This is a genomic window from Nocardia sp. AB354 (genome assembly GCF_049538315.1).
GTDB lineage: Bacteria > Actinomycetota > Actinomycetes > Mycobacteriales > Mycobacteriaceae > Nocardia > Nocardia nova.
On the sequence record NZ_JBMVFU010000003.1, the window covers coordinates 1 to 115,343 of the forward strand.

99 protein-coding genes (1 of these 99 running past the window's edge) are annotated in these 115,343 nt (G+C 67.5%); 45 read left to right on the forward strand and 54 right to left on the reverse strand.

All coding sequences use genetic code 11. From position 1 onward, the window contains the following. The first annotated feature begins 247 nt into the window (after positions 1-247). Positions 248-1,171, forward strand: a complete 924-nt coding sequence (locus tag ACPCUW_RS04850) for a cutinase family protein (RefSeq protein WP_104391917.1) — start codon at positions 248-250, stop codon at positions 1,169-1,171. Between the two features lie 73 nt (positions 1,172-1,244). Here the strand turns inward: ACPCUW_RS04850 and ACPCUW_RS04855 are convergent, their stop codons facing one another. The 4 genes from ACPCUW_RS04855 to lysX form a co-directional block, all read right to left on the reverse strand. Beyond that, positions 1,245-1,547: a hypothetical protein gene (locus ACPCUW_RS04855; RefSeq protein WP_305779631.1), complete on the reverse strand. Its 303-nt coding sequence runs from the start codon at positions 1,545-1,547 to the stop codon at positions 1,245-1,247. A gap of 253 nt (positions 1,548-1,800) precedes the next feature. After that, complete coding sequence (locus tag ACPCUW_RS04860; protein ID WP_305779630.1) at positions 1,801-2,070, reverse strand: hypothetical protein; 270 nt, start codon at positions 2,068-2,070, stop codon at positions 1,801-1,803. A 155-nt stretch (positions 2,071-2,225) separates the two neighbouring features. After that, positions 2,226-2,870, reverse strand: a complete 645-nt coding sequence (locus ACPCUW_RS04865; protein ID WP_063015304.1) for a histidine phosphatase family protein — start codon at positions 2,868-2,870, stop codon at positions 2,226-2,228. A gap of 70 nt (positions 2,871-2,940) precedes the next feature. Continuing rightward, positions 2,941-6,276 (reverse strand): bifunctional lysylphosphatidylglycerol synthetase/lysine--tRNA ligase LysX, encoded by a 3,336-nt coding sequence (gene lysX / locus ACPCUW_RS04870; protein WP_423423795.1) that lies wholly within the window; start codon positions 6,274-6,276, stop codon positions 2,941-2,943. 156 nt (positions 6,277-6,432) lie between these two features. Between lysX and ACPCUW_RS04875 the strand changes: the two genes are divergently transcribed. Continuing rightward, entirely contained in the window at positions 6,433-6,654 is a 222-nt protein-coding gene (locus ACPCUW_RS04875) for an RNA-binding S4 domain-containing protein (protein ID WP_030516732.1), read from the forward strand. A 43-nt stretch (positions 6,655-6,697) separates the two neighbouring features. Here the strand turns inward: ACPCUW_RS04875 and rraA are convergent, their stop codons facing one another. From rraA to ACPCUW_RS04910, 7 genes are all read right to left on the reverse strand, one after another. Then, complete coding sequence (gene rraA / locus ACPCUW_RS04880) at positions 6,698-7,183, reverse strand: ribonuclease E activity regulator RraA (protein ID WP_030516733.1); 486 nt, start codon at positions 7,181-7,183, stop codon at positions 6,698-6,700. 70 nt (positions 7,184-7,253) lie between these two features. After that, entirely contained in the window at positions 7,254-7,712 is a 459-nt protein-coding gene (locus tag ACPCUW_RS04885; protein ID WP_423423796.1) for an SRPBCC family protein, read from the reverse strand. Positions 7,713-7,801: 89 nt separating this feature from the next. After that, positions 7,802-8,743 (reverse strand): CopD family protein, encoded by a 942-nt coding sequence (locus ACPCUW_RS04890; RefSeq protein ID WP_423423797.1) that lies wholly within the window; start codon positions 8,741-8,743, stop codon positions 7,802-7,804. Next, the gene (locus ACPCUW_RS04895; RefSeq protein ID WP_082857247.1) at positions 8,740-9,294 is read right to left on the reverse strand and encodes a copper resistance CopC family protein; all 555 of its coding nucleotides are present in this window, start codon (positions 9,292-9,294) and stop codon (positions 8,740-8,742) included. The genes ACPCUW_RS04890 and ACPCUW_RS04895 overlap by 4 nt, the downstream gene beginning before the upstream one ends. After that, complete coding sequence (locus ACPCUW_RS04900; protein ID WP_423423798.1) at positions 9,291-9,950, reverse strand: YcnI family protein; 660 nt, start codon at positions 9,948-9,950, stop codon at positions 9,291-9,293. Before ACPCUW_RS04900 ends, ACPCUW_RS04895 begins: the two co-directional genes overlap by 4 nt. A 75-nt stretch (positions 9,951-10,025) precedes the next feature. Then, on the reverse strand, positions 10,026-10,535 hold the full coding sequence (locus tag ACPCUW_RS04905) for a hypothetical protein (RefSeq protein WP_063016494.1): 510 nt from the start codon (positions 10,533-10,535) through the stop codon (positions 10,026-10,028). Positions 10,536-10,644: 109 nt separating this feature from the next. Further along, positions 10,645-11,286, reverse strand: a complete 642-nt coding sequence (locus ACPCUW_RS04910) for a DUF6474 family protein (RefSeq protein ID WP_423424027.1) — start codon at positions 11,284-11,286, stop codon at positions 10,645-10,647. Positions 11,287-11,644: 358 nt separating this feature from the next. Between ACPCUW_RS04910 and ACPCUW_RS04915 the strand changes: the two genes are divergently transcribed. Together ACPCUW_RS04915 and htpG are read left to right on the forward strand one after the other, a co-directional pair. Continuing rightward, positions 11,645-13,354, forward strand: a complete 1,710-nt coding sequence (locus ACPCUW_RS04915; RefSeq protein WP_195073313.1) for a TM0106 family RecB-like putative nuclease — start codon at positions 11,645-11,647, stop codon at positions 13,352-13,354. Further along, positions 13,351-15,366 (forward strand): molecular chaperone HtpG, encoded by a 2,016-nt coding sequence (gene htpG / locus ACPCUW_RS04920; protein WP_423423799.1) that lies wholly within the window; start codon positions 13,351-13,353, stop codon positions 15,364-15,366. The genes ACPCUW_RS04915 and htpG overlap by 4 nt, the downstream gene beginning before the upstream one ends. 85 nt (positions 15,367-15,451) lie before the next feature. Here the strand turns inward: htpG and ACPCUW_RS04925 are convergent, their stop codons facing one another. Together ACPCUW_RS04925 and ACPCUW_RS04930 are read right to left on the reverse strand one after the other, a co-directional pair. Continuing rightward, the gene (locus ACPCUW_RS04925; protein ID WP_423423800.1) at positions 15,452-16,804 is read right to left on the reverse strand and encodes a lipase family protein; all 1,353 of its coding nucleotides are present in this window, start codon (positions 16,802-16,804) and stop codon (positions 15,452-15,454) included. Between the two features lie 243 nt (positions 16,805-17,047). Further along, positions 17,048-17,815, reverse strand: a complete 768-nt coding sequence (locus ACPCUW_RS04930; RefSeq protein ID WP_030516743.1) for an SDR family NAD(P)-dependent oxidoreductase — start codon at positions 17,813-17,815, stop codon at positions 17,048-17,050. A gap of 186 nt (positions 17,816-18,001) precedes the next feature. Between ACPCUW_RS04930 and ACPCUW_RS04935 the strand changes: the two genes are divergently transcribed. Next, on the forward strand, positions 18,002-18,754 hold the full coding sequence (locus ACPCUW_RS04935) for a TetR/AcrR family transcriptional regulator (RefSeq protein ID WP_305779625.1): 753 nt from the start codon (positions 18,002-18,004) through the stop codon (positions 18,752-18,754). An 18-nt stretch (positions 18,755-18,772) separates the two neighbouring features. On the opposite strand, the gene ACPCUW_RS04940 is transcribed toward ACPCUW_RS04935, so the two are convergent. Both ACPCUW_RS04940 and ACPCUW_RS04945 read right to left on the reverse strand, forming a co-directional pair. Continuing rightward, positions 18,773-19,210: a VOC family protein gene (locus ACPCUW_RS04940; RefSeq protein ID WP_064908372.1), complete on the reverse strand. Its 438-nt coding sequence runs from the start codon at positions 19,208-19,210 to the stop codon at positions 18,773-18,775. Further along, positions 19,210-19,779, reverse strand: coding sequence for a DinB family protein (locus tag ACPCUW_RS04945; protein WP_305779624.1), 570 nt, complete (start codon positions 19,777-19,779; stop codon positions 19,210-19,212). Before ACPCUW_RS04945 ends, ACPCUW_RS04940 begins: the two co-directional genes overlap by 1 nt. A gap of 61 nt (positions 19,780-19,840) precedes the next feature. Between ACPCUW_RS04945 and ACPCUW_RS04950 the strand changes: the two genes are divergently transcribed. Then, positions 19,841-20,830: a helix-turn-helix transcriptional regulator gene (locus ACPCUW_RS04950; RefSeq protein ID WP_423423801.1), complete on the forward strand. Its 990-nt coding sequence runs from the start codon at positions 19,841-19,843 to the stop codon at positions 20,828-20,830. Here ACPCUW_RS04950 and ACPCUW_RS04955 read toward each other — a convergent pair. The 4 genes from ACPCUW_RS04955 to ACPCUW_RS04970 all read right to left on the reverse strand — a co-directional run bounded on the left by ACPCUW_RS04955 (position 20,813) and on the right by ACPCUW_RS04970 (position 24,128). After that, on the reverse strand, positions 20,813-21,529 hold the full coding sequence (locus ACPCUW_RS04955) for a TMEM165/GDT1 family protein (protein WP_423423802.1): 717 nt from the start codon (positions 21,527-21,529) through the stop codon (positions 20,813-20,815). The two genes, ACPCUW_RS04950 and ACPCUW_RS04955, sit on opposite strands and share 18 nt — an antisense overlap. A 358-nt stretch (positions 21,530-21,887) precedes the next feature. Next, on the reverse strand, positions 21,888-22,415 hold the full coding sequence (locus ACPCUW_RS04960; protein ID WP_030516749.1) for a hypothetical protein: 528 nt from the start codon (positions 22,413-22,415) through the stop codon (positions 21,888-21,890). A gap of 220 nt (positions 22,416-22,635) precedes the next feature. Further along, positions 22,636-23,259, reverse strand: coding sequence for a superoxide dismutase (locus ACPCUW_RS04965; protein WP_030516750.1), 624 nt, complete (start codon positions 23,257-23,259; stop codon positions 22,636-22,638). Between the two features lie 260 nt (positions 23,260-23,519). Further along, positions 23,520-24,128: a hypothetical protein gene (locus ACPCUW_RS04970; RefSeq protein WP_423423803.1), complete on the reverse strand. Its 609-nt coding sequence runs from the start codon at positions 24,126-24,128 to the stop codon at positions 23,520-23,522. A gap of 447 nt (positions 24,129-24,575) precedes the next feature. Between ACPCUW_RS04970 and ACPCUW_RS04975 the strand changes: the two genes are divergently transcribed. From ACPCUW_RS04975 to ACPCUW_RS04990, 4 genes are all read left to right on the forward strand, one after another. Continuing rightward, complete coding sequence (locus ACPCUW_RS04975; RefSeq protein WP_423423804.1) at positions 24,576-24,959, forward strand: rhodanese-like domain-containing protein; 384 nt, start codon at positions 24,576-24,578, stop codon at positions 24,957-24,959. 75 nt (positions 24,960-25,034) lie between these two features. Beyond that, entirely contained in the window at positions 25,035-26,114 is a 1,080-nt protein-coding gene (locus ACPCUW_RS04980; RefSeq protein ID WP_423423805.1) for a DUF4328 domain-containing protein, read from the forward strand. Next, the gene (locus ACPCUW_RS04985; protein WP_063016478.1) at positions 26,111-26,878 is read left to right on the forward strand and encodes a glycerophosphodiester phosphodiesterase; all 768 of its coding nucleotides are present in this window, start codon (positions 26,111-26,113) and stop codon (positions 26,876-26,878) included. Before ACPCUW_RS04980 ends, ACPCUW_RS04985 begins: the two co-directional genes overlap by 4 nt. A 124-nt stretch (positions 26,879-27,002) precedes the next feature. Continuing rightward, positions 27,003-27,929 (forward strand): DUF5926 family protein, encoded by a 927-nt coding sequence (locus ACPCUW_RS04990; RefSeq protein ID WP_423423806.1) that lies wholly within the window; start codon positions 27,003-27,005, stop codon positions 27,927-27,929. A gap of 99 nt (positions 27,930-28,028) precedes the next feature. On the opposite strand, the gene ACPCUW_RS04995 is transcribed toward ACPCUW_RS04990, so the two are convergent. From ACPCUW_RS04995 to ACPCUW_RS05015, 5 genes are all read right to left on the reverse strand, one after another. Further along, the gene (locus ACPCUW_RS04995; protein ID WP_030516756.1) at positions 28,029-28,577 is read right to left on the reverse strand and encodes a ferritin; all 549 of its coding nucleotides are present in this window, start codon (positions 28,575-28,577) and stop codon (positions 28,029-28,031) included. Between the two features lie 152 nt (positions 28,578-28,729). Next, complete coding sequence (locus ACPCUW_RS05000) at positions 28,730-29,269, reverse strand: ferritin (protein WP_423423807.1); 540 nt, start codon at positions 29,267-29,269, stop codon at positions 28,730-28,732. A gap of 10 nt (positions 29,270-29,279) precedes the next feature. After that, positions 29,280-30,716, reverse strand: a complete 1,437-nt coding sequence (locus tag ACPCUW_RS05005) for an LCP family protein (protein WP_423423808.1) — start codon at positions 30,714-30,716, stop codon at positions 29,280-29,282. A 91-nt stretch (positions 30,717-30,807) separates the two neighbouring features. Then, a complete protein-coding gene (locus ACPCUW_RS05010) occupies positions 30,808-31,602 on the reverse strand; it encodes a CPBP family intramembrane glutamic endopeptidase (RefSeq protein ID WP_423423809.1) in 795 nt (264 codons plus the stop codon). A gap of 49 nt (positions 31,603-31,651) precedes the next feature. Then, positions 31,652-32,425, reverse strand: a complete 774-nt coding sequence (locus tag ACPCUW_RS05015) for a DUF2470 domain-containing protein (RefSeq protein ID WP_423423810.1) — start codon at positions 32,423-32,425, stop codon at positions 31,652-31,654. Between the two features lie 104 nt (positions 32,426-32,529). Between ACPCUW_RS05015 and ACPCUW_RS05020 the strand changes: the two genes are divergently transcribed. The 3 genes from ACPCUW_RS05020 to ACPCUW_RS05030 all read left to right on the forward strand — a co-directional run bounded on the left by ACPCUW_RS05020 (position 32,530) and on the right by ACPCUW_RS05030 (position 34,652). Beyond that, positions 32,530-32,949, forward strand: coding sequence for a hypothetical protein (locus ACPCUW_RS05020; protein ID WP_064902473.1), 420 nt, complete (start codon positions 32,530-32,532; stop codon positions 32,947-32,949). 84 nt (positions 32,950-33,033) lie between these two features. Further along, entirely contained in the window at positions 33,034-33,954 is a 921-nt protein-coding gene (gene pheA / locus ACPCUW_RS05025; RefSeq protein WP_423423811.1) for a prephenate dehydratase, read from the forward strand. After that, positions 33,951-34,652 (forward strand): histidine phosphatase family protein, encoded by a 702-nt coding sequence (locus tag ACPCUW_RS05030; protein ID WP_063016461.1) that lies wholly within the window; start codon positions 33,951-33,953, stop codon positions 34,650-34,652. The genes pheA and ACPCUW_RS05030 overlap by 4 nt, the downstream gene beginning before the upstream one ends. Here the strand turns inward: ACPCUW_RS05030 and ACPCUW_RS05035 are convergent. The 5 genes from ACPCUW_RS05035 to ACPCUW_RS05055 form a co-directional block, all read right to left on the reverse strand. After that, positions 34,649-35,482: an ESX secretion-associated protein EspG gene (locus ACPCUW_RS05035; protein WP_063016459.1), complete on the reverse strand. Its 834-nt coding sequence runs from the start codon at positions 35,480-35,482 to the stop codon at positions 34,649-34,651. The two genes, ACPCUW_RS05030 and ACPCUW_RS05035, sit on opposite strands and share 4 nt — an antisense overlap. Beyond that, on the reverse strand, positions 35,483-36,661 hold the full coding sequence (locus ACPCUW_RS05040) for a PPE domain-containing protein (protein WP_423423812.1): 1,179 nt from the start codon (positions 36,659-36,661) through the stop codon (positions 35,483-35,485). A gap of 43 nt (positions 36,662-36,704) precedes the next feature. Next, positions 36,705-37,016, reverse strand: coding sequence for a PE family protein (locus tag ACPCUW_RS05045; RefSeq protein ID WP_036496990.1), 312 nt, complete (start codon positions 37,014-37,016; stop codon positions 36,705-36,707). A gap of 198 nt (positions 37,017-37,214) precedes the next feature. Next, positions 37,215-37,568: a metallopeptidase family protein gene (locus tag ACPCUW_RS05050; protein WP_423423813.1), complete on the reverse strand. Its 354-nt coding sequence runs from the start codon at positions 37,566-37,568 to the stop codon at positions 37,215-37,217. A gap of 4 nt (positions 37,569-37,572) precedes the next feature. Next, positions 37,573-38,730 (reverse strand): septum formation family protein, encoded by a 1,158-nt coding sequence (locus ACPCUW_RS05055; RefSeq protein ID WP_369829518.1) that lies wholly within the window; start codon positions 38,728-38,730, stop codon positions 37,573-37,575. 105 nt (positions 38,731-38,835) lie between these two features. Between ACPCUW_RS05055 and serS the strand changes: the two genes are divergently transcribed. The 3 genes from serS to ACPCUW_RS05070 all read left to right on the forward strand — a co-directional run bounded on the left by serS (position 38,836) and on the right by ACPCUW_RS05070 (position 43,160). Beyond that, positions 38,836-40,098: a serine--tRNA ligase gene (gene serS, locus ACPCUW_RS05060; RefSeq protein ID WP_423423814.1), complete on the forward strand. Its 1,263-nt coding sequence runs from the start codon at positions 38,836-38,838 to the stop codon at positions 40,096-40,098. Positions 40,099-40,253: 155 nt separating this feature from the next. Further along, a complete protein-coding gene (locus ACPCUW_RS05065) occupies positions 40,254-42,125 on the forward strand; it encodes a putative bifunctional diguanylate cyclase/phosphodiesterase (protein WP_227463015.1) in 1,872 nt (623 codons plus the stop codon). Positions 42,126-42,188: 63 nt separating this feature from the next. Next, a complete protein-coding gene (locus ACPCUW_RS05070; RefSeq protein WP_064908382.1) occupies positions 42,189-43,160 on the forward strand; it encodes a DMT family transporter in 972 nt (323 codons plus the stop codon). 45 nt (positions 43,161-43,205) lie between these two features. Here the strand turns inward: ACPCUW_RS05070 and ACPCUW_RS05075 are convergent, their stop codons facing one another. Then, complete coding sequence (locus tag ACPCUW_RS05075) at positions 43,206-43,808, reverse strand: TetR/AcrR family transcriptional regulator (RefSeq protein ID WP_423423815.1); 603 nt, start codon at positions 43,806-43,808, stop codon at positions 43,206-43,208. Positions 43,809-43,923: 115 nt separating this feature from the next. Between ACPCUW_RS05075 and ACPCUW_RS05080 the strand changes: the two genes are divergently transcribed. Then, positions 43,924-44,745 (forward strand): SDR family NAD(P)-dependent oxidoreductase, encoded by an 822-nt coding sequence (locus ACPCUW_RS05080; RefSeq protein ID WP_305779615.1) that lies wholly within the window; start codon positions 43,924-43,926, stop codon positions 44,743-44,745. 93 nt (positions 44,746-44,838) lie between these two features. Here ACPCUW_RS05080 and ACPCUW_RS05085 read toward each other — a convergent pair whose 3' ends face one another. Then, entirely contained in the window at positions 44,839-46,395 is a 1,557-nt protein-coding gene (locus tag ACPCUW_RS05085) for a Rieske 2Fe-2S domain-containing protein (protein ID WP_423423816.1), read from the reverse strand. A 161-nt stretch (positions 46,396-46,556) separates the two neighbouring features. Between ACPCUW_RS05085 and ACPCUW_RS05090 the strand changes: the two genes are divergently transcribed. Continuing rightward, positions 46,557-47,177 carry a hypothetical protein gene (locus ACPCUW_RS05090; protein WP_423423817.1) on the forward strand — a complete coding sequence of 207 codons (621 nt, stop codon included), beginning with the start codon at positions 46,557-46,559 and terminating at the stop codon, positions 47,175-47,177. A 65-nt stretch (positions 47,178-47,242) separates the two neighbouring features. Here ACPCUW_RS05090 and ACPCUW_RS05095 read toward each other — a convergent pair whose 3' ends face one another. Continuing rightward, the gene (locus tag ACPCUW_RS05095) at positions 47,243-48,166 is read right to left on the reverse strand and encodes a hypothetical protein (protein WP_423423818.1); all 924 of its coding nucleotides are present in this window, start codon (positions 48,164-48,166) and stop codon (positions 47,243-47,245) included. 129 nt (positions 48,167-48,295) lie between these two features. Here ACPCUW_RS05095 and ACPCUW_RS05100 point away from each other — a divergent pair, with 129 nt between their 5' ends. Beyond that, entirely contained in the window at positions 48,296-49,084 is a 789-nt protein-coding gene (locus tag ACPCUW_RS05100; protein WP_423423819.1) for a lysophospholipid acyltransferase family protein, read from the forward strand. Between the two features lie 37 nt (positions 49,085-49,121). Beyond that, a complete protein-coding gene (locus ACPCUW_RS05105) occupies positions 49,122-49,877 on the forward strand; it encodes a lysophospholipid acyltransferase family protein (RefSeq protein WP_423423820.1) in 756 nt (251 codons plus the stop codon). Positions 49,878-49,964: 87 nt separating this feature from the next. Here the strand turns inward: ACPCUW_RS05105 and ACPCUW_RS05110 are convergent, their stop codons facing one another. The 10 genes from ACPCUW_RS05110 to ACPCUW_RS05155 form a co-directional block, all read right to left on the reverse strand. Further along, entirely contained in the window at positions 49,965-50,321 is a 357-nt protein-coding gene (locus tag ACPCUW_RS05110) for a hypothetical protein (RefSeq protein ID WP_423423821.1), read from the reverse strand. Between the two features lie 10 nt (positions 50,322-50,331). Further along, positions 50,332-51,759 (reverse strand): hypothetical protein, encoded by a 1,428-nt coding sequence (locus tag ACPCUW_RS05115; protein ID WP_423423822.1) that lies wholly within the window; start codon positions 51,757-51,759, stop codon positions 50,332-50,334. Continuing rightward, positions 51,756-52,061: a WXG100 family type VII secretion target gene (locus tag ACPCUW_RS05120; RefSeq protein WP_423423823.1), complete on the reverse strand. Its 306-nt coding sequence runs from the start codon at positions 52,059-52,061 to the stop codon at positions 51,756-51,758. The genes ACPCUW_RS05115 and ACPCUW_RS05120 overlap by 4 nt, the downstream gene beginning before the upstream one ends. Positions 52,062-52,064: 3 nt before the next feature. Continuing rightward, on the reverse strand, positions 52,065-52,409 hold the full coding sequence (locus tag ACPCUW_RS05125) for a WXG100 family type VII secretion target (RefSeq protein WP_423423824.1): 345 nt from the start codon (positions 52,407-52,409) through the stop codon (positions 52,065-52,067). Positions 52,410-52,510: 101 nt separating this feature from the next. Continuing rightward, positions 52,511-53,107, reverse strand: a complete 597-nt coding sequence (locus tag ACPCUW_RS05130; protein ID WP_305779658.1) for a hypothetical protein — start codon at positions 53,105-53,107, stop codon at positions 52,511-52,513. Positions 53,108-53,163: 56 nt separating this feature from the next. After that, positions 53,164-54,834: an ABC transporter family substrate-binding protein gene (locus ACPCUW_RS05135; protein WP_030516784.1), complete on the reverse strand. Its 1,671-nt coding sequence runs from the start codon at positions 54,832-54,834 to the stop codon at positions 53,164-53,166. Positions 54,835-54,865: 31 nt separating this feature from the next. After that, the gene (locus tag ACPCUW_RS05140) at positions 54,866-56,536 is read right to left on the reverse strand and encodes an ABC transporter family substrate-binding protein (RefSeq protein ID WP_423424028.1); all 1,671 of its coding nucleotides are present in this window, start codon (positions 56,534-56,536) and stop codon (positions 54,866-54,868) included. Positions 56,537-56,551: 15 nt separating this feature from the next. After that, positions 56,552-58,438 carry an ABC transporter ATP-binding protein gene (locus ACPCUW_RS05145; protein WP_063016416.1) on the reverse strand — a complete coding sequence of 629 codons (1,887 nt, stop codon included), beginning with the start codon at positions 58,436-58,438 and terminating at the stop codon, positions 56,552-56,554. Beyond that, the gene (locus ACPCUW_RS05150) at positions 58,435-59,448 is read right to left on the reverse strand and encodes an ABC transporter permease (protein WP_051756644.1); all 1,014 of its coding nucleotides are present in this window, start codon (positions 59,446-59,448) and stop codon (positions 58,435-58,437) included. The genes ACPCUW_RS05145 and ACPCUW_RS05150 overlap by 4 nt, the downstream gene beginning before the upstream one ends. Positions 59,449-59,461: 13 nt before the next feature. Next, positions 59,462-60,439 (reverse strand): ABC transporter permease, encoded by a 978-nt coding sequence (locus tag ACPCUW_RS05155; RefSeq protein WP_030516788.1) that lies wholly within the window; start codon positions 60,437-60,439, stop codon positions 59,462-59,464. Between the two features lie 172 nt (positions 60,440-60,611). Here ACPCUW_RS05155 and ACPCUW_RS05160 point away from each other — a divergent pair, with 172 nt between their 5' ends. Beyond that, positions 60,612-61,415: a Cof-type HAD-IIB family hydrolase gene (locus ACPCUW_RS05160; protein WP_063016453.1), complete on the forward strand. Its 804-nt coding sequence runs from the start codon at positions 60,612-60,614 to the stop codon at positions 61,413-61,415. Between the two features lie 118 nt (positions 61,416-61,533). Here the strand turns inward: ACPCUW_RS05160 and ACPCUW_RS05165 are convergent, their stop codons facing one another. Next, positions 61,534-63,780: an N-acetylmuramoyl-L-alanine amidase gene (locus ACPCUW_RS05165; protein WP_423423825.1), complete on the reverse strand. Its 2,247-nt coding sequence runs from the start codon at positions 63,778-63,780 to the stop codon at positions 61,534-61,536. A gap of 219 nt (positions 63,781-63,999) precedes the next feature. Here ACPCUW_RS05165 and ACPCUW_RS05170 point away from each other — a divergent pair, with 219 nt between their 5' ends. Then, positions 64,000-65,694 (forward strand): SpoIID/LytB domain-containing protein, encoded by a 1,695-nt coding sequence (locus ACPCUW_RS05170; RefSeq protein WP_423423826.1) that lies wholly within the window; start codon positions 64,000-64,002, stop codon positions 65,692-65,694. Positions 65,695-65,799: 105 nt separating this feature from the next. Here ACPCUW_RS05170 and ACPCUW_RS05175 read toward each other — a convergent pair whose 3' ends face one another. Then, complete coding sequence (locus ACPCUW_RS05175; protein ID WP_063023851.1) at positions 65,800-66,300, reverse strand: MarR family winged helix-turn-helix transcriptional regulator; 501 nt, start codon at positions 66,298-66,300, stop codon at positions 65,800-65,802. A 107-nt stretch (positions 66,301-66,407) separates the two neighbouring features. Between ACPCUW_RS05175 and ACPCUW_RS05180 the strand changes: the two genes are divergently transcribed. The 19 genes from ACPCUW_RS05180 to ACPCUW_RS05270 all read left to right on the forward strand — a co-directional run bounded on the left by ACPCUW_RS05180 (position 66,408) and on the right by ACPCUW_RS05270 (position 94,427). After that, on the forward strand, positions 66,408-67,418 hold the full coding sequence (locus tag ACPCUW_RS05180; protein ID WP_423423827.1) for an EamA family transporter: 1,011 nt from the start codon (positions 66,408-66,410) through the stop codon (positions 67,416-67,418). A gap of 23 nt (positions 67,419-67,441) precedes the next feature. Beyond that, positions 67,442-68,080 (forward strand): NAD(P)-dependent oxidoreductase, encoded by a 639-nt coding sequence (locus ACPCUW_RS05185; RefSeq protein WP_423423828.1) that lies wholly within the window; start codon positions 67,442-67,444, stop codon positions 68,078-68,080. A gap of 179 nt (positions 68,081-68,259) precedes the next feature. Further along, positions 68,260-68,862 (forward strand): hypothetical protein, encoded by a 603-nt coding sequence (locus tag ACPCUW_RS05190; RefSeq protein ID WP_063016855.1) that lies wholly within the window; start codon positions 68,260-68,262, stop codon positions 68,860-68,862. Positions 68,863-69,112: 250 nt separating this feature from the next. Next, positions 69,113-70,315: a UDP-galactopyranose mutase gene (glf, locus tag ACPCUW_RS05195; protein ID WP_423423829.1), complete on the forward strand. Its 1,203-nt coding sequence runs from the start codon at positions 69,113-69,115 to the stop codon at positions 70,313-70,315. Positions 70,316-70,352: 37 nt separating this feature from the next. Continuing rightward, the gene (locus ACPCUW_RS05200) at positions 70,353-72,308 is read left to right on the forward strand and encodes a glycosyltransferase (RefSeq protein WP_423423830.1); all 1,956 of its coding nucleotides are present in this window, start codon (positions 70,353-70,355) and stop codon (positions 72,306-72,308) included. Between the two features lie 62 nt (positions 72,309-72,370). Beyond that, positions 72,371-72,904 carry a phosphatase PAP2 family protein gene (locus tag ACPCUW_RS05205; RefSeq protein ID WP_030516798.1) on the forward strand — a complete coding sequence of 178 codons (534 nt, stop codon included), beginning with the start codon at positions 72,371-72,373 and terminating at the stop codon, positions 72,902-72,904. Position 72,905: 1 nt separating this feature from the next. After that, positions 72,906-73,853, forward strand: a complete 948-nt coding sequence (locus ACPCUW_RS05210; protein WP_030516799.1) for a decaprenyl-phosphate phosphoribosyltransferase — start codon at positions 72,906-72,908, stop codon at positions 73,851-73,853. Positions 73,854-73,857: 4 nt separating this feature from the next. Then, positions 73,858-75,816, forward strand: coding sequence for a flagellar motor control protein ZomB (gene zomB, locus ACPCUW_RS05215; protein WP_423423831.1), 1,959 nt, complete (start codon positions 73,858-73,860; stop codon positions 75,814-75,816). 288 nt (positions 75,817-76,104) lie between these two features. Further along, a complete protein-coding gene (locus ACPCUW_RS05220; protein WP_245658854.1) occupies positions 76,105-77,109 on the forward strand; it encodes an alpha/beta hydrolase in 1,005 nt (334 codons plus the stop codon). 368 nt (positions 77,110-77,477) lie between these two features. Continuing rightward, positions 77,478-78,488, forward strand: coding sequence for an alpha/beta hydrolase (locus ACPCUW_RS05225; protein WP_423423832.1), 1,011 nt, complete (start codon positions 77,478-77,480; stop codon positions 78,486-78,488). 492 nt (positions 78,489-78,980) lie between these two features. Continuing rightward, positions 78,981-79,910, forward strand: a complete 930-nt coding sequence (locus ACPCUW_RS05230; protein WP_036525379.1) for an alpha/beta hydrolase — start codon at positions 78,981-78,983, stop codon at positions 79,908-79,910. A gap of 233 nt (positions 79,911-80,143) precedes the next feature. After that, complete coding sequence (locus ACPCUW_RS05235) at positions 80,144-81,952, forward strand: alpha/beta hydrolase-fold protein (protein WP_423423833.1); 1,809 nt, start codon at positions 80,144-80,146, stop codon at positions 81,950-81,952. A 133-nt stretch (positions 81,953-82,085) separates the two neighbouring features. Next, the gene (locus ACPCUW_RS05240) at positions 82,086-82,634 is read left to right on the forward strand and encodes a DUF732 domain-containing protein (protein WP_169812448.1); all 549 of its coding nucleotides are present in this window, start codon (positions 82,086-82,088) and stop codon (positions 82,632-82,634) included. Beyond that, a complete protein-coding gene (locus tag ACPCUW_RS05245) occupies positions 82,631-83,623 on the forward strand; it encodes a cutinase family protein (protein WP_423423834.1) in 993 nt (330 codons plus the stop codon). Before ACPCUW_RS05240 ends, ACPCUW_RS05245 begins: the two co-directional genes overlap by 4 nt. 138 nt (positions 83,624-83,761) lie before the next feature. Continuing rightward, positions 83,762-84,796: an LLM class F420-dependent oxidoreductase gene (locus tag ACPCUW_RS05250; RefSeq protein ID WP_030516807.1), complete on the forward strand. Its 1,035-nt coding sequence runs from the start codon at positions 83,762-83,764 to the stop codon at positions 84,794-84,796. Positions 84,797-85,038: 242 nt separating this feature from the next. Continuing rightward, positions 85,039-86,961, forward strand: a complete 1,923-nt coding sequence (gene fadD32, locus ACPCUW_RS05255) for a long-chain-fatty-acid--AMP ligase FadD32 (protein ID WP_030516808.1) — start codon at positions 85,039-85,041, stop codon at positions 86,959-86,961. 243 nt (positions 86,962-87,204) lie between these two features. Next, the gene (gene pks13, locus ACPCUW_RS05260) at positions 87,205-92,529 is read left to right on the forward strand and encodes a polyketide synthase Pks13 (protein WP_423423835.1); all 5,325 of its coding nucleotides are present in this window, start codon (positions 87,205-87,207) and stop codon (positions 92,527-92,529) included. Then, positions 92,526-94,070, forward strand: a complete 1,545-nt coding sequence (locus ACPCUW_RS05265; RefSeq protein WP_290049698.1) for an acyl-CoA carboxylase subunit beta — start codon at positions 92,526-92,528, stop codon at positions 94,068-94,070. The genes pks13 and ACPCUW_RS05265 overlap by 4 nt, the downstream gene beginning before the upstream one ends. 156 nt (positions 94,071-94,226) lie before the next feature. Beyond that, positions 94,227-94,427 carry a DUF5988 family protein gene (locus ACPCUW_RS05270; RefSeq protein WP_036497026.1) on the forward strand — a complete coding sequence of 67 codons (201 nt, stop codon included), beginning with the start codon at positions 94,227-94,229 and terminating at the stop codon, positions 94,425-94,427. Positions 94,428-94,465: 38 nt separating this feature from the next. Here ACPCUW_RS05270 and ACPCUW_RS05275 read toward each other — a convergent pair whose 3' ends face one another. From ACPCUW_RS05275 to ACPCUW_RS05300, 6 genes are all read right to left on the reverse strand, one after another. Continuing rightward, entirely contained in the window at positions 94,466-97,837 is a 3,372-nt protein-coding gene (locus ACPCUW_RS05275) for an arabinosyltransferase domain-containing protein (protein ID WP_423423836.1), read from the reverse strand. A gap of 112 nt (positions 97,838-97,949) precedes the next feature. Further along, positions 97,950-101,201: an arabinosyltransferase domain-containing protein gene (locus tag ACPCUW_RS05280; RefSeq protein WP_423423837.1), complete on the reverse strand. Its 3,252-nt coding sequence runs from the start codon at positions 101,199-101,201 to the stop codon at positions 97,950-97,952. A 50-nt stretch (positions 101,202-101,251) separates the two neighbouring features. Continuing rightward, entirely contained in the window at positions 101,252-103,105 is a 1,854-nt protein-coding gene (locus tag ACPCUW_RS05285; protein ID WP_423423838.1) for a DUF6541 family protein, read from the reverse strand. Between the two features lie 173 nt (positions 103,106-103,278). After that, positions 103,279-105,243, reverse strand: coding sequence for an arabinofuranosyltransferase (locus tag ACPCUW_RS05290; RefSeq protein WP_423423839.1), 1,965 nt, complete (start codon positions 105,241-105,243; stop codon positions 103,279-103,281). A 175-nt stretch (positions 105,244-105,418) separates the two neighbouring features. After that, the gene (locus ACPCUW_RS05295; RefSeq protein ID WP_030516814.1) at positions 105,419-106,180 is read right to left on the reverse strand and encodes a decaprenylphospho-beta-D-erythro-pentofuranosid-2-ulose 2-reductase; all 762 of its coding nucleotides are present in this window, start codon (positions 106,178-106,180) and stop codon (positions 105,419-105,421) included. Continuing rightward, complete coding sequence (locus ACPCUW_RS05300; protein WP_167356699.1) at positions 106,177-107,667, reverse strand: FAD-binding oxidoreductase; 1,491 nt, start codon at positions 107,665-107,667, stop codon at positions 106,177-106,179. Before ACPCUW_RS05300 ends, ACPCUW_RS05295 begins: the two co-directional genes overlap by 4 nt. Before the next feature lie 142 nt (positions 107,668-107,809). Here ACPCUW_RS05300 and ACPCUW_RS05305 point away from each other — a divergent pair, with 142 nt between their 5' ends. After that, positions 107,810-108,292: a GtrA family protein gene (locus tag ACPCUW_RS05305; RefSeq protein ID WP_104379108.1), complete on the forward strand. Its 483-nt coding sequence runs from the start codon at positions 107,810-107,812 to the stop codon at positions 108,290-108,292. A gap of 25 nt (positions 108,293-108,317) precedes the next feature. Here the strand turns inward: ACPCUW_RS05305 and ACPCUW_RS05310 are convergent, their stop codons facing one another. The 3 genes from ACPCUW_RS05310 to ACPCUW_RS05320 form a co-directional block, all read right to left on the reverse strand. Beyond that, on the reverse strand, positions 108,318-108,938 hold the full coding sequence (locus ACPCUW_RS05310) for a pyridoxamine 5'-phosphate oxidase family protein (RefSeq protein WP_305779603.1): 621 nt from the start codon (positions 108,936-108,938) through the stop codon (positions 108,318-108,320). A 370-nt stretch (positions 108,939-109,308) separates the two neighbouring features. Then, positions 109,309-111,540 carry a molybdopterin-dependent oxidoreductase gene (locus ACPCUW_RS05315; protein ID WP_423423840.1) on the reverse strand — a complete coding sequence of 744 codons (2,232 nt, stop codon included), beginning with the start codon at positions 111,538-111,540 and terminating at the stop codon, positions 109,309-109,311. Between the two features lie 110 nt (positions 111,541-111,650). Continuing rightward, positions 111,651-112,133, reverse strand: coding sequence for a hypothetical protein (locus ACPCUW_RS05320; protein WP_036525405.1), 483 nt, complete (start codon positions 112,131-112,133; stop codon positions 111,651-111,653). A gap of 367 nt (positions 112,134-112,500) precedes the next feature. Between ACPCUW_RS05320 and ACPCUW_RS05325 the strand changes: the two genes are divergently transcribed. Beyond that, positions 112,501-113,202: a DUF4282 domain-containing protein gene (locus ACPCUW_RS05325; RefSeq protein ID WP_231509340.1), complete on the forward strand. Its 702-nt coding sequence runs from the start codon at positions 112,501-112,503 to the stop codon at positions 113,200-113,202. 123 nt (positions 113,203-113,325) lie between these two features. Further along, positions 113,326-114,198, forward strand: coding sequence for a helix-turn-helix domain-containing protein (locus tag ACPCUW_RS05330; RefSeq protein WP_423423841.1), 873 nt, complete (start codon positions 113,326-113,328; stop codon positions 114,196-114,198). Positions 114,199-114,226: 28 nt separating this feature from the next. Here ACPCUW_RS05330 and ACPCUW_RS05335 read toward each other — a convergent pair whose 3' ends face one another. After that, positions 114,227-114,580 carry a MarR family winged helix-turn-helix transcriptional regulator gene (locus ACPCUW_RS05335; protein ID WP_036525409.1) on the reverse strand — a complete coding sequence of 118 codons (354 nt, stop codon included), beginning with the start codon at positions 114,578-114,580 and terminating at the stop codon, positions 114,227-114,229. A 236-nt stretch (positions 114,581-114,816) separates the two neighbouring features. Between ACPCUW_RS05335 and ACPCUW_RS05340 the strand changes: the two genes are divergently transcribed. Next, positions 114,817-115,343, forward strand: the 5' portion of a protein-coding gene (locus tag ACPCUW_RS05340) for an MFS transporter (protein WP_423423842.1). 940 nt of this gene lie beyond the right edge of the window; the window shows 527 of its 1,467 coding nt (coding positions 1-527); its start codon is at positions 114,817-114,819; its stop codon lies off the right edge, out of view.

Here is a 115,343-nt window from a genome sequence, read left to right on the forward strand (position 1 = left end):
CGCGTCCCAAACATCGGAAATCGGACGGGATTTCGAGCTCGGATGGCAGTTCCACCGTGCCGCCGTTATCCTGAGCACCGGTATGTCGTAAATGCTCTTGGTCCGCGTCCGAACTCGTTCACGAGTTCACGGACGCGGGCGGTTTTTGCTTCGCCGGGAATTTACCGCGCGGCAATGTGGCGGCGGCATCATCAGCGGCGAATACATATGGGGAGCCCCGGCGAGGGCTGGCTTGAACTGGAGCAGCATGCGGTTGAAGAAGGTTGTCGCGGCCGCCGGGGCGGCAGTCGCGGTACTGGCTGGTATGGCAGTGTCGGGTACCGCGGTCGGAAGCGGTTCCGCGAGCGCGGATCCCGGTTGCCCGAGCCTGTATGTCGTCGCGATTCCGGGCACCTGGGAGACCGGTGATCACAAGCCCGACCATATGGTCGGCCCCGGCATGCTGTCGGGTGTGACGCGCGGCCTGCCGAGTTCGACGGACGTCGACTACGTCAGCTACGCCGCGACCGCCTTCCCGTGGGAGGGCGATGTCTACGGCGCCTCCAAGAAGGAAGCGACCGACAACGCGCGCGGCCTCATCCAGGCGATGGCGGCCCGCTGCGCCGGTACGCACTACGCGATCGTCGGTTACAGCCAGGGTGCGGATGCCGCGGGCGATCTGGCCGCCGAGATCGGCACCGGCCTGGGCGCCGTTCCGCCGGACCGCGTTTCGGGTGTCGGCCTGATCTCCGATCCGCGTCGTTCGCCCACCGACGTCCAGGTCGGCCCGGTGGTCGGCGGCGCGGGTGCCGGTGGCCCGCGCGTGGGTGGATTCGGCTTCCTCAGCGACCGGGTGCGCACCATCTGCGCGGCCGGTGACCTGTACTGCTCCACCGAGGACACCGACTACGTCACCCGCTTCGCCGGCTTCCTGGCGCAGGCCTCCGGTGCGAGCGCGGCGAACCTGTGGCGCTACCAGCTCGAGGCGGGGTCGATCATCGGCGACCTGATGGCGCACGGCGGTGTCGCGGCCCTGCAGTCGCAGCTCACCGACGACGCCAACCAGCAGCGGGTGGAACAGCTCGAGCACTTCTACCAGTCCGGCACGCACACCTCCTACGGCAGCTATTCGGTGGGCGGCGGCCAGACCGCGATCTCCTGGATGCACAACTGGATCGCCGGAATGGCATGAGCCGGTAAGGCGCCCGTGAAGGCCACCCCGCGTCGAGCGGGGTGGCCTTCACCGTTTCGGGGATCAGCCGGGATCAGCCGGCGGAACCGGTCGGCGGGAGCTGGGGCAGCTGCGGGCCGGGTGCCGGCTGGTTCTCCGGTCCGCGGTCTCGATCGCCGCGGTTGTCGCGATCGGGTCCGCGGTGGTCGCCGTCGTGATCGCGGTCGCCGGGGTGGTTGTCGCGGTCGATGGCGACCGCGCTGGGGGTGTTGGCCGGGGCGTCGGCGAAGGCCGGCACGGCGAGCGCGGACAGGGGAACGACGACGAGCGCACCGGCGACGGCGACGCGGGTCGCGAGGCGGCGGGTGCGGTTCTTCGGCTTCGCGGTGGTCTGCAAGGTTTCGGCCTTTCGTCTGCGAAATACGGAGCCGTGCTGGGGATTCGGACCGGGCGGCCCGGCGGCTCACGAGTACATCGAAACGCGGCCGGCTGGGACGGCGATGTTCGCGAACTGTGAATGAACTTTGAAGCGACCAGGCCACGGTGCCGCGATCCCGGTCACGAGCACCGAATCCGTGTTCCACACAGCGAACGAGGGCCGCTCCCGGAAAGGGAGCGGCCCTCGTATGTTCCTCGGCTGTGCGGTTCGATCAGCCGAACGAGCCGGTGGGCGGGGGTCCGGGCAGGAAGCCACCGGGACCGGACTGCCACGGGCCGTTGTCGTGATCGTGATCGCGATCGTGATGATGACGCCACCCGTCGTGGTCGTGATCGTGGTCGTGCCAGTCGATCTGCGTGGCGGACGTGGTATCGGCGAAAGCGGGTACCGCGACCGCGGCGACGGGGGCGGCCGCGATCGCGCCGGCGACGGCGACGCGAGCAATCAGCCGGCGGCGCGAGGAACTCGTGGAGGAGAGCAACGGACTACCTTTCTCGGAACACGGGCCGCCGGGCGGGGCCCGTGGTCATCCATGGAACGACTCGTTGCTGTGTCCGGCAGGCTTTCGGGCTGGCAATCGGCTGTGAACTTCCGCCACCCGCACAGCTTTCGGATGCTCTCGCCCGTACGCTCTGCTCAGATCGCGTCGCCGGCCGCAGCGGGACGATTCCGCGGCAGCAGATCCCACACGTGGCTGTTCTCGTTGATCGTCGCGGCGGTGCGATTACCGCTACGGGAGAACAGAATCCGGGTGATCGAGCAGTAGTCGATCGGAAAGGTCAGGGGGCGTTCGAGTCCGAGAATGTCCTGGAGCAGCACGTTCACCACTCCGCCGTGGGCGAAGGCGACAACCGTATCGGCCGGTTCGGCGGCCGCGACGAGTTCCGACACCGTGCCCAGCACCCGCGCCACGAACGCGGGCCCGTCGATCTGTTCGGGCAGATGTCCGGCCTTGATCCGGTCGTAGGTGGCGCGGAAATCGCGCTTGGCGTCTTCGATCGGGATATACGCGGGCAGATCGCGGTCGTATTCGGCCAGCCCGTCGAGTACCTCGACCGGCAGTCCCAACTTCTCGGCCGTCGGCGCGGCGGTATCGCGGGCCCGCCGCTGCGGACTGCTCACCACCCGCGCGATGCGATGCTCGCCCCCGGCGAACCGGGCGATCACGGCCGGTACCCGCCGAGCCTGCTCGACACCGAGTTCGGTGAGTTCGGGATCGGCGGGACCGGAGGTGGTCAGCACCCGGCCGGGCTGGGCATGACGCACGAGAACAAGCTGCACGGATCTACTGTGCCGGACGCGGGTTCCGGGTTCGCGAACGGGTGCGCGCGCCCCGGCGCCGGCGGTGCGGTCAGCGTCCCTCGCCCTGTCCCGTGCGCGGTTTGACCAGTGGGAACGGCAGGGTTTCGCGGATACTGCGGCCGGTGATGAGCATGACCACACGATCCACACCCACACCCAGACCGCCGGTCGGCGGCATCGCGAATTCCAGTGCCTCGAGGAAGTCCTCGTCCAGTTCCATGGCCTCCGGATCACCGCCCGCGGCCAGCAGCGACTGTTCGGTCAGGCGGCGGCGCTGTTCGATCGGATTGGTCAATTCGCTGTAGGCGGTACCCAGTTCGACACCCCAGGCCACCAGATCCCAGCGTTCGGCCACACCGTCGATGCGGCGATGCGCGCGCGTCAGCGGTGACACCGAGGTCGGGAAGTCGATGTAGAAGGTCGGCTCCTGGGTGCGTTCCTCGACGAGGTGCTCGTACATCTCGAGCACGATCTGCCCGGCGTCCCAGCCCGGCTGATACGGCACCTCGACCTTGTCGCACAGCAACCGCAGCCGATCCACCGGGGTATCGGGAGTGACGGTCTCGCCGACGGCCTCGGAGATGGCGCCGTGCACGGTGCGCACCGGCCAGTCGCCGGAGATGTCGACCTCGGTCAGCGTCCCGTCCGCACCCGGCCGCAGGGCCACGCAGGCGCCGTTGGCCGCGATCGCCGCATTCTGTATGAGCTGCCGGCACGCGTGCATCATGCGCTCGTAATCACTGTGCGCCTCATAGGCTTCCAGAATCGTGAATTCCGGATTGTGGCTGTAGTCCACACCCTCGTTGCGGAACACCCGGCCCAGCTCGAAGACCTTCTCCATCCCGCCCACGCACAGTCGCTTGAGGTACAGCTCCGGTGCGATGCGCAGGTACAGGTCCAGATCGTAGGCATTGATGTGGGTGCGGAAGGGCGCGGCGTTGGCGCCGCCGTGCACCTGCTGCAGCACCGGCGTCTCGACCTCGAGGAAACCCCAGCCGGTCAACGTATCCCGCAGCGACCGCACCACGGCGCTGCGTTTGGCCAGTACCTCGCGCGCCTCGACGTTGATCGTCATATCGACGTAGCGCTGCCGCACCCGCGCCTCGGGGTCGGCGAGTCCGCGCCACTTGTCCGGCAGCGGATGCAGGCATTTGCCGATCATCCGCCAGTCCTGGGCGAGCAGCGACAGCTCGCCCCGGCGGCTCGCGCCGATCTGGCCGCTCACCTCGATCAGATCGCCCAGATCGAAGTACTCGCCGAACGAACTCGAGCGGCGTTGGCCGACCCGGCCTCGGTCGATGAGGATCTGGATATCGCCGGACCAGTCGCGCAGCGTCGCGAAGGTGACGCCGCCGTGGTCGCGGATCCGCAACAGCCGTCCGCATACTCGCACCGTGGTGCCCTTGGGGGAGCGGCGGGCGTCGGCGATCGAATGGGTCGGGGCGTAGGCCACCGGATAGGCGTCGATATCGGCCGATTCGAGCCGGCGCACCTTGTCCATCCGCACCCGCACCTGTTCGGGGCGGCGGGCGGCGGCCTGTTCGAGGGCCGAGGGCGGCGCCTCGGGCGGGTTGCCGTCGGCGTGCAGCCCCGTGATGGTGGCCGGCACCGCGGAATGCAGACCGGTGTGGGCGGAGGCATCCGGCTGCTTGCCGAAGCGCGGCAGGAAGCCCTCGGCCAGCGCGCTGGCGAGCGCGACCCGAGGCAACTGGCGGCGCTCCTCGAAGATGAAGAACCGCGGCACCCACTGCGGCTGATATTTCACATTCGACCGGTACAGCGCCTCGAGTTGCCACCAGCGGCTGAAGAACATCAGCACACTGCGCCACAGCCGCAGCACCGGGCCGGCGCCGATCCGGCTGCCCTCCTCGAAGACCGAGCGGAATACCGCGAAGTTCAGCGAGACCCGGGTGATCCCGTACTGTTCCGAGGTCAGCGCCAGCTGGGAGATCATGAATTCCATGATTCCGTTGGGGCCCTTGGGATCTCGTCGCATCACGTCGAGCGAGACCCCGCTGCGGCCCCAGGGCACCAGCGACAGCATGCCCCACACCCGGCCGTCGCGATCGAGCGCCTCCACCAGCAGGCTGTCGCCGTCGAGCCGGTCGCCGAGCCGGCCCAGCGCCATCGAGAAGCCGCGTTCGGTTTCGGTATCGCGCCAGGAATCGGCGCGGGTGATCATCTGCGCCATCTCGTCCGGCGAGAGTTCGCTGTGGCGGCGGATCCGGACGGTGAAGCCCTGTTTGTGCAGGCGGTTGGCGGCCTGGCGCACCTGCTTCATCTCGGGCCCGGCCAGCGAGAACGAACGGGTGTCGAGAATCGCCTCGTCGCCCAGGCGCAGCGCGGACAGGCCGGCCCGGCGGTAGGCGGTGGCGCCGAGTTCCCCGGCGCCCATCACCGCCGGGGCCCAGCCGTATTCGTCGGCCAGTCGCAGCCAGGCATCGATGGCCTGCGGCCACGCCTCCCGCACACCGATCGGATCACCGGAGGCCAGGCATACGCCGAGTTCGACGCGGAAGGTGATCGCCGCCTTACCGCTGGGCGCGAACACCACGGCCTTGTCGCGGCGAGTCGCGAAGTAGCCCAGCGAATCCTCGACATCGGAGCGGGCGAGCAGGCCGCGCACCGCGGATTCGTCCAGCCCGGTCATCGCGTTGGAGGCGCGCTGTGACCGGAACAGCACCAGCGCGGCGGCCAGCAGGGCGATGGCACCGAACAGGCCGAGCAGCAGATTCACCACATGCGGCGGGTGGCCGTCGAAGTTGTTGTCGGCCACCAGAATTGTCGCGGTGACCCGCGAGATCGCCCACAGCGGGCGCTGCGCACCGCGCGGCAGGCTGCCGGGGAACAGTTCCACCAGCCCCCACCCGAGCAGGCTGCTGATCACCAGCCCGCTGACCAGGACGCCGAGCGCCTTCCACACCGCGCCCCGCCGCACCCGGGTGTAGAACTCCGGCCATGCCGCGATCATCAGGCCGATCACCGCGAGGTGGACGAACAGCGCGGCCAGCGCGTGCGGATCCTGTTCCTCGGCGAAATCCAGTCCGTTGGCGAGCGCGAACAGCGCCATGTACCCGACCAGCAGCCACCAGGCGATGCGTTTACGGGAGGCCGTCGCGCCGGCGAGCAGACCGACGATCACCGCCCACATCAGGTTCGTATCGGGCGCGTCGAAATAGTAGGCGTCGAGGTAGTGCCGCGGGACCGAGGTGATGTAGCGCAGGCCGGGCGAAATACTCCACAGCGCACACAGAGCCGAGAACACGCCGAGCACCAGGCCGGCCAGATGAGGGACTTCGCTCAGCCGACCGTGGGCGCGATGCGGAACCGGTGACGAAGGTGATCTGCGGTCGCGCGAGTGGAGCTGGTCTTGCGTGGAAGTCACCGCACCAGTGTGCGGGCTGGGGCCGCTCGAGGGGAGAAGGCCACCGGGCGAGTCCTGCTCGTGCACGGTCATATTCGATCCTTTCGCCGGACCCCGGTGCCGACCGGGACGGGGGCGGCGTGCGGCCCGCCGAGCGCGGCGGTAAAGATGTAACCCATGTCGGATCCAGTCGATGTGCCGATCGAAGACGAAGTCATTCGACTCGGGCAATTCCTGAAGCTGGCCAATCTCATCGACAGCGGGTCGGAGGCCAAGACCGTGATCGCCGCCGGACTCGTGCGCGTCAACGACGAGGTGGAACTACGGCGGGGCCGCCAGCTCCATGCCGGAGACGTGGTCGCACTCGCCGGCCACCGCGTGCGGGTGGCAGGCGGATAGTTCGGCAGGCGCGGGGCCGGCCGGCCCGGCGGCGATCGGCGACTCATTCCGCGCGGACGACGACCCCGTCGTGATCGCTGTAGAGCATCTCGCCCGGCACGAAGGTGACGCCGCCGAATTCGACCGGCACATCGCGTTCGCCGGATCCGGTCTGCGTGCTCTTGCGCGGGTTGGTCCCCAGCGCCTTGATGCCGATGGGCAGGGTGCGCAGAATCGCCGAATCGCGGACGCCGCCGTTGATCACGACGCCGGACCAGCCGTTGTCGACTCCACGGCCGGCGATCACGTCACCGACGAGGGCGGTGTGGATGCTCGCACCGCCGTCCACGACCAGCACACGTCCGTCACCGGGTTCGCTGAGAGTCTGCTTGACCAACAGATTGTCTTGGAAGCAGCGAATGGTGACGATGCGCCCGCTGAACACCGGATTGCCGCCGAACTGCGTGAATTGCGTATCACAGCTGCGAATCTCGGGGCCGATCTCGTCGGCGAGGTCGGCGGTTGCCACTAGGTTTGCTGAATCGGTCACGAAATAAGCTTGCCATGCGGGCGACGATCGGATCCTGAGACCTTCGCCGCGTGACGCGGGCCCGCCCGGTTCAGCTGTCGAGGGTGCGCTGATACTCCGCGATCTTGGTCGTCAGATGGTGGGTGGTGTGTTTGACCGACAGTTTGACGAACGGCTCGATGGTCTTGCCCAGCACCTTGCCCGCGAGTCCGCCCGGCACCCGGTATTCGACGATGGCGTCCACCGTGCAGTCGCGGTCGCCGCGGGGATGGAACAGGAAGGTCGATTCGATCTCGAATCCGGTCACGGCCTTCACCGAGATCGCGATGTTCTTCTCCCAGCGCACGATCTCCAACCGCGAGGTCAGCGAGGCGGGGCCCAGTTTGATCTCGGTATCGAACGTCGCGCCCAGCCCGGCCACCTGATCGGTGATCGGGCGGAAGGAATGGACCTCGGTGACGAATTCCGGCAGATGGCGATAGTCGTTGACGTAGTCGAACGCGGTCTCGGCCGGCGCGGCGCAATCGGCCACGATCTTCACTGCGGTCATGCGGTAACCGTAACGTGTTCCAGTCCGGCCCGGACCGGATGTAATTGCTATCACTCCAGTTCGGAGGCCTGTCCGGCCCGGGCTCGGACTCAGGCGGTCACCGCCAGCGTCGCTGCCAGGCCGAACACCGCGGCCATCACCACGACCTCGATCAGGGCGCGGCGCAGCGAGGAGTCCGCGGTCATCCGGTGGTCGGTGGCCACCGGAACCCAGCTGCGCCGCCACCACCAGCCGAGGCCGAGCAGCGCGACCGCCATCACCGTCTTCGCCAGCAGGATGCGGCCGTATCCGGTATCGACCAGGGCGGCCGGACCGCCGACCCGGACCAGCCCGTTCACCACGCCGGTCACCGTCACCGCGGCCACCGCGGGCAGCGCCCAGCCGGAATAGCGCGGCAGGATCACCGCCCACTCACCGCGGGTACGCACGACCAGCGCCAGCGCCAGCAGCAGGCCGAACCAGACGGCGGCGGCCAGGGCGTGGACCGCGGCCAGCACCGATCCCAGCGTCTGCTGTGACATATGGCCGGTGATCGGGCGCAGCACCAGCGTCACCGCGGCGAAGACCAGCACCAGATCGGCGGTCGCGCGGTCCGGTCGCCGGAAGGCCAGCGTGCTGTAGCAGGCGACGGCCGCGGTGCCGATCAGCACGGCGATGCCGATCTGGCCCCCGCTGACATGCGTGAGGTAGTCGCCGAAATCGCCGGCGCGCAACCGGGTGAGCGGTACCCCCACCACCTCGGCGGCCTCGGTGGCCAGCAGCACGAATTCCGCCACCGCCCAGAGGCCGCCGAAGACGGCCAGCAGCCGCCACGCGGGCCGCAGCCGGTCGTGCAGGCGCGGCAGCGCGGCCAGGCCGAGAACCGTCGCGCCCAGCCCGTCGGCCAGAGTGCGCACCGGCGCCTCGGCTTGTACCGGATCGGGTGCGGCGAACGCCCATCCGGCGGCGGCACCGAGGAGGGCGGCCGGGACGACCAGCAGCAGTGCGTAACGCAGTGCGGTCGATCTGCTGCCGGCCGTCCCCGGCCTCATGGTTTGCCGCCGCTGCCCGACCGTCGGGAGCGACCGCCGAACAGCGCGAACGCCAGTCCACCACCGAACAGCACGACCGCGGCCACGATGAACACCCACAGCGGCACGCCCCCGGAATCGCCGCCGCCGGAGTTGCCGCTCTTGGCATCGGCCTTGGGCCCCGGTGTGCCGTGGCCGGGCGTGGTCAGCTCGAAACTGCGGGTACCGCTGACCGGATGGCCGTCGGCGGAGGTGACCCGGTACGCCATCGTGTAGGTGCCGGCCGGGCCCAGGTCACCGACCTCGACGGTGACGGTCGGGCCGTCCACCACCGGCTTGCCCTTCGACCACAGATTCCCGTCCGGGCCGACGACGGTCAGCGACGGGAAACTCGGCTGCAGATTCTCGTTGAAGGTGACGCTCACCCGCGCGGGACCGGTCTCGACCTTCGCGCCGTCGGCGGGGTCGGTGGATACCACCGTCGAATGCGCGGCGGCCGGACCGGCGACCGTGATCGTCAGTGCGCCCAGCGCCAGCGCGCCGACCAGGGCGAACACGATGCGGCGCATCATGAGCGCCGGCTCCGGATCAGGCTGCCGAGTCCGAGCGCGGCACCGAGGGCGCCGAGAACCAGTCCGATACCGCCCAGCCAGCGCGCGGTGTTGTCGGACTCGTCGCTGTCGGACTTGTCGGCGGCAGCGCTCGGCATGCTGGCGTGATCGTCGTCGGATCCGGCGGCTCCCAGCGTGATGCTCGGAGCGGGATGCTCGGGTTCGTCACCGCCGGCGGGCATGGGCTCGCTCCAGTTGACGACCTTGCCGTCGCTGTAGGTCTGAGTGGCCGGGAAGTTGATCTTGTCCTGCTTCGGCAGCGGCCCGACCGCGACGGCGAAGCGCTGGAACTGCTCGGGAGTGATGCCGGGAGTGCCCGGGTTGGCGGTCCAGGTGACGGAGGTGAACTGGTTCTTGTCGTTCTTCTCGGTCTTGGCGGTCCAGCCCGGAACGGGTTCGGTGCGAGCCGCGGACAATTGCGGCAGCGCGACGGTCAGTTTGGTGGTGGACGCGGTCGCCGATTCGGTCGGCACGCGGAAGGTGATGACCGCGTAGCCGCCCTGGGCCGCGCCGGGCGCGTCGGCGGTGACGTGCGCGGCCGCGGTGCCGGAGGCGAGCAGGGCGAGACCGGCGGCGGCGCCCGTGGCGACCAGGGCGCGCGACAGTGAGGTGGACATAGTAAAGCTCACGATGGGTGACTTTCTCGGTACTCGGCGAGATGCCGGAGGAATTGCCTGTGGTCGAGGATCGGTTCAGGCGAGTACCGGGGGTGCGCGCGAGCCGAGGGCGCCGGCGCTCCATTGCTGCCGCGCTTGCCGCGCGGAGGTCCGCCACCGGGGTGTGGCGATATCCACCGGCGGTTGCGGCCGGGTGGTGACGGCGCGGACCGATCGGGAGACGGCGGCATACAGCCGTTCCACGGCCACGATCAGCACCGCGCACACCACGGTGGCGAGGGTGTGCGCCAGTGTCATCCAGTTGTTCGGGAAGATCGAGATCAGCCCGGAAAGGCCGCTCCCGCACGATGTTTCACCGGGCCGATGAGCGGGCAGCAGGCTCAGCGCGATATGCGAGACCGCCTGTCCGCCACCGAGTGCCGCCAGGATGCCGATCCGGCCACGCGCACCACCGGTGGGCGGCAGCATCGACGCGAAGGTTCCGGTGGCCGCCGCGCTCAGCAGCAGCAGCGCCAGCGTCGCCGAGCCGGGATAGCCGCCGTCGGCCCATCCGTGCGCGGCCACCGCGAGGACCACCACCGCCATACCGACCAGCCCGCCCCGCAGGCCATCGATGCCCGGCCGCCGGACCGCTCGCCGGTAAGGCGGGGATCCGGTTGTGGGCCGGGCACGATGCGGCATGGCGAGCGGTCGGTCAGTGCACGCCGAGGCGCGCGAGGATATCGGCTTCGACGCCGGCCAGTTCGTGCGAGATGGAGTTGTGCACCGCACGCCGGCGCGGCGCGGGCATCTGCTCGGCGGTGCGCACGGCAGCGGACAGGCTGGCGAGCCGGTCGCGGGTGGCGGCCACGAACTTCTGCGTCTCGCCGCTCTTGTCACCGGAGTTCTCGATACCGGCCAGGGTCGTTTCGACACCGGTGATACGGGCCTGCAGGCGGGCGCCGTGGCCGGTGAAGTTGCCCAGTTCGCCGATGCCGATACCCAGCCGATGGGCGCGGCGGGTGTCGATCTGGCCGCGGATGAAGGTGGCGGCCCGGTAGGCCAGCGGCGCCAGCACCGGCACCAGCACGCGCGCCACGCCCAGATACTTCTTCACCTGGCTCGCCGTGAGCAGTTCGCGGTCGGCTCGTTCGGCGGTCTTGAGGGCGGCCTTCTCCTCCGCCTTCAAGGTCGCGATCTGAGCCTTCGCCACCTCGCGCTGGGTGCGGATCTCGGCGCGCTGGCGTTTGCGTTCGTTGCGGGCGCCGAGTTTGGCCTCCATCGCGGCCTTGTGCTTGAGGGCTTTCGCCTCGGCTTTGCGGTCCGCACGCCGCTTGCGCTTGGTGAACAACCCCATCGAAAGCCCTCCGTCACGAAGTTCCGTCATGCTGATATACCCACATGCCACACGGTTTGCGCCAACTGTAGCGGGATGCGGACCCGAGGGCGCCGCCGCGGCGGACGGTTCGCGGCGATCCGAGCTCCGGACGGCGGGAGTGCCGAGGTAGCGGCCCCGCGTACACCCTGCACGCAGGCGGTTCGCGGGAGTGTCGGAGGTAGGGACCATACTGCTTACCGTGTATTCGGGCAGCGGCGACCGGGACGGTCGCGAGGAGGACGGCGGAGGCGACGAGCGGCGGGCTGCTGCTCGCCGAACCGCCGTAGTGCCCGCCGAAGTGGAACGGGCGCAGCAGGTTTCGGCCGATACGGTGAATATCTCGACCCCCGCCGAGGCCGGTGAACATCCGCCGCGAATCGCCTACGTCGACGCGCGCGCACTGGTCGGCTGCCGGCATCGGTTGCATCTGGACGCCACCCATCCGGAACGGCTGCTCGGGGTGCCCGAGGACGCGGGTGTCAAACAGCGCCGCGACGCCGCCACCGCGCATCGCACCAAGGTCCGCGACACACTCGTCGCCGCCGACCCACAGGCGTGGGTGATCATCGATCCGGATCAGACCGCGAGCGGTCGCGCCGAGGATACGCTGCGCGCGTGTTCGGAAGGGGCGCAGCGCATTTGGGGTGCGCTGCTGCCCCAGGAGTCCGATACCGGTCGTCGCGGCGGCTGCGAGATCCTGCTGCGCGACACCGATCGGGGCGGCTATATCCCGATCATCGTGGTCAACCACAAGGTGACCGATCCGCGCCAGCCCGATCCGGCCGATTTCCACCCCACCACCTCCGATCTATACCACTGGGATCCGCGCCCCGACCGGCACGTCCGCGTCCGCACCCAGCCGCGCGACCAGCAGCGGCTGGCCCACCTCTACCGGATGTTGCAGCGGCACGGGCTGGCCAGTCCCGCCCTGGTCGGCGGGGCGATCGGCTATCACTTCGACCGGATCCTGGTGCACGACCTGGGCCCGGTGCTCGACGAGTACGACCGGCGTTATGCCGACCGCATCGCGGTGGTGCGCGGTGAGCTGCCGACCGTGCCGTCGAAGGTGCCCGAATGCCGGCAGTGCCCGTGGTGGACCCGGGCGCCGATCGTCGAGCGAACGGGAATCACCGAACCTCCCGCGGTGAGCTGTGAGGGCTGGCTGGCGGACCATCGCGACGTCAGCCTCGTCGCACCCGGATCCCGCGCCGAGCTGCTGCGCCGCCACGGCGTGCAAACCATCGACGATCTGGCCGAGTGGACCGCGGACGAACCCGAGGACTGGCAGTACGAGCCGTTCGCCGAGACGGTGGTGACCGCGCGCGCCTGGATCTCGGGCGCGCCGCTGGTCCGCCGCGTGGATCGGGTGCGGGTCACCCGGGCCGACGTCGAGGTCGACGTCGACCTGGAGAGCTATCAGGAATACGGCGCCTATCTGTGGGGCACCCTGCTCGACGGCGTGTATCGCCCCTTCTTCACCTGGGACCCGCTGCCGACCGCCGACGAGGCCCGCTCGTTCGCCGAATTCTGGACCTGGTTGATGGCGGTGCGCGCCGATGCGGCCGCGGCGGGTAAGACGTTCGCCGCCTACTGCTACTCGCGCACCGCCGAGGACAAGTGGCTCTACGAATCGGCGCGCCGCTTCGCCGGACGGCCCGGGGTACCCAGCGCGGACGAGGTCCGCGCCTTCGTCGACAGCCCGCAGTGGGTGGATATGTTCCAGGCGGTGTCGGAGCAGTTCATCTGCCCGAACGGCAAGGGACTCAAGAAGATCGCTCCGGTCGCCGGATTCGGGTGGCGCGATCCCGAGGCCGGCGGCGAGGCGTCGATGAGCTGGTATCGCCTGGCGGTCGGCTACGACGGTGCGCCCGATCTGTCGCAGCGCACCCGGCTGCTGGAATACAACGAGGACGATGTGCGCGCGACCCAGGTGCTGCGCGAATGGATGGCGCCCGCGCAGCCCCGCGCGCACAGCGCCGATGCCGAGGTTCCCGCGATGACCGACTTTCGCGAGCCACCCGCGGTCCGTCGTAATATCTGCACGTGACCGATCACGTCGAACAACTGGAGTTTCAGGCCGAGACCCATCAGCTTCTGGAACTGATGATCCACTCGGTCTACTCGAACAAGGACACGTTCCTGCGGGAATTGATCTCGAACGCCTCCGACGCGCTGGACAAGCTCCGGCTCGAGTCGTTCCGGGACAAGGATCTCGAGGTCGACACCTCGGATCTGCATATCGAACTGGAGGTCGACAAGGACGCCCGGGTGCTGACCGTCCGCGACAACGGCATCGGAATGTCGCGCGCCGAGGTGGTCGACCTCATCGGAACCCTGGCCAAGTCCGGCACCGCCGAACTACGTCGTCAGCTGCTGGAAATGAACCGAGCCGACGCCGATTCTCCGGGTCGCTCCGCGAGCTCCGCTCCCGCGGACCTCATCGGCCAGTTCGGTATCGGCTTCTACTCGACGTTCATGGTGGCCGACAAGGTCACGCTGACGACCCGCCGCGCGGGTGAGTCCGAGGGCACCCGCTGGGAGTCCGCGGCCGGCAGCTCTACCTACACCATCGAAACCCTCGACGAGGCGCCTCAGGGCACCGCGGTCTCGCTGCACCTGAAGTCCGCGGACGAGGACGATCACCTCTTCGATTACACGCAGGAGTGGAAGCTCCGCGAGATCGTCAAGAAGTACTCGGACTTCATCTCCTGGCCCATTCGGATGCAGGTGGAACGCACCGTCACCGAGGGCGAGGGCGAGGAGAAGACCGAGAAGACCATCCTCGAGGAGCAGACGCTCAATTCCCAGAAGGCGCTGTGGACGCGCCCGCGCAGCGACGTCTCCGACGAGGAGTACAAGGAGTTCTACAAGCACGTCTCGCACGCCTGGGACGACCCGCTGGAGATCATTCCGCTCAAGGCCGAGGGCACGTTCGAATATCAGGCGCTGCTGTTCATCCCGTCGCACGCGCCGTTCGATCTGTTCATGCGCGAGCACAAGCGCGGGGTGCAGTTGTACGTGCGCCGCGTATTCATCATGGACAACTGCGAAGAGCTGATGCCGGAGTATCTGCGCTTCGTCAAGGGCGTGGTGGATGCGCAGGATCTCTCGCTCAACGTCTCGCGCGAGATTCTGCAGCAGGACCGGCAGATCCAGATGATCCGCAAGCGCCTGGTGCGCAAGGTGCTGTCGACGATCAAGGACATGCAGGGCGCCGAGTCGGCCGAATCCGGCGACGGCGATGCCACCGCGGAAGAGTCGAAGTACCGGACCTTCTGGAATGAATTCGGCCGAGTTCTCAAGGAGGGCCTGCTCTCCGACTTCGACAACCGCGAAACCATCCTGCAGGTCTCGTCTTTCGCCTCGACGCACTCGGATTCCGAGCCCACCACGCTCGCGCAGTACGTGGAACGCATGGCCGAAGGCCAGGACAAGATCTACTACATGACCGGCGAATCCCGGCAGCAGATCGAGAATTCGCCGCATATGGAGGCGTTCGAGGCCAAGGGCCTCGAGGTGCTGATCCTCACCGATCCGGTCGACGAGATGTGGGTCGGCTCGGTGCCGGACTTCGACGGCAAGCCGTTCCAGTCGATCGCCAAGGGCGAGGTCGATCTGGAGACCGAGGAGGAGAAGAAGGCCTCCGAGCAGCTGCGTGAGCAGCAGGAGAAGGATTTCGGCGATGTCCTGAAGTGGCTGCAGGAGACGCTGAGCGACAGCGTCAAGGAGGTCCGCCTGTCCTCCCGCCTGACCACCTCCCCGGCCTGTGTCGTCGGCGACGTCTTCGACTTCACCCCGCAGCTGGAGCGCATGTACCGGGCGTCCGGCCAGGCCCTGCCGGAATCCAAGCGAATTCTGGAACTCAATCCGGAGCACCCGCTGGTCACCGGACTGCGCGATGCGTACTCCGCGAACAAGGACGCCGCCGAGGAGTCCGGAGAATTGGCCGCTACCGCCGAATTGCTCTACGGCACAGCGATTCTCGCCGAAGGCGGCGAATTGAAGGATCCGGCCCACTTCGCGCAACTGCTGGCTGACCGGCTCACGAAGACCGTCTGACCGCACCTCCGGAAACACGATAAGGCTCGCACGGAAGTCCGTGCGAGCCTTATCCTTTCGGCGCCGCGCGCCGAAGGCCGTGTCCTCAGTCGAAGGTGCAGCCGGCGACCGGCTTGTCGTTCAGCCGATCGACCAGATACGAGATGGCGTTGTCGGTTCCGAACCCGTCGATGATTTCGGGTCCGAAGTGATTGGGCAGCGCCGCACCGGGCAGGATCGGCGGCAGAGTGTCGGTGCGGAACGTGACGGTCGCGCCGTGGCCGCACCAGTCGCCGGCCAGCCGCCGGGCTTGGTCGTAGGGGACGGTGTCGTCGTTGATGCCGCTGGTGATCAGGACGGGCGCGCTCGGCGTGAGCGTGCCGATGCGCTGCCGATCCAGAATGTCGATGGCTGCCGGTACCTCGCGCAGGTTGTCCAGGATCGACCGGTGATCGGCCGTGAAATCACTGCCGTGCAGGAACGGGTGCTTCAGGATCACATCGCCGATGCACTCGTTCTGCAGATCCGCGAGCAGTTCCTGGGCCTGCGGCGTGACCCGCTTGTCCAGTTCGGGCTTCAGGTCCGGATAACGAGCCAGGAATCCGTTGAGGGCGTATCCGACCACGCCGCCGATCAGGTTGCCGTCGATCTTCTGCAGGACCGCCGACAGATCGGCCACCGGCGCGCCCGCCCAGACGCCCTTCAGGTCCAGTTCGGGGGCGTAACTCGGCTGTAGTTCCGCCGCGGCCGCGGTCGCGCCGCCGCCCTGGGAATAGCCCCAGAAGGCCAGCGGTGTGCGCGGGCCGGTGCCGGAGAGCGCATTCGCGGCGCGCGCGGCATCGAGGACGGCGTGCGCCTCCTCGACGCGGTTGACGTAGGTGTGGACGCCGGGGGTGCCGAGCCCGATGTAGTCGGTCACGAAGACCCGGGCGCCGAGCGAATTCCAGGCCATGGCCGAGACGGCCTCCTGATTCGCGGAGACGCTCGGCGGCGTGATGTCGGCGTAGAGGCCGGTGGAGAAGGCCTCCGATGGCGCGCACTGGTCGCCTTGACCGGAGGTGCCGGGCGCGATGACGACGGTCGGCCGCGGCCCGGTGCCCTGCCACGGGCGAGTCGCGTCGATGTAGGTTCCGCTGACCGCGACCGGCTCACCGTCCTGGGTCTGCGAGGTGTACATGACCTTCTGCGCGCTCACCGGCCATGGCCCGAGTCCCGGCGGTGCGATGAACACCGGCATCGGCTCGGTCTTGATCACCGATCCCGGCGCGGTCGCGAATTGCGCAGGGGGAGTGTAGAACTTGCTCACCGGGGTGGCGGTGGCGGTACCGGCGGCCACGCCACCGAGCGTCGCCCCCGCACACGCCGCGGCCCCGAGCGCCACGATCCGACGGATGCCCCCGCGGCGCCGTCTCGGCGATCCACTCGCCCTCGAGTCCTGTGCACTGCGATCCAACTTCATCGTTACGACCTGGCCTTATGAACTTACTTCCCAGTAGAATAGGCTTTAACATAGCCGTATTTCCCGCTGGGGAGAAATTCATCGTCAGCCGCCCCGAAACCGCGCCGCAAAAATTGTGGCCGTTCACAACCGTCGACCCGCCGGCCCCGAGCGCAGCCCACGGCCCGCGCAGCCGTTCGTCCACGAAATCGAAAGGCCGACACGGAATTCCGTGTCGGCCTCGAGCGCAATCGCGAGCCGGCGTCAGCGCGGCGCCATGCGCAGCGCACCGTCCATGCGGAAGGTCTCGCCGTTCAGGTAGTCGTGCTCGGTGATGTACTGCGCGAGCTGCGCGTACTCGTCCGGGCGGCCCAGGCGCGAGGGGAACGGCACACCGGCCTCGAGGCCCTTGCGGTACTCCTCGGTGACGCCGGCCAGCATCGGGGTGTCGATGATGCCGGGGGCGATGGTGTTGACGCGGATGCCGAACTGGGCCAGGTCGCGCGCGGCGGGAACGGTCATGCCGGCGACGCCACCCTTGGAGGCGGAGTAGGCGATCTGGCCGATCTGGCCCTCGAACGCCGCCACCGACGCGGTGTTGATCACGACGCCGCGCTGGCCGTACTCGTCGACCGGCTCGGTCTTGGAGATGGCATCGGCGGCCAGGCGCATCACATTGAAGGTGCCCAGCAGATTCACGGTGATCACGGTCCGGAACAGCTCCAGATCGTGCGGGCCGTTCTTGGACAGGATGCGTCCCGCCCAGCCCACACCGGCGCAGTTGACCACGATGCGCGGCGGCACACCGGATTCGACGACCTTCGCCACCGCGGCGGCGACCTCGTCGTTGCTGGTCACGTCGGTCGGGATCAGGGTGACACCGGCGGGGACGCTGTCGCCGGCCCGTTCGATCGACTGAGCCAGATCGAGACCGAATACGGTCGCACCCTGGTCGGCGAAGCGTTTTGCGGTCGCGGCGCCCAGACCGGACGCAGCTCCGGTGATGATCGCGGCGGAGCCCGAAATCTCCACGGTGTTTGGTCCTCTCGTTAGTGACGGCCCTATGGGTACTGGCCTTCCGTCAACAGCACCATATCGGGCGTGGGTGCGGTCACAGCCGGGGGTGCGCCGCGTGGGAAGCCGGCACCGCGCAGAATGGAAGACAACCAGCTAGTTTCGTTTGCGAACCGGTATGCGATCGATCGATGGAGTAACCACATGACCGCCTCGGCCCCCGCGGACCGCCGGCTCCCTCGGGGCCGGCACGGAATCCCGCGGGAAACGGTCGTCCAGGACCAGCGCGACCGAATCCTCGCGGCGATGGCGGATGCGATGGCCGCGCACGGCTATGTGGGCACGTCGGTCGCGGCGGTGCTCAAGCGAGCGGGTGTGTCGCGGGAGACCTTCTACGAGCAGTTCCGCTCGAAAGAGGATTGTTTCGAGGCGGCCTACGAGCGAGCGGTGGAACTGCTGATCGCGCGCATGCGGGACGCGCCGCCGGTGCCGGAACGGTCCGCCGGGACCGGCACCGGCGGCGGCGATTCCGCACGAAATCCCGCGCGCCGGCCCGATGCCCCGGCCGGCCCGCCGATCGGCGCCTTGCTCGACGCCTACCTCGACGGTCTGGCCTCCGAACCGGCCTACGCGCGCCTGTTCCTCGTCGAGGTCTACGCCGCGGGGCCCAAGGCGATCGCGCGGCGCGCGGAACTGCAGGAATCGTTCGTCTCGCTCGTCGCGGACATTCTCGACGCCCGCACCGATCAGCAGCGCTTCGCGTGCCGCACCATGGTGGCCGCCCTCAGCGCCATGGTGACAGCCCACGTCGCGGCCGATGATCTGGACGGGCTGCGCGAGTTGCGCGAGCCCATGCTCGAGTTGGTCCGCCGCAGCGGCGATCTGTTCGGCGGTGTGCCCGCCGACCCCGGCGCCCTCGATCGCACCGATCCGCGGGAGCATTTCGATCCCTGGTGACCACCGCGGGACGCCGACTCAGTCGAGGCAGAATTCGTTGCCCTCCGGATCGGCCATCACGATATGCCCGTTGCCCAGCGGGGGAGCGGGTTCGTGGCGCTGCAGCCTGGTCGCGCCGCGGGATACGAGCCGCTCGGCCTCGGCCTCCAAGGCCGCCATCCGTTCGTCGCCGCTGAGTCCCGGGGCCGCCCGCACATCCAGGTGTACGCGGTTCTTGGCCTGTTTGCCCTCGGGCACCCGCTGGAAGAACAGCCGCGGACCGGCGCCCTCGGGGTCGATCAGCGCCGAAGCGTCGTTGCGCCGTTCGGGCGGCACATTCATGGCCGCCAGCGCCTCGTCCCAGGTCCGGAATCCGGGTGGTGGATCCTGCAGCCGGTAGCCGAGGGCGTCGGCCCAGAACTCCGCCAATGTCGCGGGATCGCCGCAGTCGAAGGTGATCTGGACATCGCGGGCCATCAGCTCGCCTCCTGTCGGTTCCGGTGCAGGTAGAGGTCGCGCAGCAGGCAGACCTCCGCCAGATGGTGGATCAGTTCGCGATGGATGTGCAAAACCAGTGCCGAGAGCGGGAGTTCGGCATAGGGCCCCTCGGCCGCACCGCACGGACGGTCGAGGCCGTCTTCGTCCAGCGATTCGATGCCGCCCAGCCAGGTGGAATATTCCGAATCGAGTTGGGCCAGTGCGTCTTTCGCGGTCTCGGCGTACTCGAACGCATAGTAGTCGGTGGCCGCGCGCCCGAAGTGCGCGGCGTTGCGCACGGCGAGTACTCCGACGATCACATGGCCGAGCCGCCACGCGATCGTCGTGAACGGCGCGGGCTCCGGCGGCGGGAAGGCGAAGTCGATGGTCATCGCACCGGAACCACCCTGGATCGGTGCGCTGCCGGCGCCGCGCGGGTGCAGGTTCCAGCAGCCGGGCACGGGCTCCCAGAAATACTCGTCGTCGGTGAGCCCGTCGAGCCGGGGCCGGAGTTGGTTGGTCCAGTGCCAGTCGATCTGCTCGCGCAGCAGTTTGTTCCAGTCGGTCATGGACACAGCTTCGCGCGAATAGCGGACAGATACCTTCCGGAATTTGTGCCACCATGAGCACATGACCGTCGAGGCGACTACCGAACGGGTGCTGCGGCTGCTGGCCCTGCTGCAACGGCGGCCGTCGTGGACGGCCACCGAACTGGCCGCCGAGCTGGGCGTCACCGATCGTTCGGTGCGCCGCGACGTCGAGCGTCTGCGCGCGATCGGTTATCCCGTCCAGGCCACGGCCGGTGTCGGCGGGGGATACCAACTCGGTGCGGGTAAGCGGCTGCCGCCGCTGCTGCTCGACGACGAGGAGGCCATCGCCACCGCGGTATCGCTGCGCCTGGCCACCGGAGGAACCGTCGCGGGCGCGGGCGAGGCGGCGCTGCGGGCGCTGACGAAGCTCGATCAGGTAATGCCGCCCCGATTGCGGGCCGAGGTGCGCGCGGTCCACGACGCGACCGAGACCATGGCAGGTCCGGGAATCGAGATCGACGCCGAGTTGCTGATGACCCTCGCCCGGGCCTGCCGGGACGCCGTCCGGGTCCGCTTCCACTACGCCGGCCGCACCGGGGCCGCCGGTGAACGCACCGTGGAACCGGTCCGCATGGTCACCACCGGCCGGCGCTGGTATCTCATGGCCCGCGATGTGGACCGCGACGACTGGCGCACCTTCCGCCTCGACCGCATGCGAGAGGTGCAGGCCACGACCTGGCGTTTCCGTCCCCGCGACCATCCGGACCCGGTCGGCTACGTCCAGCGATCGGTGGCCGAGGCGCCGTACCGCCACCTCGCCCGAATCCGTGTGCACGCCGACTCCGCCCGGGTGCGCGACCTGATTCCGCCCCAGGTCGGCCGCGTCGAAGACGATCGCGACGGCTGGTCGGTATTGACGGTGGCCGGCGACGACCTCGACTGGCTCGCGGTCCGCATCGTGCGCCTGGGTTTCGAGGTCGACGTCGTCGAGCCGCCGGAACTGCGCGAGGCCGCGGCCCGTCTGGCCCGCGATCTGTCGGCGATAGCCGAACCGGGCCGGGCCGCCGGCCGCTCAGTGCCCGTGCAGTGAATGCGGTTCCGCCGGCTCCTCCTCGGGCCGATCCGGGCGCCCGAGCAGGCCCCACACCGCACCGCCGAGCAGCGGCACGACGGCCGCGAGCGAGTATTCGCCGAGTTTGCCCAGGTCCGGCGCCACCGCGCCGAGCAGGGTGGCGGCACCGATGTAGAGGAACAGCAGGCCGGACGCGACCGCGACCGCCCGTTCCGGAATGTGCTTGCCCACCGTGATGCCGATCGCGATGGCGAGACCGCCGGCCGCGACCATGCCCGCGACCGAACCCGCCCAGACGGCCACCCAGTTGTGATTGGACGCCAGCGCGATGGTGGCGAACATGGTCCGATCGCCGAGTTCGGCGAGCAGGAACGACGAGATCACGATGAGGAAGGCGCGGCCGGCGGAGGTGGGGCCGGTGGGTACGGGTTCGTCGGGATCGGGCTCCTCGTGCCGGGACGCCCATAGCGTCCACACACCGACCGCCAGCAGGATGATGCCGGTGCAGAGTGCGATCAACTCGGTGGGCAGGGCAGCTCCGAGGAAATGTCCTACGCCGACGGCGATCACATTCACCAGCACGCTCGCGACGGTGATACCGCCCAGGACGATCCACCAGCGGTAACGCAGAGCGAAGGTCAAGGCCATCAGCTGCGATTTGTCGCCGAGTTCGGCGACGAAGAGCACGCCGAAGCTCAGTAGTATCGCGGCGATCATTATCGGCTCCCAGGTCTCCGGCGTATCGGCCGAAGACGGGCGCCCTCAGCCGACCACGCCGCATGAACGGTGTGTCGTCGGCCGAAGGTCTCGTCCACCGGAAAACCGGTTCGCATGGCCGGATCCGTCCAGCGGATCAGTATGTCGACCATGCGATTGCGGGCTACTCCCCTTCGCTGTATCTCAGCCTACCCTTACCCCTAGCCGACTGCCAACTCCCTGTTGCCGAAATCGCAATGCGCGCAATAAGTTTGGCGATGCGGCCGAAAAGTTTCGGGTACCCGTCGAAGGGGTTTCGCCGGGGCTGGGCACCTCGTTCGGACCGCCGTGTCGCGGGTGGGAAGGGGCGTCGTGGACCTCAGGCGGCGAGCAGCATGGCCAGCACCGCGGTATCGGGATCCGAGATCGGATCCACGCCCACGCGGCTGACCATGGAGGTGACGGTGCCGTCGAGTTCGGCCTCCACCCACGCCGCCCGGTGCGCCAGCCCCAGATGCGGAACGCCCGGCAGCAGAACGCATCCCGACGCGGCGCCGACACATTCGGGTAGCGACGGATTCGTCTCGGAGGGCGGATGCAACATCATCAGCGCGGGCGGCACATGATCGGCGAAGCGCCCCGGCTCGATCGCTTCCTCGCCCAATACCGGCCCCTCGGCCACCACCAGTCCGACGGTGCCCGGATGCGGGTCGTCGGGCAGTTCTTCGCGCGCCCCGAAGACCGTCGTGGTGGTCAGCAGGCCGGGCAGGCTCGCCACTCGCACCGCGAGCGCCAGCAGTTGCGCCCATTCCTTGGTCGTGTCGGGCCAGCGCCCGGAGATCACGAAGCCACGCAGCAGGCCGCGGGCCTGGAACGGCGTGACCCCGACCGGATTGTTCGTACGCATCGGATGCCTCCCGAACTGTCAACGGGGGCGGCTCCGCGGTGAGCGAGCCCGTCCTCGGCCTATCGTGCGATAGGAGTACCCGAGAATGACTCGAACAATGTCTGGCACACAAGTACCAGAGAGTGCTAAATCGCAGGTAACACGGTCGAAACACGGCCCCCAACGCAACTCAGGCCATACCGGAACGGTATGGCCTGAGTACGCGGAGAGGCGGATCGGCTCAGCCGAAGATGAGGCCCTTGCCCTGAGCGACGGCCTTGGCGAAGCGCTCCTGCACGTCGGCCCAGTTGACGACGTTCCAGAACGCCTTCACGTAGTCGGCCTTGACGTTCTTGTACTGCAGGTAGAAGGCGTGCTCCCACATGTCGACCTGCAGCAGCGGAATGATGCCAAGCGGCACGTTGGCCTGCTGGTCGTACAGCTGGAAGGTCAGCAGCTTCTGGCCGAGGGTGTCGTAACCCAGCACGGCCCAGCCCGAACCCTGCAGGCCGTTGGCGGCAGCGGTGAACTGCGCGCGGAACTTGTCGAACGATCCGAACTGGTCGTCGATCGCGGCGGCCAGGTCCCCGACCGGCTTGTCGCCGCCGTTGGGGGACAGGTTCTTCCACCAGATCGAGTGGTTCACGTGACCACCGAGGTGGAAGGCCAGGTTCTTCTCGTGCAGGAAGATCGCGCCGTGGTCCTCGGCCTCGCGCGCGGCTTCCAGCTTCTCGAGCGCGGTGTTGACGCCGGCGACGTATGCGGCGTGATGCTTCGAGTGGTGAATCTCGTTGATCTGCCCGGAGATGTGAGGCTCCAAGGCGCCGTAGTCGTAATCCAGATCTGGCAGCGTGTACTCAGCCACGATGTCCCTTCCTCATGATGTCGGCGCGTGTACCCGGTCTTGTCGAGCACACCAACCTTCATTCGTACACCCGCTCGATGCAACCGGGTCCGGTCCACCCTAGATTCCCACGGCCCGAAATCGACTGCGCGGCCAGGATCGAGGGCGCATGCCCGAGATATGCCCCGGCTCGGAGATTTATTCACGCTGAACGCATGTCGGCGCACATTTCACGTGGATCCCGATACCGGGTTCCGCCACTTCGGCGGCGCGATCCGTGCCTACATCGGCGGTGCGACGTCGGGCAGCATGGTGCGCGGATCGCACGAGTCGTGCGCCTCCCACCAGCGCCGCGCGCCGGCCGCGAATTCGTCGAGACCGACCAGAGTTCCGTCGGCGGTCTCGATGGTGACGTCCTCGAACCAGACCCGCACATCCAGTTCGCGGGGATCGGTGCCCTCCTGCTGGGAGAACTCGAGGACGTGGGCAGGGGTCCGATCGCTGATCTCGGTGTCGAAGCTCAGCAGCTCGCGCCACAGCGCCCAGCCGCTGTCGTCGACGTCGATGAAATCCCAGCCGTGCAGGGCGCCGCCGCCGAATCCGGCGATGGCGTCCCCGAGGGTGTCGAGGGTGAGGGGGAAGATATGCGGTTCCAGATCGTCCCAGCGCTGCTGGCGCAGGGATGCCGCGACCCGGCTGACCCCGGACAGTGTGAGCGACACCCGGCTGTCGGCGGGCTGTCCGTCACCGGGGAGGGTGAGCACCTCCAGTTCGATTCGAAGTCGTGCGTCCGCGGCGTCGACCACGAGTCCGAGACAGGTCGCCTCGGCGAGTGCGGTGTTGAGCCCGGCCGTATCCAATCCGTCGAGTAACGCCCTGCTCGCGTCCATAGCGTCAGGCTACCGATTCCCCGCCGTCGAGCTCGGTATTTCGGTTTCTCGCTAGTGTTGTCGGTTTTTGCCGGAGAGAGGGAACCGATCGGTCAGACGGCCCGTCCAAGTAAGTGTCGGGTTCTCGTAGCGGCCGGTCATACGCCGTTGACCAGCGCAGAGGCCCGCAGGCGGCGGCGGGGGCCGCTCCGGGACGAGGAGGGGAGTCCCGGAGCGGCCCCCGTTCCGTTTTCCCGAATCGGATGATGCGAACCGACCGGTCTCGCAAGTCGCAACCTGTGGATGAGGTTGTGGATTATGTGGATAACTGGGGGTGAGATATACACAGGTCGGTTTGCCCGGGGTGTGCGGCACGGTATCGACGGCCGGAACAAACCTGGAGTTCACCCGGGCGATCGACTGCCGGGTCTCCCCGCCGATCCGGGGGACATGGCAGGATCGTCCATTGTGACGAGCTCCGAAATCCCCTCGGTGCCGGTCCAGGATCTGCCTGCCGAATTCGACGCCGCACCGTCGGCGGGTGCCGGATCCGGTGCCGGCGCCCCGTCCGCGATCCTGCTCGATGTCCGCGAAGCCGACGAATGGCAGCTCGGCCACGCGCCGGCCGCGCTGCACATCCCGATGGTCGACGTGCCCGCACGCCTGGACGAACTGGACTACGACGCCGAGATCTACGTGGTCTGCCGGCAGGGCGGGCGCTCGATCGAGGTCGCCGAATATCTGGCGTACGTGGGATTCGAGGTCTACCAGGTCGTCGGCGGCATGGTCGCCTGGCAGCAGGCCGGACGCCCACTGAGCACCCCGGGCGATCACGAGGCGAAAATCTACTGACGAGCCGTCGAACACCACGAGCGCAACCGCACACCCGATGATGAAGGTCGACTGGATGGAAGGGGGAGCAGCCCGGTGAGTACGGTCGTGCAACCCTGCGCCCGGTGCGGCGCCCGCTGGGCGGTGCACGGCACCCCGATGCACTGGTGCCCGCGCTGTCGCGGTGTGCTGCTGTCGCCGGCACCCGTCGACGCGCCGCCGGAACGGCGTAACTACCGCTGGGTGGCCCGCCCGCCGGGGCGCGGCCCGCGGGGCGAACCTCCGCGTCCGGCGCCCGCGGTCGATCCCGCCACCCCGCGCTACACCGAGATTCCGCGCTGGGGACTGCGGGATCGGCCGCCGCACGTCGCCGTCACGCCGCAGAACCGGGTCCAGGCCGTCCTGCACTGGCTGACCGACCGGGTGGCCGGTCTGCTGCTCGCCACCGTCATCCTGTTCGGACTGTCGGCGGTCGCCGAATTCGGCCGCTATCTGATTCTGCTGCGCAACCGCACCCGGCTGATCCAGCCGCTGCTGCTGTTCTTCTCCGACCTCGCCGTCTACGCGACCTCGGTCGCCGCGCTGATCTGCGCGCTGGTCACCGCGGTGGGCCTGATCGGCTGGCTGGTCCGCGCGCGCCGCAGCGCCTATGCCGACAACGGCCGCCGCGATCCCCGCTCCCTGCGGGCGCTGCTGTGCGGCGGGATCGTTCCGGTGGTCAATCTGGTCTGGCCCGGCGTTTTCCTCACCGAACTGGTGCGTCAGCTGGGTGGCGATCCGCGCACGCTGCGCGCGGTGCGGATCTGGTGGTGTGTCTGGGTTCTCAACGGTGTGATGGTGATCGCGTCGCTGTTCTGGCGCACGGCCGATACGCTGCAGGGCCAAGCCGACGGTGTGATCTTCACGGTCTACACCGATCTGGTCGCGGTCGCGGCGGCGGTGCTGTCGCTGTGGGTGCTGCGGATGTGCGAGGGTCGTGATCTGCGCGGCCGGATCCGGATGCCCAAGCGCTGGTTGCCCGCGACCGGTCCGGCGGTGCCGGTGATCGAGCCCGTCCATCCGGTCGCCGCGGTGGAAGCCGACAACCGGTCGGCCGGCGACCATGTAGCACTGGACACCGAAGCCGAGCACACCGAAGCGGAGCGCGTCGAACAAGAGGAGGTCATGGCCAAGTGAGCCAGGGCAATCGCGCACCGTTCGTGGTCGCGCACCGAGGTGCGTCGGGGACCCGTCCCGAACACACCCTCGCCGCCTACGAGCTGGCATTGGAGGAGGGCGCCGACGGTGTCGAATGCGATGTCCGGCTGACCCGTGACGGTCACCTGGTCTGTGTGCACGACCGGACCGTGGACCGTACCTCGTCCGGCACCGGCCTGGTCAGCGAGATGACCCTCGACGAGCTGCGCGAACTGGACTTCGGCGGTGACGGCAGTCCCGCACCCGTGCTGACGCTGACCGAGCTGATCACGCTGGTACTGGACTGGCGCAGCCGGCCGACCAAACTGTTCATCGAGACCAAGCATCCGGTCCGCTACGGCGCGCTGGTGGAGAACAAGGTGCTGGCCGAATTGCAGCGCTTCGGCATCGCCACACCGGCCTCGGCCGACCATTCCCGAGCGGTCGTGATGTCGTTCGCCGCCACCGCGGTATGGCGCATCCGCCGCGCCGCGCCGCTGCTGCCGACCGTGCTGCTCGGTGAATCCTCGCGGTATCTGGGCGGCAGCGCCGCCACGACGGTCGGCGCCACCGCGGTCGGCCCGTCGGTGAAAACCCTGCGCGAACATCCCGAACTCGTCGACAAGGCCGCGGCGGCCGGGCGCGCCACCTACTGCTGGACCGTCGACGATCCCCAGGACGTCGAATTGTGCGCGGAGCTGGGCGTCAGCTGGGTCGCGACCAACCATCCCGGCCGGACCAAAACCGTCCTGGACGGTATCTGATCCACCAGGCCGGCCCCGGCGGCCGACTCGATGCGTCCCGCGGCGCGGATTCGGCGCCCCTGCGCGGCGGATTCGGTGCGCCCCTGCGCGGCTGTGGCCGCGGGAACCTGTAGGTTCTGCGTTCGTGGGTAAGAGCAAGCGCAACAGTCCCAAGCCCGACAGTAATCGGGCTCAGCGCCTCGCCGAACGTCGTGCGGCGCAACAGCAGGCCGCCTCGGCCGTCACGCGTCCCTTCGCCGGGCTGGCCGCCGAATGCGACATGGTCGCACTCCGCGAGTTCGTTCCGTCGGCGACCGCGACCCTGAAACTGGCCGCCGGCGTCTCCGCCGAGCGTCCGGTGACCCTGGCCACCGTGCTGCCCGGCGCCGTCGCCGCCCTGGTCCGTGCCGGTGACGAGCCGACCGGTTTCGTCGGGGCGCAGGTGCAGTTCCAGTCGGAGAATCCGGCCGCCGACCTGGCCGCCGCGATTCTGTGGACGCAGGCCGCCGAACCCGGCGCATCGCTCACCGCGGCAAGTGAGGCCGTCCAGGACGCGGTGCCCCCGCTGACCGAGGTGATCGACCCCAAGGCGCCTCTGGATCTGACCGTCCACCAGAACTTCCAGTGGTGGGTCCCGGAGGGCGTCACGCCGGATCCGCAGGTCGCCGCGACGATCGACCAGGCCGATCAGGCGATCATGCCGTCGGATCGGCTCGCTCTCGGCGCCGAATCCGTGGGCGCGGCGTGGTGGGTCGACGCGGGGGAGAAGGCGCATCTGCGCTGGGTCCGGCCCGAGGACGAGGATGACCTGATGCTGGCCCTCGCGCGCGTGCACGCCGCGGGCGGACTGCACCTGGGCGAGGGTTCCCGATTCGCGGGCTCGTTCCGCACGCACGGCCTGCTGGTGCCGGTCTTCGATCTGGATCGCGAACGCCACCCGAGTGAATGGCTCACCCCCGCAAACGAATTCGGCGCTCGTTTGGCCGAAGCGCTGGCCACCGACGCCCCGATGAGTTCCGACGAGCGGCGCTCGCGCGACGGACTGCGCTCGCGCCAGGTCACCCTGCGCTAGCGAAACCCGCTGCGGGACAAGCGTTTCGCATTGGCTTCAGACGACGAACTCGGCCCGCCGGACGGCAGGCCGAGTTCGTTCTTCACGTTTCGTCTCGCGTCAGATGTTTCCGCCGGCCGCCGAGGGCGCCCCCGAGGCATCGCTCGGACCGCTCATCTCGCGGGAGACGAAATACTCGAGATCGAACAGATTCGACCCGGCCCGATCCGCGACGGTGAGCAGCGTGGTCATCCGCGCCACCTCTTCGACCTGTTCCTTCAGGAACCACTGCATGAACTGCTCGCCCAGGTAATCGCCCTCTTCGCGGGCGGTACTGGCCAACTGGATGATCTGCTCGGTGACGGTCTTCTCCTGCTGCAGCGCCAATTGGATCGGCTCGCGCGCATTCTCGAATTGCGAGCGCGCGCCATCGACTCCGGAGAGTTCGACGCTCATATCCCGATCGAGGAAATACTGCACGATCATCATCGCGTGATTGCGTTCCTCGATGGCCTGGGCATAGAAGTGCTTCGCCAGAACCGGCAGGTCGGCGTTGTCGAACCACACCGCGATCGCAATGTACTGGTGCTCGGCATTGAATTCATGCCTGATCTGATCGTGGAGCAGGGCGTGAAATTTGCTGTGCGAGGAATCGGGGTGGCTGGACATGGGCCCGACATTAGTGCTGGTCAACTTCGGCTGTCATCCAAGTACACCCTTAATGAGGCAAGTGTTGCCTTAGTTATCGCAGTCGCACCCTTGCGACGGGCTGCATTCGGTGAATTCGTCGACTGCCTGCGATTTCGAGCCTCGCCCGCATTTCATCGCCGCGCGCTTCCCGCGGGTTTCGGCGCGGAGGCATCGGGCGCGCGTGTGGCCGGAATCTCGCGCGCCACGAACTCCTCGATGTCGAACAGATTGCCGGCCGCGCGCTCGCAGACCGCCACCAGGGTGGTGAGCCGCGCCACCTCCTCGAGCTGGTCTTCGAGAAACCAGCGGATGAACTGTTCGCCGAGATAATCGCCCGCATCCCGGGCGGTCCGGGTCAGTGTGGTGATGAGATCGGTCAGCTCCCGTTCGCGAGCCAGCAGGAATTCCACGGTGGCCGAGGGTGATTCGAATTCCGAACACACCTCGTCGGTACCCGTGACCGTGACGGCGACATCCCGGTCGAGCAGATACTGCACCATCCGCAAGGCATGGGCGCGTTTGTCCTCCGCGCCTGCATAGCAAATATGCGCCAGCTGCGGCAGTCGCTGCGCGTCGAAATAGACGGCGGCGGCGAGATATTGCTGCGAGGCGGTGAATTCGTGCCGTATCTGCGCGCGCAGGAGTTCGGGGAAGGGGCCGGTACCGGGCATGCCCCCGACGCTACCGGGTGAGTAGATCGTCCGGGATCGCCTGGTCGTGTGCCAGCGCGTCGAAGAAGCGGCTCGCCCGATCCTTGTCCCACAACAGCACATTGCCCGAGCCGGACTCGTCGGTGAAACCGCCGATCGGCACCGTGGTGGCAATCGTCTTACCGTGCAGCGCCCAGCCCAGCCGGCCGAGATCCCAGATGTGATCTCCCTTGTCGACCTGCAGTGAGGACGCCACATCGCGAGCCAGTGGCCACACCTTCAACGGATTGGCGAGCGTACCGGCGCTGGTCGCCTTGTCCAGCAGCGCGGAAAGGAACAGCCGCTGATTGTTCATGCGGTCCAGATCCGCCCGGGGCGTGGCCCGGGTACGCACGAAGCCGAGCGCCTGGGAGCCGGACAGATGCTGGCATCCCGCCGGGAGGTCGATGCCGGCCTTCGGATCGTCGATCGCATCGGGCAGGCACATATCGATCCCGCCGAGCGAATCGACCATGCCCGCGAAACCGCCGAAACCGATCTCGGCGAAATGATCGATCCGCAGGCCGGTCGCGTTCTCGACCGTCTGCACCAGCAATTTCGGACCGCCGGCGGAGAACGCCGCGTTGAGTTTGTCCTTGCCGACACCCGGAATGCTCACATACGAATCGCGCGGCAGGCTCACCACGGTGGGCGCACCGGATTTCGGGATGTGCACGAGCATGATGGTGTCGCTGCGTTCACCACCGGCATCGGCGCTGTCGCCGGTCGACAGCTCCTTCTCCTGTTCCGGCGTCAGACCGACGCGGGTGTCGGATCCGGTGAGCAGCCAGTTCGTGCCGGCGGTCTGCGCGACCCGGTCGGGATAGGCCGACAGGGCGTCGATGCGGTGCAGTGAGCGATCCAGATAGATCACCCCCGCGACCGGCAGCAGAACGATGATGAGCAGCAGAATCAGCAACCACCTGCCCCAATGCCGTTTCCGGCGGGTCCGCGGCGCACGTGGTTCGCGCGGCGGGCGTTCGGTGCGGCGGGGACGTGCCGGGGGCGGCGGCGGTGGTTCCCGGTACGGAACCGGGCGCTGCGTCCGAGCGTGGGTGGGCGGTTCGCCGCCGGGTGCGACGCCGTGTTCGAAGGGCTGCGGGTTACCGCGCGGCCGGGCGGGACTGCTCGGGACCTGTGACCAGGCCAGCGGTGGATTGTTGCCGTCGCGGTGGATGACCTGGGTCGGTTCGATCGGTGGGCGCCCGGGCGGATGGCCCGAGCCGGGCGGCAGCGGCCGGCCCGAGCCGGGAGGACGGCCCGAATTCGGCGGGCGGCCCGAGCCGGGTGGCATCGGCCGTCCGGAACCGGGCGGAACTCGCGGATCGTGGCCGTGCCGATCCGGCGGCGGCATGCGCCGACCGTCCGGGCCCGCCGGCGGCGGCACCCGGCGGGTCCGCGGATACTGCTGGGGGTCGTCGCCGTTCACCACCGAGATGGTACTGACCGGGGCGTTGTGCTCGTCGGCACAATGCGTCCGCGGGGGTGAACGTGGCTGATTCCCGCAGGTCGGCCCGGTCTTACGGCAACCAGGAGACGTGGCCGTGCAGTGCGGTGTAGCCGATGTAGGCGACCGAATCGATCGTCGCGTGTGCCAGGATCAGCGGCCACAGCCGTCCGGTCCGCTGCCAGTACCGGCCGAAGATCACCCCCATCACCAGGTTGCCGATGCCTCCGCCCAACCCCTGATACAGGTGATAACTGCCACGCAGCAGCGCCGACGCGGCCAGTGATCGGTTCTCCGACCACCCGAGCGTGCGCAGCCGGCTGATCAGATACCCGACGACGACGATCTCCTCGGCCACGGCATTCGCGATGGCCGAGAGCACCAGCACCGGCAATCGCCACCAGTGGTCGTGCAGGGAACTGGGCACGATCGTCACGCTGAGCCCCAGCGCATGGGCGGCCAGATACAGACCCAGTCCGGGCAGGCCGATCACCGCGGCGAGGACGAGGCCGGGGACCACGTCACCACGCCACCGGAGCCGCGCCAGCCCGATCAGTCGCGGCCCGATTCCGCTGCGCCACAACAGATACAGTCCCAGCGCACCCCAGCCGATCAGTCGTGCGACGCTCAACAGCTGAAACAGCAGATCGATCGTCGACTGCGCGGCCCGCGAGGGATTCAGCGCGACCTGCTGCCCGCCGATTCCGCCCGGCGCCAGCGCGCTTTCCAGTAGCGACAGTGCCGCACCGGCCCCGCTCGTCCCGAAGGTGACCACCAGGACGATCGCGATCTCCACCCGGACGGCGAACCGGTCGCGCTCCGCAGCGGGATCGGGCCAGGTAGCTGCGAAACGATCACCCGGAACCATAGGAACAATCTAGGGGTGCTCGGCCGCGTGCCGCGTATCCGGCGTGCTCTCAGGCGGAGCGGTCGGAGCCGTGCATGCGGTCGAGGAACGGGCAGCCGGCGAGGATCCGCACCGCGCGGCTCAGCGACTGCACATCGTCCACCGGTGCGTGGAAGGGCAGTCGCACATCGTGATCGGTGTCGGGTCCCTCGACTCGGAGCGTGACGCCGTAGCGGTCGATGGCCAGCGGCCGCACCGAACCACCGCGCAGCCGGACCGGCAGGTGGCGGGCCAGCCGGGCGATCACATCCGCGTGATCGGAGTCCATATGGTGCAGCCAGGCCGCTTCCAGCTCCCAGAACGGGTCGGCGTCGGCGCTGCGCAGATCGTGCGGGCAGACCGATTCGGCGCCGGCGGAATCGGCGACGACTGCCGATTCCAGCACCACTCGCAGCAGCGTGCTGGTGTGACCGACATCGAGCAGACTCGGATGCGGATATTCGCTCGCGACCTGAGATGCCAAGGCGCGCTGGGCATGTCCGGGTACCGCGCGCACCCGCCCGCGCAGCCAGACGAGCGCCCGCACGGGCTCGCGCAACGCCAGGGGTGCATGGTCGGTCAGCTCCAGCACCCCCGGCGAACCGACCTCGGCCGCCGCGGCGGAGACCGCCGCCGAATTGCGCGCGACGGCGACGACCACATCGCCGCACGCGCGCAGATGATGCACGGTCGTGGGAATCGGATCGGTGCCGGGCAGGGCCAGGACGGAACTCTCGGCATGGGCGCACGCGCTGCGGATCCGCTCCGCGGCGGATGGAGCGGCGGACGTGATCGTGCGGCGCATACAGACCTCCAGTGACGAACCCGGGATACGGCGGATAATTAGGTAAACCTAAGCTAAGTCACGGCCCGTCGTTGCGCAAGCATTGCGCTCGCTACGGTGGAAATGTGCCGCACGATTCGACGCCCGCCTCCGAACCCGTTCTGCTGTCGCTGAGCGTGCCCACCACGGGCCCGTCCGATCTGGTGGACGGGCTGGTCCGGCTGCCGTCGGCGAATCCCCAGGCGCCGGTGCTCGACCTGACCCTGTCCGATGAGCGCGTCGCCGAATTCCTGGTCGGCGTGGCACATTCCGATACCGGATTCGTCGCCGTGACCGCCTCGGGCGAGCGGGCGGTCGCGATCGTCGCCGCCACGGTGGCCGCGTTGTGCGGCGAGAATATCCGGACCGCACTGACCAGCCCCGATATCGAATTCCTGCGCGGTCTGTCGGCGCCGGCCGTTCAGGCGCTGCGCGAGGTGCTGCTGGCCGTCGAAACCGAACGGGTGGAGGCGGTGACGGCGGCGCTGCGGGTGCTGGCGCCCTGATCGCCGCCCGCCACGACCTGGGCTGTTACCGCTGGGTACGCGCAAACGGCGAGCGCGCAGCCAACTGCCAGTAATGTCGTATCCGTGCCGCGTATCGCCTATTTCGGACCGTCGGGAACTTTCACCGAGATGGCCCTGGCCCGACTCGAATCGGACGGGGCCTTCGACGAGCCGGTCGAGCGGATCGCCGCACCCAGTCAGGGCGCGGCACTCGAGATGATCCGCTCCGGTGCGGCCGACGGCGCGGTGGTGCCGATCGAGAGCTCGGTGGAGGGTTCCATCTCGGCGACCCTGGACGCCCTCGCGGTGGGCCCGCGGCTGCAGATCATCGCCGAAACCGAGCTCGACGTGGCGTTCACGATCGTGGCGAAACCCGGTATGGAACTGTCGCGGGTGCGCACGGTCGCGGCCTATCCGGTGGCGGCCGCGCAGGTGCGGTTGTGGCTGGCGGATCGGATGCCGCACGCAGCGCTGTACACGTCGGCCTCCAACGCGGCCGCGGCCGAGGATGTCGTGGCCGGCCATGCCGACGCCGCGGTCTCGACCACGCTGGCCGGTGAGCGCCTGAACCTCATCGAACTGGCCACCGGCGTCGCCGACCACGACCAGGCCATCACACGCTTCGTGCTGGTCACTCCGCCGTGCGAGGCGCCGGCCCGTACCGGTGCCGACCGCACCTCGCTGGTGGTGCTCGAATTGGCGAACGAACCCGGGTCTCTGATGCGGGTTTTCGCCGAATTCGCCACTCGCGGTGTCGATCTGACCCGGATCGAATCCCGGCCGACGCGCACCGGGATGGGTACCTATCGCTTCTATCTGGATTGTGTCGGCCATATCGACGACACCGCCGTCGCCGAGGCCCTGAAAGCGCTGCACCGGACCGCCGGGCGGATCCGGTATCTGGGCTCCTGGCCGGCCAGTTCACCGAGTGGTTCGCCGCCGCCCGCCGACGAGCCGGCGGCGGCCTGGTTGGACGATGTGAAAAAGGGGGTGGACGCCTCATGACCGAAATCGGTGCGACTCTCGATCCCGTCCGTGGTTCCGGCAGGTTGGTGCTGGTCCGTCACGGCGAGACCGAGGGCAATGTCGCGAAACTTCTGGATACCCGCGTTCCCGGCTTACCGCTCACCGAACGCGGTGTGGCTCAAGCCAAGTCGTTCGCCGCGCGGTTGGCGGTGCCGCCGGTGCGGCTGTATTCCTCGGTGGCGCTGCGTGCTCAGCAGACCGCGGGCCATATCGAATCGGTGACCGGTGTGGGGGCCGAGGTGGTCGACGGCGTGTACGAGGTACAGGTCGGCGAGCTGGAGGGGCAGAATTCCGAAGCGGCGCATCGGGAATTCCAGCGCGTCTACCGGTCCTGGCATCTGGGCGAGCTGAATACGCGGCTGCCGGGCGGCGAATCCGGCGAGGAAGTCCTCGAGCGGTATCTGCCCGTGCTGGAACAACTCCGGGACACCTATCTGCTCCCCGGTTCGAATTCGCGCGACGTGCTGCTGGTCAGTCACGGCGCCGCGATGCGACTGGCGGCCCGTGAACTCACCGGCGTCGCACCGCCGTTCACGACCAACAACCATTTGGACAACACCGAGACCATCGAACTGGCCCCGACGGCCGACGGCGGTTGGACCTGTGTCCGCTGGGGCCGCTATACCCCGCCGTTCGGATACCAGGTCGAACCGAAGGCCGACGACCCGATGGGTTAGCCGACGCCGGGCGTCGTCGGCTTGAAATCCTCGCGGAGCGGGAGCTTCTCGATGAGGTCCTTGATCGCGGTTCGCAGTCGGCCCGGTGTCCCGCTCGCCAGCGAGGTCCACATGACCTCGTCGTCGGAGCGGGTGGTGACCCCGATGAATCGCCCGTTGCGGGTGTTGTACACCGCGATCATCCCATCGGAGATGTCACGGCTGGCATCGTTGTACACCACGCCGACGATCGAAGCGTGCGAATGGATTTCGACCAGCGCCGAGGCCAGCGCCTGCGCGTCGCGGGGCGGCCGCCCCACCCGGCCCAGGCGCTGGGCGGTGGTCGTGGCATCCCCGGCATCACCGAGGATCGGCTTGAGTTCCTCGGTCAGGACGTTCATTCCACTGAGCTCGAGCGCCTCCGCCGGACCCAGCGCCGCCATGATCGTGCCCGGCAGGTCGTGTCCGGCCTCGTCGATGCTGTAGGAATTCGGCCCGCGCAGGGCGACGACATCGAGGTTGTCGCCCTTGGCGAGGCAGAATCGGTTCACCCGGTCGCCGACGTACCAGCGCATCGAGATCACCCAGTGCGGGCGGTACAGCCCGCGCAGCCGGTCTTCCAGGTCGTGATGGACGACCCCGTCGACGAGTAGCTCACGTGCGGTGAGCGATTCGGCGGCCGCGGACATCGCCCGGTCGTGGTCGACGACGTTGTCGTAGCGGCCCATCGCATTCAGCACGACCGGCACCTCGTCGATCTCCAGTTTCTCCAGCAGAAACTGCATCTCGTCGAGCGACAACACGACGGACTCGAGCATCGACGGCCCGCGGCCGGCGCCGAGTACGGTCACTTAGCGCGCTCCCGCGACCGGGTCCGCTCCGATGACACCGGACGCGATGACCCGGCCGTCGGCGAAGTGCTCACCGCGCAGATAGTCGTTGCCCTGGTGCTCGCCCTCGTCGTCGTCGTCGCTGTTCACCTGGCGGCCCAGCAGCGGGTTACCGGCGGCGTTGTTCGCGCGGGCCGGAGCCGGTGCGCCCATCTGCGCGACGGGTGCGGTCTCCGCCACCGGCGCGGTCGCGGCCGGACCACCGATCACATTGCCGGCGCCCCAGCCCTCGGGGAGTTGCAGCGTGCCGGCGCCGTTGCCGATACCGACGGTGCTTCCACCGAGGGACACGGCGCGAGTGGCGGCCGCGGCGCCACCGGCGGCGGCGACACCACCGATGCCGCCCATCATCATCGGCGACATGCTCGCGGCCGGCGCGGCATGGCCGGTGGCCGCGGCGATCGCGGTACCGGCCACATTGCCCACCGTGGAGACGCCCGTCGAGGCCACCGATCCGGCGACATTGGCCGCCTGGGTCGCGGCGCTGACCACGCCCGGATCGCTCGCGAGCGCCTGTGCCACACCGATGGCGGTCTGCACCGGGTCGCTGCTGGTGTTCTGCGACGCCGCCTCGGCGCCGCTGTCGGCCAGTCCGGCGCCCGCCGCGATCGGCGGCGGCGTCAGGAATTCGGCCGGAGTCGCCGTCATGGCCTCGACGGTGGATTCGTAGGTGTCCATGACCAGGGCGGCCTGCACGTCCAGTGCGGCCTTGGCGGCTTCGGCCGCCTCGGCGCTACCGTCCAGATCGCCGCCGTGGGCATGTGCCGCGACGCGCGCGGCATCCACCGCGGCGATCTCGGGCAGGCTCGGCATGGCAAGGGTGGCAACGGTATTGGCGGTGGCGTGTGCGGAGGCCTTGGCCGCCATCGCCGCCGCCTGCACGCCCTGCTGTTCGGCCCAGCCGGTGAAGCCGGCGAGTTTGGTCAGTGCGACGGCGCCGTTGAGGCCGATCATGCCGACACCCAGTTCGGCCATGACCCGGGTGACGGTGGCGGTCGCGTCGACCCAGGCCGCCGTGAGACCACCCCATGCCGTGGCCGCGGCAGCGGCCGGAACGGCGTGCGGACCCGCGGTCAGCAGACTCGAGTTGCCCTCGGCGAGCCGGGGCAGCCAATAGATTCCGGTGATCCCTGCAGTCATTGTCTCTCCCCTGAACGAATGGTGTGGTGAAGGATCGCGCCGGTCAGAACTGAATCGCGGCGGTGCCGGCCGCGTTGATCGCGTCCTCGGCGATGTACGAGGCCAGCTGCTGACGCAGGATCGCGGCCGCGTGGTGCAGTTCGAGAATGGCCTGCGCGGCCGCGCGATCGTGGCTGAGCGCGCCCTCGTTCAGATGGGTTGCCGCGGCGACGGACACCTCTTCGGCGCCGGCGGGGACGACGTGGGTGGCCGGGCCGCTCAAAGCGGCGGCAGCAGTGAGACGTTCGGCGAGCAGATCGAGTTCCGCCGACGCCGCGAGCACGACTTCGGGCTGTACACCGAGCAAACCAACCATGACTCGAACTCCTTCTTGTGGCGGCTGTGCAAGTGTCGAGGCTGCCTGAGCCCAGTGCTGTTCCGGCACAGAGGATCCGGCAGACCCGTCGGTGGAACCACGAGAATTCCCCCTACGAGATGATTGGACGCGACGGCCCCCGGTTCGGTTCCCTCGAGTCACGAATCGATTCGACTTTACCCGCTACGCGCGTAAAGACTAGCCCCAACCGAGCTGATGCAGCCGTTCTTCGTCGATCCCGAAATAGTGAGCTATCTCATGGATCACCGTGATGGCCACTTCCTCGACGACCTGCCGTTCGTCGTCGCACATTTCCAGAATCGGGTCGCGGTAGATGGTGACGGTATCCGGTAGCGCGCCGCCGTACTGACTGTCCACCCGGTCGGTCAGCGCGATGCCGTGATAGAGCCCGAGCAGATGCGGATCCTCGGAATTGCGGGGTTCGATCAACACCACGACGTTCTCGATCGCCCGGGTGAGCGCGGGCGGAATCGTATCCAGCGCATCGCCGACCAGTTCTTCGAACCGGCTCTCCGACATCGACACCGGCATGGCGTCAGCGCTGCGGCGGAATCGGCGCGGGAGCCGCGCCCGGCAGCGGCGCCGGGGTGGAACGCCCGGAACTCGGCGGCGGCACCGGAGCCTGGCCGTCGATCAGCACATCGCCCTTGGCCGATCCGGTGATCGTCGCGAAACCGTCCTGAGAGCCCTTGCCCACCAGGCAGTTCAGCTTGTGGCTGCCGACCAGCCAGCTGCGGGCGTCGAGGTTGTCCCAGAAGATAGTCAGCGTCTTGTTGATCAGCGCGTCCTGGCCACCGAGGTAATCGCCTGCGGCGCGGCCACATTCGTCCTGCATGAACTTGTCCTGATCGGCGTTCGCCGGCGGGCCGCCGTTGAAGTGGGTGCCGAGATCCACCGTAGACATCACCTCGTAGGCGTGCGGCTGGCCGCAGGGGACCGGTTCGTTGGTCGGCAGGTTCTGATTGATGCCGATGCAGGTGCCCGGATCGAAGACGCGGGACTGGTCGCTGTCGCGCACCCGGCCCACGGTCTGCTGTGTGGCGTTGCCCGTGGCGCTCACCAACTGCAGCCCGCACCGGATGGTCCGATCCCCGTTGCGCCAGCCCGGTTCACCCGGGTTGACCATGCCGACCACGAATCGCCCCCGCGGGTCGAGCCGGCCACCGAGGTAGGCGGCCGCGGCCGATGCGCAGTGTTCGTCGCGCAGTTCGCCGAAGCGCAGCGAATCGGGGAAGGCCGAGCCCGGCCCGAATTCGCGACCCGGATATTTGCTCAGGTCGATGTCGGCGGTGACCTCGAACAGATGTTTGTCGGCGCAGTTGACCTTGGTCAGATCCAGGGTTTTGGTGCTGGTCCAGGTGAGGCAGTCGCCGGTCTTGGCGGCGCCGAAGGCGGCGTCGGCACGACCCGCGGGCGGTTTGCCCGATCCGGGATCGTGCACCTCCAGTCCGTGCGAACTGCGAAACCCCGAGATGGACAGCGTCACCAGCGCCGCCACCACGGCACCGACGGCGACCGCGAGCAATCCCCACCGCAGCCGATGCGGATGCAATGCCTTGCCATCCTGCCCCAGGCGTTTCCCGGCGCCCGGCAACGGGCGGCGACGTTTGGCCCCGGCACGCCTGCGGCGAGGCATGTCGGATTCTTCGTTTCCCGGTTCCGGCGCCGCTGGCGCCCCATCGTCGGAGGACATCGCCGTCCATCATGGCAGGCCCCGTGCGAGGCCTGCCACGATCGGTTCGGATTTCACCGGATCCTCAGAAAATGCGGTGGACACCTCCCACTAGGCTGATTGCCCATGATCGACCTCCGATTCCTGCGCGAGAATCCCGAAGCGGTCCGTGCCTCGCAGCGTGCCCGCGGTGAGGACCCGGCGCTGGTGGATGCCCTGCTCGAGGCGGATGCCGCCCGCCGCGCCGCGGTCGCGACGGCGGACAACCTGCGCGCCGAACAGAAGGCGCTGGGTAAGAAGGTCGGCAAGGCGTCCCCCGACGAGCGTGCGACGCTGCTGGCGCATGCGCAGGAGTTGTCGGCGAAGGTGAAGGAGGCCGAGGCCGCCGAGAACGCCGCCGACGCCGAACTCGACACCGCCCACCGCGCGATCTCGAACGTCGTGCAGGAGGGCGCGCCCGCGGGCGGCGAGGACGACTTCGTGCTGCTCGAAACAGTGGGCACGCCCACCGAATTCGACTTCTCCCCGCGCGATCATCTCGACCTGGGCGAGGCGCTCGGACTGATCGATATGGAACGTGGCGCCAAGGTCTCGGGCGCGCGCTTCTACTTCCTGACCGGCTACGGCGCCCTGCTGCAACTGGGCCTGCTTCAGCTGGCCGCCCACCGCGCGGTCGCCAACGGTTTCACCATGATGATCCCGCCGGTGCTGGTGCGCCCGGAGATCATGGCCGGAACGGGCTTCCTGGGGCAGCATTCGGCCGAGGTCTACCACCTCGACGACGACGATCTGTACCTGGTCGGCACCTCGGAGGTCCCGCTGGCCGGCTACCACTCGGGCGAGATCCTCGACCTGAGCGACGGGCCGAAGCGCTATGCCGGCTGGTCGTCGTGCTTCCGCCGCGAGGCCGGCAGTTACGGCAAGGACACCCGCGGCATCATCCGCGTGCACCAGTTCGACAAGGTCGAGATGTTCGTCTACTGCCGTCCCGAGGACGCCGACGCCGAACACCGCCGCCTGCTCGACTGGGAGAAGGAGATGCTCGCCGCGATCGAGGTCCCGTATCGGGTCATCGATGTGGCCGGCGGCGATCTCGGCAGCTCGGCCGCCCGCAAGTTCGACTGCGAGGCGTGGGTGCCGACCCAGCAGACCTATCGCGAACTCACCTCGACCTCGAACTGCACCACCTTCCAGGCCCGCCGCCTGTCGGTGCGCTACCGGGACGAGAACGGCAAGCCGCAGATCGCCGCGACCCTCAACGGCACCCTCGCGACCACGCGGTGGATCGTCGCGTTGCTGGAAAATCACCAGCAGGCCGACGGCTCGGTCCGGGTGCCCGCCGCACTGGTCCCGTTCGTGGGCCGCGAGGTGCTCGAGCCGCCGCGGTGATGATGGCGGCCCCGCCGCGGTGATGATGGCGGCCCCGCCGCGGTGATGATGGCGGCCCCGCCGCGGTGATGATGGCGGCCCCGCCGCGGTGACTTCGGCCTCGAATCCGGCGGTTGTCACTACTGCTATGCACCGCGTTGTCTAGGCTGGACGGCGTGCGAGGACTCGGGTCTCGCGGCGATACCCGCACGCAGGTTCGGGCGGCATCGGCGCTGGCGACGGCAATGGTCATGGCTCGGACCACCGGGGCGTTCTACGTCATGGGTGGGGTCCTGGGCCTGCTGATCACTGCCATCGCACCGGGAAACGAGGGCAACCGCCCGCTGGTCGGCTCGGCCGCAGCGGTCGCGCTGTTGCTCGGCGTGAGCCTGCTGATCTGGGGTCCTCGCCAGCCGCACTGGGTGCACCACGGGTATGTCGCGGTGGCAACGGTGCTGGTCACCATCGCCGTGCACTGGTTCCCGAATACGGTCGGCGCGATCACGCTCGCCGCCTTCTATGTCTTCGTCGCCGCGGATGCCGCGATCTTCTTCGCCTGGCGGCTGGCCGGGGCGCATGTGGCGTTCGCGGTCGTGCTCTGTCTGTGGGTGGTGCCGTCCCGGGGTCTGCCCTGGTGGTCGGGCATCATCCCGGCCGGAATCACGGTCGGCGTCGGCATCGTGGTCGGCATCCTCACCCGGATGGCCTCGGACGCCGATATCGACACACTCACCGGGCTGTTGAACCGCCGCGGTTTCGACCGCGCGCTCAACAGCGCCATCGGACATGCCGGGCGGACCGGTCAGGGACTCGCGTTGGTTCTGGTCGACCTGGACCGGTTCCAGAAGATCAACGATCATCTCGGCCATCGCGCCGGCGATGCCGTGCTGCAGCGCGTCGGCGACACCTGGTCGAAGCTGCTGGGCCCGGATCAGCTGCTGGCCCGATACGGCGGCGACGCGTTCGCGCTGCTGTTGCCCAACACCACCGAACAGGCCGCGATTCTGCTGACCGAACAGCTGCGTGCCGCGGTCACCACGGGATGTTCGGCGGGTGTCACCTCCTGGCAGCCCGGCGAGTCCGGCTCGCTGCTGGTCAGTCGTGCCGATGTCGGCCTGTACCGGGCCAAGCAGGCCGGGCGCAATCGCACGGTGCTGGAATCGTCGCGGCAGCTGCCGCTGGCGGTCGAACTGCGCGAGGCCATCGATACCGGCGCGCTGGACGTGCACTACCAGCCCATCGTGAGCCTCGGTGAGGACGGCGCCCAGGCGGTCGGTGTGGAGGCGCTGCTGCGCTGGTCGTCCAACGCCCAGCCCGACGTCACCACCGAGGGGCTGATCCGGGTCGCCGAGGAATACGACCTGATCTCCGACCTCGACGAACTGGTCCTGCGGCGTGCGTGTGCGGATGCAGCCCGGCTGCAGGAGACCTTCGCCCAGCTCGATCTGACCCTGAACGTCAACGTCAGCGGTCTCGAATTGGCCGAGACCAACTACGCCGACCGGGTCTCCGGCATCCTCGCCGATACCGGCTGGCCCGCCGACCAGCTCGTCCTCGAGGTCACCGAGAGCGAATTGGCCGCCGAATCCCAGACCGCCATCGCGAATCTGCACCAATTGCGCGACAGCGGCGTTCGTATCGCGATCGACGACTTCGGCACCGGCTACTCCTCGCTGAGCCGGTTGGCCACCATCCCCAGCGACATCCTCAAGGTCGACCAGTCCTTCGTCGCCGCGATCCGTTCCGATTCGCCCGCGCCGCCGCTGCTGGGAGTGATTGCGGCGCTGAGCAAGTCGCTGGATCTGCAGGTGATCGCCGAGGGAGTGGAAACCGAGTATCAGGCCGCGGTGCTGACCGAACTCGGCTTCGCGCTCGCCCAGGGCTATCACTACAGCGATTCGCATCCGGTCTCCGAGCTGATCAGCGATATGAACTCCAACCGGGGCCTGGTCGGCGCCGGGACGACCGATCGGGATTTCGCCGCCAAGGGCTGGGTCCCGGTGGACAACAACGGCTTCGACCCGGAGGGCCTGGGCCATCGGGGCTGACCCGGACCGCCGGGCGATTCGGGTCGCGGCATCGGCTCGCCCGGACCAACTACCGTGGCGGATATGACCGCAGTCCGCGAACGAACCGACGTGCGGCGCTGGATCGGTGTCCTGCTCGGCCTGTGCTGCGGCGCCGGTGTGGCGGTCCAGGCGCGAATCAACGGTGATCTCGGCGATCGGCTGAACGACGGAATCGCCGCGGCCGTCATCAGTTTCGGCTCCGGACTGCTGCTGCTCCTTCTCGTCAGCGGTTTCAGCGGGCGAATGCGTACCGGCCTGGCCGCGATCCGCCGTTCGGTGCACGCCGGTCGGTTGCGGTGGTGGCATCTGCTCGGGGGATTGTGCGGTGCGTTCTTCGTTGCCTGCCAAGGCTTGTCCGTGGCGACGATCGGCGTCACCGCCTTCACCATCGCCGTGGTCGCGGGTCAGTTGACCAGCGGACTCGTCGTGGACCGTCTGGGTGTGGGACCGGCCGGCGTGACGCCCGTGACGCCGGTCCGACTCGGTGCGGCGGTACTCGCGGTCGGTGCGGTCTGTGTCGCCGCCCTGGGCCGCTCCGGCGGCGAATCCGGGGCCGGTGGAGGTGCGGCCTATCTGCTGATCGCGCTGCCCGCTCTGGCGGGCCTCGGTCTCGCGTGGCAACAGGCGGTCAACGGGCGGCTGGCGACCGTCGGCGGGCCCGTGCCGGCCACCACGATCAACTTCGCGACCGGAACCGTGGGCCTGCTGGTGGTGGAGGCGGCGCAGCTCGCTCGGATCGGCTGGCCCACCGGCTTTCCCACCGAACCGTGGCTCTATCTCGGCGGGGCGATCGGGGTCTTCTTCATCGCGGTGGCGGCGCTGATCGTGCGCTGGATCGGAGTGCTCCTGTTCGGCCTGACCTCGGTGTCCGGCCAGCTCCTCGGTTCGGTGGTCCTGGATGTCGTCGCGCCGACGGGCACCCGGCTGTCGACGCTGACCGTCGTCGGCTGCGGACTGACGTTGCTCGCCGCCGCCATCGGCGTCCTCGGGCAGGGCCGCGCAGAACCGGACTGACGGCGATATCGGCGCACTGCCGCACCAATCAGCGCGCCCGGTCGCTCAGGGCCGGAAGGCGCGAAGTGTGAGCTCCACCAGCGCGTCGGCGTACGCGTCGTCGAGCGGCCCGTACCGCAGCAACCACCGCTGATACACCGGGGCATACAGCATTTCGAGCATCAGATCGAGGTCGGCATCCGCCCGGACCTGCCCCGCCGCCTGCGCGCTGCGTAACCGCTCCTTCTTGGCCTCGTCGACGGGACGCCGCAACTGCCGGTCGTACTGTGCGGCCAGTTCAGGATCGTTGATGATCTCGGTGTTGAGCGCCCGGACCGGTTTCTCGAAGTCCGCATCGGCGAATTCCGCGACCGTCGCTCGCATCACGAGTTTCAGATCCGCTTCGATATCCCCGGTGTCCGGTAACGAGATTCCCTGCTCGTCGGTTTCGCTCAGGTGCAGGAACGATTCGAAGATCACCGCGCCTTTGGACGGCCACCAGCGATAGATCGTCTGTTTACCGACCCCCGCACGCGCGGCGATCGCCTCGATCGAGACCTTCCGATACCCGACCTCGGAGATCAACTCGCGTGTGGCCGCCAGAATCGCCCGCCGTGACTTCTCGCTGCGCCGGGTGCTGTCGGGTTCGGGTTTCGCGGTAGCGGACACGCGGTCGACCCTAGCATTTCTACCGAGACGAGACGGTTCGTGTTGACAAGTCGAGACGCGATCACCACACTTGCTCAAGACGAGACGGACCGTCTCATAGTGAGAGGATGTGGATATGACCACCGGTAAGACCTGGTTCATCACCGGCGCTTCCCGTGGGCTGGGGCGTGCGTTCACCGAGGCCGCCTTGCATGCCGGTGATCGAGTGGTCGCGGCCGCTCGTGACGTCGAACCGCTACGGGAATCCGCTGTCGCACATCCGGATCGGCTGTTTCCGCTCAGCGTGGACGTGTCGGATCGCCGGGCCGTATTCGAGGCCGTCGAGCAGGCCGTTGCGCTGGTCGGCGAGCTCGACGTCGTGGTGAACAACGCGGGCGGCATGCTCTACGGCATGGTCGAGGAGGCGACCGAGGACCAGATCCGCGCGCATCTGGACGTCAACTTCTTCGGCGCGGTGTGGGTGGTCCAAGCCGTGCTGCCGCGGCTGCGCGCACAGGGGCACGGCCGCATCCTGCAGGTCACCTCGATGGGAACCGCCGGCGGTATGGCCGCCGTCGGGTACTACGGCGCCGGGAAGGCGGCGCTGGCCTCACTGACCGAAGCTCTGGCGATGGAGGTCGAACCCTTCGGAATCAAGGTCACCAACCTGGAGATGGGCGGTTACGACACCGGCCTGTTCACCGCGGGAACGACCGCCACCGCGGCGCTGCCGCACTACGAACCACTGCGCGAAGAACTCGCACGCATGTGGGGCGACGAATCCGGTCCGGCGCCGAGTTCGGCAGCGCCGGTGATCATGAAACTGGTCGAACTGGCGGATCCGCCGCGACGTCTGATCGTGGGCGGCAACTCGTTCGATCAGGTCGCCGACCTCTATGCGGCGCGCTCCGACGGTTATCGAGCCTGGGAGTCGCTCAGCCGATTGGCCCCAGGCTGATCGGCGGACGGGTGAACTATTCGTGCAAACCTGAGCCGTCCGTGCGGAAATCCGCTCAGTCGTCCCGGGTTTGCACGAATAGTTCGCCCTTGTTCACAACTTGCGGGAACGAAGTTCGTGCCCCTTGGACGTCTTGCACCGCCCGGTCTCCAGATCCCACTGCCAGCCGTGCAGATTACAGGTGAGGGTATTGCCTTCCACCACACCGAATTTCGACAGGTCCGCCTTGAGGTGCGGGCATCGGCGCTGCACCTCCCACCCGGCCAGCTCACACGAGGCGGAATCGTCGTGCGCCTCGGCGAACCAGCCGTCGGCATAGGCGATGCGCTCGTCGGTGAGGCATTTGAAGAAGGTGTAGAGGAATTCGTTGTAGCCGCCGATTCGCCACGCCTGGAAGCGGGTGGACAGGAAGATGGTGTTCACCCAGTCCGGCTCGTTGTCGCGCAGCACGGTGCGCACCAGCTGCGGGGCGATGCGGAACCCGTAGCGGTACTTACCTTCTCCCTCGATCGGCCCGCGCACCAGCCGCTTCGGAAAGTCGAGGACCACGGTTTCCTCGCCCATCACCAGCCCGACCGGATAGCCGATGCCGTCGCAGATCAGGTCGCTCTGCGCCATGATCGGTTCGAACAGCTCCTTGAGCAGAGGCAGCAGCGGGGTACCGTCTTCGGTTGCCCAGGAAGCCTTTTCGCGCTCCAGCACCGGTGCCATGCGCTGCGCCATCCGCTCGATATAGCCGGCCTTGTCGTCGTAGATCTCGGCCGGGTCGAACGGATGGGTCAGATCCAGTTCCTTACCCCGCACATCGGCGACAGAACCCGGAATCATCAGCACCCCACCGGAATTGCCGTGGATGCGCATCTGCTCCAGGAAGACCATCTGGTCCGGGAAGATATTGCCGTTGTCGGCGGAGTAGCGGTTCTCGCCGTCGTCGTTGAGGTAGCGCAGCTCGTCGTCGAGGAACACCGGCGGTCCGGCCGAGGGCACCACCCAGGTGGCCCCGACCTGCTCGATATAGCTGCGCGCACGATCCATCCCGCGCTGGCGCTTCTGCTTGCCGAAGTTCGCCTTGGTCTTGCTCGGGATGTCGTAGACCATCGGGTACCAGATGGCGCCCGAATACTGCAGCAGGTGGATGTCGATATGCCCGAACTGCTCGTGCAGGACGTCCATATCCACCGGCCGCGCGTCGTTCATGTTGAAGCACACGGTCTCGCGATCGGAGACGACCAGACCCGAATCACCGATCGGCCCGTCGGCCGGCGCCCGCAGCGCGATGATCATGATGTCCAGTTCGTGCCCGTCCCGGCCGGTGATCGTGTGCTTGACCGAGTTCTGGGTCTCGAAGAACGTGTGGAAGCCCAGCTTCTCCAGCTCGCGCTGCAGATCCGGCACCGGATAGTCCGGCAGCAGAACGGTGGCGTCCTTGTTCACGTGATCGAGCAGATTCTTCGCGTCGAAGTGGTCGCGGTGCAGGTGCGAGACGTAGAGGAAATCGCAGTTGCCCAGCTCGTCCCAGTCCAGCCGGGTGTTGTCCGGGAACGGGACCCACGACGCGAAATAGGCCGGGTTGACCCACGGATCACAGAGGATCGTCCCGGCCGCGGTGCGGATGTGGAATCCGGCATGTCCGACGCTGGTGATCTGCACGAAGAAGTCCCTCCTGAACCCGGCTACCAGCCACCCAGGGTAGCGGTTGAACGGGCTTGTTCGGCCTCAGGGCCGCTATTGCCTCGGTCGTCGCACCGGCGCAGTGTAGAGGTGCACGGTGGCGCCACCGGGGCGCTGCCCCGAGTACGGAGGAAGGGACCGTGTACGCACGTTCTACGACTATTCAAGCCAATCTCTCCGCCATCGACGCCGGAATCGCGCATATGCGCGACGAGGTGATGCCGGCGCTGGAGAACATGCCCGGCTGTATCGGGATGTCGTTGCTGGTCGACCGCCGATCCGGTCGCTGCATCGCGACGAGCTCGTGGGAGTCCGAGGACATGATGCGCGAGAGCGCCGATCGGGTGCGCTCGCTGCGTGATCGCGCCGTGCAGGTGTTCGGTGCCGGCGAAGCGCGGGCCGAGCAGTGGGAGGTCGTGGCCATGCACCGTGACCATCGCACCCGCGCGGGCGCGTGCGCCCAGCTGACATGGGCCAAGGCCGAGGGCGGGTTCGGCGCCGCGGTCGACACCTACAAGTCCATGGTGGTCCCGCAGGTGGAGCAGATGCCGGGGTTCTGCAGCACGAGCCTGCTGGTCGATTGGGCCGGCGGGCGCGGGGTCGCATGCGAGACGTTCGACAGCTACGAGGCGATCGAACGCAACCGCGAACGACTCGCGACGGTGCGCCGCGAAGGCACCCGACGGGCCGGCATCGATGTGCTCGATGTCGGAGATTTCGAGATCGCGCTCGCCCATCTGCGCGTCCCCGAACTGGTCTGAGGCGGCGCCCCCGTTGTCATGTCGGGATGTTGCGGGTTACCGGGCCACCGCAACGTCTCAGTGCATCAGGCGGAAACGTCGCCGATGCAATATCCGCTATCGGTCGCCTTCACGGTGTACGTCCGTTCCTGCTGACTGCCGCCGGCCGTGACCGTGGCCGATATGGACAGATAAGTGCTGTTCAGAGCAGTGGAACTGAGCGACTGATCGGAGAAGGCGGTCGCGGTGGCGAGCTTGGCCGCATCGGTCGCCAGCGGCGGGCGCGATGTGCGTCCGGTGCCGTTCGGATCCCAGGCGGTGGCGGCGGCGCACACCAGAGGATGGGAGTTTTCCTGGTCCGCCGCGTCGATCGGATGTCCTGTCTGGCGTGACAGATAGCGTCGGACGACGTGGCGGGCGTCGGCGGTCTGGGCCTCGCTGCCGGTGCCGAAACCGATCTCGGCGCCGGCGGGGTAGACCCGTGGGCAGGCGTATCCGGTGGCGATATCCGCTCGCTCGGCGACCACGGTCACGGCGTCGGCGGTTCCGCTCGCCGACTTCCACACGAGGGCGGTGCCGTTGTCGCTGCCCGGCTGCGCCAGCGCCGACTCGATGGCCGACTTGTCGGAGTACATCGTCTGGACGTTGCGGGGAGCCATCGTCCAGCACTTGGCTTCCATATCCGCCGGAGTGAGTTGCCGCAGATCGTTCACCCAGCGGGTCATTGCCGCGGTGGCCTGCGGATCGGCCGTCACGAGGGCTACCGCGATCGCGGATTCGGGCGGCGCCGGGGTGGTCCGGGGCGCGGGAGCGGCGATACGGGAGGACGAGGGAGCGGCGGATTGCGTTGCCGCGGAGGAATTATCGGACGTGTGATAGTCGGTGCCCTCGATGCCGACCTGCGAATCACATCCGGCGAGGATGCCCGCGACCACGATCGCCAGACCGCCTGCCCGCGCCGCCGAGAGCCGCCTGCCGCGTCGCGCTGCGCGGCCGGTATGCGGCGCCACGCCCATACCCCCTCGTGGTTTCCGGCCGCCTGCACGCGATGCTGGACTGGGGCTTTCCACTGCGCTGAACCTCGTTTCCTGTGCGGCGGTCGGTAGCGAAAATGTGACAGCGACTACGCTAGCGGAATTGTGGAACCCGTATACCGGACGATCATCGGCCTGGCCCGGACCGTCTTCTTCGTACAGGGACTGAAATTCGACGTCACGGGGGCTGAGAACATCCCCGCGCAGGGCGGCGCGGTCATCGCGATCAACCACACCGGCTATATGGACTTCACCTACGCGGGCCTGCCCGCGCGGACGCCGAAGCGCTATATCCGGTTCATGGCGAAGAAGGAAGTCTTCGACAACTCGATCTCCGGGCCGATCATGCGCGTGCTGCGGCACATCCCCGTCGACCGCGCGGCCGGCGCGGACTCCTACAAGGCGGCCGTGGACTATCTGCGCCGCGGCGAACTGGTCGGGGTGTATCCCGAGGCGACCATCAGCCGCAGCTTCGAGATCAAGGAATTCAAGTCGGGTGCCGCCCGGATGGCCGTCGAGGCCGGTGTCCCGATCATTCCGATGACGATCTGGGGTGCGCAGCGGGTATGGACCAAGGGGCATCCGAAGCGCCTGGGCCGCACCAACACTCCCATCTCGATCGCCGTCGGCAAGCCCATCCTGCCGCCCGCCGAGGCGGACGAGAAGGCCGTCGCCGAACTCACCGAGACCGTGCGCTCGACCATGCAGGACATGCTGCTCGGCCTGCAGAAGGACTACACGCACGAGCCCGGCGCATACTGGGTGCCGGCCCGCTTGGGCGGCGGCGCACCGACGCTGGAGGAGGCCGACGCGATGGACGCCGCCGAGGCGAAGGCGAAAGCGGAGGCGCGCGCGGCACGTCGTGCCGCCGAAGCGGGAGATGCCGACTCCTGACGGCAGGATCGGCCCGGTAGTACCAGGAGTGTCACCGATGACGCGAGAGCCAGTTTTCGACGTCCTCACGGGATTGGTCCGCACCATCTTCTGGGCACAGGGCCTGAAGATCGACATCGTCGGCGGCGAGAACATCCCGCGCACCGGTGGTGCGGTCCTGGCCGTGAATCACACGGCCTACCTGGACTTCATGGAGGTCGGACTGGTCGGCCGCGAATCCGGCCGCAACGTCCGCTACATGATGAAGGCCGAACTCGAACACGGCATCGTCGGCTGGCTCATGAAGCACTGCAAGGCAATCGGCGTGGACCGCACCGCCGGCGCCGAGTCCTACTCCCGCGCCGTCACCGCCCTGCGCGACGGCGAAATCGTCGTCGTCTACCCCGAAGCCACCATCAGCCGCAGCTTCGAACTGAAGGAATTCAAATCCGGCGCCGCCCGCATGGCGATCGAAGCCGGCGTCCCCATCGTCCCCATGACGATCTGGGGCGCCCAACGCGTCTGGACCAAAGACATCCCGAAACAACTGGGCCGCCACAACTTCCCGATCAACATCCAGGTAGGCGAACCCGTACCCCCCGCCGAACCCGCCGAAGACCTGACCGCCACCCTGCGTTCCAGCATGGAAAAACTGCTCGACGCGGCACAACGAGACTACGAAATGCCACCGGGCGCACGCTGGGTCCCCGCCCGACTGGGCGGTACCGCACCGACATTGGAGCAGGCGAAGGTACTGGAGCGCGAAGAGATGGAACGCCGCGCCGCCGCGAAAGCCAAACGCGCCCAAGGATAAAAGCCAGCGCTCGCATCAGGACCGGGTTCGAACTTCATCGGACCTATCAGCGCGTGTCCGGCGCGCGCCGCACACCAGGTGGCCTGCCTAACTTCTGCGCATGAGCTCTTGCAGGTCGTAGACGTACAGCAGGTCGTAACGCCCGGTCCGCCGAAGATTTTCGAAGACATCATCAGCGACCTGACGCTCACGCCCCTTGTCGGATCCGGAGTCACGAATTGTCAATGCGATCGGATAGGACTCGAAGTCCAGCTGGCCATCGTTGTCGAAGTCGTGACCGAACTCCAATTCGACGACAGCGTTTCGCGATGCGGCGCCCCAAAACGAGCCGTCACCTCTCGTGGACACATCGGTAAGCGAAACTCTCGCCGCATGGTCTATATCCTCGATCAGGACATCCCGGGGTTGGTCGCTTCTGATGAAGATCTGGTGATACGAACTCAAGCTTCTCTCCCTATGGCCAACGGATTTCCCAGCCATCGCCGATAATTCTGATATCGGTCATCTTTCCATCGTTCGCGCCGAGGTACCTGTTCATCCCCCTCCTGGCCTCTTCTTCCGACAGCCCGCTTCCACGAGCGTCCAGCACCGCATGATCCGCCTGCCCCTGGGCGCTGTTCAGCTGGTTCTTGACTGTCCCGTTGGTCGCCCCCGGATCAAGTGACTTGTACTCGGTGGGCACGCCGTCGACCTCGGCGTCAGCCGTTCGCCTGCCAGGCACATTGCTTTCCGGGACGGCCCGCACATGGTGGCCCTCCGAAGCTTGTAGCACGGCGATGCGCTTCTCCCGGTCATTGAATTTCTTTGCGCTTTCATCGATCGATCCGGGTGCGGACGACGTGGAGCCCGGCCCTGAATTCTCGTCGAGCGTAGCCCTCATTGCGATGATGACCGAGAGTCTGGCGATCGCCGAATCGAGGCCTGTCGCGGGCACATCGTTGAAAGCTGCGACAGCACCTTTCGCACCGGCGTCGAGCGCGCGCATACCGAGGATGTCCGGCAGGGTGCTTGCTTGGTACGCACTCTGGATCGCGTCCATTGTGCCGTCGACAGAGACCTTGTTCCCGCGGGCTGCAGCGCTCGCGGGAAGTCCGATATCGAACAGCGATCCCGAAACGCCGTGCCGCGCAGTTGCTGTGACTCCGACGCTACTTTCACTGAGGATGATCCTGTCGGTACAAGCCGTGCTCAATGCGATAAGTGCTTCATAGTAATCGTCCACCGGCGGAGCCATGCGATTCGCGGCCAGCGAGACGGTTTTCGCGCTGGTTCGCAGATCGTTCAGGTGACCTTGTATCTCGTTTCTATGGTTGTCGGCATCCATCGCGATGAACAGGTCCGAAATAGCCGTGATGCGATCGGCCGCTTCAAGGATGATCGGATTATCTGCGAATACCCTCCATGTCTCGGCGGTCTTGTGCATTTTCCCGGAGTCGCCGTTGGGCAGCATGCCGAACGCCTTGGCAACCCGGTGGACCAGGTCATCGAAGAACTCTTCAACGCCGCCGTTGTCGCCGAACCCTATTCCGCTACCGTGTGCCGAAGTCGGTATGTCGACCTTGTATTCGCTGACTTGCCTGATGTCCGGCTGCTGTGGGGGAGGGTGCGACTTGTTCGCTATGCCCCAGTGGTATCCCTGGGCGTACAGAACAGCGCTGTAGTTTGTGAGGGCATTGGCGAGGCTGGCGCAGGCCTGCAAGGTTCGGCGGGCGGCTTCGTCGTATGCCTGCCCCCATTCCCTGCAGCCGGGAGCGTCTCCGGCCATTCCCGCGCACTCGCCCCTGACCGCATCATGAACAGGCTTATCCGCTGTGCGAAGACCCTCCGCTAGCTCTCGGCACTTGTCGGCTGCGTCATAGTACGTCTCCCAGTCGACGATCATCTGTTGCCGCTCTGCAGCATTCGCCAGTTGAGTTCCAGCGCACGAGTGTAGGCGGCATGGGCCTCTTTGGCCGCGTCGCTCATGTCCTTGACGCCTTCGACCAGTTCCCTCGCCCCGCTGATCCATTCGCGGTGTGCGTCGTCGTAGGCGCGGGCGGCCAAGCCCTCCCAGCCGGTGCCCTGCAAACTCGCCACTCGCTGTTCGATATCCGACAGGTGGTCCTCGATGTAGCCGGCCAGTCCGACCAGGCGGGAGACGATGTGGTCCAGGTGTTCGAGGTCTACCGAGAATCGCGAGGCCACAGTTCAGGTCCAGTCCAGTCTCGGAACGTCCAGAGCGGCAGCGCTGTTCGCGTCGACCGACTGAAACGTCTCCGCCGTAACACCGAGTTTGTCGGCCAAGGTGGCGAGGGCCTGGAAGATCTGTCGGCCGCCGTCGTGGACCTCGGTCCAGCCCTCGGAGAACTCGTCGGCGTAGTCGCCGGTCCAGCTGTCGGACAGCAATTCCGAAACATCTTCGGCTGCGGAATCCAATGCATTGTGCAGTGTTTCGGCCAAACCGTAGATGTAGACGCCCACATCGCGTACCCGTTCGGGCACAACGGTGAAATCTTGGCCGGGACCTGGCGAATTCCCCCCACTATCGCTCATGCCCCGATGCTATGTGAGAGCCCATCGATGGTCCAGGTGGCGGTCGGCCGCTGCCCGGGATGCCGAGTCGGCCGCGGGCGACCGCGACGGGACTGTGGGGATCAGCTCGGGTCGGACCCGCGGATGGCGGCGAACCAGGTGGCGGTGGCGGCGGCTACCACTGTCGCTCCGGCGAAGGCGGGGACGCCGCCGCCGGCGACATATATCCAGAACAGGCCGGCGAAGGGGGCGACGACGGCGAACTGGGCGTCGAGGAGCAGGCGGCGGCCCAGGCGGGTGGACGCGGCGGCGTGGGAGGGGCCGTCGGGGTCGGGGCGGGTCGGGTTGTCGATCAGGCGGCCTTGCGGTTCGGAGTCGCGGGCGGCGCCGGACGGGAACAGGCGGCGACCGTTCACGACCACGGTGGCGTCGCAGGTGGCATCGGATTCCGTCAGGCCGACGAGTGCCGGATCGAAATAGACCGGCAGCCAGTTGGTTCGGCCCTCCGAGCTGAGTTCGAGCCACGATCGGCTCAGCAACCGGTTCTGCTGGCGTACCCGCTTCACCCGGAACGTCCCCGCCGGAATCGTGCGCCACGGTGCCACCCCGAACGCCACCGCGAGACGAAACCCGCTGTACAACACCACAACCAGTGCGACCGCCGCCAACATGGCCAACTGCTCCGAATCGGCGAACGGCGCCCAGGCGATGCAGATCACCAGGGCGCCGATCGTGGTGAGAACCGGATAGGCCAGGGGATGGCCGGTACCGGAAATCACTTCAGGTAGCCGACTTTCGTCCAGTCGAGGGTGGCCAGGCCGCGCGCGCCGTAGTTGGCGAGATTGGAACGGGTCGCGACGATGCCGGGCGACTGCAGCAGCGGGAGCGAATGGCCCTCGGCGAAGATCTGGCGGTCGACCTGATTGGCCAGATCGATGGCCTTGTTCGGGTCCAATTCCGAGACGGTCTTCTCGATCAGATCGTTGAGTTCCGGGGAACCGATGTGGCCGTAATTGCCCTGCCAGTTGTTCGGGTCGTATCCCCAGATCTGGCTGATGCTGCCCAAGGGGAACGGGTCACCGACCCAGGAGAACTGCGCCAGATCGAAATCGCCCTTCTGGAACACATTCGTGAACAGCCCCTGTCCCGGCCGAGTGTCGATCGTGAGTTTCACGCCGATCTTGGCGAGATTCTGCTGCATGATCTGCGCCATCTGCACCCAGGACGGATCGTTGTACATCACATCGCGGATCTCGAGTTTGCGGCCGTCCTTCACGCGCACGTCACCCTGCAATTTCCAGCCGAGCGCGTCGAGTTCGCGGGCGGCGGCATCCGGGTCGTAGGGCAGGGCGTTGTTCTGGTAGCCCTTCTGCCCCTCCAGGTAGATGTGGTTGTTCAGTGGTTTGGGCTCGGCGACGAGTCCGTTCTGAATGGCATTCGCGATACCCTGCCGATCGATCGCCTTGGAGACGGCGACGCGAACCTTGGGATCCTCCAGAATCGACCCGGGGGCGCCGTTGAATGTGAGATGCGACCACTGCAACGCCGGCGCGCGACGGATGGAGACATTCGGAACGCCCTGAGCCGTCAGCAGATCGCCGCGACTACCGATTCCGATCGCGTCGAGTTCGTCGTTCTGCAATGCGGGGACCAGCGCCGCCGAATCGAGCACGCTGAAATTGACGGTGTCGAGTTTCGGCGTCGCGCCCCACCATTTCGGGTTGCGCCCCAGCGTGATACGCCCTTGAGTTCGATCGGTGGACTGGATGACGAACGGTCCGGCCGTCACCTTGATCCCGTCGACGAGACTCTTGTTGAACGCCTCCGGATTCGAGGTCACCGACTTCGGGTACAGCAGGCTGTTGCCGGAGAACTGGCCCTGCCATTCACCGAAATGCTTGTTGAATGTCAGCACCGCCTGGCGGTCGTCGACGCCGCGCTCGACCTTCGCGACCCGATCGAAACCCATATTGTTGGCGATCAGATACTCCGGGTTGCGACCGCTCAGCGCCTCGGCTTGAGAGGCGATGTCCTCCCACGTGATCGGCGTCCCGTCCGTCCACACCGCCTTCGGGTTGATGGTGTAGGTGACGGTTTGCGGATCGGTGCCGGTCAACTCGACGTTGGTGAAGTAGTCGGTGTTGAGATGCGTGCCGCCGGCGGCATCGATGGTGAATGCCTGGGGCATCATCGGCCGCTCGACCGCGGTGATGTCGTAGTTGTTGCCGTCGATCTGAAGGGTGTTCCAGTTCGGCGGGAATTCCGAGATCGCCAACCGTAGATTGCCGCCGTCGCGAAGGTCGGCGACGTCGTGCGGGTTGATGTCGTTGGTCGTGCCGAGGTCGGAACTCCCGGTCCCGGTCGTGGAGCCCGAACACCCCGACAGCAGCAATCCGAACGCGACCGCGGGGATCGCGAGCCGGGTTATTGTCGAACGAATCCGCATGGTTTCGTTCTCCTTTCGTCGGGACGGGCGGCTAACTGACGAAGCCGATCTTGGTGTAGTCGTAGGTGGCCAGGCCGGGAGCCCCGTAGTTGGCGACGGTGGTCCGTACGCCGTAGTTGCCCGGATCCTGGGTGAGCGGCAGCGAGAAACCCTCTTCGAAAACCTTGCGGTCCACCTGGTTCGCGAGTTCGATGGCCTTCTTCGGATCCAATTCACTGAGGGTCTGCTCGATCAGTGCGTTCAACTCCGGGGAGCCGATGCGACCGAAATTGCTCTGCTCGTCATCGGGGTGGTAGGCGTAGATCTGCGGGATGCTCCCGAACGGGAATGCGTCACCCGAGAACTGGAACTGCGCGATATCGAAATCGCCGGGGATCATCGCGTCGGTGAAGAAACCCTGGCGTTGCCGGGTGGCGATGGTCAGCTTCACGCCGACCTTCGCGAGGTCGCCCTGGACGATCTGCGCGACCCGAACCCAGGTGGGGTCGTTGTACATCACATCGCGAATCTCGAGGCGGCGGCCGTCTTTCACCCGCACATCGCCCTGCTGTTTCCAGCCCAGTGCGTCGAGTTCGCGCGCTGCGGCCGCGGGATCGTAGGGCAGGCTGTTGTCCTGATAACCCTCTTGTCCCTGGACGAAGATGTGATTGTTCAACGGCTTCGGATTCGACACCAGACCGTTTTCGATCGCATTCGCGATGCCCTGCCGATCGATAGCCTTCGATATCGCCACCCGCAGTGCGGGATCCGCCAGAATCGAACCGGGCGCGCCGTTGAAGGTGATGTGCCGCCACAGATTTCCCGGGGCGTGGCGTACGACCAGTTCGGAACCGCTGCGCACGGTCGCCAGATCCTCGATGGAGTTCAGGCGCGCGGCGTCGAGTTCGTTGTTCTGCAGGGCCGCCGCATATGCGGACTGATCCATCACACTGAAGGTGATGGTGTCCAGTTTCGGAGTATCGCCCCACCATTTCGGATTGCGGCCCAGCACGATTCGGCCCTGCGTGCGATCGGTGGAGCGGACCACGAACGGCCCGGAGGTGAGCGCGATACCGCCGGCGAGCGCGCGATTGAAGGTATCCGGATCGGCGGTGACCGATTTCGGATACAGCATCGCGTTTCCGGCGAACTGACCGCGCCAATCCGCGTAGTGCTGTTTGAAGGTGATCACGGCCTGTCGGTCGTCGACCCCGCGTTCGACCTTGTCGACCCGATCGAATCCGTTGTTGATCGCGATCTGATAGCGGGTGTCCACGCTCGACAGCGCATGGGCTTGGGAGGCGATGTCCTCCCAGGTGATCGGTGATCCGTCACTCCACACCGCCTTGGGGTTGATGGTGTAGGTGACCTGTTGCGGATCGGTGCCGGTGAGCTGGATATCGGTGAAATAGTCCTTGTCGATCGTCAATTGGCCGGTCGCGTCGATCAGGTACGACCGCGGCATCAACGGCCACAGCACCTCCCCGGTCTCCAACTCGTTGCCGTCGATGGACAGGGAATTCCAATTGGCCGGATATCCGCTGATCGCCAACCGCAGGTTGCCGCCGTCGCGCACCGCATCGCGCGGCTGCGGATTGATGTCGTTGGCGGATCCGAGGGCCGCGGGCCCGTTCGTGGTGTTCACCGATGCGCAGCCGGCCAGCGTGATGCCCACCCCGGCCGCCACTACGACAGCGGCCGAACGCAATGCCCGGGCACGTATCCTCACGACGAACTCCTAGCGCGCGACGACCGGAAGCGGAACCGCGTCGATCAGCGCGCGGGTGTACTCGTGCTGCGGCGACGCGAAAATCTGCTCGGCCGGACCGGATTCGACGATCTTGCCGCGATACATGACCGCGATATCGTGCGCGAGATTGCGGACCACCGAAAGATCATGGGAGACGAACAGATACGACAGCCCGCGTTCGGCCTGCAGATCCCGCAGGAGGTTCAGCACCCCGGCCTGAATGGAAACGTCGAGCGAGGACACCGGCTCGTCGAGTACGAGCAGTTGCGGGTCCAGCGCCATCGCCCGCGCGATATTGATGCGCTGCTTCTGCCCGCCCGAGAAATCGGCCGGATAGCGATCGGCGTGTTCGGCGCGAAGACCTACCTGCTTCAGCAATTCCGGTACCCGCTTGCGAATGTCGTCGCGGGACCGGCCGTCGACGCGCAACGGCTCGGCCAGGGCGTCGAAAATCGGCAGGCGCGGATCCAGCGAGGACGCCGGATCCTGGAACACGATCTGCAATTTGCGGCGGATATCGCGTTTGCGCTGCTTGCTCAGCGTCGCGACATCCTCGCCGAAGACCTCGATCGTGCCCGCCTGCGGCTGCACGAGGTCCATGATCTGGCTCAACGTCGTCGATTTCCCGGATCCGGATTCACCGACGAGCGCGAGTGTGCGTCCCTTGCGGACCGCGAAGTCGATGCCGTCGACCGCGCGCACCTCGCCGGTACGGCGCTTGAAGACCACACCGGAGGTGACCGGGAACGTCTTGATCAGGCCCGAAACCCGCAGCACCACATCGGAATCGGCGGGTTCCGGCGCGGCGACGCTGTCGGTGTCGTGGCGGTAGGCGGCGAACAGGTCCGCGGTCCCCACTTCGGCGGTGCGGATGCAGGCCGCCCGGTGCGCGGGCGCGGTTTCCTGCAGTGGCGGCTCCGCGGCCAGGCAGTCGTCGATCGAGACCGGGCAGCGCGGCGCGAAGGGACAGCCCGGCGGCAGGGCGTGCATGGGCGGGGGCGTACCCACGATCGGGATGAGCGGCGTCCGGGCCGGGCCGTCCATCCGCGGGATGGAACCGAGCAGGCCGACGGTGTACGGCATCCGCGGCGAGTTGAACAGCTCTGCGGCGGGGGCGTTTTCGACGATCCGCCCGGCGTACATCACCGCCACCCGGTCGGCCAGCGTGGCCGCGATCCCCATGTCGTGGGTGATCATGATGACGCCGGCGCCGGTGATGTCGCGCGCCTTGCGCAGCAGGTCGAGGATCTGCGCCTGCACCGTCACATCCAAGGCGGTGGTGGGTTCGTCGCAGATGATCAGTTCCGGATCGTTGGCGATCGCCATCGCGATCACCACGCGCTGGCGCATACCGCCGGAGAATTCGTGCGGAAAAGCCTTGGCGCGCACGGCCGGTTCGGGAATACCGACCAGATCGAGCAGCTCCACGGCCCGGGCCGCGGCCTGCGACTTGCTCATCTTCTTGTGGGCGACCAGGGCCTCGGCGATCTGATCACCGACCCGGTAGACGGGCGTGAGCGCCGAGAGCGGGTCCTGGAAGACCATGCTGATCCGCGTCCCGCGCAGCGCCGAAAGCTGCTTGTCGCCCATGCCGAGCAACTCCCGGCCCCGCAGGCGGATCGAGCCGCGGATGCGGGCCTGATCGGGCAACAACCCCATCACGGCCAGCGAGGACACCGATTTACCGGAACCCGACTCGCCGACGATGGCCAGCACCTCACCGTCGGCGACGGTGTAGTTCACTCCGCGCACCGCGTCGATGCGGCCCTCCTCGCTGGGGAAGGACACATGCAGGTCCGACACCTCCAGCAGGGGTGCGGTCGTGCTGCGCCGCGCGTCCGCCCGGTCGGCGGATTCGGTGGTGCGATCGGTCATGCCGCTTCAATCCTCTTGTCCGCCTGCTCATCCGGACCGGCACCGGAGGTTCGCGCCGACTTCCCGCGCTGCGCCTTGTCCCGCTTCGCCGCCCGGTCGGCCTTCCGGCCCGCCCGCGCGCCCTTGGAACTCGGGTCGAAGGCGTCGCGCAGGCCGTCGCCGACGAGGTTGGCGCACAGCACGATCGCGATCAGGAAACCACCCGGGAACAGGAACAACCACGGGAAGGTCAAGGCCGATTTGGTGCCGAAGGCGATCAGCGAGCCCAGTGACACGTCCGGCGGTTGCACACCGAATCCGAGGAAGCTCAGACCCGTTTCGGACATGATCGCCGCGCCGACGGCGAGAGTGGTGTCGATGATCAGGATCGAGGCGATATTCGGCACGATGTGGGTGACGATCACCGAACGCGTCGAAGCGCCCATATACCGTGCCGCACGGACGAATTCGCGTTCGCGCAGGCTCAGCGTCAATCCGCGCACGATGCGGGCACTGATCATCCAGCTGAACCCGGCCAGCAACACGATCAGCAGCAGAATCGAGCTGCTGCCCTTGGTGCGCGGGGCGAAGATCGCGATGATGATGAAGCTGGGAACCACCAGCAGCAGGTCGACCAGCCACATGATCGCGCGGTCGGTCCAACCGCCGAGCAGACCCGCGATCGACCCCGCGGTGACCGCGACCAGCGAGGTCAGCACGGCCACGCAGATGCCGATGATCAGCGATTTCTGCAAACCGTGCAGAGTCTGGGCCAGCATGTCCTGGCCGATCTCGTTGGTTCCGAACCAGTGCTGCGGCGACGGCGGCTGCAGCAGCGCGTACGGGTCGCGCTCCTGATAGTCGTAGGACAGGAACGGCGGAATCGCGAAGGCGCCGATCAGCATGATGATCAGCACGGTCGCGCCGACGACGGCGGGCTTGTTGCGCAGGAACCTGCGCCACACCAGCTTTCGGCGTCCGGCCGCAGCGGGTTCCGGCGCGCCCTGCGCGATGATCTCGGTTTCGGTCACTTTCTCGCCCCGATCATCCGACCCGCACTCGCGGATCCAGAATCGCATACACGATGTCGGACAGCAGGCCCGAAACCAGCACCACGAATCCCGCGAACACCGTGACGGTCACCACGATGTAAATGTCCTGCGCGTTGATCCCGTCAACGAGCCATTCACCGACGCCGTGCCAGCCGAAGATCTTCTCGGTGAAGGTGGCGCCGGTGATCAGCGCGCCGAGGCTGTAGGCGAACAGGGTCGCCATCGGAATCAGCGCGGTGCGCAGGCCGTGTTTGTACAGCGCACGGCGGCGGGTGAGTCCCTTGGCCCGCGCGGTGCGGATGAAGTCGCTCTGCAGCACATCGAGCATGGCGTTGCGCTGGTAGCGGCTGTAACCGGCCATCGCGCCCAGGGCGAGACCGAGGCTCGGGACGATCATGTGCTGCACTCGGTCGACGAACTGATTCCACACCCCGTGCACGGCATTGGCCGAGGTTTCACCGGTATAGAGGAATATCTGCTGCCCCGCGGCCGAATTTATTTCCAGCGCACCGTATTTCAGTAGCGTGGCCAACAGGAAGATAGGCGTGCTGAGCACCAGCAGGGAAAATATCGTCGTGAAGTAGTCGCTGAACCGATATTGCCGGATCGCACCGGCCGCACCGATCAGCACGCCGAGGACCGTTCCGACGACCGAGCCTACGATCAGCAACCGCAGACTGACCCCGATCCGGCGCGGCAGTTCCTGGCTGACCGGCTGCCCCGTCAGGGTCGTGCCGAAGTCACCGTGCACCACGCCGCCGACCCAGGTGAGGTAGCGCTGCGGGATCGGCTGGTCGAGATGCAGTTCGTGGGCCTTGGCATCGATCACCGACTGCGGCGGTCGCGGATTGCGCTGTTCGAGGCTGTCCAGCGGGCGAAATGTCAGCGACGCCAGACTGAAAGCCAGGAACGACGCCAGCGCCAGCAGCACGACATAGTTGAGCGCACGTCGTAGCAGAAAGCCGGTCATCGGTCCCCTCGGGTCGGTTACTAGCCCCTGATCATAGGGAATGGTCTCGAGTCCACCGGTGACATCGTGCACCACATCCGGTCCACTCGCAGGCGGGGCGCGGGCAAATGATTACAGCCGCGCCGGAATTTCGGGCAGGATGGAATAGGTGACGCGTCTGCCGAAGCCGAAGATGGTGGCCACCGATGTCGATGGCACGCTGCTCGACGAATGGGAACGGGTGACGCCGCGCACCCGTACCGCGGTGGCCGCGCTGATCGCCGACGGAGTGCCGTTCGTGCTGGCCACGGGTCGTCCGCCGCGCTGGATCGATCCGGTGGTCGAGGGCCTGGGCTTTCCTCCGCTGTGTGTCTGCGGCAACGGCGCGGTGATCTACGACAGTGCCGCCGATCGCATCCTGCACACCAGCACATTGGATGTGGAGAGTCTGGCGTGGATCGCCGACCTCGCCGAGCGCGTGCTACCCGGCTGCGGGCTGGCCGCCGAGCGCGTGGGCCGCAGCGCGCACGATGCCGCGACGCCGCAATTCGTCAGCTCACCCGAATACGAGCACGCCTGGCTGAATCCGGACGACACCCAGGTGTCGCGGCAGGAGGTCATCTCGGCGCCGGCGATCAAGATGCTGATCCGGCTGCGGGGAACGCCCAGCGCGGAGATGCAGTCGGCCCTGGAACCCCACCTGGCCGGGCGTGCCGACATCACCTATTCCACCAACAACGGGCTCATCGAACTGTCCGCGCCCGGGATCACGAAGGCCGCCGGCCTGAGCGTGGTCGCCGAGCGGCTCGGGGTGGACCCGGCGGCGATCCTGGCCTTCGGCGATATGCCCAACGACGTGCCGATGCTCCGGATGGCGGGGCACGGCGTGGCGATGGGCAACGCTCACCCCGAGGCCCAGGCCGCCGCCGACGAGATCACCGCCTCCAATTCGGAGGACGGCGTCGCGCGGGTGCTCGAGCGCTGGTGGGAGAGCTGAGGACCTCAGCCCAGGTTGTCTCGGCCCGAAGCAATCGTGCAAACCTCGCCGCAATCGGCGGGTTTCGCGCATGTGGGTGGAGGTTTGCACGAATAGTTCGGGGTGCCGACCTCGGCCTTCAGCCCGCCGGGGCCGGAGGAACGGGCTGGGACGGCGCCGCCGCAGCGGACTCGGGCGCGGGCGGCGCTTCGGGAACCGGACCAACCGGTGCGGGTGCGGCCGGGTTCGGCGCTTCGGGAGCGGGGGCGGCCGGCGCCTCCGGTGCTGCTTGGGCATCGGGGGCCGGTTGCGCATCGGGTGCCGGCTGGGGTGCGGCCGATGCTTGCGGATCGGAAGGCGCGGGCGCGTCCGGAGCCGTCGGCGGGGCCGGGGCATCCGCGACGGGCAGTGCCTGCGGAATCGGCTCGCCCGCCGGGCCGGGTTGTGCCCCACCGTGTTCCAGCAGGGTGGTGACGACGCCGGTGGCAGTGTCGAGGATCAGTGAGCCGAGCCGGAAATCGGCCCGCTGACCGCCGGGAACCGGATACGGATTGCGCAAAGGCGTTCCGAGCGCCCCGGATTCGGCGCCGAGCTGGACGAAGCGGTCGAGGATCCGGCCTGCCAGCTCGACGATCGAGCCGTCGGGCGCGGCGTAGACGTAGCCGTTGACGAACTTGGCGTACTGGCCGCCGTCGCCGGTCGGCGTCGGTTCGGAGGAGGCGGCGCCGAGGTGTCCGTTCGGACCGCCCTGCCCCGCCCAGTATGTGGCGATCGCGTTCGCGAGAGCCGCCAGATCCGCGTGCGCGCGTTCGTCTTTCGGAGCCGCGGGCGCGGTGCCGGCGGCGACGCCCGCGGCGATCTCGCGGATGCGATCCATGCGCGCATAGGCGGCATCACCGGGGCAGGTGGTATTGCCGACATCGCGATGTGCGAACACGATCGGCAGGTCCACCGCCGCACCCTCGGCGTACGGGGTGTAGTCGGTGCCCTCGGAGTACATGGTGGTGTGGCCCTCGGGGTCCAGTCCCGCGATCTCGGCCCGCCAGCCGACGAACTGCCCGGTGGCCTGGAGCTGGGCGTCGCTGGGCGGTTCGGTCTCGAAATCGCCCATCATCGCCACGCCCGCGGTGTTCTCGTTGAAACCGCCCGCGTGCGCGCCCTCGACCGGGCGGTCCAGACCGCCGTAGCGGCCCTCGAAGATCTGGCCGTACTTGTCGACCAGTGCGTTGTAGCCGATATCGCACCAGCCCAGCGTTTTGGCGTGATACGCGTAGATCGCGCGCACGATGCCCGCGGACTCGGCCTTGGTGTAGTCGTTGCGCCCGGCGGTGTGGTGCACGGTGATTCCGCCCAGCCCGTCGTCGTAGGTGGGTTCCTCGCAGCGCAGCGATTCGTCGGCGCCCCACTGCGCCCGGCTGATCACCTTCGGCCCGCCGCCAGGTAGCGGCGCGGCGACGGAGGCCAGGTTGTCGTCGATCGCGCCGCGCCCGGGATTGATCAGCACCGCCGAGAGTTGCGACGCGGCCTGCTGCGCCGGGTCGTCGGAGCGGCCGGCGGCCGGGGTGATCGCCTTGTGGGTGGTCAGTATCTGAACCGCCTTGGTCTCGCCGACGTAGATCGGTTCGGTGCCGCTCCGGGCGGGGGCGGCCGCGTGATCGCTGCGATCGGTATCGACCCGATCGGCCGGGAACCACGGTCCCCAGGTGCCGTCGGCCTGCTGGGCGCGGATCAGAGAGGTGGTGTCGGCCAGTTCCTTCGCGGTCAGCGCGACCATGCTGAACGGGGTGTCCCGAGTCAATTCCTTGACCTCCGCACCGACCTGATCGGCCATATCCGGTGGTACGGCACCGGGCGACAGGGCGGGGGCGGCCGGGTCGGCGCCGGGAACCTGTGCGGGGTCGAGCGGAGCGGCGATGAAGCCGGGGCCGGCGTGCGCGGGGGAGCCGGCGGGAGTCCGCGTCGGCGCGGCGGGGGCGGGAGCCTGCGGGGTGACCGGACCGGCGTATGGCGTCGGGGTCGGGGTGGTGGTCGTCGGATCACCGAATTGGGGTAGTGGGATCTCGCTGGGTAGCTGTAGGCCCGGCGGGGCGGGTAGGCCGGGCGGGACGGGAATCGACTTCGGCAGCGGGAGTTTCCGCAAGTCGGACAGGCGCAGATCGGGCAGGTTCAAACCGGTGAGTTCGCGCAGCGGCAACACGATGTCGGGAGCGGACGCCAAGGCCACCTCGGCGAGTTGCGCGGGTATCGCGGCAAGATCGCTGTCGCCCGCTGGGCGATAGTCGGGAGAGTCGCGCAGCGTCAGCGTCGCGAGCGGGGCGGCGACCGCGAGAGTCGCGACCACGGGGAGGACGACGGAACGTTTCGGACGGCGGTACGGCACGAGCATCTCCCATTCAGGTAGAACCGGTGACCGTCAGCGTGGAACAGGGTGTCGCGCGGGGTTGATTCCTGACGGATCGATGGTCACACTAGTCCCAAATGCCACAGATCTAAACCTTTGGTTGAGGATTAGGTCTAGGATAGCTCGAATGTAACTTTCCAGTAGCCGCCCGAGTGCGCGCCGCGACGTCCGATGGGCGCCGTCCGCACACCACAGGAGGGTTCGATGACCCGGACCGAAGCCGCCCGCACCGGCGCCGCGCCGCCGCCGGAACACTCGAACAGCGCACCCGCGGACGGGTTCGTGGGCGGATTCCGGAGCCGACTCCAGCGTCGGCACGGTGAACTGCTGCGTCGTCGGCGGATTCGGCGCGGCGCGCTGATCGGATTGGTCGTGGTCCCGGTGACCGGCGGGATCGTCGTCGCCTTCGCGGTGCCGATGTTCGGTTCGGGCACTCGCAACGCTGCCTATCAGGCGGCCGCGGGCCCCGGGCACGGGCGCGGGATGAGTCAGGTGGGCGCGTTCGACCAGGCCACGGCGGGCGCGACGGCCGACGGCATTCTGGCGCACTATTACCCGGGCGCCCAACTCGGAACGATCGCGCCGACCACGGTCCGGGTGCGGCTCACCGTCTACGACAAGGAAACGCTCGACGTGTACTCCGATTCCGGGCTGACCGTCGCCGGTCGGCGGGTCGTGGCGGGACAGGCCGCGCACCTGACCCCGACGCCGGACGGCGGCGCGAACGTCGTGGTGACCATCGGTTGTGACGGTGATGTGCTGTGGCAGGGCTCCACCGACGACCCCTGGGCCTATCCCGCCGACCCGGGTCCCGATCGGCCCGCGGCCGAACATCTGAAGGTGTGCGACGGCTCGAGTTTCCGTGGTGTTCTGGGTGTTACGCAGGACAACGGGCAGCCGGTGACGGTGAATCAGCTCGACGTCGAGGACTATCTGCTCGGTGTGGTTCCGGCGGAGATGGAGGCCAATTGGGCCGACAAGGGCGGTGCGGAGGCGCTGCGGGCGCAGGCTGTCGCGGCTCGCTCGTACGCCTTGGCCGAACACCGCTACCCCTATGCCCAGACCTGCGACACGACCGACTGTCAGATGTATCCCGGCACCGACAAGGAAGATCCGCGCGCGGCCGACGCGGTCCACTCCACCGCGGGGCAGGTGCTGATGCGTGACGGCCACATTCTGCGCACCGAGTATTCGGCGGCGCCCGGCGGCGGGCAGCCGATCGACATCACTACTCTCGAGGTCGGGCCGACACCCGCGGAACTGGAAGCGGCGCCCGGCGCTCCGGCCGCTCCCGCCCCGGCGGCACCCGAACAAGCGGTGCCCGAGCAGGCGGTGCCCGAACAAGCGGTGCGCGGCAATACCGCCATCGATGCGAAGTATGCCGAAAGTGGCGGCGCGGCAGGGCCTTTGGGCGATCCGATGGGTCCGGAGTCGTTGTTGCCGGGCAAGGTCGGAACCTTCCGCCTGTACAAGGGTGGCGTCATCATCGCGACCCCGACCCTCGGTGCCCAGATCGTCGATTACGCCCGCCTGCTGCAGATCGCGCCGCAGGTCAGCCAGAGCGCGGGGGAGGGCGCCGGGGTGCAGGCCGCGGCTCCCGGCGGCACCCGCACCCCGGGGACGGCGGCGACTCCCACCCCGCCACCGGCTCCCAGCGGGCAGAATGCGGGCACCGGACCCGGCCCTGCGGACTCCGTCGGTACTCCGGCTGCCGCGCCCGGCAGTTCGGCTGCCGCGCCCGGCACTTCGGCTGCTGCGACCGGCGCTTCGGCTGCCGCGACCGGCGCTCCGGCTGCCGCGACCGGCGCTCCGGCCGACTCGTCGGCAGCGGGTATCGCGGCGCCCGACCACACCGCGCCCGTGCCGGAGGCAGCCGCGCCGCAGCAGATTCCGGGTTAGCGGACTGCACCTGGCGTGTCCGATGTGGCGCGGCCGGGTTCGCCGACGCCGCCGGTCTCGCCCGCATCCGGGACCGGATCGTCGGCGCTGCGGTAGTAGTCCCGCTCAGCCCAGCGAGGTGTCGTCCAGTGATTCGGACAGTCGGCGGAGCAGGCCGGCGAGTTGGTCGAGATCGGTGCGGCTCATGCCGGACAGCAGGCGGATCTCGTTGTCGACGTGCAGCGGCATGAGCTCGTCGATCACTTCGCGTCCGCGGTCGGTGAGCTGGACTCGGATGGTTCGCCGGTCCTTCGCATCGGGAACTCGGCGGACCAGATCCTTGGCGGCCATGCGGTCGATGCGATTGGTGATCGCGCCCGAGGTCACCATGGTGGCCTTGATCAGGTCGCCGGCGGTGAGACCGTCGGGACCGCCGGAGCGGCGCAGCGTGGTCAGTACGTCGAACTCCCAGTATTCGAGGCCGTAGCGGGCGAAGAAGTCCTTCATCTCGCGCTCGAGCCGTCGGCCCAAGCGCTTCAGCCGGCCGATGACGTGGGTGGGCCACACGTCGAGTTCCGGGCGGACGCGACCCCAGTCCGCGACGATCCGATCCACGGCGTCGCTCATCGGTCTCCTCTCGTGCGCAATATCTCAACGTTCAGATACTTGACATCAAGACACTCGGCGGTGTCGGATTATCTCAACGTTGAGATTATCAATGAGGAGATACCGAGATGAATCGCACCGCCGCCCGCGGTTCGACTGCCGCGATCCTCGCGATCACCGGTCTGGCCCCGCTGGTGTGGGGCACCACGTACGCTGTCACGTCCGAGTTCCTGCCGCCGGAGCGGCCGATGTTCACCGCATTGATGCGCGCCCTCCCGGCCGGATTGGTGTTGCTGGGCGCCACCCGGGTGCTGCCGCGCGGCCGTTGGATCGGCCGTGCCGCACTGCTCGGCGTGCTGAATATCGGCGCCTTCTTTCCGTTGCTGTTCCTCGCCGCATACCGGCTGCCCGGCGGTGTGGCGGCCGTATTGGGTTCGGCCGCACCGCTGTTCGCGCTCGGATTCGCGGCGCTGCTGCTGCGGGTGCGGCCGAGCGGTCGCAAACTGCTGGCCGCCGGGATCGGCATGCTGGGGGTGGCATTGGTGGTGCTGCGGGCGAATGCCGCGCTGGACCCGATCGGTGTGCTGGCCGGACTGGCCGGCGCGGCATCGATGGCCGCGGGAACCGTGCTGACCGGTCATTGGGGTCGGCCGGAAGGGGTCGGCCCGCTGGCGTTCACGAGCTGGCAGTTGACCGCGGGCGGAGTGGTCCTGCTGCCGTTGGCGCTGCTCACCGAGGGTGCGCCGCCCGCCCTGGACACCTCGGCGATCGGCGGATACCTCTATCTGGGCGCGCTCGGCACCGCGGCCGCCTACGCCCTCTGGTTTCGCGGTTTGGCTCGGGTGCCGGCCACGTCGGTCGCCTTCCTCGGCCTGCTGAGCCCGCTCTCCGCGGCGGTGATCGGATGGGCTGCGCTCGGCCAGTCGCTGACCCCGTTGCAGGTGCTGGGCATGGTGATCGCGTTGGGCGGCACGGTGCTGGGCCAGGTGGGGGATCGCACGCAGAAGCCGGCCGGACATTCGCTGTCACCGGTAACCATCGATGCGCCCGAACTCGCAGATCCCCGGCAACTTTCGTCGGCCGACACCGATTCGATCGCGCCCGAAGACCCTTCGGCGCACATCTCCCGAGTCCGCTGATTCCTCGGCAGGAGTGAAAGATCATGCATATAACCGTTTTCGGTGCCGCGGGAACCGCCGGCAGCCGGATCGTGCACGAGGCGCTGTCGCGCGGCCACGAGGTCACCGCCGTCGGCCGCGGCGCCGGGCGCCCGAATACGCTGCCCGCAGCGGCGAACTTCCGCGCCGCGGACGCCACCGAGCCGGACCGGGTGAAGGATGTCACCGCCGGGAGCGATGTGGTCATCAGTGCGACCAGGCCCCGCGCGGGGCGCGAGTACGAAATGGCGGATGTGGCCGCGGCGCTGCTGGAGGGATTGCGCAACACCGGAATTCGCCTGCTGGTCGTGGGCGGCGCGGGCGATCTGATCGTGCCCGGAACCGGCTCGACCGTCATGCAGATGCCCGACTTTCCGCCGGACTGGCGGCCGATCGCCCTGGCCTGTCACGCGCAACGCGAGGTATTCCGCAGGGCGGCAACCGATGTCGACTGGACCTACCTCAGCCCGCCGGCCCTGCTCGAGCCCGGCGAACGCCGCGGAAGCTACCGGACCGGCCTCGACGAACTGCTCAGCGACAGCACGGGCACCTCGTGCATCTCGATGGAGGACCTCGCCGTCGCACTCCTCGACGAGGCCGAGAATCCGCGCCACGCCCGCACCCGCTTCACGGTCGCCTACTGAATGTTTCGGGCCGAACGAACCTCGCGGACATTGCTTTATCTCCGCCTTAAGGATGGGCCAACCACCACGGCGACGATAGGGAGACATCCGGTGAGCCGGCTTCCCCGTGATGCGGGTTCACCTCGTACCGACGTCGTTCGCAGGCGGTAGAGTGCCTGCCCGAGAGAAGGGGGAGGCCGATGAGCTATCCGTATGGACCCGGCTACGGGGGTAATGGTTATCCGCCGGCGGGCTATCCGCCGCCCGGGTATCCGCCTGCGGGGTATCCGGCGCCGGGGTATGCGCCCTACGGTTATCAGGAGCCGCGCCCGAGTGGTGGCGCGGCGATCACGGCCGGCGTTTTCGCACTGCTGCTGGCGTTGCTGGCCGGGTTCGGAATCATCGGTTTGCTCAGTGCGGCAAGCAATCTGAATCGTTCGTACGGCTCGTACAGTTCGCACAGCAGTGGTTCGGGCGACATCTTCTATGTCATGGCCGCGGTCGACGGTCTGATCGCGCTGCTGTGGGCCGTCGGCGGAATCATGCTGATGAACCACAAGAATGCCGGGCGCGTGATGCTGGTCGCGCTGTCCTCGCTCGGGCTGCTGGGCGGTCTCGCGGGGATCGTCATGGCATTGGCCAACGGCGTGCCCGCGGCATCGATCGGTGGAATTGTCGGACTGCTGTTCGCGGTGTTGATGCTGAGCCTGACGCTGTCCGGTTCGGCGAAGCGGTGGTGTGGCGTGGGCATGCCCGCCTATCCGCCCGCCGCGTACTACGGCCAGCCTCCCTACCCGTACTGAGACGGTCGGCGGGTGGGCGCCGCCGTGGCCGGGGCGCTCGCCCATCCCGGGAGCGGTATGGGTGGCGTGTGGTCTCGGTGGGGACGGTGTCCGCGTCAACCCCCGGTGACGCCCTGGTGAACACTTCCCGGCCCCTCGCGGCGAGATTCCGCTACCCCTGCCGGTCCGCGCACGGCCGTGACCACCGTCCCCGCTACCGAGACCTACGGCGTGCAGACGCGGTGACCCGCTACGGCTACGCTGGGCTCCCGTGACCGTCGCAGCTCCCTTCGATCTGATCGTCGTCGGCTCCGGATTCTTCGGGCTGACCGTTGCCGAACGCACCGCCAACCTGCTGGGAAAGCGGGTGCTCGTGGTCGAGCGCCGCTACCACCTGGGCGGTAACGCGTATTCGGAGGCGGATCCGGAAACCGGCATCGAAATCCACAAGTACGGTGCCCACCTCTTCCACACCTCCAATAAGCGGGTGTGGGATTACGTCAATCAGTTCACCGAGTTCACCGGTTACCAGCATCGGGTCTTCGCGATGCACAAGGGGCAGGCTTACCAGTTCCCGATGGGACTCGGCCTGATCTCGCAGTTCTTCGGCCGTTATTTCAGTCCCGAGGAGGCGCGGGCACTGATCGCGGAGCAGTCCGCCGAGATCGAGACCAAAGATGCCGCGAACCTCGAGGAAAAGGCGATTTCGCTGATCGGCCGCCCGCTCTACGAGGCGTTCGTCCGCGATTACACCGCCAAGCAGTGGCAGACCGATCCCAAGGAGCTGCCCGCCGGCAATATCACCCGGCTGCCCGTGCGATACACCTTCGACAATCGCTATTTCAACGACACCTACGAGGGTCTGCCGGTCAACGGTTACACCGCCTGGCTGGAGAAGATGGCCGAATCGGATCTGATCGAGGTGCGCCTGAATACCGATTGGTTCGAGGTGCGCGACGAAATCCGCGCGCAGAATCCGGACGCGCCCGTCGTCTACACCGGCCCGCTGGACCGCTACTTCGACTACAGCGAGGGCGAACTGGGCTGGCGCACCATCGATTTCGAGACCGAAGTGCTCGAGACCGGCGACTTCCAGGGCACCTCGGTGATGAATTACAACGATGCCGATGTGCCGTTCACCCGCATCATCGAGCCGCGCCATTTCCACCCGGAGCGCGACGGCTATCCGGAGGACAAGACCGTCATCATGCGCGAATTCTCGCGATTCGCGCAGACCGGCGACGAGCCGTACTACCCGATCAACACCCCGGAGGACCGCGCGAAACTGCTCGCCTACCGCGAGCGGGCGAAGAACGAAACCGCGACGGCCAACGTCGTTTTCGGCGGACGCCTGGGCACCTACCAGTATCTCGACATGCATATGGCCATCGGCAGCGCGTTGAGTTCCTTCGACAACGTGCTGCGCCCGCATCTGGAATCCGGCGCACCGCTCACGGCCGGCGATCCCCAGTAATGTGCCACCGGCCCGTACCGCGGATGCAGGAAGTGAAATGACCGCACAAGTGACCCTCGAGGATATGAGCACCGAGACCCGCGCGAAATCCCTGCTGCAGCGCATCATTCTGCCTCGCCCCGGCGAGCCGCTGGATGTGCGGACGCTGTATCTGGAGGAATCCGCGACGAACGCTCGCCGCGCGCATGCTCCCACGCGCACCTCGCTGTCGATCGGCGCCGAATCCGAAGTGTCGTTCTGCACCTATTTCAATGCCGTGCCGGCCAGTTACTGGCGGCGCTGGACGATTCTGGAATCGGTGGTGCTGCGCCTGGACCTGTCCGGGCACGGCCGGGTGGACGTCTACCGTTCCAAGGCCGACGGTTCCCGGATCCACGTGCGCGGCAACGAATTCGCGACAGCCACGGCGGGCCGTGAATCGCTCACCGCGCCGGCCGATATCACCACCGTGGAATTCGAGGTCGATCTGGCGCCGTTCGAGGACGGCGGCTGGATCTGGTTCGACATCACCACCGATTCCGCGGTCGAATTGCGCAGCGGCGGGTGGTACGCGCCGGTCGAGGCGCCCGGTGAGGGCAGCATCGCGGTGGGCATGCCGACCTTCAACCGGCCCACCGATTGTGTGAACACTCTCGCGGCCCTCGGTTCCGATCCGCTGGTGCTGGAGAAGATCAAGGCCGTGATCATTCCCGATCAGGGCAATCGCAAGGCCGTGGACGAACCCGGATTCGCCGAGGCCGCCGCGGTTCTCGGCGATCGGCTCGCCATTCACGATCAGCCCAATCTCGGTGGTTCCGGCGGATACAGCCGCGTCATGTACGAGGCGCTGAAAACCACGGACGCGCAATACATCGTCTACATGGACGACGATATCGAGATCGAGCCGGACTGCATTCTGCGCGCGCTGGCCTTCGCCCGTTTCTCGCGCACACCCACCCTGGTGGGCGGCCAGATGCTGAATCTGCAGGAGCGTTCGCATCTGCACACCATGGGCGAGGTGGTCGACCGCGGCATCTGGATGTGGACCGCGGCGCCGAATGTCGAATACGACCACGATTTCTCGAAGTATCCGCTACGCGACCGCGACAATTCCAAACTGCTGCACCGGCGCATCGATGTCGATTTCAACGGCTGGTGGACCTGCGTCATCCCGCGCGTGGTGGCCGAGCAGATCGGTCAGCCGCTGCCGCTGTTCCTGAAGTGGGACGACGTGGAGTACGGGCTGCGCGCCCGGGCGGCCGGATATCCGACGGTCACGCTGCCGGGTGCGGCGGTCTGGCACATGGCGTGGAGCGACAAGGACGACGCCATCGACTGGCAGGCGTATTTCCACCTGCGCAACCGCCTGGTGGTCGCGGCGCTGCACCTCGGCAACGACGGCCGTCCGATGATCGTCAATACGGTCAAGGCGACGCTGAAACATTTGCTGTGCCTGGAATATTCGACGGTCGCCATTCAGAACCAGGCGATTCGCGATTTCCTCGCCGGACCGGACAAGCTGTTCGAACTGCTGCCCACCGCGCTGGGCCAGGTCGCCGCGATGCGCAAGGAATTCCCGGATGCGGTGATCGTCGGCTCCTCGACGGACCTGCCGCTGCCCAGCGGCGCCGATGTGGGCGCGGTCGGTGAACCGTCGAATCCGCTGGCCAAGATCGTCCGGCTCGGCAAGGGCGTGGCGCACAACCTGCGCAAGGCCAAGACCGAACATCACGATCGCCCGCAGTTGAACGTCCCGACACTGGACGCGCGTTGGTTCCTGCTCTCGCAGGTCGACGGGGTTACCGTGACCACAGCCGACGGGCGTGGCGTGGTCTACCGCAAGCGCGATCCGCGTCAGGCCCGGGAGCTGTTCACCGAGGCGATGCGGTTGCGCCGGGAACTGGCCGCGCGGTTCCCCGAGCTGCGGGAGCGGTACCGTGCCGCACACGCGCGCTTGACCAGCACCGCGGCCTGGGAGAACGCGTTCGGAATCAACACTAGTGAGGACAAATGACCGCCCCAGCCTCCTCCGATCCGGCCGGCGCCCCGCATTTGCAGGTGGTGGCGGACCCCGAGGTGTCCAAGCCCGCGGAGGTCAAGATCCTCAACGCCGTCCAGGGCGCCATCGGCACCCCGCCGGTGATCAAGGCCGCGCGCGGGATGTCGCATTTCGGTGAGCACGCGCTCGGCTGGATGGCCATCGGCGCCGCGGGCGCACTGGTCGACAAGTCCCGCCGGCGTCAGTGGGCCGGAGTCGCGGTGGGCGCCTTCGGGGCGCACGCCGCCTCGGTCGTCATCAAGCGCGTCGTCCGGCGCCCGCGCCCGCACGATCCATCGGTGCAGGTCAACGTGTCGACGCCGAGCAAACTGAGCTTCCCGTCCTCGCACGCCACCTCCACGACGGCGGCGGCCGTGTTGCTCGGGAAGTTGACCGGGCTACCCTTGCCTGCGGTGCTCGTGCCGCCGATGCTGCTCTCCCGGGTCGTTCTGGGAGTGCACTATCCCTCCGACGTGCTCGCCGGATCCGCTCTGGGTGCGGCATCCGCCGCAGCCGTGCTAGCCGCCGAAAAGAGATTCGCCAGTGACCGCACAGGAAAGAACCCTCGCTGATATGAGTGAAGAGCCGACCGGCACCGACCTCGACGAAGCCGTCCTCAAGGGTCCGCCGAAGACGCTGGCCGGCGGAATCGTCAAGGCCGTGCGGCCACGGCAGTGGGTGAAGAACGTCCTCGTGCTGGCGGCGCCGCTGGCCGCGGGCAAGGACGCGGCCTCCGGTGCGTACGTGCTGGCGGATGCGACCGTGGTCGCCCATATCGCGATCGCGTTCGTCGTGTTCTGCATGGCGGCCTCGGGTATCTACCTGGTCAACGACGCGCTCGACGTCGAGGCCGACCGCGCGCACCCCACCAAGCGCTTCCGGCCCATCGCGGCCGGCGTGGTGCCGGTGAACCTGGCGTATTCGCTCTCCGCGGTGCTGCTGGTCGGCTCGATCGCGGCGTCGTTCCTGGCGTCCTGGCATCTGGCCGTCGTGATGGCGGTCTACATCGGCATTCAGCTGGCCTACTGCTTCGGCCTGAAACACCAAGCGGTGCTCGACATCTGCATCGTGTCCTCGGGCTTCCTGCTGCGCGCGGTCGCCGGTGGCGCGGCCGCCGATATCCGGCTCTCGCAGTGGTTCCTGCTGATCATGGCCTTCGGTTCGCTGTTCATGGCGGCCGGTAAGCGCTACGCGGAGTTGAAGATCGCGCTCGACACCGGCGCCAAGATCCGCAAGTCGCTGCAGTACTACACACCCACCTACCTGCGCTTCATCTGGACCCTGTCGGCCACCGCGGTGGTGGTCTTCTACGGGCTGTGGGCCTTCGAAACCGATCACAAGCACACCCAGTGGTTCGCGATCTCGATGATTCCGTTTACCATCGCAGTCCTGCGCTACGCGGTCGACGTCGATGGCGGCGAGGCCGGGGAACCCGAAGAGATCGCGCTGGGGGATCGCATATTGCAGCTCCTGGCCATCGCCTGGATCGGAGCGGTAGGTGTCGCTGTCTATCTCACCTGACGAGATGCTGGTAGCGGGAGACGAACACGGGGAGGGGGCAGACGCGGAGTCGTCCGATCGCGCACTACAGCGCGATGGCGATGCCGCGCGCCGCTTTTCGGTGCTCTCCCGCACGGTATTCGTCGGTGGGGTGATCGTCACCGTCGCGTTGTTCGGTATCGGTGCCTGGCAACGGCGCTGGATCGCCGACGATGGCCTGATCGTCCTGCGCACCGTGCGCAATCTGCTGGCCGGGAACGGCCCGGTCTTCAACGCCGGCGAGCGGGTGGAGACGAATACCAGCGCGGCCTGGACGTATGTGATCTGGTTCTTCAGCTGGGTCAGCGACGCCCGGCTCGAATACGTCAGTCTGGCTGTCGCGCTGACCCTTTCGCTGCTGGCCGTCGTCTTCGCCATGGTGGGTTCGGCGCGGTTGTGGCGCCCGGTGACCCGGACCGCGCCGACGCTGCTGCTGCCCGCCGGTGCGCTGGTCTACATCGCCGTGCCGCCGGCTCGCGACTACGCCACCTCCGGCCTGGAGAACTGCCTGGTCATCTTCTGGCTCGGCGTGCTGTGGTGGTTGCTGCTGCGCTGGAGTCAGGACGAGAAGCGCGGCCTGGCAAAACTTCTCGTGGCCGGCTTCTGGGCCGGATTGTGCTGGGTGGTCCGCCCGGAGATGACCGTCATCGGCGGTCTGGCGCTGCTCATGCTCTTTTTCGCACCGGTGCCGCGTACCCGGTTGCGCCCGGTGCTGATTCGCGCGCTGCTGGTGGCGGTCGGCGGCGCGGTGCCGGTCGGCTATCAGATCTGGCGCATGGGCTATTACGGCCTGCCCTATCCGAACACCGCGGTGGCCAAGGAGGCCGGCGGCGCGAAATGGGGCCAGGGCCTGAAATATCTGTGGGATCTGGTCGGCCCGTACTACCTGTGGATTCCGCTGCTGGTCCTCGTCGTGGTGACCGCCGTGCTGCTGCGCGGGCGGGGCCGCCGGACTCCCGATGCCGAACCGTCCGGCGAGACCGGACGACGGATCCGGCTGCAGCGGTGGCTGCGCTCTCCGGCCGCGGTGGTGACGCTGATGGTCGGCGGCGGTCTGCTGCTGGTGCTGTTCAATATGCGCGTCGGCGGCGACTTCATGCACGGCCGCATGCTGCTGCCGCAGCTGTTCTGCCTGATGCTGCCGGTTTCGGTGCTGCCGGTGCGGTTGCCGGTCGGCGACCGTTCCGAATGGCTGCGGTGGTCGTTCGCCCTGCCGCTGATCGCCTGGGCCGGGACGGTCGGCTGGGCGCTGTTCGCGGCCAACACCACCGCCGACACCTCGGGCGGGCAGATCAGTGCCTCGGGCATCGTGGACGAGCGGATCTACTACGTCCTCAACAGCGGCCACGACCACCCGGTGCTGGCGGAGGACTATCTGGACTACCCGCGCATGCGGGCCATGCTGCAGGACATCGCCGCCACGCCGGACGGTGGCCTGCTGATCAACTCGCCCTCGTTCATGATGTGGTACGTCGCGCCGCCGCCGCTGCCGATTCCGCCGGGCGGGTACGGGCACACCGTCTACTTCCTCAACCTGGGCATGACCAGCATGAACGTGCCGCTCAGCGTGCGCGTCATCGACCAGGAGGGGCTGGCCTACCCGTTGGCCGCGCATACCGACCGGCTGGCCGACGGACGTATCGGACACGACAAGAACCTGTATCCGGACTGGGTGATCGTCGATACCGGTATGGTCGACCAGCATCCGTGGATGCCGTGGTTCCTCGACGAGAAGTGGGTGCGTCAGGCGCGGACCGCGCTGTCGTGCCCGCCGACTCAGGATCTGCTGGCCTCGTATCGAGCCCCGCTGACCTGGGATCGGTTCAAGCACAATGTCATCCAGTCGCTGCATTTCGCGAAGTACCGCATCGACCGGGTGCCCAAATACGAGATCCAGCGTTGCCATCTGGTGGACCCGACGACACCGCCCCCGGTGCCGAACTAGACCGCCGACGACAACGAAGAAGTCGTGTATTAGTCTCGGTTTGATAACGCCGATGTATCGATTTCACGATACGCTCGGTGACGGACGTCCGTCGGGGGCGCATCTCAGCATGCGCACGGGTGATCATTCGCAGAGAAGAACAGCGGTCGGACGGGCCGCGCTACGGGAAAGGCCGGACAGGGTATGCGAGGCGTGACTGTGCGATGGGTGCAGCAGAGACGTCGGAGACGGTCGCAGCAGCCGTCGGCGCCTCATCGAGCCGGGTGGCTCAAGCGGTCCGCGGTGGGCGTGGCTTTGGCGACGTTGCTGCCGTTCGGGGTGTCGGTGGCAGAGGCCGGACATGCGGCCGCGGCCTTCAATCCGACGGGTATCGACTTCTGGGTCGATTCGTCGATGGGCCCGATCAAGTCGCGCATCTTCCGTGCGGCCGACGGCAACACCGGACGGGTGGTGTACGCCCTCGACGGTATGCGCGCCCAGGGTGACATCAGCGGCTGGGAGAAGGAAACCAACATCATCCCGGCGTTGGTCAACGCCAATATCAACGTGGTGATGCCGGTCGGCGGTCCGTCGAGCTTCTACGCCGACTGGAACGCGCCGAGCAACTTCTTCGGCATCGACACCGGTTCGGCCGGCTCGTCCGGCTCGGCCTCGACCGGCTCGGCGATGACCGGTTCCTCGAACTACAACGAGACGCTGGGCAAGGTCAACACCTACAAGTGGGAAAGCTTCCTCACCCAGGATCTGCCCAATGCCCTCAGCTCGCGGTTGGGCTTCAGCTCGCACCGCAACGGCGTCTTCGGCCTGTCGATGGGCGGTAGCGCCGCCCTGACCCTGGCCGCGTACCACCCGGACCAGTTCAGCTACGCGGGCTCGTTCTCGGGCTACCTGAACATCTCGGCGCCGGGTATGCGTGAGGCCATGCGCGTGGCGATGCTGAGCGCCGGTGGGTACAACATCGACGCCATGGCGCCGCCGTGGGGCCCGCAGTGGTTGCGGATGGATCCGTTCGTGTTCGCGCCGCGGTTGAAGGCCAACAACACTCGGCTGTGGGTCGCGGCCGGCAGCGGCATTCCGTCGCCGCAGGACGCGGTCGCCCCGCTCGACATCGTCCAGGGGTCGCCGCTGGAGGCGTTGGCGCTGGCCAACACCCGCGCCTTCCAGGTCCGCATGATGACCCTGGGCGCCGGCAACGTGACCTACGACTTCCCGAACGTGGGTGTGCACAACTGGCACAACTGGGAGGACGAGGTCTATCGGATGCTCCCGGATATGTCGGCCAATATCGGCTGATATCAGCACGACTCACAGCCCCGCAGCGGATGTCCGCTGCGGGGCTGTGTCGTATGCGGAGCCGTCCTGACGGCCTGTGCCGCAGATCACCTTTCGGACTATTTCCGTGTTGAATCATTCGGTCGCGCTACTCGATCACCGATACTCGATTGGTATCGAAGAACCCTGCAGTACAGCGGCGAGCGCCTTCGCCGAAACGCTTTGTCTGTGTTGTCCGGAACGAGCGGTGGTTCGTGCGGTGTGGGATCGGTTGCGACCGCCGCTTCTGGCGAAAGGCCGTGTCGATGCGAATTGCGCGCAGGAAGCCGTTGCTCGGAGGAAGGCCTGGTCAGGCGCCGCGTTCGCGGCTCAGGCGCTCGGCGCTGGGCATGGCATTGGCACTGTTGCTGCCACTGGGAGTTTCGGTACTCGGCAACGGCGCGACCGCATCGGCGGCATTCGACCCGTCGGGCTTCGACTTCTGGGTCGATTCTCCGGTGATGGGCGCGGTCAAGTCCCGTATTTTCCGGGCCAAGGACGGCAACACCGATCGCGTGGTCTACGCGCTCGACGGTCTGCGGGCACCCCAGACGTTGAACGGCTGGGAGATCGAGACGAATGTCGCGCAGGTACTGACCGACTGGAATATCAACGTGGTCATGCCGGTCGGCGGCCAATCCAGTTTCTACGCAGACTGGAATGCGCCCAGCTCGTTCTTCGGCGTCCCGCCGAGCAATTTCGGTTCGGCCAACACCGGATCCGGTGTGACCGAGGCATTCCTGGGTGGGCCGGGGAAGGACTATCGCTACGACTGGGAGACGTTCCTGACCGGCCAGTTGCGCAATGCCCTGCGTGATCGGCTCGGGTTCCGGGCCGGCCGCAACGGCGCGTTCGGATTGTCGATGGGTGGTAGCGCCGCGCTGACGCTGGCCGCGTATCACCCGGATCAGTTCAGCTTCGCCGGATCGTTCTCGGGCTATCTGAACATTTCCGCCCCCGGTATGCGGGAGGCGATTCGGATGGCGATGATCGACGCGGGCGGTTACAACGTCGATTCGATGGCTCCGCCGTGGGGCCCGCAGTGGTTGCGAATGGACCCGTTCGTATTCGCGCCGCGCCTGATCGCGAACAACACCCGGCTCTGGATCGCCGCCGGCAGCGGTGTGCCGTCGCAGGAGGACCTGGGCCTGCCACTCCCGGCGGCCGCCGACCACATCATGCGCGGTGCGCCGCTGGAGGTGCTGGCATTGGCGAATACCCGGGCCTTCCAGGTGCGCATGGCGACGCTGGGCGCGACCAACGCGGTGTATTCGTTCCCGAATGTCGGTGTGCACGACTGGTTCAACTGGCAAGCCGAGGCATACCGGATGATTCCGGACCTTTCGGCGAATATCGGCTGAACATCCGCGACATCTCGGGCCCCGGCCGAAACCGCCGGGGCCCGAGCCATGTTCGGTGTTTCCTGGTGAAATTCACCGGCGCAGTAGTTGATTCGTCATTTCACGCTGTCATTTCCGGCCGGACGCGATAGGGTCACTGCACGATTACGAATGGCGCACGGGCGGATTTCAGCCACCCGGCGGGGTCCGTGTTGCTAACGATTGGGCGGTCGAATATCGTCCAGCGAGCGCAAGTGTGACCGTTCGTAGCCGCGGCGTCGCTCATGTCGAAAGGTCGGGTTCGACGTGGGTGCAGATCATGCCGTCGCTGACGGAAGTGGTCGTGGCGCGGCGACAACAGCAGACAGCAGCAGAAAGAGAGCAGTATCCATGCGTTTCGGCAGGTCGGCCGCGCCGGTTTCGCATTCGGCGCTCGCGCCGGAGTCAGCCCCCAGAGGGCGGCGAGGCGCTCAGCGTGGTTGGCGCACACGACTTCTCGCTGCGGGTGCCGCGATGGCACTCCCGATTGCGGCGGGCATCATGGCCCCGGCCGCCATCGCCGCTCCCGTTCACGCACCCGTGCACCAGACGCCCGCGGGCGGCTACGACGAACTGATGGTTCCGTCGAGCATGGGCCCCATCAAGGTGCAGGTGCAGTGGGCGCGCAACGGCGGTAACGCGGCGCTGCTGCTGCTGGACGGCCTGCGTGCGCGCGACGACCGCAACGCCTGGTCGTTCGAGACCAACGCACAGCAGATGTTCGGCAACGACAACGTCACCCTGGTGATGCCGGTGGGTGGCCAGTCCAGCTGGTACGCCGACTGGCAGGGCCCGAGCAACACCAACGGCCAGAAGTTCACCTACAAGTGGGAAACGTTCCTCACCAAGGAACTTCCGGACTTCCTCAGCAACTACGGGGTTTCGCGGACCAACTACGCGGTCGCCGGTCTGTCGATGAGTGGTCCGGCGGCGCTGCGCCTGGCAGCGTTCCACCGGGACCAGTTCAAGTACGCGGCCTCGTTCTCCGGTCCGCTGAACTGGAACGCCCCCGGTATGCGCGAGGCGATTCGCGTGATGATGCTCGACGCCGGCCGCTTCAACGTCGACTCGATGGCCGCGCCGTGGAGCCCGCAGTGGCTGCGTTCGGACCCGATGGTGTTCGCGCCGCAGCTGCGTGGTCTGCCGATGTACATCTCGGCCGCCAGTGGTCTGCCCGGTCAGTACGACCACCCGAACGGCCTTGTCGGTGCGTTCAATACCGGTAACGCCATGGGCATCGAGCTGATCTCGATGGTCAGCACCCACTCGTTCAAGGCTCGCCTGGACTCGCTGGGCATTCCGGCCGCCTACGACTTCCCGCCCACGGGCACCCACGCCTGGCTCTACTGGCAGGACGAGCTGGCCAAGGCTCGCACGGGCATTCTGGCCGCACTGAACGCCTGATCAAGGGCCGTAACAACAACTGAACCCGGCGCCGCGCAGATCTGATCTGCGCGGCGCCGGCATGTTGCGGGCGGGCGCCGGTTGCGTTGTGCGCTGCGATTTCTCAGGTTTGCTGTCCGCGCGTCCTACCGCCTCCAGCCGTCCGGGCGCGGTACAACACTCCTGTGGCAGGTGTGGCATCTGGTAGACGGGGGACGGTTCGTCGCGGCCGCTGGGCCCGTCGACGACTCGCGATGCTGGCCGCTGCGGTGGTCGTGCCGATCGCCTCCGGAATCAGCGTCGCACCGCTGCCGGCATTCGCCGAACCCGCCGCGGTGCCCGCACCGGCCGGGGCGACGATCGAGAAGGTCGTCTGGCTGACAGATCGGCGCGTCGCCCTGTGGGTGAATTCGCCGTCCATGGGTTCACCCGTCCAGGTGCAACTACTGCTGGCCCGCGACTGGAATTCCCGCCCGGACGCGCGATTTCCGCTGCTGTTCATGCTCGACGGCCTGCGCGCTGAGGACGACGAGAGCGGCTGGACCAAGGATGCCGGGGCCGTCGACTTCTACGCCGACAAGAACGTCACCGTGGTACTGCCCATCGGCGGCCAGTCGAGCTTCTATTCCGACTGGGTGCAGCAGGACAACGGCAAGAACTACAAGTGGGAAACCTTCCTGACCAAGGAATTGCCGCCCCTGCTGGAGAACCAGTGGCGCGCCACCGACGCCCATGGCGTCGAGGGGCTTTCGATGGGCGGTACGGCCGCGATGTTCCTGGCCGGCCGCAATCCCGGCTGGGTGAAGTACGCGGCATCGTATTCGGGCTTCCTGACCACCACGAGTGTCGGTATGCCACAGGCGATCATGTTCGCGATGCGCGACGCCGGCGGATTCGACGCCAACGCCATGTGGGGCCCGCCGACGAATGCCGAGTGGTCCGAACACGATCCGTATCAGCTGGCGCCCAAGCTCAAGGGCATCAGCCTGTACGTTTCCGCCGGCAGCGGCACCACCGGCGCCTACGACAAGCCCTCCGATATCCCGGGCATCAGCACCAATTACGCCGGGATGGGCCTGGAAATGCTGTCCCGGCTGACCAGTCAGAACTTCGTCGACAAGCTGAACAAGCTGTCGATTCCGGTCCAGGCCAATTACCGCCCCTCCGGCACACATTCGTGGCCGTACTGGGATTTCGAGATGCGTCAGTCCTGGCCCCAGGCCGCGGCCGCGCTCGGCGTGGAGGCCGACAAACCCGCCTGCGCGGTGAACGGCGCGGTCGCCGCGGCCGTGCAGATCGACAAGTGGCTGGGTGACTGCGTCACCGGCGAATACCAGGTGACCAACGGCAGCGCGCAGGACTTCAAGGGCGGCCGGATGTTCTGGTCGCAGGCCACCGGCGCGCATGCGGTCGCGGGAGCGATCGGCGGGACCTACCAGGCGACGGCCGGACCGGGCGGCCCGCTGGGCTTGCCCACCGCCGCCGAACAGCCACTGCCGGACGGTCGGGGCCGCTTCCAGACCTTCCAGGGCGGTTCGGTCTATTGGACGCCGCAGACCGGCGCCCAGGTGATCCGCGGGGCGATTCTCGCCGAATGGGAGCGGCAGGGCTTCGAACGTGGCCCCGCCGGCTATCCGACCGGGCCGGAGGCCAAAACGCCGAACAAGGACGGCGTGGTGCAGGGCTTCCAGGGCGGCCCGATGTACTTCAGCGACAAGACCGGGGCGCACCGGGTGCAGGGCCTGATTCTCGGTAAGTACGCGCAGATGGGCTTCGAGAACAGCTGGCTCGGTTTCCCGGCCGCCGAGGAACAGCCGACCAAGGATCTGGGCCGCTACAGCAAGTTCGAGGGCGGCAACATCTACTGGAGTCCGCTCTCGGGGGCATGGGCCGTGCGCAACGGCCCGATCATGGACGCATGGGGGCAGCAGGGCTTCGAGAACGGCAAGCTCGGCTACCCCATCAGCGACGAGTTCCCGGTTCCCGGGGGCGTGCAGCAGAATTTCCAGACCGGATTCGTCGTCGTGCGCGACGGCAAACCGCCCGAGGTACACGGAGCCTAGGGCGATAAATCACCTTTAAGTGGTTGATGAGGGTTCCGGCCATGGGATCCCTGTCCGCGCCGGTTGCCGTTAACCTGGAGCGCGACCTGCTAGGAGTTCTAGCCCTCAGCGAACTAGATCGAGGACACGATTCATGCTTCGGACCCGTCCGGTCGGAGAACGGTACATCGCCGGTGGCAAGGTCGCCGGCATCATGGTCGCGCTGGCGGCCACGGGATTACTGGCCGCCTGCGGTGGTAACGATTCCACGGCGTCGAGCACGCCCACGTTGAAGCCGTCCACCACGACCGCCACGGTCGCGCCCGCGCAGAGTGCGCCGAACAGCGCGCCGGCGGCGCCCGAGCCCACCCAGGAACAGGCCCCGGCCACCAGCACCGCGAACGAGCGTCCGGAGCCGGCGCAGCCGAACTCGGGTGACAACACGCAGCTGTCGGCGAAGGATCAGGCCTATCTGGACGAGTTGAAGAAGCGCGGGGTGAATCCGTCCAGCCCGGACATCGCGATCACCGCGGCCAACTACGTCTGCCAGAGCAAGGCGAGCGGCGCCTCCGATCAGGAGGTCAAGACGTTCGTGAACGCGATGGCGGGCACCGACCCGTCCTTCGATCCGCAGAAGATGTCGGTTGAACAGGCGGGCCAGATCTACATCGACGTCGCGACCCAGTCCTACTGCAACAAGTGAACGCGCGACGACGTTCCGGATACGCCGCGGGCGGTCCCGGCCGCAACCGGCGGCCGGGCTGTCTGCTGTTCGTGCTGATCGCGGTCCTGACGGCGATCGTGGCGCTGGTGCTGTGGTTCGTGCTCGCGGGCCTGCTGCACGTCCCGAAGCCGGGACCGCCGAAGCCCGGTAAGCCCAGCAGCCAGCCGGCCTCCTGCCCGGATGTGCAGTTACTGGCGATTCCCGGCACCTGGGAGTCGAACAGCAACGACGACCCGCACGATCCGACGGCCAATCCGGCGTCGTTGATGCTGCATGTGACCAATCCGGTGCGCCAGCAGTTCCCGGAGTCCCGGCTCGACGTCTACACCGTCCCCTACGTCGCGCAATTCTCCAATCCGATCGCGCTTCCGCCGGACGGTCAATCGTCCTACAACAACAGCCGGTCCGAGGGCACGCAGCGTGCGCTGGCGGAACTCACCGATATGTCGAAGAACTGCCCGCTCACCAACTATGTGATCGCCGGATTCTCGCAGGGCGCCGTGATCGCGGGTGATATCGCGGCGCAGATCGGCGCCGGGCAGGGACCGATCGCCGGCGACCAGGTTCTCGGTGTGACGCTGATCGCCGACGGCCGTCGCGTGAACGGGCCCGGGCAGGCCGGTGAGATCGGGGTCTCCCCGCCGGGTGTGGGCGCGGAGGTCGCGCTGAAGGGTCTGTCGGTTCCGGGCATCACCATGACGGGGCCACGTGCCGGTTTCGGTTCGCTGGCCGGGCGCACGAACACCATCTGCGCGCCCGGGGATCTGATCTGCGACGCCCCGCAGCAGGCGTTGAATCCGGTGAATATCGTGCCCAGCCTGATGACCCTGGTCCATGCCGTGGGCAATCCGGTGCACAGCCTCTACAACACCTTCCAGGTGGACGATCAGGGCACCACGGCCACTCAATGGGCGGCCTCCTGGGCCGAGGGGCTGATCAAGGACGCGCCCCACCCGGCGCACGGCTGACGACCAGCGGTGACCGCGGTCGCCGGAGCTCCCGGGAAAAAAGTAAACCCGAGGGTCACTCAGATTTTGGTGAAGGCTGTAAAGTGCAGCGATGATCGCGCCACAGCGCACATCCGCACAGCCAGGAGCAGAGAGTTCATGACAGAAGCCGCCGCCGCCGGCGCGACCAGCGGTGTCGAGATGACAGCGCTGGGTGTTCCGGCGCGCGCGTTCCGATTCGCTGCTGCCGGTGAAGGAAATCAGCAGGAGGGCGGTGCGCGGAAATTCGTCAAGCTCGCCCAGCAGGCCGAGGAATACGGATACGACTCCTTCGCGATTCCGGACCACCTCGGCCCCCAGGTCGGGCCGATCGCCGCGCTCGGCGCGCTGGCCGTGGCCACCGACCGCATCCGGATCGGAACCTCGGTGCTGGCCAACGGTTTCCGGCATCCGGTGGTGCTGGCCAAGGACGCCGCGACCATCGACGTGCTCTCGCGCGGGCGGCTGGAACTCGGCGTCGGCGCGGGCTGGATCAAGAGCGAATTCGAAGCCGCCGGCCTTCCCTACGAATCGCCGGGCGTGCGGTTGGAGAAGCTGGACGAGGCGCTGACCATTCTCGATGTGCTCCTGCGCGGGCAGGAATGCCATTTCGAGGGCAAGCACTATCAGGTGCGCGGCATCAAGGGCACGCCGCGGCCGCGGCAGGGCCCGCGCCCGCCGCTGGTGACCGGCGGTGGCGGCCCCAAGATGTTGCGGCTGGCCGCCAAGCACGCCGACATCATCTCGGTCGTGCCGCGCACGACCAAGACCGGTAAGGGCCTGCTGTCGGGAATCACCCTCGAGAAGACCATCGAGAAGGTGAATCTCATCAAGGAGGCCGCCGGGGACCGGTTCCCCGACATCGAACTCAACTGGACCATCACCGCCGTCGTGATCACCGACGATCGCGAGCGCACGGCCGAGATGGCGTTGGCCGCCCTTGACAAGGGTTTGCACCCGGATCTCGAGGTCGATGTCCAGCTGTCGGTGGAAGACATCCTGAATTCGCCCTATGTGGCCATCGGCACATTCGAGGAGATCGCCGAGCAGATCCGTAACGTGCGGCGATTGACATCGATGTCCTATGTCGGAGTGTTTCCGACCCAGATGGATGCTTTCGCACCGGTGATCCCCTTGCTGCGAGAGGAGCCGTAGCGAGTCGCCACCGTGCAAGCCGGGGAATCGTTCGGCTCGCTCCGGAGACCGCTTCGGGGCCTGCTCTGTAACATGTCCCTGGCTCGAGTACATCTAGCCGATAGGTGGTCACCGCGCAGACCACCGGAAAAAGCTGCAGGCATGCTCTCGCACCGCAGAGCGCCCGCGGGTGAAAGAGAGTCGGGGCCTCACAGGTAACAGCGGCCATGTCGCCGTGCTGCGTGTGCCTCGGAGGAGAAGGAATGACGGACGAGACTTTCGACGACTACCTGGACGAAACCGGGAACATCGCAATTCCCGAGGGCCGCACCCTGGTCGATTACGTCGAGAAGCACACCCGCAACGATGCGAACGATCTTGCGTATCGCTATATCGACTACTCCCGCGAGCGCGACGGGGAGTATCAGGACCTGACCTGGAAGGAATTCGGCGTCCGGCTGCGCGCGGTGGCCGCTCGCCTGCAACAGGTGACCAAACCCGGCGACCGGGTGGCGATCCTGGCGCCGCAGGGCCTGGACTATGTGATCTCCTTCTTCGCCGCCATCTACGCCGGCACCATCGCGGTGCCGCTGTTCGATCCGGACGAGCCGGGCCACACCGACCGCCTGCACGCCGTACTGGGCGACTGCAAGCCGTCGGCGATTCTGACGGCCAGCTCCTCGGCCGCCGGCGTGCGCCAGTTCTTCCGGCCGCTGCCGGCCGCGCAGCGTCCGCGCATCATCGCCGTCGACGCGGTGCCCGACACTCTCGGCGAGTCCTGGGTGCGGCCGAATCTGGCCGTCGACGACATCGCCTACCTGCAGTACACCTCGGGTTCGACCCGGACCCCGGCCGGCGTGGAGATCACCCACCGCGCGGTCGGCACCAACCTGCTGCAGATGGTTCACGCCATCAATCTGGACTGGAACTCGCGTGGTGTCACCTGGCTGCCGCTGTACCACGACATGGGCCTGCTGTGCGTGATCCTGCCGGCGATCGGCGGTAAGTACATCACCATCATGTCGCCGAGCGCCTTCGTCCGGCGCCCGGGTCGCTGGATCTCCGAGCTCGCCGCGGTATCCGACGGTGCCGGCACCTTCGCCGCCGCGCCGAACTTCGCCTTCGAGCACGCTGCGGCGCGCGGTCTGCCGAAGAACGGCGAAACGCTGGATCTGTCGAACGTGATCGGCCTGATCAACGGCAGTGAGCCGGTGACCACCTCGTCGATGAAGAAGTTCAACGAGGCCTTCGCCCCCTACGGGCTGCCCAAGACCGCGATCAAGCCCTGCTACGGCATGGCCGAGGCGACTCTGTTCGTCTCCGCGACGCGGGCCGAGGACGAGGCCAAGGTCATCTACGTCGACCGCAACGAACTCAACGCCGGCCGCGTGGTGAAGGTCGACCAGGGCGCGCCGAACGCGATCGCACAGGTGAGCTGTGGCTACATCGCGCTGTCGCAGTGGGCCGCGATCGTCGACCCCGAATCCATCGACAGCCCCGAGGGCGCGCAGGAGCTGCCCGAGGGCCGCGTCGGCGAAATCTGGTTGCACGGCAACAACATCGGCATCGGTTACTGGGGCCGCGAGGAGGAAACTCGCAAGACCTTCAAGAACCTGCTGACCAACCGCCAGGCCGAGGGCTCGCACGCCGCCGGCACCCCCGACGACGCGATCTGGCTGCGCACCGGCGACTACGGCGTCTACGTCGACGGCGAGCTGTACATCACCGGCCGCGTCAAGGACCTGGTGATCGTCGACGGCCGCAACCATTACCCGCAGGATCTGGAGTTCTCCGCGCAGGAGGCCAGCAAGATGCTGCGCCCGGGCTTCATCGCGGCGTTCTCGGTGCCGGCCAACCAGCTGCCGGCCGAAGTCTTCGCCTCGGACAGCCACGCCGGTCTGAAGTACGACGCCGACGACGCCTCCGAGCAGCTGGTGATCGTGGCCGAGCGGGGCCCGGGCGCGCACAAGGCCGACCCGCAGCCGATCGCCGACGCGGTGCGCGGTGCGCTGTCGCAGCGTCACGGCGTGACCGTGCGTGACGTGCTGCTGGTGCCCGCCGGTTCGATTCCGCGTACCTCGAGCGGCAAGCTGGCACGCCGGGCGTGCCGGGCCGCGTATCTGGAGGGCACCCTGCGCGGCGGCTATCAGCAGCAGGCCTTCCCCGACGCACCGGACGAAGAGTAAGTCGTGTTCCCGGTGAATTCCCACCGTTCCGAGATCGGGGTTTCTCGTCGCCCCGGCCGGTCCGTTGGTCGCTGTGACGTGCCCGTTCGACGGGCCGGCCGGCAGCCCGCAGCGGTGTGGAATTCGCCGGGGGACGCGATCTGCCGGCGGGTTGTCCACAACCCGCGACTTATCCACATGACGGCGAATCGGCTGTCAATCCCCGCCCGCGCAACATTCGCACACAGGTAGCTTGAGGAATTGATGGCTGACAACGAGGGCACCCAGACGACGGCAACCACCGGCGACGCGAACGCCGAGGTGGAGCAGCAGACCACTGCGACCGAACAGAGTGTGACCGAACCGGGCGGCGCGGCGAAATCCGGCGGCACCGATATGTCGGTGGCCGAGCTGCGCGAGTGGCTGCAGCGCTGGGTCGCCGACGCCACCGGCCAGCCCGTGGAGCAGATCACGGTCGACCGGCCGATGGAGGAATTCGGCCTGGCCTCCCGTGACGCGATCGCCCTGGGCGGTGATATCGAAGAGCTCACCGGCGTCCTGCTGAACGCGACGATCGTGTATCAGCACCCGACGATCGCGGCGCTCGCCGAGCGGATCATCAACGGTGAGCCGGAGGCGCCGGAGGAGGCGGCCGACGACTCCTTCTACACCGCCGGATACCAGCCGGGGGCGGCGCACGATATCGCCATCGTCGGCCTGTCCACGCGATTGCCCGGAGCAGGCGATACGCCGGAGTCGACCTGGGATTTCCTGATCAACCGGGGCGACGGCATCCGGGAGCTGCCCGAGGGCCGCTGGTCCGAATTCCTGGCCGATCCGGATATCGCGGCGGCCGTCGAGAACGGCAATACCCTCGGCGGCTATCTCGACCAGGATGTGATCAAGGGCTTCGACGCGGAGTTCTTCGCGATGTCGCCGGTCGAGGTCGAGCGCGTCGATCCGCAGCAGCGGCTCATGATGGAGCTGACCTGGGAAGCGTTGGAACACGCGCGAATTCCGGCGAATACCCTCAAGGGTGAATCGGTCGGCGTGTTCATCGGCACCTCGACCAACGATTTCTCGTTGATCGCCGCACTGGGGCTGGGCAAGTCGGACGCCGACGCTCCGGCCTCGGCCGATGCCTACGCCCTCACGGGCGGCTCCACCGCGATCGTCGCCAACCGGGTGTCGTACTTCTACGATTTCCGCGGTCCTTCGGTAGCCGTGGACACCGCGTGCTCCTCGACCCTGGTAGCGGTGCACGACGCGGTGCGTGCCCTGCGCAACGGCGACGCCGACGTGGCGCTGGCCGGTGGTGTGAACATGCTGCTGGCCCCCGCGATCACGCTCGGATTCGACTCCATCGGCGCGGTCGCGAAAGACGGCCACATCAAAGCGTTTTCCTCCGATGCCGACGGCATGGTCCGCAGTGAGGGCGCCGGCATGGTGGTGCTCAAGCGCCTGGCCGACGCCGAACGCGACGGAGACCGAATTCTCGCGGTGGTGAAGGGCACTGCCGTCAACTCCGACGGCCGTTCCAACGGCATCGTCGCCCCGAATCCGGATGCCCAGGTCGATGTCCTGCGCCGCGCGTACCGGGATGCCGGTATCGCGCCCTCGACCGTCGACTACATCGAGGCACACGGCACCGGTACCCCGATCGGTGATCCGATCGAGGCCGACGCGCTCGGCCGGGTGGTCGGCCGTGGGCGCGAAGATGACAAGCCGGCGCTGCTGGGTTCGGCGAAGACCAACTTCGGACATCTCGAATCCGGCGCCGGCGCCGCCGCCCTCGCCAAGGCGATTCTGGCGTTGCAGCACAACGTCATTCCGCCGAATATCGGCTACGCGGGGCCGAGTCCCTTCATTCCGTTCGATCAGGCACACCTGAAGGTCGTCGACGAGCCGACCGAATTCCCGCGCTACAGCGGTACCGCCACCATCGGTGTCTCCGGATTCGGATTCGGTGGCACCAACGCGCACGTGGTCATCCAGGAATACGTACCGGCCGCCGCAACCGAGGTGAAAGACGATGCGGCACAGGGTACTTCGGCCGAAACCGAGCTCGACGCCGAACTCGACAACGAGGCGACCGATGTGCTCGCCGGTGCCGAGGCCATCATCGAGGGCAACGATCCGCTGGCCGAACCCGAGCCCGTCGCCGAGGCTGCCGAGTGGACGCAGGAACGCACCGAGCCCCTGCCGGTGATCCTGCCGGTTTCGGCCTATCTGCCGTCGCGCCGTCGCCGGGCCGCGAGCGACCTCGCCGACTGGCTGGAATCCGAAGCGGGACAGGCGACTCCGCTCGAGGATGTGGCACGGTCGCTGGCCAAGCGCAACCACGGGCGTTCGCGCGGCGTGGTGCTGGCGAAGACGCACGAGGAGGCAGTGGCCGGCTTGCGCGCCATCGCCGCCGGTAAGCCGGGACCGGGTGTGTTCACCGCCGATTCCCCGGCCGCCCAGGGCCCGATGTGGGTGCTGGCCGGATTCGGCTCGCACCACCGGAAGATGGGTAAGCAGCTCTATCTGGAGAATTCGATCTTCGCCCGGACCGTGGACGAGGTCGACGAACTGGTTGTCGACGAGGCCGGATATTCGGTCAAGGAGATGATCCTCGACGACGCCCAGGACTGGGATGTGGGCACCTCGCAGGTGGGTGTGTTCACCATCCAGCTCGGTCTGGCCGCGCTGCTGCGTGCGCACGGCGCCGAACCGGCGGGCGTGGTGGGACATTCGCAGGGTGAGGCGGCCGGTGCCTACATCTCCGGTGGCCTCCCGCTCGAGGACGCGGTGCGGGTGATCTGCGCACGCTCGCGGCTGATGGGCGAGGGCGAGCAGATGATCACCGACGACCAGGTGCGCAATATGGCCCTGGTCGAGTACAGCGCCGAAGATATCGAGAAGGTGCTGCCGGAGTATCCGGATCTCGAGGTGGCGGTGTACGCCGCGCCGACCAATACCGTGATCGGCGGACCGCCCGACCAGGTGCACGCGATCGTGGCGCGCGCCGAGGCCGAGGGCAAATTCGCCCGGGTACTGCAGACGCGCGGCGCGGGACACACGTCGCAGATGGATCCGCTGCTGGGCGAGCTGGCCGCGGAGCTGGCCGGTATCGAGCCGACCAAGGTGACCACGGATCTCTACTCGACCGTGCACAAGGCGACCGTGTACAAGGCCGGTTCGGACCCGGTGCACGATGTCGATTACTGGGTGACCAATATGCGCGGCTCGGTGTACTTCACCAACGCGATCCGCCGCGCCGTCGACGCCGGCATCACCACCTACCTGGAACTGGCGCCGAATTCCGTTGCGCTCATGCAGGTCATGGGCACGACCTTCGCCGCCGGTGTGCACAACGCGGCCCTGATCCCCACGCTCAAGCGTAAGGAGGACGAGGCCGCGGGCGTCATCTCCGCGCTCGCCCAGCTGTATGTGCAGGGCCATCCGGTCGACCTGGTGTCGCTGCTGCCCGCCGGTGACTACGCCGACGTGCCGCGAACGGCCTTCCTGCGCAAGGAGTACTGGCCCAAGGTCAGCATCGCGACGGGTTCGGGCAGCGGTCGCGCACCCGGTGCGCACGTGGCGCTGCCCGACGGCCGCCACGCCTGGGAGGTCGCGGCCTCGGCGGTCACCGATCTGGCCGGTCTGGTGAATGCGGCTGCGGCGCAGGTGTTGTCGGAGGTGGCACTGGGTCCGACCGTCGCGCATTCCCCGCTGCCGGCGTCCGGCACCTTGACCACGACGCTCACCCCGCATCCGGGCGGAGCCTCGGTGCAGGTGCACGTCCGCGAGGGCAATGCGTTCCGGCTGCTGTTCGATGCGGTGGTCACCGCGAGCGCGCCGTCCGGCAACGGAACTCCGGCTCCCGCGGTCCAGCCCGCTCCCGCTCCGGCCGAGACGGACAGCGGCACAGCCGATCTCGTCGTCGCGGAGAGTTTCGGCGAACGCTGGGATCCGAACGGTACGCAGACCGTCGAGGAGCGCCTGGCCACCATCGCCGCGGAATCCATGGGTTATGCCGTGGAGGATCTGCCGATGGAGATCCCGCTGATGGAGCTGGGGCTCGACTCGCTGATGGCGATGCGGATCAAGAACCGCGTCGAATACGAATTCGACATCCCGTCGCTGCAGGTCTCCGCGGTGCGCGATGCCAGCCTCAACGAGGTCGGCAAGGTGCTGCGCTACGCGATCGAGCACCGCGACCAGGTCGCAGCGATGGCGGAAAAGCAAGCCGCCGAAGGTGGTTCGCTCACCGTGGACGACAACTTCGTCGCCGCCGCGCGCGCAGCGATGGAGGCCGGGGAGGACCCGGCCGCGGCGGTGAAGCAGCAGGTGCAGGCCGCCGAGCCGAAGCCGGCCGAGACGGTTGCTCCCGCCGGCGACGCGGTCGATGCGAAGACCGGATCCGAGAACGGCACCGCTCCCGCGCAGGCGGCGGCAGTGTTCGGCGGCGGCCGAGACGCGGGCACCAAGGAACCGGAATCCGACGTGCCCCCGCGTGATGCGGCCGAGCGGTTGACCTTCGCGGCTTGGGCGATGGTGACCGGTAAGTCGGCCGGCGGCATCTTCAACACCCTGCCGATCCTCGACGAGGACACTGCGGAGAAGCTGGCCGCGCGCCTGTCGGATCGGGTCGGCAGCACCGTCGACGTCGACGATGTGCTCGACTGTGAGACGATCGAACAGCTGTCGGATATCGTTCGCCGGCACCAGGATTCGGCTACCGAGGTCGAAGGCTTCATCCGTCCGCTGCGGCCGCTGCCCGAGGGCTCGACAGCGATCCCGGTCTTCGTCTTCCACCCCTCGGGCGGTAACACGCTGGTGTACGAGCCGCTGCTCAAGCGGCTGCCGGAGGGCACTCCGATGTACGGCTTCGAGCGGATCGAGGGCTCGATTCCCGAGCGGGCCCGCGAATACGCCGCCGAAATTCGCAAGATCTTCCCCTCCGGCCCGTATGTGCTCTACGGCTGGTCGCTCGGTGCGGTGTTCGCCCTGCAGGTCGCCCAGATCATGCGTGCCGAGGGCGACGACGTCCGGCTCGTCGGTCTGATCGACCTGGCGATCCCGGTCGAGGACGAGGACCCGTCGCCGGAGGGCCGTCGCGCGCGGATCGAGCGTTTCCAGGCGTTCGCGCAGAAGACCTACGGCATCGAGGGACAACTCGACGAGGAGATGCTGCAGGAACTCGCGGAGGCATCCGACGAAGAGCAGTACGAGATCATCATGAGCCTGCTCAAGTTCGCGGACGTCAAGATTCCCGGCGGTGTGCTGGAGCATCAGCGCACGTCCTGGCTCGACGGGCGCGATCTGCAGAAGGCTCAGCCGTCGCACTACGAGGGCGATGTGACGCTTTATCTCGCCGACCGCTATCACGACGGCATCATTGAGCTCGAGCCTCGTTTCGCCGATCGGCAGCCGAACGGCGGATGGGATGGTTACATCCCCAACCTGGAAGTCATCCACATCCCGGGTGACCACCTCCAGATCATCGATGAACCGCGCGTCGCGCAGATCGGTGCCGACCTCACCCGGAAACTGGCCGCGATCAGCACCGAAGCCGACGATGCGCCCGGGAAGGGAGAGCAGTGAGTACGACCGCCGAGAGGCTTGCCGACCTGCGGAAGAAGCTGGAACTCGCGCAGGAGCCGGCCGGCGAAGCGGGGATTGCCAAGCGGGCCAAGAAGGGTATCCCCTCGCCGCGCGAGCGGATCAACATGCTGCTGGACCCGGGTACCTTCGTGGAAATCGGTGCGCTGGTTCGCAATCCGGCGGACAAGAACTCGCTGTACAGCGACGGTGTGGTCACCGGCCACGGGCTGGTGGAAGGCCGGCCGGTGGCGGTGTTCTCCCACGACCAGACCGTGTACGGCGGGACGGTCGGCGAGATGTTCGGCCGCAAGGTCGCCTCACTCATGCGCTTCGCCGCCAAGATGGGTTGCCCGCTGGTCGGCATCAACGACTCCGGCGGCGCGCGCGTGCAGGAGGCGGTGACCTCGCTGCGCTGGTACGGCGAGATGGCGATCGTCCAGGAATCGCTCTCGGGTGCGGTGCCGATGGTGTCGCTGATCCTCGGCAACTGTGCCGCCGGTGCGGTGTATCAGCCGATCTGTACGGATGTCGTGATCGCCACCGCATCCGCGCACATGTTCGTCACCGGTCCCCAGATCACTCGCGAGGCCACCGGTGAGGATGTGAGCGCCGACGAGCTGGGCGGCGCCTACAACCAGGCCGATTGGGGCAATATTCACCACGTCGCCAAGGACGAGAAGGCGGCGTTCGAGTGGGCGCGCGAATATCTGAGCTACCTCCCGTCCAGCTGCCAGGAGGAGCCGCCGATCGTCAATCCGGGCCTCGAGCCCGAGATCACCGAAACCGATCTGGAACTGAACAGTTTCGTCCCCGACTCCGACAACGCCAGCTACGACATGCACGAGGTGCTGCTGCGGATCTTCGACGACGGCGGCTTCCACGAGGTCGGGTCCGATATGGCCCGCAACATCATCACCGGTTTCGCCCGGGTCGACGGCCGGTCGGTCGGTGTCGTCGCCAACCAGCCGATGTACCTGGCGGGTGCGCTCGACGCCAAGGCGTCCGACAAGGCCTCGCATTTCGTGCGGATGTGCGATGCGTTCGAAATTCCGCTGGTGCTGGTTGTGGACACGCCCGGCTTCATGCCCGGTTTGGAGCAGGAGAAGGCCGGCGTCATCAAGCGCGGTGGCCGCTTCTTGTTCTCCTTCGTGGAGGCGACGGTTCCGAAGGTCACCGTCGTGGTTCGCAAGGCCTACGGCGGCGGCTGGGCGGTCATGGGGTCCAAGGCCCTGGGCGCGGATGTGTACTTCGCTTGGCCCACCGCCCGGATCGCCGTGATGGGTGCGGAGCAGGCGGTCGGCCTGGTCGGCCGTCGCCAGCTCGAGGCGGCGCCGGAGGATCAGCGTGAGGCCATCCGCAAACAGATGATCGACTTCTACAACGCGACCGCGGCCACCCCGTGGCCCGCGGCCGAGCGCGGCTACATCGATGCGGTCATCGAACCCTCGGCGACCCGCCTGGAGATCCGCAAGGCGCTGACGCTGCTGCGGGACAAGCGCCTGCAGCGCAACCCGCGCAAACACCACCTGCTGCCGCTGTAGACCGGCACATGAGCGCACAGCGCCGCCCGCACCGCACGAGCGGTCCGGGTGGCGCTGTCGCGGGTATGCCGGGGTAACGTCCGGTTGAACGCCGGGTAGCGCGTGTCTTTCGTGGAATCGCCCGGTCGGCGGGCCGCCATATGAGAGCCTTCAGCTATGGGTAGCTCACCGAAGGCTGTACTCGAAGGCGGGCCGGCCGACCTGCCGCACCGCATCGTTCCCATCACCCCACCCGGCATCGAATTACGCGTGCAGAACGCCGGTGGCTACGAACGCTTCAAATCCACGCCACGCCGCCAGGACACTCCCGAGGGCAATCTCCCGGTCTACGAGTGGATCGAACACGTCGACGTGTAGGCCCCGGCCCGGCAATCCCACATCGCTGCATACGACGATCAGAACACGCGCAGCTGTCCCGGACTCCAGAATCCGGAGCGCGTCGCGGTGCCGGTGTCCACCTTCGCCGGTGTGGCATCGGTGTAGTACCGGTTGTAGCGCTCCAAGGTGCCCCAGTCACGAGCCCAGTTGTCCTTCAGATAGGTCGGGATCGTGGTGGAGCCCGCCAGCATCTGGGTGAAACCGAGCGGGCCGCCGAATTCCTCGGCCTGCCAGGTGTCGGTCGAGCTCACCGCGAGCGGGCGGTCGGGCAGGATGCGGTAGTTCGGCATGGTCGCCACGCCGTAGCGGTGCGGGAACGGGTTCTGGCACGGGAACTGCAGGCCCACCGCCCAGTCCTCGAGCACCGGCTGCTCGGAGCCCAGGAAGTTGTTCAGCGTGACCATCTTCGGCACTCGCGGCGGTGTGAACGCCAGCCACTGGTCACCGATCAGCACATTGCGATTGGCCGAGATCCGCACCGCATCGGCGTCCGCGGCGATCTCCGACAGCGGAACGCGCAGGTTGCGCCACGAGGGCGCCGGGCCGATATCGCGCGGGACGTAGCTGCCCTCGAATTTCACCGAACCGTCGGGCTGGCGTTTGCCGTACTCGAGCTTCAGGTCCTGGCCGTACTGCAGCGCCCCGGTCTGGTCGAAGGACAGGATGCGGCCGGCCGCGGAGATGACCACCAGCGGTGCATCGGCCGAGCGAGCGGGTAGTTCGTACCAGCTCGAGGTCAGATGCGCGGGCTGCTGCAGGCCCTGCTGATAGCTGCCCATCACCGGGGTCGCCTTCGGGTCGAGGCCGTAGGGCAGTGCCACCGTGGAGCCGTTGATACCGGCCTCTTTCGTGGTGCCGCCGCCGGTGCCCGCGTTCTGTCCCTCGGCGAAGTTCGCGCCCACCGACTGGTTGGAGGTGTTACCGGTGCCCGGCTTCACCTCCACCGCATCGGCTTTCAGATCGGTCGGCACGCCGTTGGGATCGAAGCCGGTCGGGTCGACACCGGCCAGCGGATCGTTGTCCTTGGGCGGATGCGCGGGATCGATGATCGGATTCAACCGGCCCTGGTTCGGGTTCGACTCGACCAGAACGTCATCGGCGATTCCGCAGCGGTTGCCGTCGACCGCGTCGACGTTGCCGCGGGCCAGTGAGTAGGCCGGGTACTGGGTCACAGCGCCCTTGGCCAGCGACAGCACCTCGAACAATACCATCGCCGCGGCGACGAGCGTCAGCGGAATGGCCGCGAACCGGCGAATGCGCTTGCCGCGCGAGGATTTCGAACTCTCCGGCGGTTTGGCGTAACCCTCGCGCAGCGCCTGCCAGGCCACCACCGCGAGCGCGAGGCCGAACAGCACCAGCATCAGCGTGTTGGACTGGAAGCCGTGCAGGGAGACCGTCTTGTCGAACCACGGCACGCCGTAACTCGAGACGTACCAGTAGCCGTTGGTGCCGGAGAACGACAGCGCCAGAGCGAACAACAGAGCGGCCAGGAAGATCGAGCGGTTCTTGCGCGACCGCAGCGCCGTCGCCGAAACCGCGACCGCGGTCACCGCCGCGAGCGCACCCGCGATGCCCGCGTACGCGCCGAAGTGGTGGGTCCACTTGGTCGGGTTGAACATCATGAAGAAGATGGTTCCGCAGACCACCCCGATCAACCGCCAGGTCGGACCGCTGGAGATGCCGGGAATCTGCTTGCGCCGCAACAACACCAGGGCGGTGGTGATCAGGCACAGGATCATCACGATGAAGGCGAACCGGCGCGAGACCGAGCCGTCGACGGTCTGCACGAACAGGTAGTAGTAGCGCAGGTAGTCCTCGTACCAGGCCAGGTTCGGACCGGTGAGGCGCCGCACGCGGTTGGCCTCCTGGATCCCGGCGAAGGTCTGGTCGCTGTAGACGACGGTGAGCACCAGGAAACCGGCCGCCGCGATCGGCGCCAGCAACGGTAGTGAGGATACGAATCCCGAAGCGCGCCAGCCGCTACCGGCACGCGCCTGCAGGTCGCGCTTGCGGCGCACCACGATTCGAATCAGCGGCCGGATACCGGCGAGCAGGGCGGCCACACACATCAGGCCGGTCGGCGCCGCGGCGAGGGTGAACGCCGCGACCAGTACCGCGCCGGCGGCGGGCAACAGGCGTCCGGTGGCGATCGCGCGTTCGATGGACACCCAGGTCAGCAGCGCGCCCAGCGCGACGATCGGCTCCGAGCGCAGGCCGTTGTCGTAGGGCAGCCAGAAGGCGAGGAACACCAGCCCGCCAGTCCACAGCGCGACCTTCGAGGTCCGCACGCTGCGGCCCAGTCGTGGCACCACCTCGCGGCTGATCACCATCCAGCACAGGATTCCGCACAGCAGCGCGGGAATGCGCACCCACGGGCTGGCCGTGGAGATCTGCGCGAAGACCTGGATGACGTCGTAGTACCAGCCGAACGGCGCCTCCGGCACGCCGTACCAGCGGAAGTAGTTGGCCAGATAGCCCGCGTGCGGTGCCACTCGCACCATGGTCAGGATGTAGCCGTCGTCGGAGGTATTGGCGCCGATGAAGTGCCACACCAGCAGAATGCCCAGGACCGCGCCGTCGGCCCAGGTCGGCTTCAGCCAGTGCGCGGGGAAGAAGCGGCGGTGGCCGCGGCCGTCGCTGGTGTCGAGGCGGCCGAGTGCGGCCAGCGCGATGAGTGTGCACAGCACCGCGGCGATCATCGCGACCAGTTTGATTACGGTCGGCGAGGACGAGAAGCGGGAATCGACGGTCATGTGGAACGACAGCCCGGCCGGCGCCGCACCCTTCAGATCCGAGAACACGCCGACCACCTGCGGCCGCAGATCACCCTGCAGGGCGCCGTCGACCGGCACGGTCACGGTTTCGGTGCCGCCGTCGGCGGTGGGCCGTTCGACCTGCTTGGTCAGGCCCTCGAAGTGGGCGTAGGTGCGGTCGATATCGGAGGTGATGGTGATGGCGGTGCAGCCCTCGAGCTCGCTGCGCTTCGCGGAAGCGACGATCGCGTTGCGGTCGACCACGTCGACCGAATCGCTGGTGACACGCACGAACATGCCCTCGAGCGCGGCGCGGTCGCCCTGCGGCGGCGCGGTGTTGAGCAGCATGCCGCCCTGGGGCAGCGCGGCCACCGTCGAACACGGGATGGATGCCCGCAGATCCACCGGGACCTGCGACATCAGCGGCGCCTCGACATTGCCGATGCTCCCGCCCTGCGGCCAGTTCACCTCGGCGGTGGTCTGCTGGACCGGCAGAAACGGGGTGGCGAGCGCGAAGATCGCGCCGAGCAGGCCGGCGATCACGGCGATCATCCGGGCGGTGCGGAAATCGCGCGACGTCACCGGTTGTTCGGCGACCGTCGGTTTGGTCAAGACAGCTGTTGCGGCGTCGGGCACGGATGGTGATGTTATCTGCCCACACTGAGAGTGACCGTGTTCACGGGAACGGTTCGGACCTATCGATTTTCCGAACCGTTGCCCGTGCTTCCGCTACATACCGGTCGACCTGCTATTTCACTTTGATGGGCGCATCCTTGGCCCAGCCCCAGCGCGTCCGAACCGTCACCCCGACATCGGCCTGGCGCGCCTCCGGGACGTAGGGGGTGAACCGTTCCAGCGAACCCCAGTCGCGGCTCCAGTCGTCGTTCAGATAGGCGGGGATGGTCTGGGCCGACAGCAACAATCCGGTCCAGCCCAGTGGACCGCCGCCGATATCGTCCTGCCAGGCGTTGGAGGCGTCGGAACCGACCCGGTCCGGCAGGATGCGCCACTTCGGCACCTCGGCCACGCCGTCCTTGTGGTCGAACGGGCGCTGGCAGGGGAAGGCCAGGCCGACGTGCCAATCCTCGAGGACGGGATCGGTGTGTCCGACCACCGAATCGAGGGTGGCGAGCTTCGGCAGGCGTGGCGGTGTGACCGCGAGCCACTGCCGCGGCGTCAGATCGTTGGCGACCGCTACGATCCGCACCGCGTTGGTCCCGTCCGGAATGCGGTCCAGCGGCACCCGCATATTCCGCCACGACGGCGCGCCGCCGATATCCAGCGGCACGAACGAGCCCAGCGGCCGCACGGTGCCGTCGGCGGCGCGGTCGCCGAATTCGACGCGCAGATCCTGGCCGTAGGTGACCACGCCGTCGGCGTTCACCGATTTGATCCGTCCGGCCGCGGTGACCACCAGGACCTTGCGGTCCGGATCCTGGCGGGCGCCGGGCAGGTCCATCCGGTACCAGCCCGAGGTCAGATGCGCCTGCTGTTTGGTCCCGGTGGTGTAGCTGCCCAGCACCGGGGTGCGGGCCGGATCCAGACCGAACGGCAATGCGACGGTGCTGCCGTTGACGCCCGCCTGCTGTGTGGTGCCGCCGCCGGTGCCCGCGGTGGTGGTGCGGGTGGTCTTGTTCGCGGAATCGGCGTTGACCGAATTCGCGCCGCCGGTGGTCGTCTCCTCGGCGTCGGCGGTCAGATCCTTGGCCACACCGTTCGGGTCGAAGCCCACACTGTCGGCGCCGAGCGCGTCGGCCGCGGAACCGGAGTAGGGCTGCAGCAGGGAATCGGCGGTATCGGTTTCGGTGAGGACCGCGTCGGCCAGGGAGCAGGGATGTCCGCCCAGGGCACGGATATTCGACTTCGCGATGGAATAGGCCGGATATTGCGTAATCGCACCCTTGCCGAGGGAGGCGACCTCGAACAGCACCATGACCGCGGCCGCGATGGTCAGCGGTTGCACCGCCCAGGTGTCGAACCGCCTGCGGCCCTCGGTCTTTCGATACGGCTCGCGATAGTACTGATACGCCGCCAGCAGCAGGCTCAGCACCGCGAGTCCGAGGAACAGCGTCGAGAGCCCCTTACCCGCGACCAGCGGCGCCTTGTCGTACCACGGCACACCGTAGCTGGAGACGTACCACCAGCCGTTGGATCCGGTGAACGTGATCGCCAGCAGGAAGAACACCGCCGCCGCGAACAGCGAGCGGTTGTAGCGGGCGCGAATTCCGTTGATACCCACCGCGACCGCGGTCAGCGCCGCGAGCGAACCGGCCAATCCGGCATAGACGCCGAAGTGGTGGGTCCACTTGGTGGGGGTGAACATCATCAGCAGCAGCGACATGAACACGATGCCGAGGATGCGGGCCGAAGGGCCCTTCGAGGTACCCGGAATGCGGCCGTTCTTGCGCAACATGACCAGAACGCAGACCAGCAGGCACAGCAGCATGCCGAGAATGCCGAACCGGCGGGCCAGCGAGCCGTCCGGCGCCAGCATCAGCAGCGAATCCCAGCGGGTCCGCTCGTCGAACCAGGCCACATTCGGTCCGATGATCTTGCGGACCCGGGTCGCCTCCATCACCGAGGCCAGTGTCTGATCGGCGAAGACCACCACCAGGACCAGTGCTCCGGCGGCCGCGCCCGGTGCGAGCAGGGCGCCGTACCGCAGTACCGCCGCGCGGGCCGAACCGCCGCCGCGGGCGCGGGAGATGATGTGCTGCAGGACCGGTCGCGAGCCGGCGACCAGGGCGGCGATGCAGATCAGGCCGGTCGGCCCGGCGGCGAGCGAGAACGCCGCGATCAACACCGCGATCGCGGCGGGCAGCAGTCGTCCGGTCGCGATCGAGCGTTCGATCGAGCACCAGGTCAGCAGCGCGCCCAGGGCGATCAGCGGTTCCGGGCGCAGGCCGTTGTCGTAGGGCAGCCAGGCGACCAGGAACACCAGCCCCGCCGTCCACAGCGCCACGGTGTCGCGACGGACGCGAGAACCCAGGCGCGGCAGCACTTCCCGGCTGATCACCAGCCAGCACAGCACGCCGGCCAGCAGGGCCGGCAGCCGCATCCACCAACCGGTGTCGCTCACCCGGGTCATCCACGCCAGCACCTCGTACGGCCAGCCGAAGGGTGCCTCGGCCACTCCGAACCAGCGGTAGTAGTTGGCCATATAGCCCGAATGTTTCGACGCCCGGGCCATATTCAGGATGTAGCCGTCGTCGGAGGTGTTGGCGCCGATGATGTGCCAGACCACCAGGGTGCCCAGCACCACCACATCCGCGACGGTGACCCGCCACCAGTGGGCCGGCAGGAAGCGGCGCGGTCGTCGTCCGTCGGCGGTATCGATCAGGTGCAGGCAGATCAGTGCGATGAGGGTGAAGACGACCGCGCCGATGATCGCGGCCAGCTTCAGCGGGCTCGGCGTCGACGAGAAGCGCGAGTCGATGGCGGCGTGCAGGTGGGCGTCACCGAGCTGCGCTCGCGTCAGATCGGTGAAGACGCCGACGATTTGGGGTCGCACATCGCCGCCGACGGTATTGGTGAACGGTGTGCCGTCCTGCCGTGGCACACCGGTGAATTCGGCCGTCGTGGCCTGGGCCGTGGAGGTGACGACGAAGCGCGCGCAGCCACCCACCTCGGCCAGCGGCGCCGAGAGCAGCGGAATATCGCGCAGCAGCACCGAGAGTGTGCGCCCACCCGGCTCGTCGGTGACCTTGGCGATCAGACCCTTCGCAGAGGCATTGGGTGCGTCGGCGGGCACCGTGGACAAGACCGTGCCGCTGGGTAGTTCGCGTAGCGCGCTGCACGGCAGCGAGGCGTCGACGGTGAGCGGCACATACGACACCAGTGGCGCGTTCACCGGGACCGATTGCGGCTGCGGCCAATCCAGGCTCGCCCGGTCCTCCCGCACCGGTAGCAGCGGTGTGAGCACCGCGAGGGCGACGGCGATCAAGCCCGAAAGGAGGGCGATCACGCGGATGCGGGGAAACGCTGGAGAGTCTGCGCGCACCCAGCGATGCTAGGCGACCGGAGCGACGGGCCCGGAGGTGGCAGGGCGCATCACCGCAGTCCGCGCACATCCCAGACGACGACACCGTCGACCACCTGCCCCGGGATGCCGAGCAGCTGGTCGAGGGTCGCGCGGATCGCCCCGCCGTGTTCGGTGGGCGGCAGGACGACCACGTCGGCGTGCCAGTAGGCCAGATCGGTCAGCGCTTGCGCCCTCACCCGGGAATCGACCGGCTGGATCCGATCGGTTTTCTGCGCCCGCATCAACAGCGTCGCGGTCGGCCGATCGTCGGGACCGTAGCGGCCCTTCTTGTCGGCCGTCGGCCCGACGAAATAGCCGCCCGCGAGCGGAAAGCCGAAATGGGCATCGACCTGCCAGTTCAGCGGCTGGGCGTCGAGCCGGGTGGGCGGCGGCGCGATGACGACCGAGCCGTCGCCGACATAGCGGCCGACCGTGCCGTCGGTGAAGAACCGCGGCGTCGGATCGCGATGGGTCACCGGCAGCACGGTGGGGACCAGCGGGACCAGTGCCAGCGCGACGGCGGTGAACCAGATCGCCGGCCGCAGGTCGTTCGTGCTGGTGCCGGCGTACTCGAGGATTCGCTGCGTCCCCAGCGCCAGGATCACCGCGAGCGCCGGAATCGCGGCCATGGTGAAACGCGTCTCCAGCACGGTGTTCAGCAGCGGCACGTGGTCGAGCCAGTGCCACGGGAGGGTGATCCCGGTATCGGACCTGCCGATTCGCAGCGATACGCCCAGCGACAGGACGCTGAACACGACGATCACCGTCGTGGCCGCGCGAATCGCCCGATAGTCGCGGTGGCGTGAGCGCCACAGCCAGACCGCGGTCACAGCGGCCGAGGCCAGCAGCGGCCAGCCGAAGAAGGCGTTCTCCTCGGTCGGATTGATCGCCGGGGTCTTGCCCGGGGCGAAGACCCCGCCCAGCGATTGCGAGGGAAATTCGACCAGCGCCTCGAGATCGTTGCCCATCGGCCCGTGGTCGATGGACCGGTAACTTTGCGGCCCGAAGAACTGCCACCACAGCGGAATCGCCGTGGCGGCCACCGTGATCACCGCGGCCAGCGCCAGGGTCGGCGTCACGGCACGTACCACCCGCAGCCCGGTCCGAGGTTCGTGCAGGTAGTAGACGAGGGCGTACAGGCCGAAGCCCAGGGCGAAGATCAGCAGCGGCTCCTCGCCGAGCGCGATCTGCAGCGCGACCAGAACCGCGAGCACCACGGCCTCTCGCATTTGCCGCGCCCGGCTCACCGTTTCGTCGGACGCGGCCCGGCGCGCCATCCGGACGACCAGGATCGCGAGCACCGGCAGGATCGCCAGACCGACGAAATTGGGGTGGGCGTTGGCATGCGAGATCATCGCGGGTGCGAAGCCGCAGAACGCGCCGCCCAGGGCGGCGGCGAAACGGGATCGCACCAACTCCCGCGAGAACAGCCAGTACCAGGCGAAACCGGTTCCGGCGAGACCCAGGGTGAGCACGAGCGCGAAGGTGACGGTCGGGCCGAACAGCACGGTCACCGGCGTCAACGGAATCCCGACGCCGAACATGGCGGTATTGGCCATCATGTTCACGCCGTCGGGATGGTTCTGCAGATTCGTGCCCAGCGGGTTGTGCCGATGGATCACCGCATGTGCGGTTTCGGCGAAGAACCACTCCCACATCGACTGGTCCTGGCCACTCTTCACCAGGTATCCGTGCGCGGTGTCGCGCCACTGCCCGGACAGTACGTACACAGCGGCAGTGAGATAGAGGACGGCGACCGCGAGATCGGCGCGGGACGCGAGCAGCCGTTCGAGCAGCCGCGCGCCCCGGGAGGGTCTGTCCGCGGGTCTCGGCTCCGGGGACGTGCGCAGCTCGTGCCCATCGGACAGAACGGCCGCGCTCACCGCCGGACGCTGTGACTCGTCGGGAACCGCTGGCCCGCCCTGCACCACTGGTAAAACACTCCTTCGGCCGACAATCAGCCACCCACCGTACCCATCCGGAGTGAGGTGGCGCCGAATGAGCGTTGGTTATCCACAGGAACGGGGAAATTCCACAGCGTTATCCACAGTGCGGGTCAGGAGCGCACGACCAGGGTGAAGGGCCCGATATCCGTGATCCGGAAATGCGGATCGGCGAAGAGCGTCCCCGGGAATTCGACGGTGTAGCGGCGCACGTTGGGGTCGTTGGGATAGACGTCCTCGGCCAGGCGCAGGGTGTAGTTCTCGCCGCTGCGGCGGAACAGGAAGGCGTCCGGCGCGCGCCACGGAGAGTGGTTCAGCGCGTCGATCAACTCGGCCGGTGATTTCAGCTCGCTCCAGCGCTTGATCTCGGCGGCCCGGGCCGGGAAATCGGCGAGCGGGTTGGCGTAATGCGAGGTCAGGGCCTGGAAACCGAAATACGGATAGTAGGACAGGAAGCTCGTGTCGGCGGTGAGGAGCACCGTCTCGTCGCGGGGCCGCCCGGTCTGCTCGGTGAGGACCTGGTCGATGTGGCCGTAATGCGACACCGCCGAGGGGCTGCGCTTGTCCGCTCGTACCCCGTTGCCGTCGGTGTCGGTGTAGGCGGTGGTGATCTCGGCATTCAGGATGCCGGGAACGCTCTGTGTGAAGGCCAGCGCACCGAGGACCGCCACCACCGCGGTTGCCGCCCGGAATCGTCGCGGTTCGTCGAGGGCTTGGTACACGGCTCGTGTGCCCTCGACGAATCCGAACGCTCCCGCCGCGGCCAGCAGCACCTGCAGGATGGGTTCCAACCGGAAGGCCAGCCCCGTCGTACCGGCGGCCGTGACCAGCATGGAGGCCAGCGACCACAGATAGATCGCGACCACCGAGATGGCGAGTGCCTGGGCCCGTCGCGAACTCGCGGCCCGCACCACCAGCCAGAGGGTGCCGAGCAGGCAGAGGGCACCGAGCAGCGGTTCGGAGAAGTCGAACATCGGGAACGCCAGCCGCGAACCGGATTCCGGCAGGTAGTGCAGGGCCGTATTGGATTCCGGCGGATGCCCGGTCAGCACTTTCGCCAGATACGGGGCCCAGACGATGAGGGCCAGGATCGCGGCGATCACGCCCATGACGATCAGCCGCAGCAGAATCGGCCACAGCAGGCGGAAGAGGCCCAGCCGCGGAGCGCGCGGCTGATGTACCGCGATCTCGCGCTGCTGCCACCACAGGGTTGCCCAGGCGACGAGACCCATCAGGACCACGGTGAAGACCGCGACCACGAAGAACAGCGTGTAGAACATCGCCGACAGTCCGAGGAACGCCCCCGCTCCGAGCGCCGCGCCCCAGCCGCCCGCGGTGCGCGGCTCGCCGGCCGGGCTCCCCGTCGCCCCGAATTCGGCGGGTCGATACAGCGCACCCCACGCCAGCACCATCGCCGGCGCGAACAGGATCACCAGCACGGCGCTGTAGGCCTCGGGGGAGGCGAACGCCACCATCACCGCGGTGGTCGTCGCCGCGACCGCGACCGCCCAATCCCAGCGGATCAGCTTGGACCACAACACGAGTGCCAGCACCGACGCCACCGCCAGCGACACGATCGCATAAGGCTTGAACGTCTCCCACCCGGCCAGGCCGAGCAGATTCGCGACCCGTCCGCCGATCCAGAACCAGCCGGCGGGGTAGTACGCCGGAATGTCGGCGTAGGTCATATCGTGCAGCGCGGCGGTATCGGTGAGGCGCGTCAGATATTCGGTGCGGAATTCCTGATCCACCGAAATGCCGAACAGATACAGCTTGGTCGCCGCGAGCGGCATTCCCAGCGTTACCGTGACGAAGGCGGAAATACCCGCCCAGGACAGCACTTTCGCCACCCACGGCCACCGGCGCATCCGGATCAGCACGACGGCGAGCACCAGCAGCACCGCCGCACCCGCCTGCCCCACGGTGGTCAGCGCGCGAGTCACATTGGAGGAGTTGAACGCCGGCCATTGCACCGCCGACATCGCCGTCAGCCCGATCGCCGCCACCAGCGCGGCGACCACCGCCCCGACGACAGCTTCCCCGAGCCCGCCCCCGACCTGCCGGACTAGTACGCGCACAGTGCCTCCGGATCCTCTCTCGCCGCCGATCTGCCCGCGAGCCTACAAGCCGGGTGGAACCGGTTCGCGTCGGCGCGATGCTCGCGCTGTGCCGGCGGCCGTCCTCGTGAAACGACGAAGGAGAGCCGGCGCTCGGTAGCGGCGACTCTCCTTCGCGGCTCGAAATCGAACCGATCTAGATGGGAAGTCTGCGGAAGATCGGGCGCGGAACGTGGCGCAGGATCATCATGACCCAGCGGAACGTACCCGGCGCCCAGACCAGTTCCTTACCCTTCTCGGACGCCGAAACCGCAAGCACCGCAACGTCTTCCTTGTTCACCGTGAGCGGTGCCTCGGCGACGTGCGCGGAGAACTGGGTGCGCACCTGGCCCGGCCGCACCACGGTAACGCGCGGGCCGTGCGGGCGCAGCGCCTCGCCCAGGCCGAGATAGAACCCGTCCAGACCGGCCTTGGTGGAGCCGTAGACGAAGTTGGCGCGCTTGACGCGCTCACCGGCCACCGAGGACATGACGATGATCCGCCCGAAGCCCTGGGCCTTCATCTTCTCGCCGACGAGCACGCCGACCGATACGCCCGCGGTGTAGTTGACCTCGGCGACCCGCACGGCCTTGAGCTGGTTCTGCCACAGCTCCTCGGCGTCGCCGTCGAGCGCGAAGGCGACGATCGCGACATCGATATCGCCGTCGGCCCAGGCCTGTTCGATCACCTTGGGGTGGCTGCCGGTGTCCAGCGCGTCGAAGTCGACGATCTCGACCTTCGACGCGCCCGCGGCCTCCAGCTGAGCGACCGACTGCGCGCGCAACGGATCGTTCGGCAGCGCCGCGAGCACCACTCGCGCCGGGCCCTTCTTCAAGTACTCCTCGACGATCGCGAGGCCGATCTCCGAGGTACCGCCCAAAAGCAGAATGTTCTGCGGGTTACCTACCGCGTTGATCACTGCAGCTCCAGCCTTCTTGCCATATCGGACATGAAAACGCCTGTGGGATCGACACTTCGGCGGACCTTGATCCACTCGTCGATCTTGGGATACATCTTGTGGAAGGTCTCCGCGGTGGTCCGGGAGTCCTTCGCCGTGTAGAGGCGACCGCCGAATTCCAGGACGCGACGGTCCAATTCGGTGACCAGTTCGTTGAGGCCCGGACGCACGGGGAAATCGACGCAGATGTTCCAGCCCTCCATGGGGAAGCTCAGCGGCGCCTGGTTGCCCGGCCCGAAGAACTTCAGCACATTGAGCGCCGAGTAGTGACCGGAACGCTGGATGTCGACGATGATCTTGGTGAATTCGTCCAGCGCCTCGGGCGGCAGGACGAACTGATACTGGATGAAACCGGCCGATCCGTAGGCCCGATTCCACTCCGAGACCACGTCCAGCATGTGATAGAACTGCGTCAAGTTCATGATCTTGCCGGTGTAGTTGCCGCCGAGCGCGTAGTACGCCTCGCCGACCATGCCGAGCGTGAGCTTGTTGGCCGCGAAACTCGGGAAGATGTTCGGCACCGTCAGCAGATTCGGCGCGTCGAACTTCAGCGGATTGGCGCGCAGCTTCTTCGGCAGTTCGTCCAACTTGGCCAGGCGGCCGCGAGAAACGTTGGCGCGCCCCAGCTTCGGCGGTGCGCTGATCACGTCGAACCAGGTCGAGGAGTAGGTGTAGTTCTCCTCGGAGCCGTCCTTGTGTACGGCGATGGTCTCGTCCAGCGTCGTGGTCTTGATGCCGTCGGCGATGAAGTAGGCCGTCTCGGTCGGCGTCATCTCGATCGTGGCGCGCAGGATGATGCCGGTCAGGCCGTTGCCGCCGACGGTCGCCCAGAACAGCTTGGCGTTCTTCTTGGGACCGATGTGCTGAATCTTGCCGTCGGCGGTCAGCAGGTCGATCGAACGCACGTGGTTGCCGAAGCTGCCGGCGCTGTGGTGGTTCTTGCCGTGGATATCGGAGGCGATGGCGCCGCCGACGGTCACCTGCCGGGTGCCGGGCAGGACCGGAACCCACAGGCCGAACGGGAGCGCGGCCTTCATCAGCTGATCGAGGCTGACGCCCGCATCCACATCGACCAGGTGGCTGTCACGGTCGATCCGGTGGATGTTGTTCAGCGCCGACATGTCGATGACGAGGCCGCCACCGTTCTGCGCATGGTCACCGTAGGACCGGCCGAGCCCGCGCGCGATCACACCGCGTCGCAGGTACGCCGGCTTGGACTCGTTGTCCTCCGCGACCATGGCCACGGCCTTGGCGATCAGTTCCGGATCGCCGGTCGAGAGCACTTCGGAGGTGGAGGGAGCGGTACGACCCCATCCGGTCAGTCGACGGGTATGCGTCGGCAGCGAAAAGCTGTCGGCGGAGCCGTTGCTGCTTGCCTGTGACGCCTCGCCGTCGCCCGCGGAGTTCGCAGGACCCGCGGCGGTGGAGGTCTGAGCTTTCGTGGACATCGGCATAGAGGCTACAGGTATGGCCGGGGCAGGGGTCGGCTGTCGCGTGTCCGCGGCCCACTCGAGGCGGATTTCACAGCGGCGACCGGGGCGGGAGCGCGGTTGTCGCGGCGTGTGCGGCGCGACCCGCTACTCTCGTGCCGTGAGTGCGGAACCCCATCTTCCTCTTCCGGCCGAGTTGCCCCTGGTAGACGAGCCGGGCGGTACGGATGTCGATCTGAAGACGCAGATTGTCCGGTTCGTCCTCACCGGCGGATTGTCGGCGGTGGTCGACTTCGGGCTGTACGTGCTGCTCATGGCCCTATTCGGGGTCCCGCGCGATTTCGCCAAGGCCTGTAGTTTCATCGTCGGTACCACCACGGCGTATCTGATCAACCGGCGCTGGACGTTCAAGGCGCCGCCGAGCCGCAGCCGGTTCGTGGCGGTAGTGATCCTCTACGCGGTGACCTTCGCGGCGCAGGTGGGTATCAACGCGCTGCTCAACGACACCCTGCCCGCGATGTCGGTGGATATCGCCGGCCATTCGGTGAAGGGTGCGGTGCTGATCGCCTTCGTCATCGCGCAGGGCGTGGCCACCGTGATCAACTTCGTCGTGCAGCGTGCGGTGATCTTCAAGATCCGCTGACGTTCGGATCGCCTATCCCGAACCGTCAACCCTCCGCGACGAGGGCCCGCGCCTGCGCCTTGGCGCCGAAGTAGTCCCCACCCTTGGCCCGCGGACTGTCGGTACCCCATTCCCGCTCCTCGCGGGCGGCCGGCGTCAGGTGCGGGATGTGCTTTCTGCAGTGGATGTAGGCCTCCTCGACATCCACGACCACCCACCGCTCGGCGACCCGGCCGCGCTCGGCCGGCGGCAGGTCGGGTACCCGGCCTCGCAACGACTGATCGTCGACGATGCGTGCCGATCCGTTGATATGCAGCCCGACCAGGTCGCGGACGAAGTCGATCATCAGGATGCCGACGTGCGGATTCTCCAGGATGTTGCCGAGGGAGGCCATCACTCCGTTGCCGCGGTATTCCGGATAGGCGACCGTGCGGTCGTCGATGACGTGCACGAATCCGGGTTTGCCGGCCCGGAAGCTGGTATCGCATTCACCGTGCCGGTCGGCGGTGGCGATGAAGGCCATATCCATCCGTCCCACGAACTCGCGCATGCGTGAGTTGAGGCTGTTCAGCACCTGTTCGTCGTAGAAACGCTCCGCGCGCTCCTCGGTGCCGAATCGGCGTTGCAGTTCTCGCTCGCCGTCACTGCCGCCTGTGGAACCGGACATGCCACACCCCTCCGGGTAGCTGAGATCCGCACGTGGATGGTTCGGCGTTGAACCTGAAATATGTCGAAATCCTATAGGAACGAACGTGTTTCGGATGGCGAAATCAGCGAACCGGCAGATGGGCGCACTGTCTGTGAAGACAATCTGTGAGCTGAGCCGCTACCGCGCATCAGTCTCGCGTACGGGACAGGTGCGCGGCAGCGCCCGACATGCCGTTTGCCTCAGGGCTGCTGGCCGAATTCGAAGGGTGCCGGCGGCCGGACTGCTTGCGAGCGTGCGCTTTTCACATTTACGAGTACGGAGATAGCGCGCGGGTTGCCCGCTGCGCCACGAGCGCTATCCCCCTTGCACGTGCCGACCGGTCGGAGAATCACACCGGCGTGATGGTCACCGGAACCCCGTTGAACACCGCATTCCCGGACACGGCGTCGATGCGGGAATCATCGGTCAGGGCATTGGCATTCACGCCGGCGTGCTCCCGCGCGACCGTCTGGGTACTGCCCGAATGTCCCCATCCGTGCGGCAGGCTCACCACGCCGGGCATGATCCGGTCGTTCGGTTCCACCGGCACGGTCAGCTTTCCGGCCGCCGATTCGATCGCGGCCAGATCGCCGAGCCCGAGGCGGGCGACGTCGTCGGGATGAATATGCAGCGTGCAGGTATTGGAGCCGCCGACCAGCGCCGGTACATTGTGCATCCAGCTGTTGTTCGACCGCAGCTGCCGCCGGCCGATCAAGACCACATCCGGTCGGGCAGCGGACAATTCGGCCACCAGCCGGGTCGTATCGTCGAGCAGCGGCTGGGGCGCCAGCTCCACCTTCCGGGAGGCGGTGCGCAGCACACCGGGCAGTCGCGGTCGCAGCGCACCCAGGTCGACGCCGTGCGGATTGTCGAGGAGAACCTGCAGGTTCAGTCCCTCGGGCGCCCCGTTCTCGCCGGTGCCGATGTCCACCGGCTGACGATCGGGATTCCACTCGCCGTACGGGCCCAGGCGCAGCATCATGTCGATGCGCTGCTCGGTGGTGTCGGCGCCGATCAATTCGCCGCGTCGCTCGGTGAGACCTGCCTTGTGCAGCGTGCCGGCGATGATCAGCTCGTCCACCTCGGCGACGTAATCGCGCCCGGGCTCCGGTCGCTGCCCCGCCAGGGAAAGTGCGAGGCGGGCAAGTATTTCCGGTTCCGAGGGCCGATCGTCCGGCAGGGCGACCAGCGGCGGGGAATAGCGGGCGTAGTTGTGCACCGCGAACTGCAGCAGCGCGAAATCGTAGTGCGGCGCCTGCAGTGTGCGCGGCGGCGGCAGGATCACATCCGCATGGCGGGTGGTCTCGTTGAGGTAGCGATCCACGCTGACCATGAAGTCCAGCCCGGCCAGCGCTTCGCCCAGCCGTGCGCCCGCGGGCGCCGAGAGCACCGGATTGCCGGCCACCGTCACCAGCATCCGGACCTGTCCCTCACCGGGTGTGAGAATTTCGTCGGCCAGCGTCGCGACGGGGAATTCGCCCATGGCTTCGGGCAATTCGCGCACCCGGCTGGTCCAGCGCCCGAGCCGGAACGGCCGCGTCCGCACGATGCCCAGTGCCGCGGCGGTCGCGAACATCGCGCCGCCGGGCCGGTCGAGATTGCCGGTGAGCACGTTGATCACATCCACCAGCCACTGCGTGAGAGTGCCGAATTCGGCGGTGCAGGTGCCGATGCGCGCATAGACCGCGGCCGTCGGCGCCGCGGCCAGCTCCCGCGCCAGCCGCGCCACGGTCTCGGCGGGGATGCCCGTGCGTGCCTGCACGGCCTCGGGCGTGAACGGGACTGCCGCCGAACGGATCTGTTCGAGTCCCGCCACCTCGACTCGGATATGGGTCAGATCCTCCGCGAAGAGTGTGTGCACGATGCCGAACAGCAGATAGGCATCGCTTCCGGGCCGGATGAACAGATGCTCGTCGGCGAGGTCCGCGGTCCGGGTGCGCCGCGGATCGACCACGACCAGCCGCCCGCCGCGTTTGCGCAGCGCCTTCAACCGGCCCGGATAGTCCGGGGCGGTACACAGCGAGCCGTTGGACTCCAGCGGATTGGCGCCGAGCATCAGCAGGTAGTCGGTGCGGTCCAGATCGGGTACCGCGACCGTTAGCGGATCGCCGAACATGAGCCCGCTCGACACCTGCTTCGGCATCTGATCGGCGGTACTGGCCGAGTACAGATTGCGCGTGCTCAACGCCCGGATGAGCGCCGGCACGTACAGCGCGCCGGCGACTGTGTGCGCATTCGGATTGCCCAGATACAGCGCCGCGGCCTGGCGGCCGTATTCGTCGAGGACGGCCGGGGCACGCTCGGCGATGAGGTCGAAGGCCTCGGTCCAGGTGGCCTGGCGCCAGGTGTCGGTGGCGCGATCACGGATGATCGGTTCGGCCAGCCGATCGGGGTCGGCGTCCAGCGCCCCGAGGCTCGCGCCCTTCGGGCAGATGAAGCCGCGGCTGAACGGGTCCTCACGGTCGCCGCGCACGCGCGTCACCCGGTCCTGAGCGTCCAGGGTGATCTCGAGTCCGCAGACGGCCTCGCACAGCGGGCAGGTGCGGTGGGTGGTCCGGGCTTCTGCGGTGACGCGTGACATGGATCCATCATCGTCGGCGACTCGTCGTCGCGCCGAGATTCATTCGAAATGCACGAAAACCGCGAAACCGCGAGAACAGTGTCGTTCTCGCGGTTTCGCGGATGGTCGATTCAGCTGGCGATGCGAGCGACCTGCGGCTTACGGCCGGAGTTCGCCGAACGCACGGCCGCGGCGATCGCGACGACCGGCGGCAGCCAGCGGGCCTCGGTCGGCGCTACACCCCAGCAGGCCTCGCCGGCCGAGAGCTGGGTGGGCGGCAACGGGATGCCCGCACCGTCGGTGTAGACGATCGCGCCGGCCGCGCGCAGCGCCTCGAGCGCCATCGCGGCCTTGGCGAGTCCGGTCACCAGGTGGATCTCGCGGCGCTCGGCGCCCGGGATCTCGATCACCGGTCCGGACAGGTTGTTGGCCCGCAGGAATCGGCGCACGTTCGCGGCCAGTTCGCCGGCGACCTCGATACCCGACACATTCGTGTCGGTGATCAGGCAGATGCCGTTGGCCGTTTCAGCGACCGTCCACCCGCGCTGGATGTAGTCCTGCGCGGTAGCGGCCAACGTCGCCGCGTGGACGGAAGTCGGAAACGCTGTACGCACTGTGTTCTCCATTCCCCGGGTAGATCTGGGTCCTGCGTCGGTGTTCATGGGACGTATCGGGCCGCGCTACCGGCGGTGTTACAACTTGGTGGAAATTTCTTCGTGATGGTCGGATACGTCACAGGGTCGGGCGGTGATCGCCGGTGGCTATGAACCTTTCGGACCGCCGTTCGCCGCCGTTGTGAACTGCTACGACTACCACCTTTGTGCGCGTCGCTGTGAATCGAATGCGTTGCGGCTGTTGATTCCCTGGCAGGTCGCTGGGAAGAAATGGGATGAAAGTGTGATGTGAGTCGCATGTGACCGATGGGATTCGATCCCGCCGGGAGATTGCTCGCTTCCGCTGTGCCGGGAGAGGATTCGAATCATGAGCGACGACCCGCAGCGGCCCAGGAACCGGGACTCCGATACCGCCGGCGCGCGCGATTCCGCTGGGGGCGCACGAAATATGGACGAAGCACCCGAGTCGCCGGCCGAACGTGCCGGAATCGACGACCGGTCCGGCGAAGGCGAACCGGGCGACGCCGACTACGCGGTGGAATCGCGCTGGCTCGCATGGAAGGACTCCGCACGACGACGCCGGTCGCCGGACGATGCCGCCGAGGAGAGCGACACCGCCGAGGAGGACGAGCGGCCCGAACCGTTCCGGAGTCCGGGCGCCTTCCGGGCCTGGTGCGGTGCGGCCGCCCGCGCGCTGCTGGATGTGCAGTTCCGCACCCCGGCCACGCGCACGCTGCTGCCGCTGGCCTATCTCCTGGGACTGGCCTTCGCGGTCGGCATCCCCCTGGTCCTGGTCGTGGTCCTGTGGCAGGTATCCGCACTGCTGGGATTGATCTTCGCGATCGTGGTGGCGGTGCCGCTCGGCCTGACCATCGCGGCCTCGGTGCGATTGGCTCTGGAATTCCTGGTCAACGCCTCGCGGCTGGCAACCCGGGTGGAACACATCAACACCCTCGCCGATGATCTGTTCCGCGCTCTGTCCGATGTCGCCGAGCCGGTGAACCAGCTCTCGGAAGACGTTCGCGCGGTGCAGTTCTGGCGGTTCCGCAAGCGTCCCCCGCGCAAGTAGCAGCGCACCGGCGGCCCGGCCGATCGGCGCGGCTGTCGGGCGTTGTTCTGTTGTGCAACAATCCGTTCGGGGGTGTCCGGAGCGAATCCCGATGCCCGCGAAGCTTTCTGCCGAGGGGGAAAAATGGCTTCACCGCAGGGGATCACAGGTTCGACCATGCCGCGGCGGCAACTGGGCCGCCGGTTGCGTGACCTGCGCAATCGCGCCCGGATGACGACCCGGGTGGCCGCTCGCCGGCTGGAATGGTCGGAGGCCAAGATCTGGCGGATCGAGACCGGTCAGACCTCCCTGCGCAGCCTCGACGTGGAAGCCATGTGCAAGATCTACGGCGCACCCGAGGCCGAGCTGGAACCCCTCACCGCTCTCGCCCGTGAAACCAAGGCGCGCGGTTGGTGGGCTCCCTACAGTGACGTGATCGCCGAGGGTTTCGACGTGTACATCGGCCTGGAAGAGGCCGCGACCGAAATCTCCACCTTCGAGAACGAATTCGTGCCGGGCCTGCTGCAGACCGAGGACTACACCCGCGCGCTGCTGACCGCGGCCCGGCCGAATCTGAGCCCCGCCGATATCGAGCGCCGGATCGAGGTGCGCGGGCAGCGGCAGCGTCTGCTCACCCGCACCCCGGAGCAGGTGCGGCTGGTGGCGATCATCGCCGAATCGCTGCTGTGGCGGCGGATCGGTGATTCGGCTGTGATCGCGGGGCAACTGGATCATCTGCGCCGCATGTGTGAGCGCCCGAATATCGACATTCGTCTGGTGCCCAACGATTCCGGTTACCACGACGGTCTCGATTCCGGGCGATTCGTCCTGTTGGAATTCGGCGCGGCCGGCGCGGAAACGACCGAGCCGCCGGTCGTTTACGTCGAAAATTTCGGCGTATCCACCTATTTCGACAAAAATTCCGACATCGACCGCTATCGAGGCGCATTCGCGAATATCCGCGCGGCCTCGGTGGACGGGAGGGCGGCCCTGGACGAGGCCATCGCCGCCGCCTGACGCGCTACCGGATTCGGTACCGGCGAATTCAGTGCAGGGTGCGTTCCAATACTTCGCGATGAGTCGGAACGGCGGCCGTATGGAGCGCGCGGCCCTTGTCGGTGAGGCAGACGAAGATCGCGCGGCGGTCCTCGGTGCACAGGGTGCGATCGACCAGTCCGTCGCGTTCGAGCCGTGCCACCGTACGGGACAGTGCGCTCTGGCTCAGGTGGATGTCGTGGGCCAGATCGCTCATCCGGTAGCTGTCGCAGGAGGCGTCGACCAGGCGGTCCAGCGTCTCGAACTCACTCAGGCCGATGTGGTGTTCGCGCTGCAGGTCCTTCTCCAGCGCACAGGACACCGCGGCATGACGAGCGAGTAGATCGCGCCACTCGCCGACCAAGCCGCCCGGCCCGTCGTTCCGGCCGGCCGGAGACGGGCAACCGGCCTCGGTATCACTCGGCGCGGTGGACGGCAGACCTGCGGCGAGCTCCGTATCCGGTGCCACCGCGTCCGTCGAATGCGCCGGAAACGCTGTCGACGCCTTTGTCATGTCGCCATCCTAGTGCCTGGGGCAGGTTCATGCAACCGCATTAAATGCTTGTGCATTAGATGCGCACGCATGTAATGTTCCGCGACATGACTTCCACAGCAACACTTCCGGCCGCTTCGGCGGCCGATACTCGGTGGCCGATCCGGCTCTGGGGCATGCTCATCACGCTGTGCATCGTGCTGTTCCTGGACGGCCTCGACGTCTCGATGGTCGGCGTCGCGCTGCCGTCCATCGGTACCGAACTCCATCTCGAAACCTCGACCCTGCAGTGGCTGGTCAGCGGATACGTGCTCGGCTACGGCGGTCTGTTGCTGCTCGGTGGCCGCACCGCCGATCTGCTGGGCCGGCGCAAGGTCTTCCTCATCGCACTGGCCGTCTTCGCGGTCGCCTCCCTGGCGGGCGGGCTGGTCAGTTCCGGGCCGCTGCTGATCGCGACCCGCTTCGTCAAGGGGCTGGCGGCCGCCTTCACCGCGCCGACCGGGTTGTCGATCATCACCACGAACTTCGCCGAGGGGCCCGCGCGCAACAAGGCGCTGTCCATCTACACCGTCTTCGGTGCGGGCGGCTACTCCATGGGTCTGGTCTTCGGTGGCCTGATGACCGGTTTCGGCTG

Bases quoted from the DNA above. Each gene is read 5' to 3' on its own strand.
- ACPCUW_RS05270 (WP_036497026.1), top strand. From the start codon at position 94,227: ATGGGTAGCTCACCGAAGGCTGTACTCGAAGGCGGGCCGGCCGACCTG.
- fadD32 (WP_030516808.1), top strand. From the start codon at position 85,039: ATGACGGACGAGACTTTCGACGACTACCTGGACGAAACCGGGAACATC.
- ACPCUW_RS04935 (WP_305779625.1), top strand. From the start codon at position 18,002: ATGACCGCCTCGGCCCCCGCGGACCGCCGGCTCCCTCGGGGCCGGCAC.
- ACPCUW_RS05185 (WP_423423828.1), top strand. From the start codon at position 67,442: ATGCATATAACCGTTTTCGGTGCCGCGGGAACCGCCGGCAGCCGGATC.
- ACPCUW_RS05250 (WP_030516807.1), top strand. From the start codon at position 83,762: ATGACAGAAGCCGCCGCCGCCGGCGCGACCAGCGGTGTCGAGATGACA.
- ACPCUW_RS05115 (WP_423423822.1), bottom strand. From the start codon at position 51,759: ATGATCGTCGACTGGGAGACGTACTATGACGCAGCCGACAAGTGCCGA.
- zomB (WP_423423831.1), top strand. From the start codon at position 73,858: ATGCTGGTAGCGGGAGACGAACACGGGGAGGGGGCAGACGCGGAGTCG.
- ACPCUW_RS05070 (WP_064908382.1), top strand. From the start codon at position 42,189: ATGACCGCAGTCCGCGAACGAACCGACGTGCGGCGCTGGATCGGTGTC.
- ACPCUW_RS04905 (WP_063016494.1), bottom strand. From the start codon at position 10,535: ATGGCGGTGGTGGTCCTCGCGGTGGCCGCGCACGGATGGGCCGACGGC.
- ACPCUW_RS04945 (WP_305779624.1), bottom strand. From the start codon at position 19,779: ATGACCGACTGGAACAAACTGCTGCGCGAGCAGATCGACTGGCACTGG.
- ACPCUW_RS05235 (WP_423423833.1), top strand. From the start codon at position 80,144: ATGCTGGCCGCTGCGGTGGTCGTGCCGATCGCCTCCGGAATCAGCGTC.
- ACPCUW_RS05175 (WP_063023851.1), bottom strand. From the start codon at position 66,300: ATGAGCGACGCCGTGGATCGGATCGTCGCGGACTGGGGTCGCGTCCGC.
- ACPCUW_RS04960 (WP_030516749.1), bottom strand. From the start codon at position 22,415: ATGCGTACGAACAATCCGGTCGGGGTCACGCCGTTCCAGGCCCGCGGC.
- ACPCUW_RS04885 (WP_423423796.1), bottom strand. From the start codon at position 7,712: ATGACCGCAGTGAAGATCGTGGCCGATTGCGCCGCGCCGGCCGAGACC.
- ACPCUW_RS05125 (WP_423423824.1), bottom strand. From the start codon at position 52,409: ATGAGCGATAGTGGGGGGAATTCGCCAGGTCCCGGCCAAGATTTCACC.
- serS (WP_423423814.1), top strand. From the start codon at position 38,836: ATGATCGACCTCCGATTCCTGCGCGAGAATCCCGAAGCGGTCCGTGCC.
- ACPCUW_RS05010 (WP_423423809.1), bottom strand. From the start codon at position 31,602: ATGGTTCCGGGTGATCGTTTCGCAGCTACCTGGCCCGATCCCGCTGCG.
- ACPCUW_RS04910 (WP_423424027.1), bottom strand. From the start codon at position 11,286: ATGGGGTTGTTCACCAAGCGCAAGCGGCGTGCGGACCGCAAAGCCGAG.
- ACPCUW_RS05315 (WP_423423840.1), bottom strand. From the start codon at position 111,540: ATGTCACGCGTCACCGCAGAAGCCCGGACCACCCACCGCACCTGCCCG.
- ACPCUW_RS05325 (WP_231509340.1), top strand. From the start codon at position 112,501: ATGAGCGACGACCCGCAGCGGCCCAGGAACCGGGACTCCGATACCGCC.
- ACPCUW_RS05040 (WP_423423812.1), bottom strand. From the start codon at position 36,661: ATGACTGCAGGGATCACCGGAATCTATTGGCTGCCCCGGCTCGCCGAG.
- ACPCUW_RS05210 (WP_030516799.1), top strand. From the start codon at position 72,906: ATGAGTGAAGAGCCGACCGGCACCGACCTCGACGAAGCCGTCCTCAAG.
- ACPCUW_RS05225 (WP_423423832.1), top strand. From the start codon at position 77,478: ATGGCATTGGCACTGTTGCTGCCACTGGGAGTTTCGGTACTCGGCAAC.
- ACPCUW_RS05300 (WP_167356699.1), bottom strand. From the start codon at position 107,667: ATGTCCACGAAAGCTCAGACCTCCACCGCCGCGGGTCCTGCGAACTCC.
- ACPCUW_RS04955 (WP_423423802.1), bottom strand. From the start codon at position 21,529: ATGATCGCCGCGATACTACTGAGCTTCGGCGTGCTCTTCGTCGCCGAA.
- ACPCUW_RS04895 (WP_082857247.1), bottom strand. From the start codon at position 9,294: ATGATGCGCCGCATCGTGTTCGCCCTGGTCGGCGCGCTGGCGCTGGGC.
- ACPCUW_RS05050 (WP_423423813.1), bottom strand. From the start codon at position 37,568: ATGCCGGTGTCGATGTCGGAGAGCCGGTTCGAAGAACTGGTCGGCGAT.
- ACPCUW_RS05055 (WP_369829518.1), bottom strand. From the start codon at position 38,730: ATGTCCTCCGACGATGGGGCGCCAGCGGCGCCGGAACCGGGAAACGAA.
- ACPCUW_RS04925 (WP_423423800.1), bottom strand. From the start codon at position 16,804: ATGAAGTTGGATCGCAGTGCACAGGACTCGAGGGCGAGTGGATCGCCG.
- ACPCUW_RS04890 (WP_423423797.1), bottom strand. From the start codon at position 8,743: ATGAGGCCGGGGACGGCCGGCAGCAGATCGACCGCACTGCGTTACGCA.
- ACPCUW_RS05170 (WP_423423826.1), top strand. From the start codon at position 64,000: ATGACCCGGACCGAAGCCGCCCGCACCGGCGCCGCGCCGCCGCCGGAA.
- ACPCUW_RS04995 (WP_030516756.1), bottom strand. From the start codon at position 28,577: ATGTCCAGCCACCCCGATTCCTCGCACAGCAAATTTCACGCCCTGCTC.
- ACPCUW_RS05330 (WP_423423841.1), top strand. From the start codon at position 113,326: ATGGCTTCACCGCAGGGGATCACAGGTTCGACCATGCCGCGGCGGCAA.
- pks13 (WP_423423835.1), top strand. From the start codon at position 87,205: ATGGCTGACAACGAGGGCACCCAGACGACGGCAACCACCGGCGACGCG.
- ACPCUW_RS05190 (WP_063016855.1), top strand. From the start codon at position 68,260: ATGAGCTATCCGTATGGACCCGGCTACGGGGGTAATGGTTATCCGCCG.
- ACPCUW_RS05200 (WP_423423830.1), top strand. From the start codon at position 70,353: ATGACCGCACAAGTGACCCTCGAGGATATGAGCACCGAGACCCGCGCG.
- ACPCUW_RS04970 (WP_423423803.1), bottom strand. From the start codon at position 24,128: ATGGACGCGAGCAGGGCGTTACTCGACGGATTGGATACGGCCGGGCTC.
- ACPCUW_RS04900 (WP_423423798.1), bottom strand. From the start codon at position 9,950: ATGTCCACCTCACTGTCGCGCGCCCTGGTCGCCACGGGCGCCGCCGCC.
- ACPCUW_RS05145 (WP_063016416.1), bottom strand. From the start codon at position 58,438: ATGACCGATCGCACCACCGAATCCGCCGACCGGGCGGACGCGCGGCGC.
- ACPCUW_RS04950 (WP_423423801.1), top strand. From the start codon at position 19,841: ATGACCGTCGAGGCGACTACCGAACGGGTGCTGCGGCTGCTGGCCCTG.
- ACPCUW_RS05105 (WP_423423820.1), top strand. From the start codon at position 49,122: ATGACGCGAGAGCCAGTTTTCGACGTCCTCACGGGATTGGTCCGCACC.
- ACPCUW_RS04850 (WP_104391917.1), top strand. From the start codon at position 248: ATGCGGTTGAAGAAGGTTGTCGCGGCCGCCGGGGCGGCAGTCGCGGTA.
- ACPCUW_RS05000 (WP_423423807.1), bottom strand. From the start codon at position 29,269: ATGCCCGGTACCGGCCCCTTCCCCGAACTCCTGCGCGCGCAGATACGG.
- ACPCUW_RS05155 (WP_030516788.1), bottom strand. From the start codon at position 60,439: ATGACCGGCTTTCTGCTACGACGTGCGCTCAACTATGTCGTGCTGCTG.
- ACPCUW_RS05160 (WP_063016453.1), top strand. From the start codon at position 60,612: ATGGTGGCCACCGATGTCGATGGCACGCTGCTCGACGAATGGGAACGG.
- ACPCUW_RS05240 (WP_169812448.1), top strand. From the start codon at position 82,086: ATGCTTCGGACCCGTCCGGTCGGAGAACGGTACATCGCCGGTGGCAAG.
- ACPCUW_RS05165 (WP_423423825.1), bottom strand. From the start codon at position 63,780: ATGCTCGTGCCGTACCGCCGTCCGAAACGTTCCGTCGTCCTCCCCGTG.
- ACPCUW_RS05135 (WP_030516784.1), bottom strand. From the start codon at position 54,834: ATGCGGATTCGTTCGACAATAACCCGGCTCGCGATCCCCGCGGTCGCG.
- ACPCUW_RS04940 (WP_064908372.1), bottom strand. From the start codon at position 19,210: ATGGCCCGCGATGTCCAGATCACCTTCGACTGCGGCGATCCCGCGACA.
- ACPCUW_RS04875 (WP_030516732.1), top strand. From the start codon at position 6,433: ATGTCGGATCCAGTCGATGTGCCGATCGAAGACGAAGTCATTCGACTC.
- ACPCUW_RS05080 (WP_305779615.1), top strand. From the start codon at position 43,924: ATGACCACCGGTAAGACCTGGTTCATCACCGGCGCTTCCCGTGGGCTG.
- ACPCUW_RS05045 (WP_036496990.1), bottom strand. From the start codon at position 37,016: ATGGTTGGTTTGCTCGGTGTACAGCCCGAAGTCGTGCTCGCGGCGTCG.
- ACPCUW_RS05015 (WP_423423810.1), bottom strand. From the start codon at position 32,425: ATGCGCCGCACGATCACGTCCGCCGCTCCATCCGCCGCGGAGCGGATC.
- ACPCUW_RS05230 (WP_036525379.1), top strand. From the start codon at position 78,981: ATGGCACTCCCGATTGCGGCGGGCATCATGGCCCCGGCCGCCATCGCC.
- ACPCUW_RS05030 (WP_063016461.1), top strand. From the start codon at position 33,951: ATGACCGAAATCGGTGCGACTCTCGATCCCGTCCGTGGTTCCGGCAGG.
- ACPCUW_RS05310 (WP_305779603.1), bottom strand. From the start codon at position 108,938: ATGTCCGGTTCCACAGGCGGCAGTGACGGCGAGCGAGAACTGCAACGC.
- ACPCUW_RS05180 (WP_423423827.1), top strand. From the start codon at position 66,408: ATGAATCGCACCGCCGCCCGCGGTTCGACTGCCGCGATCCTCGCGATC.